The sequence below is a fragment of the Paraburkholderia sp. RL18-101-BIB-B genome, assembly GCF_046026985.1.
Taxonomy (GTDB): Bacteria; Pseudomonadota; Gammaproteobacteria; order Burkholderiales; family Burkholderiaceae; genus Paraburkholderia.
The window spans coordinates 1-96,789 of the sequence record NZ_JARESV010000033.1 but is presented as its reverse complement, the minus strand read 5'-3'; the positions used below and the strand labels follow the sequence as shown (position 1 = coordinate 96,789).

Sequence of the window (96,789 nt, the reverse complement as noted above, 5' to 3'; positions counted from 1 at the left end):
GCACCTGACGCTGAAAGATCCGTCGGTGCCGGTGAATGTGAACTTGCAGACCTATGCCGGTCCGGAATCGCGCTATTGCCCGGCAGCGGTGTACGAGTTCGTGAAGAACGACGACGGCAGCGAGCGCCTCGTGATCAACGCGCAGAACTGCGTGCACTGCAAGACCTGCGATATCAAGGACCCGACGCAGAACATCGTGTGGGTCACGCCTGAAGGTGGCGGCGGTCCGAACTATCCGAACATGTGATCGATGCTTCACTTGCCTTCGCAGCGCCTGCTTCTGAATGCTCGCGCTGTGAAGGCAAAAAACTCAACGCCGCCCCACCGCTTCAATCCGCTCGCGCACCTTCGCCACAACGGGCGCCCAGTCGCCGACGCGCGGCTGTCGAACCAGTTCAACCGAGTCGTACCACGCCGTCTCCGGCGAGCCATCGCCCCAAAACCAGGCGGACACGTGATCGATCATCAAGCAGGTCGGCACGCCGAGCGCTCCCGCCAGGTGCGCGGGCCCGCTGTCGATCGTAACCACCATATCCAGATTCGTCTGCAACGCCGCGACATCGTCGAAGCCGGACTGAAAATGATGCGTCAGATCCACGACGCCGAGACCCTTGGCGCGCCACTGCGCAACCGTCTCCCCGCGCCCCGGCGACAACGCAAAATAGCTCACGCCAGGCACGTTCAACAGCGGTTCGATTTGCTCGACAGGCACCGAACGCCGCATGTCGCGAACATGGTCCGGATTGCCGTTCCACACCAGCCCGACCTTGCGATTGCCTTGCCTGCCGGCCGTGTGCGCTTCGACTCGTTCGCGCCATGTCTGCTCACGCGCTGGATCAGCGCTTAAGTACGGCGCGCCCCATCCCGTTGCGCCGAAAATCCCGAGCCGCAGCGGCAGGCTCATCAGCCCGCAGTGAAAATCCGGCTGTGTCTCCAGGCTCGTTTCGAGAGGCAAATCGGCGGGCAGCATCCGTTCGAATAAATGCCGCAAGGGTCCGTCATGGCCGAAAATCACCCGGCCGCCCTCGCGCCGCGCCCGCTCGGCCAGCAGCGGCAGAAAGCGCACCGCCCAGAGGCAATCGCCATTGCCTTGCTCGCCGTAGACCACCAACGTTTTGCCCGCAAGCGATTCGCCCTGCCAATGCGCGCTGATCGCCGCGAGCGCCTGCTGCGCGTTATTCAATTCGCCCGCTGCAAACGCGATACGCGACTCGTAATGCGCCCAGCCTTCGGCAACACGTCCGCTACGAATCTCGAGTTCCGACAGATCGAACAATGCATGGGCGTTATCCGGCGAGAGCGTCAGGACTTGCCGCAGCAACGCCTCGGCCTCGCCGAACCGCGCCTGCTCCTTGATGCACAACGCCAGCTTGTGAAGCGCCACCGGATTGCCGGGAACGACACGCACCGCTTCACGCAACAGCGCCTCGGCCGTGGCGAAGTCGTCGCGTTGCTGAACGGCCGCCGCGCGCCAGATCAGCGCGTTGGCGTCTTCGGCATCGCGCGAGAGCAGCAGGCTGGTGGCCGAGTCGACCAGCGGCCAGTCGCGTAGCACGAAGGCCGTTTGCGCAATCGTATGCAGCAGCGTGGGTTCGCAGGAAGGATCGAGTTGATAGGCGCGCACCAGTGCAGCAAGTGCCTCGCGCTGGTTCGCCTTGTCACGGCCGGCGTGTTGCAACAGCGCCTGACCGAACGCCAGGCAATCGCCGGCGGCGGCATCGGGCGCGGCGGCACGCGCACGCAGGCCCGCGAGGTGGCTCGCTGACGGCCCGAAATTGAGATCGGTCATAGAGACGGCACTGCTCACGCAGAACAGGTACAGAGACGCCTGAAACAGGCCCGTTAAGGCGCGCTCGCCGCGATCTTCGGCGTGCTGACGGCGACGTCACCGCATTGCGCGCGATGGCGCAGCGCATGGTCGATCAGCACCAGCGCGAGCATGGATTCGGCGATCGGCGTGGCGCGAATGCCGACGCACGGGTCATGCCGTCCGAACGTTTCGACGATGACCGGTTGCCCCGCCTTGTCGATCGAGCGGCGCGGCGTGCGAATGCTCGAAGTCGGTTTGATCGCGATCGACACCGTCACGTCCTGTCCGGTCGAAATACCGCCGAGCACACCGCCTGCGTGATTGCCGACGAAGCCCTCCGGCGTCAATTCGTCGCCATGCACCGAACCGCGTTGCGCGACGCTGGCGAAGCCCGCGCCAATCTCGACGCCCTTCACCGCGTTGATGCCCATCATGGCGTGCGCAATGTCCGCGTCGAGACGATCGAACAGCGGCTCGCCGAGGCCGACCGGCACGCCGGACGCCACAACGTTGATGCGCGCGCCGATCGAGTCGCCTTCCTTGCGCAGCGCGTCCATATACGCTTCGAGTTGCGGCACGATCTCCGCGTTGGGCGCAAAAAACGGGTTCTCGCGCACGTGCACCCAGTCGACGAACGGCACGTCGATCTCGCCGAGCGCGGCCATATAACCGCGAATCTCGGTGCCGAACTTCTCGCGCAGCCACTTCTTGGCGACTGCGCCCGCGGCCACCGTCGGCGCCGTGAGACGTGCCGATGAACGGCCGCCGCCACGATAGTCGCGGATGCCGTATTTCTGCCAGTAGGTGTAGTCGGCATGGCCCGGGCGGAACGTGTCGGCGATATTGCCGTAGTCTTTGCTGCGCTGGTCCGTGTTGCGGATCATGAGCGCGATCGGCGCGCCGGTGGTCAGGCCTTCGAACACGCCCGACAGGATCTCGACCTTGTCGTCTTCCTGGCGCTGCGTGACGTGGCGCGACGTGCCAGGCTTGCGGCGGTCGAGTTCGAACTGGATGTCCGCTTCGCTAAGCGCCATGCCCGGCGGGCAGCCGTCGATCACGCAGCCGATAGCGGGGCCGTGCGATTCGCCGAAGGTCGTGACAGTGAAAAGCGTACCGAGCGTGTTGCCGGACATGGGCGTCGTCCAAAGAAATGCGGGGAAAGCAGTATTATGCCAGCCTCGTGGCGGCTGGACCGCGCCGCGCGGTCGTTTTGGCCGATCGGCCAGGGTGTGCATGCGCGGCCGCTTCCCGCCGGATCACCTGGCTTGTCGGGACGTACGCTATGCCGGGTAGGAATAGTCGCCCAAGACGCTTGCGTCGCCTGTTGCCTGGTCAGTCACGCAGCTGGCGGGTGCGCAAAACATCGCAAGGCGGGAACTTCCGCGCCGATATTGCGCACCGCCTACCCTAGCCGCGCGGTCATGCCGCCACCTTTCGCAAGCTCTCTCTGCCCGTGCGGTCACGTTTTCGGTTCCCGTGGTGCTGCTACCGAGCTTCAGCACCCCGGCCGCGCTACTTCCGCGCCCCGCGCAACTCGGTGACGATGTCCTGCAGCTTTTCAGGTGTCGCCAACGCCGGCTCGATCGGCTCGCCTACCGCCAGCGTGAGACGGCTCATGACGCCCTTATGGATCGGCCGCGGCCAGCGCGCGTCGTTGGCGCGCGAAAATACGCTGCCCCACAGGCCGCGCAGCGCCATCGGGATGACCGGCGCCGGCGTGCGCCGGATGATCTCGGTCACGCCGTGACGGAACGGATTCATGTCGCCGGTTCGGGTGAGCTTGCCTTCCGGAAAGATGCAAACCAGTTCGCCTTCGGCAAGCGCCTGCGCGCAGCGCTCATAAGCGCGCGTCAGCTTCTGCGCATCCTGATGCGCCGGCGCGATCGGAATCGCCTTCGCGTGACGGAACACCCAGCCGGCGAACGGCGTCTTGAAGATCTGGTGGTCCATCACGAAACGGATCGGCCGCGGGCTCTCGGCCATGATGACGATCGCGTCCACGAAACTCACGTGGTTGCACACGAGCACGGCCGCGCCCTCTTCCGGAATCCGCTCGGCATGCACGAGGCGAATCCGGTAGAACGTGTGCACCAGCACCCAGGCGATGAAGCGCAGCAGAAACTCCGGCACGAGCGAGTAGATATAGGTCGCCACGACGATATTGAGCAGCGCGGTGACGAGGAAAATCGCCGGAATGCCGAAGCCCGCCGAGGTCAGGGCGACGGCCATCAGCGACGAAACGATCATGAACAGCGAGTTCAGAATATTGTTCGCCGCGATGATGCGCGCACGGTGGCTCGGCTGGCTGCGGCTCTGGATCAGCGCATACAACGGCACGCTGTAGAGGCCGCCGAACATGGCGAGCAGGAACAGATCGGCCAGCACGCGCCAGTGGGCCGGCCGCACGATGAACTCGCCGACGCTCAGCAAATGCCCCGGCAGCGGCAGCGCGTGGCTCGCGAAAAATAGATCGATCGCGAACACGCTCATGCCGATCGAGCCGAGCGGCACGAGGCCGATTTCGATGCGCCGCTTCGAGAGCTTTTCGCACATCAGCGAGCCAAGGCCGATGCCGATCGAGAAGGTGCCGAGCAGGACGGTCACGACGTCCGGATCGGCGGACAGCACATTTTTCGCGAAGCTGAAAAACGACGACAGGAAGATCGCGCCGACGAACCACAGCCAGGAAATGCCGAGCAGACTCAGAAACACGGTGCGGTTTTCGTGCGCCAGCTTGAGGTTGCGCCACGTTTCGCTGACCGGATTCCAGTTGATCCGCAGATCGGCTTGCGGCGCGGGCGTGAGCGGCACGAAGCTCGACACCGCGCGCCCTACAACCGCGATCGCGACGCACGCGCAGGCGAGCACCACTGCGCCGTGTTCGACGAAACCAGCGCCCACGCCGCCGACAATCGTGCCGATCAGGATCGCCACGAAGGTGCCCATTTCGACCATGCCGTTACCGCCGACCAGTTCCGCCTTCGACAGATGCTGCGGCAGGTACGAGTATTTGACCGGTCCGAACACGGTGGAATGGACGCCCATCAGAAACGTGCACAGGTACAAAAGCGGTGCGCTATGCAGCCAGAAACCCGCGCCGCCGATCAGCATCACCACGATTTCGAAGCTCTTGACGAAGCGCGTGAGCATCGCCTTGTCGTACTTGTCGGCGATCTGGCCTGAGGTGGCCGACAGCAGCACGAACGGCAGAATGAAGATGGCCGAGATCAGGAACGCTGCCGTTTTCGGATCGACTCCGGAAAAGCGCGCCGCCTGATACGTGACGAGCGACGTGAAGCCGATCTTGAACACGTTGTCGTTCATCGCGCCGAGGAACTGGGTCCAGAAAAACGGCGCGAAGCGACGCTGGCCGAGCAGCCGGAACTGGGATTCGTGCGCTTCTTGTTGACGGGCGGCGCGGCGGGCGGCAGGTAACGGACGATCGCTCATGAAGTTCCGTGAACAGGCTAAAAGAACGACAAAGAAGAAAGCTCCATGCGCGGTGTCGCGCGCGGGCGTGTCAGCGGGCGGCACGCGGCGCCGGACTGCAAAGCGATTACGCGAGTTCGCACCGGCCTTGGCATCAAGCCAGCCCAAGGACCGGATACAAGGCAGGACATGAGGCCAAACCCAGCGCGGGACACAAAAAAAGCGCACGCTTTCGCGCGCGCCTTGACTGCCTCTTCGCGCTCACAGCAACGGCTAGCGCGTCGCAGTGAATCGCCGCGCATTAACGCGCCGGCTGCTGGTCCTGCTGTTCTTCCGGCCAGTCGCGGATATATGCCTTGAGCATGCGGTTTTCGAAACCCTGCTCTTCGACCACCGCCTTGGCGACGTCGTAAAACGAGATCACACCCATCAGCGTGCGGCTTTCCATCACCGGGAGATAACGCACGTGATGTTCGAGCATCATGCGGCGGACTTCGTTGACATCCGTTTCCGGCGTGCAGGTGAGCGGATGGTCGTCCATGACCTTGCGGATCGTGGAGGTGCCGACGCTGCCGCCGTTCTCGCTCAGCGTCAGAATGATTTCGCGGAACGTCAGCATGCCGACGAGGTCGCCGTATTCCATCACCACCAGCGAGCCGATGTCGTGCTCGGCCATGGCATTGACTGCGTCGTGCAGCGTGGTATCCGGCGTGACCGTGAATAGGGTGTTGCCTTTGACTTTGAGGATGTCGCTGACTCGCATGATTTGTCTCCCGTAATGCCCGCTAAGCTGGTAATGCATCGATGTTTTTCGATCCTAGCGGAAAGACCCATAAAAGGAAAGCGGCCCGCCCACCAAGGCGCAGCGGGCGTTCGCAGGTTCGAACCCGTAATTCCGAGCGTACGCGCATCGGGAAAACCGCGCTTGAAGCGCCGCATGCCGGTGATAGGATGGCCGCCACTTTCACCTTTCGCGAGGCCGTCCGTGGCCCCGCCGCCCAGCATGTCCGCGAACCGTTTCGACACGCTTGCGCTGCACGCCGGCGCCGCTCCCGACCCGACAACCGGCGCGCGCGCCACGCCGATTTACCAGACTACCTCGTTTTCGTTCCGCGACTCGGACCACGCCGCGGCGCTCTTCAATATGGAGCGCGCCGGTCACGTCTATTCACGCATCTCGAACCCGACCGTAGCAGTGTTCGAGGAACGCGTCGCCGCACTGGAAAACGGCGCGGGCGCGATCGGCACGGCGAGCGGCCAGGCGGCCTTGCATCTGGCCATCGCCACGCTGATGGGCGCGGGCTCGCATATCGTTGCCTCCAGCGCGCTGTACGGCGGCTCGCACAATCTGCTGCACTACACGTTGCGGCGCTTCGGTATCGAGACGACCTTCGTCAAGCCCGGGGACCTCGACGCGTGGCGCGCCGCGCTGCGCCCGAACACGCGGCTGCTGTTCGGCGAGACGCTCGGCAATCCGGGCCTCGACGTGCTCGATATCGCCGCCGTGGCGCAGATCGCGCATGAGCATCGCGTGCCTCTGCTAGTCGACTCGACCTTCACCACGCCTTATCTGCTCAAACCGTTCGAACACGGCGCGGACTTCGTCTATCACTCGGCCACCAAATTTCTCGGCGGCCACGGCACGACGATCGGCGGCGTGCTGGTGGACGGCGGCACCTTCGACTTCGAAGCCTCGGGGCGCTTTCCCGAATTCACCGAGCCCTACGACGGCTTTCACGGCATGGTGTTCAGCGAGGAAAGCACCGTCGCGCCGTTCCTCCTGCGAGCGCGCCGCGAAGGCCTGCGCGACTTCGGCGCATGCCTGCATCCGCAGGCCGCGTGGCAACTGCTGCAAGGCATCGAGACGCTGCCTTTGCGGATGGAGCGGCACGTCGCCAATACGCGCCGCGTGGTCGAATTTCTCGCCGGTCACGCGGCGGTCGAATCCGTCGCCTACCCGGAGTTGCCGACGCACCCGGACCACGCGCTCGCGAAACGCTTGCTGCCGCGCGGCGCCGGCGCGGTGTTCAGCTTCAATCTGCGCGGCGACCGCGCCGCCGGACGCGCCTTCATCGAAGCGCTCTCATTGTTCTCGCATCTCGCGAACGTGGGCGACGCGCGCTCGCTGGTGATTCATCCCGCATCGACCACGCACTTTCGCATGGACGCCGCCGCACTCGCCGCGGCCGGCATTGCTGAAGGCACGATCCGCCTCTCGATCGGCCTCGAAGATCCCGACGATCTGATCGACGACCTCAAGCGCGCGCTGAAGGCCGCGCAGAAAGCGAGCGGTTCGGGCGCGCCGCGCGGCGGCGCACCCGGTGTATCCGGTGCATCCGGCACGGCTGCCCAACCTCGCCCGGAGTCCGCATGATCCTCACTGCTCAAGGCAAACCCGCCTACGCCTACACCGGCGGCAAACCGTTCGATGCGAGCCTGCCGACCGCCGTCTTCATCCACGGCGCCGAGCACGATCACAGCGTGTGGGCGCTGCAAACCCGCTACTTCGCGCATCACGGCTTTAGCGTGCTGGCCGTGGATCTGCCCGGCCACTGCCGCAGCGCAGGCCCGGCTCTGACCACGGTGCCGGCCATGGCCGACTGGCTCGCCGCGCTGCTCGACGCGGCCGGCGTGCAACGCGCTTTCGTGGCCGGCCACAGCATGGGCTCGCTGATCGCGCTCGACTTCGCCGGCCGCTATCCGGAGCGGGCAACCCACCTCGCCCTGCTCGCCACGGCGATACCGATGGCCGTCTCCGACGCCTTGCTCGACGCCGCCTTGCACCGTGAGCCCGAAGCGATCGGCATGGTCAACGAGTGGTCGCATTCGACCTTTGCAGCCAAACCCTCCTGCCCCGGCCCCGGCTTCTGGCTGCACGGCATGAACCAGCGCTTGATGGAGCGTGTCTCGGCAAGCGGCGAGCCGAACCTGTTCCACACCGACTTCGCCGCCTGCAACAGCTACGCGGACGGCCTCACCCGCGCCGCGCAGGTGCGCTGTGCGGCACGCCTGATCGTCGGCCGGCGCGATGCGATGACACCGCCGCGCGCGGCCAAAACGCTTGCTGGCTCCTTGGCGCAAGCCGGTGTACCGGTCGACACGGTCACGCTCGAAGCAGGCCACGCGCTCATGACCGAGCAACCGGACGCCACGCTCGACGCCCTCTTCAGCTTCGCTTCCGGTGCGCCTCGCGAGATCCGATAAACGTTGCGAGTCGTCACGATAGCCGCGTGAGGAGCGGCGCGCCATCGGCCGAACGGCCAGGTTGCGCGCGTCGCCCGATAGCCGCACAATGGATCAAGCCTGTCCTGCTTCGAGCGCGTGTGTCTGGCCTGTTGGCGCGCACGCTGAAGCATCGAGAAGCGTCGCAATCCGGAGGCCGTGATGGCTCAAACCGCGCACACCGATCACTTCGCGAGTTTCGCGGAGTTCTATCCGTACTACCTGAGCGAGCATCGCAACACGGTCTCGCGGCGGCTGCATTTCGTGGGATCGCTCGGCGTGATCGGCTGTCTCGCCATGGCGCTCGCCACCGGCGACTGGCTATGGTTGCCCGCTGCCGTGATCTGCGGATACGGCTTTGCCTGGGTCGGGCATTTCTTCTTCGAGAAGAACCGGCCGGCTACCTTCCGGCATCCGGTTTATAGCCTGATGGGCGACTGGGTGATGTTCAAGGACATCTGCGTCGGGAAGATTTCGTTGTAGCGATGCGGTAGCTTCAGCGCCGACCAGTACGCACTCCGCGCGACTCAAGCCGCCTGATGCGGCATGGAAGGCGTACCGGATTCGCTCTGCTCGGCACGCGCCGCGCGAGCGGCCGCGCGCGCCGCCAGCAACGCGGCGAGTGTGACTTTCAGCTTGTCGTTTTCCAGCGCCGCCAGCAACATCTGCCCATCCACGCGGGTGGACGCCAGTTGGAGCTGATACTCGAGTTCCGCGCGGTCGATCACGAACAGCGCGAACAGGCGCTCGACCGTGATTTGCGCCGGATTCGCCAGCAGGAGGAAATGCGGACGCATGCCATCCTCCTGCAAGCGCGCGATCCACTCGATCTCTTCGAGCTTTTGCAGCAGGTTGATCGTGGTGTCCATATCGCGACGAAGCATCCGCGAAAGTTCGGGTACGGTATAGCCGCGCTTGCCTGCTTCACGCGCTTCCGAGAGCCGTGCGAGCAGTTCGAGCGAGTCGAACAGATTGCTGCCCTCGAAAGTGGGCCGGTGAAACTGGCCGATGCGAATGGCCGGCAACGCGGACGCGATCATCGCGCCCGCGAGCGTAATGAACCAGCACAGGTACATCCACACCAGGAACAGCGGCACGGCCGCGAATGCGCCGTACACCGCGGTGTAGGTCGGAATGCGCCGTACGTAGTACCCGAAGCCGCGTTTCGCCAGTTCGAAGGCGATCGCCGCGGTCACGCCGCCAATCACCGCGTCGCGCCACTCCACCCGGCAATTCGGCAGGTAGACGTAGAGAATCGTGAAGGCGAGCGCCGTGAGCGGCAGCGCGGCGCCGGTGAGCGCCCACTCGATGACCGGCGTCATGCGTTGCGCCGCCGTGAAGGTCATGGATTGCGTGAACAGGTACGATGAAATCGACAAACTCACGCCGATCAGAATTGGCCCGAGCGTGATGATCGCCCAATACACCAGAATGCGCTGCGCGATCGGCCGCGCCTTGCGCACGCGCCAGATCACGTTGAAGGCGGATTCGACCGTCATCATCGTCATCACGGCGGTGACGAACAGAAAAATCATACCGATGGTCGTGAGGCCCTTCGCCTTCGAAGCAAACTGGTTCAGATAGTTGAAGATCTGACTGTTGAGCTGCGCGGGCATCAGATGGTCGGCAAGAAAAATCTGCAGCGACATCTGGAACGAAGCAAAGATCGGAAACGCGGTGAACAGCGCGAACGCGACCGTGGCGAGCGGCACGAGCGAGAGCATGGTGGTGAACGTGAGGCTGCCAGCCACCTGCGGAATGCGGTCTTCGCTGCTGCGCTGCGCGGCAAATTGCGCGAGCCGTTTGAGCGTGTCGAGATCGAAACGCACCCTGGACAACAAACCCCACCTCCTTGCTTCGTGTACCGGTGTTTCAGGACCGCGCGAGACCTGGCCGAACGGCTATGGGTGGCCTGTGGAGCGGACCCAGCCCCTATAATACCCGTTCACCGATGAGGCCTATGAAAGACATTCTCGTGCTCTATTACAGCCGTCACGGCGCCACGCGCGAGCTCGCGCTGGCGATCGCGCACGGCGTCGACAGCGTCCCCGGCATGCAGGCGCGCGTGCGTACCGTGCCGGCGGTGTCCACCGTCTGCGAAGCGACCCAGCCCGATATTCCCGCCGAGGGCCCGCCCTACGTCGAACTGCGTGACCTCGAGGAATGCGCCGGTCTGGCGCTCGGTTCGCCTACCCGCTTCGGCAACATGGCCGCGTCGCTCAAATACTTTCTCGACGGCACCACGCCGCAGTGGCTTTCCGGCGCGCTCTCCGGCAAACCCGCTTGCGTGTTCACGTCCACCGGCAGTTTGCACGGCGGCCAGGAATCGACGCTGCTTTCCATGATGCTGCCGCTTCTGCATCACGGCATGCTGATCGTCGGCATTCCGTACACGGAGAGCGCGCTGAGCACCACGCAAACCGGTGGCACTCCGTACGGCGCGTCGCATTTCGCGCGCGCGGGCAGCGCCGAACAAGGCATTTCGGCGGACGAGAAGACGCTCGCCATCGCGCTCGGTGCACGCGTCGCGCGCACGGCGGCATCCATGAGCGAAAGGCCGTGAGCGAGCCGCACGCCCAACCGGCCGCCGCGTCTGACGCCGACACCGCAACGCAGGCGCCCGTGACCACAACCGCCATGCCCGTGCCGCGAAATCGCGCTGCCGCGTTCGGCGCCACCACTGCCCTGGTGGCGCTGATCGCCCTGTCCGTCGCGTGGGAATGGTGGCTCGCGCCGCTGCGTCCCGGCGGTTCGTCGCTCGTGCTCAAGGCTGTGCCGCTGCTGCTCGCGCTGCCCGGCGTCTGGCGGCGCCAGCTCTATACGCTGCAATGGGCGTCGATGCTGATCCTGCTGTATTTTGCCGAAGGCATTGTGCGCGGCTGGAGCGACCGCGGGCTGAGCGCCGGTCTCGGCTGGCTGGAAGCCGCACTCTCCGTGGTCTTTTTCGTCTGCACGCTGGCCTACGTCGCGCCGTTCAAACGCGCGGCGAAGCGGGCTGCAAAACAGGCCGCCAACCAGCCCGCAAAGCGGCCCAACACCACCGGCTGACGAAAACGCTGCGCCTCACCTGACATTTCCGCCCGAATACGCTGACCGACCAACATGACCCAAACCGCTTTCCTCACCGCCTGCCGCGACGCCATCGGCGCCGCGCAGGTGTTGACCGCTCCGCACGACACTGCCCCGTACCTGACCGACTGGCGCCGCCGCTACACCGGCGCGGCGTGCGCGGTGCTCTGCCCGGCCACGCCTGACGAAGTCGCGGCGCTCGTGAAGCTCGCCGTCGAACATCGCATCGCGCTGGTTCCGCAAGGCGGCAACACCGGACTCGCCGGCGGCGCCACGCCGGACGCAAGCGGCGCGCAGGCGGTCATCAGCTTGCGGCGTCTGAACCGGGTGCGCGACATCGATCCGCACAACAATACGATCACGGTCGAAGCCGGCGTCATGCTCGCCGAAGTGCAGAAGCACGCCGACGAGGCCGGCCGCCTCTTCCCCTTGAGCCTCGCCGCCGAAGGCAGCTGCACGATCGGCGGCAATCTCGCCACCAACGCGGGCGGCACCGGCGTGCTCCGCTACGGCAATGCGCGCGAGTTGTGCCTCGGCCTCGAAGTGGTCACGCCGCAAGGCGAACTGTGGGACGGCCTGCGCGGACTGCGCAAGGACAATACCGGCTACGATCTGCGCGACCTGTTCATCGGCGCGGAAGGCACGCTCGGCATCATTACCGCCGCCGTGCTCAAGTTGCATCCGCAACCGGCTGCGCGCGTCACGGCGCTCGCCGCGCTCGCGTCGCCGTACGCCGCGCTCGACTTTTTGTCGCTCACACAGCGCATCGCCGGGCCGCTCCTGACCGGCTTCGAATTGATGTCGGATTTCTGCCTGCGCCTCGTCGGCCGGCATTTCGAGCAGATGCGCTATCCGTTCGCCGAGCCGCACGCGCAAGTCGTGCTGCTCGAACTGTCGGACAGCGAAAGCGAGGAGCACGCACGCGGCCTGTTCGAGCGACTGATGGAAACGGCGCTCGAAGACGGCCTGGTGCAAGACGCGGTGGTCGCGGAAAATCTCAGCCAGTCGCGCGCGTTCTGGAATCTGCGCGAACACATTCCGCTCGCCCAGGCCGAGGAAGGCCTGAACATCAAGCACGATATCGCGGTGCCGATCTCGCGCATCGGCCACTTCATCGAGGAAACCGACGCGGCGATCGCGCAGGCCGTGCCCGGCGCGCGCATGGTGACGTTCGGCCATCTCGGCGACGGCAATCTGCATTACAACGTGCAGGCGCCCGAGGGCGGCGACGCTAAAACGTTCCTCGATCAATACCAGAGCCCGATCAACCAGATCGTCTACGACAGCGTGCACCGGCATCGCGGCAGCATCAGCGCGGAACACGGGCTCGGCCAGTTGAAGATCGACGAGGCGATGCACTACAAGCAGGACGTCGAAGTGCAATTGATGCGCGCCGTCAAACGCGCGCTCGATCCGCTGAATCTGATGAATCCGGGCAAGGTGCTACGCTAGAGTCTGATGCTCCGCGCTCCCTTGCGGAGCCACTTCCAGGAGTCGTGGTCGTGAAGATTCGAGTGCTGTCCGATCTGCATCTGGAGAACGACGAGCCCGAGCTGATCCCGCATGCGCAGGCGGATCTGATCGTGCTGGCCGGCGACATTCACAATCACGCGGCCGGACCGCGCTGGGCCGCGCAGACTTTCGACGGCACCGTGCCGGTGGTCTACGTGCCCGGCAACCACGAGTACTACGACGGCGAGTTCAGCGCGCTTGACGCCGCGCTCTACGACGCGGCCGCGCAGGTCGATAACGTGCACGTGCTGAACAACGCCGCGCTGGTCGACCCGCAAGGCAGGTGGCGCGTGCTCGGCACGACCTTGTGGACCGACTTCGCGTTGTACGGGAACGACCCGGACACGCTCGCCGAATCGATCGAGGCGTCGCGCAAGGTCATGCTCGATTTCCGCGGGCTGATCCAGATGAACTGGCCGCATGACACCCACGACGCCACGCGCGATTTCACGCCCGACGACTCCCTCGCGCTGCACCGGCAAGCACGCGCCTGGCTGGAAGGCGAACTCGCCAAGCCGTTCGGCGGCAAGACGATCGTCGTCACGCACCACGCGCCGCATCGGCTGAGTCTCGCCGAGCGTTATGCGGAAGACCTCGTGTCGGCGGGCTTCGTCAATCACTTGCCGGACCTCGTGGGCCCGCCTGTCGCGCTGTGGATTCATGGGCACACGCATACGCCGTTCGACTACAACGTGAATGGCACGCGCGTGGTCTGCAATCCGCGCGGCTATCTCGACCGGCGCACCGGCTTGCTGGAAAATCCGCTTTTCGCGTGGGATAAGGTTGTCGAGATCTAGCGGGCACTTGAGGTGGGTTGGATTGGCTTTGGCTTGAGTCGGCTTCGGCTAGGGTCGATCGGCGCGGGTCGCTCGGCCGGGTCGGTCGGCTAGGGGCCGATCTGGGTAGCGGGCCGGCACGGCAGGCACTACGCTGTCGAGGTTGTCGAACCGCGGCCATCCAACCGCGGTTGTCGAAACCCAGGCCGGTCGCCTCCGGAGGTCGCTCATGTGTGGTCGAATCAGCCAGTATCGCGATCCGCATCTCTACGCCGAGCACCTCGGCCTCGCCGATCCACTCATGCTCTTCGATGCCGTCGACCGCCGTCCCGGCTACAACCTCGCGCCCGGCACCCACCCGCTCGCCATCTATCCGGATCAGACGGTACACGCGGTCCACTGGGGTTATTGCCCGGACTGGGCACGCGAACAACATCTGCCGCAGACGATCAACGCGCGCGCGGACGCCGCGCCGAACGGGCGCTACTTCAAGGAACTGTGGAAAACCGGACGGGTATTGGTGCCGGCGGACGGCTGGTTCGAGTGGCGCACGGAAACCGCGTCCGTGACCACCATCGCGGACAGCAAAGACAGACTAGACGAGCCGCCGATTCGCCAGCCCTACTTCGTGCATCTGAAGAGCGACTCGCCCATGTATCTCGCGGCGCTCTCGAGCGTGCGCGGCACCGAGCCGCAAATGGAAGGCATGGGAATGGTGATCGTGACGGCCATCGCCGACGCGGGCCTCGTCGACGTGCACGACCGCCGTCCGCTGGCATTCGCGCCGGACGCGGCGCGGCGCTGGCTGGACCCGACACTCGCGCTCGACGAACTCGAGCAGTTGACGCGCAGCGCGGGCTTGGCCGCCGGGCGCTTTCGCTGGCATCGGGTGAGCCACGACGTGGACCGCACGCTCAATGACGAGCCGGGTCTGATTGCAGCAGTGAACTGAATTTGAGCGACAAACGTGAGCGCGGAACGTGAGTCACCCGCTACGCCCCAAGAACGGAAAACAGGCCGCCCGCCAAGGCGGCGCCACGCCAATCCTCAGCGATCGCGCCGCTGCCCCTGCAAATCCGGGCGCTCGACCTTGACCGGCACCAGTTGCGGCTGCTGTTCGCGCAGGCGGCGGAGCAGATCGCGCGATGCGGCGATCCCGATCAAGCCCAACATGACGGCCACGCCGATCATCAGATGCGTATCCATGAATCCCTCGTCCTTCTGTCGTTGCGATGTGTAGCGATTTGCCGAACGGCGGCGAACTGCGCGCGTCCGGTGCAATACCGCAGCGCATGAACGACACGTTAGCAAATCGACCGCGCGGGAGAAGTAAGGAAATGTTGCGACGCGGCACTTATGTAACAGTGGCCCGTGCCGACTGGCGGCAGCCCGTTGGCCATCGCCGGAAAGCCCGCACGGCGCGGTGTCAGGTTCGCGCGAACTCGCGCAATTCCTCCTGATCCGCGGCCAGCGTGACAGGTAGTTCCTCACGCAGGAACTCGACCCACGTGCGGATCTTGGCGTCCAGATACTGCCGGGACGGGTACAACGCGTACAGATTCATTTCCTGCGACGTGTATTCCGGCAGCAGCCACACCAGTTCGCCGCTTCGCAAACCGCTAATTGCCGAGTAGATCGGAATCAGCCCGACGCCCATGCCGCTCGACACCGCCACCGCCATGGCTTCGGCCACGTTCACCTGGAACGTGGTCGCGCCGAGCGCGATGGTTTCCTCGCCGTTTGGGCCGTCGAAGGTCCATTTGTCGGTCGGGAACACCGGCGTGACCATTTGCAGACACGCATGGCGCGAGAGGTCGGCCGGCGTTTGCGGCACGCCGTGCCGCTCCAGATACGCAGGCGACGCGCACGCAATGCTGAACGCGCTGCCCAACCGCTGCGACACCAGCCCCGAATCCGGCAGACCGGTGGCGAGCGTGAGCGACACGTCGAAACCTTCGTCGAGCAGATCGGGCATGCGCTGCGCGAGCGTCAGTTCGATATGCACGTCCGGGTAGCGGTCCTGATAGCGGCCGACGGCCGGCACCACATAGTGCTGGCCAAAGCTCGTCATGGCGTGGACTTTCAGCTTGCCGGACGGGCGGGCGTGGGCGTCGCTCGCCTCGGCTTCCGCCTGATCCACGTACGCGAGAATCTGCTCACAGCGCTGCAAATAACGCTCGCCGGCCTCGGTCAGCGCGATGCGGCGCGTCGTGCGGTTCAGGAGGCGCGTGCGCAGATGCGCTTCCAGATCAGATACCGCGCGCGACGCGTAGGCCGTGGTCGTGTTCAGATGCTGCGCGGCGCCCGTGAAGCTGCCCGCTTCGACGACGCGGACAAATACGCGCATGTTTTGAAGCGTATCCATAACTTTTCCTTGTGATCGGAAGCGATTGTTACACGATTCGCAAAGGCGATTGTCTCATATCCCGTAAAAATGCCTTGCATCTTTACCGGTTATTCCCCAATCAATCAAAAAATATAATGGCGCACATGCTTCTATAATCATTTTTGGAGGAAATCGTGCAGTCTCCGGTACAGAAAGGGGTCGCCGCAGCCGCGGTTCTTACGATCCTATTAACAATCGCCGGCTGCGCCAGTACCGGAGGCGTCGCGCCGCAAGCAAGCGGAATCGAGCCCGCTTCGCTCGACGCGGGCAACGCGATCCGCGCCGCCAATGCGGACGCCCAATGGCCGGCCGTCGACTGGTGGCGTGCCTATAACGATCCGCAACTGAACCAGTGGATCGAAGATGCGCAGGCGGGCAATCCAAGCCTCGCGGCCGCCCAGGCGCGCGTGCGCGAAGCCATGTCGATGGCGGGTGTCGCCCGTTCGGCGTTGTCGCCGCAAGTCAACGGCAGCCTGTCGATCCAGCGCCAGAAGTGGGCCGACAACCTCTACTACGGCCCGGGGCCGCTGGCCGGCGAGCAATCGTGGAACAACACCGGCACGCTCGGCCTGTCGTATCACCTCGACATCTGGGGCAAGGACAAGAACGCCGCCGAGCGCGCGCTCGACGCCGCCCACGCGAGCGCGGCGGATGCACGCGCCGCCCAGCTCGAACTGGAAGGCAACGTGGTGCGCACGTACATCGAGATGTCGATGAACTATGCGCTGCTCGACATCGCCAAAGCCACCTTGCAGCAACAGCAGCAGATCGTGGATCTGGCCAACCGGCGTCTGAAAGGCGGCATCGGCACGCAACTCGAAGTGAGCCAGGCCGAAACGCCGCTGCCGGAATATGAACGCCAGATCGACGAAATCGAAGAAAAGATCGCGCTCGGCCGCAATCAGCTGGCCGCGCTGGCCGGCAAGGGTCCAGGCGCGGGCGATTCGATCCAGCGCCCGACGCTTTCGCTGAACGCGCCGGCCGGCCTGCCGAGCGCCTTGCCCGCAGACCTGATCGGCCATCGGCCGGACGTGGTCGCGGCGCGCTGGACCGTCGCGGCGCAAGCGCGCGGCATCGACGTGGCCAAAGCGGACTTCTATCCGGACATCAACCTGCTGGCGTCGATCGGCGGTTATGCGGCGATGGGGCCGCTGTTCCAGTTTCTGAAGAATCCGTCGCATAGCTGGAGCGCGGGGCCGGCGCTGTCGCTGCCGATCCTCGACGGCGGACGGCTGCGTTCGCAACTCGGTGCGGCGTCGGCCGGCTATGACGAAGCCGTCGATGGTTATAACCAGTCGATTGTCGGCGCGCTCAAGGACATTTCCGATCAGGTGATCCGCATCCGCTCGCTCGCCACTCAGGCCGACGACGCCGACCGTTCGGTCGCGGCGGCCCGCAAGAACTACGACCTGTCGCGCGAAGGTTACCGGCGCGGACTGACCGACTACCTGAACGTGCTGATCGCGCAAAACCAGTTGCTGCGCGCGCAGGAAGGCGTCGCGAAGATTCAGGCCGAGCGGCTGGGCGCGCATGCGTCGCTGGTCACGGCGCTGGGCGGCGGGCTCGACGATCCGGCTAACGGTCCGCAGGCGAATGAGACGCTGCCGGCGCATGGGAAGGGCAAAGCTGCAGCGGCGGGTTCGAACGCTGGAGCCGCGCCCGCGAACGCGACGGCAAAAGCCGAGTCGGCTAGCCGCCTGGAGAAAGCCGCACCGGCCACCGCTGACACAGACCGCGCACGGAATGCCGGGCCGAGCGTCGTGAAACCGTCGCCCGCTGCTGCCAACGGTGCGAACGCTAGCAGAATGAGTGCGGCAGCGGCCACTTCTGTTCCGTCCACCGCTGCCCCGTCGGCCAAGTCAGGAAGCTGACCATGTCCGCGTCCTCTTCTTCCGCCTCGCGCCCGGCGTCGTTCGCCGCGTTATACGCGGCCGCCGCCGACTGGGCGCGCAACGACGGCCTCACCTGGATCTACCTCTTCAAAGCGCTCGCCGCCTGCTTCCTCGCGCTCGGCGTCGCGATGAAGCTCGACCTGCCGCAGCCGCGCACCGCGATGACCACCGTGTTCATCGTGATGCAGCCGCAAAGCGGCATGGTGTTCGCGAAGAGCTTCTACCGGATCTGCGGCACGCTGGTCGGTCTCGTCGTGATGCTCGCCTTGATCGGGCTGTTCGCGCAGCAGCCGGAACTGTTTATCGTCACGACCGCGATCTGGGTCGGCATCTGCACCGCGGGCGCCGCGCGCAACCGCAATTTCCGGTCGTACGGCTTCGTGCTGGCCGGCTACACCGCCGCGCTGATCGGCATCCCCGCTTCGCAACATCCGGACGGCGCGTTTCTGAGCGCGCTCACGCGGGTGGCCGAAGTGGTGGTCGGCATCGTCTGCGCGGGCGCGGTGAGCGGCCTCGTGTTTCCGCAGTTCGCCGGCTTGCAGATGCGTAGCACCGTGCGCGCGCGTTTCTCGGCGTTCGTCGAGTATGTGTCGGCGTCGCTCGCCGGCCGCAACGACCGCGCGCAGATCGAAGCGACCAACGCGCGCTTTGTCGCCGACATCGTCGGTTTCGAAGCGGCCCGCAGCGTGGCTGTGTTCGAAGGCCCCGATTCGCGCATGCGCGGCGGCCGTCTCGCGCGTCTGAACAGCGAGTTCATGACCGCGTCGACGCGCTTTCACGCGTTGCATCAGTTGATGAACCGCTTGCGCAACACGCACACGAGCGGCGCGGCCACTGCGATCGACGCACTCGAGCCGTACTTCAAGGAAATCGCCCCGCTGCTCGCGAAATCCGGCGAACCCGTGCTGAGTGCCGCCGACGCCGCGCACGCCGCCGCGCAACTCGAAGCCTACAAAACCGAGTTGCCCAAACGCGTGCGCGCGACACGCGCGCAGCTGGAAGCGTACCCCGAGACGCCGCTGCTCGACTTCGACACCGGCGCCGAACTGCTGTACCGCTTCATCGACGATCTGCATGCTTATGCCGCCACGTACGCGTCGCTCGCGGTCGATACGCACGAGCGCGAGCGCTGGATCGAACGTTACGAACCGAAGACGAACGCGCTTGCCGCGGGCGTCGCGGGTGTGCGCGCCGCCATCGTGATGATGGCGCTCGGCGCCTTCTGGATCGCGACCGCGTGGCCGAGCGGTTCGACCTTGACGCTGAATGCCGCGGCCATTTGCGCGCTGGCGTCGTCGTCGCCGAATCCGAAGCGCACCGCGTTCCAGATGGCGGCCGGCACGCTGGTCGCCACGGTGATGGGCATGATCGCGGTGTACGGCGTGTTTCCGCACATCGACGGCTTCCCGCTGCTGTGCGCCGCGCTCACGCCGTTCCTGCTGCTCGGCGTGTTCATGACGACGCGGCCCGCGCTGGCTGGCTACGGTGTCGGCTACTGCATCTTCTTCTGTTTCCTGGCCGGCCCGGACAACGTGATTCACTACGACCCGAGCGCCTTCATGAACGATGCGCTGGCGCTCGTGCTGTCGATCCTGGTGTCGTCGATCGCGTTCGCGGTGTTGCTGCCGCCTTCGACGCCGTGGCTGCGTAACCGCCTACTGGTGGATCTGCGGCGCCAGGTCGTGCTGGCGAGCCGCGCGGGCATGCGCCGGGTGCGTTCGCGCTTTGAAAGCGGCGCGCGCGATCTGATGTTCCAGATCAACGCGCTCGCGCAGAACGAACCCGAGCTCAAACGCGACACGTTGCGCTGGCTCTTCTCGGTGCTCGAAGTGGGCAACGCGATGATCGACTTGCGCCGCGAAATAGCGGCGCTGCCCGCCGACGCGCGCTACGCGAACTCGATGCCGTGGCGCGTCGCGTTACGTGCGATGCGCGACGCGCTGGCCGCGCTATTCGAGCGGCCGCGTGAAGACCGCTTCGACCGCGCGCTCGCCGCGACCACCGACGCCATCGCCGCCGTTCAGCAGATGCTCGCCACCTTCACGCCGCCGCGTGAAGAGCGGCATCGACTGCAACGCATTTTGAGTCAACTGCATTTCATTCGTACCGCGCTGCTCGATCCGCAATCGCCGCTTGAACCGCTGATGAGCGGACGTGCCGACGTGTCAGAAGGAGTTCGTCATGCCACGTGATATCGCCGTTTTCGACGCCTACGTGCCGGCCATCGTGCTGCTGTTCATCGCGGGCGCCGCGCTTACCTGGGTGTTGGACCGCGTGATCGCCTATACGGGCGTGTATCGCGTGGTGTGGCATCCGTCCTTGTTCCGGGCCAGCTTGCTCGTGTGTGTGTGCGGCGTGCTGGGTCTCGCCGTTTATCGTTGATCAGAGTCGAAACATGACCATCCGAAATATTGTGGGCTTCGTCGCGACAGCCGTTATTTTTATCGTCGCGATTTTGATTGGACGCGTGTTGTGGGTTCATTACATGGACGAACCGTGGACGCGCGATGGGCGCGTGCGCGCCGAGATCGTGAATGTCGCGCCCGATGTTTCTGGCGCGGTTGTCGATCTGCCTGTGAAGGACAATCAACTGGTGAAGAAAGGCGATCTGTTGATGCAGATCGATCCCTCGCACTATGAGATTGCGGTCGAGCAGGCGCAGGCTGCGGTGGCTGCGCGAAAGGCCGAGTTGCAGATGAAGCGCGATGATGCGCAGCGGCGGGCGGATATGGATGCTTTGGTTGTGTCCAAGGAGAGCCGTGAGAATGCAACGCATACGGCTTCGGCCGCGGAGGCTTCTTATCAGCAGGCTTTGGCTGCTCTGGATGCGGCTAAATTGAATCTTTCGAGGACACGGGTTGTGTCGCCGGTTGATGGGTATGTCACTAACCTCAGCGTGTTTCGTGGGGATTATGCGACTGCCGGGGCGGCTAAGCTGGCTATTGTCGATAGTCACTCGTTCTGGGTTTATGGGTATTTTGAGGAGACCAAGCTTCCTCATGTGCGTATTGGTGATAAGGCCGAGGTTCGACTGATGAGCGGTGGCACGTTGCAAGGGCACGTCGAAAGTATTTCTCGCGGTATCTATGATCGCGACAATCCCGAAAGTCGTGAACTGCTGGCCGATGTGAATCCGACTTTCAACTGGGTGCGTCTCGCGCAGCGCGTTCCCGTGCGGGTGAGGATTGATTCTGTGCCGGATGACGTGGTGTTGGCCGCGGGGATTACTTGTACGGTTGTGGTGACGCCATCGGCTGGTAAGTCGAGCTGAGCGGTTTTGTCGTTGCGCGCATGACCGGCGGGATTTGCGGCATGGTGGCACGCCCCTGCCGACACGCGTATTACGGCTGAAATGAAGACACTCGACCGGTGCGCAAGAAAATGTGGCTCGCCGGTCGCAGTGACGCTAAGATGTGCGCGCCCTCATTGCCGGCCCTTCAATCGCGGGCCAGGCAAGTCGTTGAAGGCTTGATAAAAATGAAAACTCAGTCTCGTCGGCGACTTGCCCTAGGCCACTGCTGCGAAGCGTACGAAAGCGCATGCATAAACCCTGATGTCTTCGTGTGTTCGCGCTGTTACCGGCTGGGCTACTGAGCTCCTCACGGTTCGACTGTCGCCAATGCCGCTCCTCGACGGCCCGCGACGATTTGAAAGGGCAATATAAAAATGCAGAAAGTGTCACGCGGGGTTTTCGTACTAGGTCTGTCCGTCGTGTTAAGTGCTTGCGGGGGCAGCGCCGGAACAACTTCTTCAGGCAATACCGAGAGCAGCGCCAATGCAGCCCCGACCACGCTGGCGGCAGGCGCCAGCCGAACCATGACAGCAAACATGTCGGTGCAGGTTCCCGCCGGCACGATTGTATCGTCGCCAAACGGCGACGTAGTCACGATCGGCGGAACGTCGAATACCATCTACACACAGACTGGCGCGCAGGTCACTGTGCCCGCGAATGCAACGGGTCCGGCAAACAATCTCGTGACAACCGCGCAGGCAACGGGTAACGGCATTACCACCTCCGCCTTGACGGCTGTCAGCATGGCCGGCTCCGCCACAACAAACCTGTCCCCCGTCGATGGAACCGGCGAAGCCGCGGTTCTCTGGGGAGGCGGCCATCTCACCGTGAACGCTTCGGGCGACATCGTCCTCTCCGACCGGCTAGCCCTGCGGCGAGTCACGCAGTCCGGCGTGGTCACCACACTATCGTCCGCAGCCGAGTGGGACGGCGTCGCAATCGATGCCGCCGGCAACATCTACGGTTCAGGCAACACCACGCTTACTTCCACATCGCCGTTCACATTGGGCGGATCGCTCAGCGAACTGACGGCGTCGGGCGTCTACCAGCAACTATTCGCAAACTGGGCCACCGCCAGTTCCGGCCTCATTGGCGGAGGCGGCCTCGTCGCGGACAACAAAGGAAACCTGTTTCTTGCCGATACCGCAAACAACCGCATCGTGAAGTTCAATCTGGCCGGCAACACATGGACGGTTCTGGCCGGCAGCGGTACGAGTGGCAATGTTGACGGAGTGGGTAGCGCGGCGACGTTCTCATTCAACGGAACGCCCGATCTTGCGATCGACAGCAGCGGTGACCTTTATGTAAAAAGTCTCGACGCGGTCCGCAAGATTGCGCCGGATGGCACCGTGACGACCGTGGCGAGCAAGCTGTCGAATGCCAGTAGTGCAATTGCGGTGGACAGCCAGGGCAACGTCTACGCCGCGGGCGTGCAAATCATCTACCGGATTGCGGCCAACGGCAGCATGGTGTCCTACCCATTCAGCAACTCGACCGACTTCATTACGTCCATGACCACTGACAGCGCCGGCAATCTGTATGTCGGCACGCGTGGCCTAGGTGCGCAGGTTTTCAAGATCACATTCTGAATGTCTAAAAGGGTGGGCCGCGCGACGAAAAGCCGCGCGCGACCTTCCCTTACAACCTGAACTTCCCAACCATCGTCTTCAAACCCCGCGCCTGATCGTCCAACGACCTGGCAGCAGCGGTCGCCTGCTCCACCAACGCCGCATTCTGCTGCGTCCCGGAATCCATTTGTGTCACCGCGAGATTGATCTCCTCGATCCCGGCGCTCTGCTCGGAAGAAGCCGCCGAAATCTCGCCCATGATGTCGGTCACCCGCTTCACCGCCTTGACGACCTCATCCATAGTCTGTCCGGCGTCCTGAGCCAGGGTCGAGCCATTGCTCACTCGCTCCACCGACGTGCTGATCAACCCCTTGATCTCCTTCGCCGCCGCAGCACTGCGCTGAGCCAGATTGCGCACCTCAGCGGCCACGACTGAAAAACCACGCCCTTCCTCACCAGCCCGCGCCGCCTCAACCGCCGCATTCAAAGCAAGAATATTGGTCTGAAACGCGATCCCTTCGATCACGCCAATAATGTCGCCGATACTGCGCGCGCTATCGTTGATATCGTTCATCGTCGCGACCACGCGGCTCACCACGGCGCCGCCCTTCTCCGCGATCTCCGACGCGTTGTTGGCCAGCGTGCTCGCCTGCTTCGCGTTATCGGCGTTCTGGCGAACCGTCGAGGTCAACTGCTCCATGCTGCTAGCCGTGCGTTCGAGCGCCATCGCCTGCTGCTCGGTGCGCTGCGACAGGTCCAGATTGCCCATCGAAATCTCACCCGACGCCGTCGCAATCGCGTCCGCGCTGGACGCGATATCGGCGACCGTCGTCGCGAGCCCGCTTTGCATGTCGTGCAGCGCGAACAGCATGCTCGACTTGTCCTTGCGACCCAGCGCGATCTCGACCGACAGATCACCCGCCGCGATCCGGCTGGCAATTTCCTTCGCATACGCCGGCTCGCCGCCGAGCTGGCCGGCAAGCCGCCGCACCACCCACTCGCTGATGCCGAACGCGAGCACGATCAGCCCGAGCGTCGCCACCGCGATCATCACGAACGACGAGTGGTAAATGAAGCCCGACGCCTCGATGGTCGCCTTCGCCGCCGTGCCGCGCTGCGCGACGAGTTCGTCGACCATTTTTTCCAGCTTGCCGGTTTCGACCAGCATCGACACGTCCTGCGTGCCGACCTGCCAGTTCATTTGCGATAAATCGAGCGGCTGCGCTTTCACGAGCGTCACGAAGTCGCGCAGATGTCCGCTCCACACCGTCACGGCAGCGGCGAATTTCTTCTGCTGATCGACGGCCTTCGCGTCGGACGTGTCGACGTACTGTTGCAGCGTGCCGAGTTGCGCGGCAAGACCGCTCAGGCCCGCCTCGATGTCGGTGCCGAGTTCGTCGCGCTCTTTCGCGGTGGTCGCGGTGAGCAGCATTTTTTGCGCGCGGCTCGCGCGCAGCATGTGGCCGCGCGCTTCTTCCGCGGCGCGGCTGGCGACGTGCCCCTGATCGTAGATGGATTGGGTGGACGCGTTCAGACGGCTGATCTGGGTCAGCGAAAACACGCCGATCAATAGCGTGCCGATCAGCAGCACGGCAAACGCGAGGCGCAACATCGCCTTCACCGACAAACCCTTGAGCCTCACCGCCCGCGAGCGGCTGCTCTGGCCACGCGGCGGCTTGCCCGCCGCTTCTCCCTCCGGTACGAATCCCGCGCCCGTCTGGCTGCCCAGCGAAACTGCTTTCATATTCCCCGTCCCCACGTTTAGAACTGCCGGAAAGGTCGGTTCCGGCATTGCTTCTTATCTCTCCGGGTCTACGGCAAGAACGTCCGCGATCTTTAACGTCGCTCGCGAAATGCCGGCCGCTTTCGCCACATGTGTCGCCCGGTCCTCGACGCGCCGCTTTGTAAGCCGCGCGCCCGCGACCGTTTTATACACGGCCAAAAATCGCGGGTCGGGATATATCAGATGACTTGCCAGCCGCGCGTGGCCGTGGCAGCACGCACGTTTCCGGCACCGTCGAGGTGCGCGCGGTTCCCGGTTTCGGCGCAGCGTCTCTGGCCCTTATCAGCAGCGCATGTCCGATTCGCGACAAAACTTGTCCTTACAATTCGGTCAGGCCACATTAAACTTCGACAAATAGTTGACGACGCAAAAATGCCGCGTCGAAATGCCGCAGCGCCGAAAACGTCACTGGAACAGCGCCCGGCGGCTTCAGATCCCTCTTTCTTCTCTCTCATCTAGCGTATGGAAACGAGCCTCGATAAAAGCGCCCTCGCCGGCGCGCCAGCCGGAACGGGAACCGGCGCGGCCACTGCCGCGCAACCCGCCGCCAAAGTGCAGCGCACGGTGTACTCCGTGCTCGGCGCGATCAGCTTCTCGCACCTGCTCAACGACATGATCCAGTCGTTGATCCTGGCGATCTACCCGATGCTGAAAGACAACTTCTCGTTGTCGTTCGGCCAGATCGGCCTGATCACGCTGACTTACCAGATCACCGCGTCGCTGCTGCAGCCGCTCGTCGGCACTTATACGGACAAGCATCCGAAGCCCTATTCGCTGCCCGTCGGCATGGGCTTCACGCTCGCGGGTCTGCTGCTGATGTCGGTCGCGCCCAACTTCGGCGTGCTGCTGGTGGCGGCGGCGCTGGTCGGCTGCGGTTCGTCGGTGTTCCATCCGGAATCGTCGCGGGTTGCGCGCATGGCGTCGGGCGGGCGGCACGGGCTGGCGCAGTCGCTGTTCCAGGTGGGCGGCAATGCGGGTTCGTCGCTCGGGCCGCTGCTCGCCGCATTGATCGTGATTCCGCACGGCCAGCGCAGCATCGCGTGGTTCTCGGTGGCGGCGCTCGTCGCGATCGTCGTGCTCACGCAGATCGGCCGCTGGTACAAGCAGCATCCGTCGGTGAAGAAGGCGCGCAGCGTCGCCGGTCACGCCACGCTGTCGCGCAACAAGGTCATGTTCGCGATGGGCGTGCTGATCCTGCTGGTGTTCTCGAAGTATTTCTATCTCGCCAGCATCAACAGCTACTTCACGTTCTATCTGATCGACAAGTTCCATCTGCCGGTGCAGGCGGCGCAGGTCCATCTGTTCGTGTTCCTCGCGGCCGTCGCGGCGGGCACGATGATCGGCGGCCCGATCGGCGACAAGATCGGCCGCAAGTACGTGATCTGGGTGTCGATTCTCGGCGTGGCGCCGTTCACGCTGCTGCTGCCGTACGCCAACCTGTTCTGGACCGGCGTGCTGACGGTGATCATCGGCGTGGTGCTGGCTTCGGCGTTCTCGGCGATCCTCGTGTACGCGCAGGAGTTGATCCCCGGCAAGGTGGGCATGGTCGCGGGCCTCTTCTTCGGCTTTGCGTTCGGCTTGGGCGGGATCGGCGCGGCGGTCCTCGGGCAATTGGCCGACGCCACCAGCATCACGTACGTGTACAAGGTCTGCTCGTTCCTGCCGCTGATCGGCGTGCTGACGGTGTTCCTGCCGGATGTAGAAGGGAAGCGCGCGAAGGCGTGATGGCCGTACGATCGCGGGTCTGATGAGAGAAAGGCGCTTCGGCGCCTTTTTCTTTGTCTTTGCGCGAACCTGGCGAGCGCGGCGTGTGCGGAGCGCGGCTCATCGCCGCGCCGGACGGCACCCCGCATCGCTCATGGTGAACCCGCGTTGTCCGCCGAGCCACGCCTGCTCTATGCTTGTGCGGACACACGCCCTGCTCTCGCGCCGCGTCACGCGGCCGCACGACCCGACATCCGTTCACTCACGCAGCAGAAGGATCGCCGCAGATGACAAGCTATCGCGACTTCCACCGCCGTTCGATCGAAAACCCCGAAGCATTCTGGCGCGACGAGGCACGGCGCATCCATTGGCAAACACCGTTCGACACGGTGCTCGACCGGTCGAATCCGCCGTTCGCGCGCTGGTTCGTCGGCGGCCGCACGAACCTGTGCCATAACGCGGTGGACCGTCATCTGGCCGAGCGCGCGCAGCAGAACGCGCTGGTGTATGTCTCGACGGAAACCGGCATCGAGCGCCGCTACACCTACGCCGAGCTTTACGGCGAGATCAATCGGATGGCCGCGGTCATGCGCTCGCTCGGCGTGAAGCGCGGCGACGTGGTGCTGCTCTATCTGCCGATGATCCCCGAGGCCCTGTTCGCGATGCTCGCCTGCGCGCGCCTCGGCGCGATTCACTCGGTGGTGTTCGGCGGCTTCGCGGCGCCGAATCTCGCGGCCCGCATCGACGACGCGAAGCCCGTGCTGATCGTCACCGCCGACGCCGGCGCGCGCGGCGGCAAGGTGATCGACTACACGCCGCTGATGGACGAAGCGCTCGCCCGCGCGAAGCACAAAACGCCGCACGTCTTGCTGATCGACCGGCAACTCGCGCCCGAGCGGCTCAACGCCAGTTATCTCGTCGCCTACGAACCACTGCGCGAACAGTTCTTCGACGCCCACGTGCCGTGCGAGTGGCTCGAATCGAACGAGCCGTCCTACGTGCTGTACACATCGGGCACGACCGGTAAGCCGAAGGGCGTGCAACGCGACGTCGGCGGCTACGCGGTCGCGCTGGCGGCATCGATGGAACACATCTTTCAGGGCAAGGCGGGCGACGTGATGTTCACCGCGTCGGACGTGGGCTGGGTGGTCGGCCACAGCTATATCGTCTACGCGCCGCTGATCGCCGGTCTCACCACCGTCATGTACGAAGGCACGCCGATCCGTCCGGACGGCGGCATCTGGTGGCGCCTCGTCGCCCATCACCGGATCAATCTGATGTTCACCGCGCCGACCGCCTTACGCGTGCTGAAAAAGCAGGATCCGGCGCTGCTGAAGAAAGCCGATCTGTCGAGCCTGCGCGCGCTGTTCCTCGCCGGCGAACCGCTCGACGAACCGACCGCCGCGTGGATCGCCGGCGCGCTCGGCAAGCCGGTGATCGACAACTACTGGCAGACCGAGACCGGCTGGCCGATGCTGGCGATCCCGCGCGGCGTCGAGGCGCTGCCCACCAAGCTCGGCTCGCCGGGCGTGCCGTCGGCCGGGTTCAATCTGACCTTGCGCAACGAACTGAGCGGCGAGCCCTGCCCGCCCGGCGAAAAGGGCGTGCTCACGCTGGACTATCCGCTGCCGCCGGGCTGCATGTCGACGGTATGGGGCGACGACAAGCGTTTCGTCAGCACGTACTGGTCGAGCATTCCGAACCAGCAGGTCTATTCGACCTTCGACTGGGGCGTGCAGGACGAGGACGGCTACGTGACGATCCTCGGCCGTACGGATGACGTGATCAATGTCGCCGGACACCGGCTCGGCACGCGCGAGATCGAGGAAGCGTTGTCGAGCCACACAGCCGTTGCGGAAGTGGCGGTGGTCGGCGTGACGGATCCGTTGAAGGGGCAGGCGGCGATGGCCTTCGTGGTGCTGCGCGACGCGCAGGCCTACGCGGACAAGCAGAAGCGCAGCAAGCTGGAAGCCGAACTCACGGCGACGGTGGATCGCCAGCTTGGTGCGATTGCGCGGCCGTCACGGGTCGTGGTGGTGTCGATGCTGCCGAAGACGCGCTCCGGCAAGTTGCTGCGCCGCGCGATCGCGGCGCTCGCGGAAGGACGCGAGCCAGGCGATCTGCCGACCATTGAAGATCCGGCGGCGTTGCAGCAGGTGCGCGAGGCGTTGAGTGACGGTGGGGAGAAGTAGTGTACAAAGTGGCGGCGTGGCCAAAGCGCGTGTCGTAGTGAATGCGTCGACACGCGCCCCTCGACGCCGGCCGTCAGGCCATCGAACTGCGCGCTTCTAGAAACCGCGTCAGAATCGCGTTCGAATACGTCCCGGCGATGTCCGTGAGAAACGACACGAAAGACTCGGGCGCGTGATCGTCGGCGGTATCCGAGACGGTACGCACGACCGCGCACGGCACGCCGTATTCGTAGCAGACCTGCGCGATCGCCGCGCCTTCCATCTCCACGGCGAGCGCATCCGGCAGCGCGTCGCGCAACGCCTGCACGCCCGCCGCGCTAGCCACGAACTGATCGCCGCTGATGATCAAACCGCGATGCACACGCGGCTCGCGCGTGCCGAAACGCGCCGCCGAAGCCACGCCCTCCTCCGTGACGAAGCGCTCACAGGCTGCGGCGAGCTGATCGGCGAGCGCCGCATCGGCGTCGAATCGCGAGATGCCCAGCAATGGCACCTCGAAACGCGGAAACAGCGGCGACGCGTCGAGATCGTGCTGCAGCAGCGCGTCGGCGACGACGATATCACCCACCCGCACCTCGCTCCCCACACCGCCGGCCACACCGGTGAAGACGATCGCTTCCACGTCGAATGCATGGATCAGCGCGCTGACCGTGGCCGCTGCCGCGACCTTGCCGACGCGCGCCAGCGTCACGACGCACGGCGCGCCGTGGACGGTGCCGAGGTGATAGTCCCGCTGACCATGCGTGATGGTGCGCACGCCCGACTCGGCGCGCATCGCTTCGATCAGATCGCCGAGTTCTTGCGGCAATGCCGCCAGAATCCCGAGCGGCCGATGTGACACCGGCACGGCAGCGTTCGCCCCGCTCATTCCACCGCCTGCAATTTAGCAACCGCCAACGCCAGCCACTTCTCGCCGTGCCGCTTGAATTTGACCTGCGCCTTCGCATCGGTGCCGCCGCCTTCGAGCGCGGTGATCGTGCCTTCGCCGAACTTGGTGTGGAACACTTGCTGGCCGACGCGGAAACCCGTTTCCGCCGCACGCTGTTCGTTCGCGAACGCGGGCAACGGCGCCGGCGTCGACGACGCGGCCCCCGTATAACCCGGCCGCGCGAACCAGTCGCGTCCATAACCCGCGTTGTCCGAACGGCCGCCCCAGCGCGCGCCCGCCTCGACCTTCGGCGTGAGCCACTTGAGCGTTTCCTGCGGTAGTTCGTCGAAGAAACGCGAGCGAATGTTGTAACGCGTCTGGCCGTGTAGCATGCGGCTCTGCGCGAACGACAGATACAGCCGCTCCTTGGCCCGCGTGATCGCCACGTACATCAGGCGGCGTTCCTCTTCCAGACCGTCCGACTCCATCGCACTGTTTTCGTGCGGGAACAGCCCCTCTTCCAGACCGGTGATGAACACCGCCGTGAACTCGAGGCCCTTGGCGGCGTGCACCGTCATTAGTTGCACGGCTTCCTGGCCGGCTTGCGCCTGGTTGTCGCCCGCTTCGAGCGATGCGTGCGACAGGAAACCGGCAAGCGGCGTCATCGTGTCCGGGTTTTGCGCCGGATCGGCGATGCCGGGCGCGTCGAGCACGACGGTGTTCGGATCGTCGGTGGCGACGGCCAGTTCGGGCGCGGCGGTCGCGCCCGGCCGCAGCGGAATGGAGCGCGCCGGCGTGTCCATGCCATAGCCCTCTTCGCTGACGAACGCGGCGGCCGCGTTGACCAGTTCCTGCAAGTTTTCCAGCCGGTCCTGGCCTTCGCGCTCGTTCTGATAGAACTCCGCGAGACCGCTCGTGCGAACCACGTATTCGACGGTTTCCGGCAGGCTCATCTGCTGCGTTTCCGCGCGCATCTTGCCGATCAGGTTCGCGAAGCCCGCAAGGCTCGAACCCGCCTTGCCCGCCACATACGGAATCGCCGCGGCCATCGAACAGTTGTACAGACGCGCCGCGTCCGCGAGTTGCTCGATGGAGCGCGCGCCGATGCCGCGCGTCGGGAAATTGACGACGCGGGCGAACGCGGTGTCGTCGTTCGGATTGTCGATCAGGCGCAGATAGGCGAGCGCGTGCTTGACTTCCTGGCGCTCGAAAAAGCGCAAGCCGCCGTACACGCGGTACGCGATGCCCGCGTTGACCAGCGTGTGTTCGATCGTGCGCGACTGCGCGTTGCTGCGGTAGAGAATCGCCACTTCGCTGCGCGACGTGCCGGTGCTGATCAGCGCCTTGATTTCCTCGACGATCCAGCCGGCTTCCTGCGAATCGGTCGCGGATTCAAACACGCGAACCGGTTCACCGTGACCCGCGTCGGTCCGCAGATTCTTGCCCAGACGGCGCGAGTTGTTGGCGATGAGTTGATTGGCGGCGTCGAGAATATGGCCGTGCGAGCGGTAATTCTGCTCGAGCTTGATCAGATGGCGGACGCTGAACTCGTGCTCGAAGTCGCGCATATTGCCGACGTTCGCGCCGCGGAACGCGTAGATCGACTGGTCGTCGTCGCCGACGGCGAAAATCGAGTTGGTCTGCCCCGCCAGCAGCTTGAGCCATGCGTACTGCAGCTTGTTGGTGTCCTGGAACTCGTCGACCAGAATGTGCTTGAAGCGCGCCTGGTAGTGGGCGCGCAGCGGCGGATTGTGCGCGAGCAGTTCGTAGCAGCGCAGCAGCAGTTCCGGAAAGTCGACCACGCCTTCGCGCTGGCATTGCTGGTCGTAGGCTTCGTAGAGTTCGACGAATTTACGGTTGAAGTTGTCGGTGGCGTCGACGTCTTTCGGCCGCAGGCCTTGTTCCTTGGCGTTGTTGATGAAGTACTGGAGATTTTTCGCCGGGTACTTTTCGTCGTCGATATTGAGGCCCTTCATCAGACGCTTGATCGCGGACAGCTGGTCGGCGGTATCGAGAATCTGGAAGGTGGCCGGCAAGCCCGCGTCGCGATGATGCGCGCGCAGCATGCGGTTACACAGACCGTGGAAGGTGCCGATCCACATGCCGCGCGTGTCGATCGGCAGGAGCGCCGACAGACGCGACATCATTTCGCGGGCCGCTTTGTTGGTGAAGGTCACCGCCAGAATCGTGGCGGGCGACGCCAGGCCGTGCTGGATGAGCCACGCGATGCGCGTGATCAGAACGCGGGTCTTGCCGCTGCCGGCGCCGGCGAGAATGAGCGCCGGCTCGTTAGGGAGCGTGACGGCGGCGTGTTGTTCGGGGTTTAGATTGGCTAGCAGGTCGGGCATTTTTTAGGAGGGGCGGCAGTTCGTTCGACATTATATGCCCCGGAGGGGGTAGGGTTTTTTGGGGCCGATAGACCATCATCGATTCAAGGAAAGGCCGACACCCCAAGAAAACCGCCGCCCGAGCGACCACGGTAAGCCTGCGGTAGAATTTGAGCCTTCGGCGTCAAAACAGACGCCCAGTCCCCGAAGGTCGTCGTCGATGCAAATTCAGATTCACAAGGAAGTCGATGCACGCGGGCTCATGTGCCCGCTGCCCATTTTGCGCGCCAAGAAGGCGCTCGCCGACATGGAAAGCGGCCAGATTCTCAAGGTGCTCGCCACCGATCCAGGCTCACAGCGCGATTTCGCCGCGTTTGCCAAGCAAACCGGCAATGAAATCGTCGAAAGCTCCGCGCACGACAAGGTCTTCACCTTCCTGATGAGGCGTCGCTGAAGCCCGTGTCCTGATTCACGCTCCAACAAAAAAAGGCGCTGTGCCCCGCGTTCGCGGGCACAGCGCCTTTTACTTCGGTTCAACGCTTCCGGAATCCTAGCTGCCGAAGCCCGCTCAACCTTCCAGCACCGGCGAACGAGTACGCAGATACTCTTCGAAATCGGCGGCCACTTCCGGGTGACGCAAGGCGAACTCGACCGTCGCCTTCAGATAACCCAGCTTGCTGCCGCAGTCGAAACGCGTGCCGTGATACTTGTACGCCAGCACCTGCTCGTCGGCCAGAAGCGACTGGATCGCGTCGGTCAGTTGCAATTCGCCGCCTGCGCCTGGCTTCAGCGCGCGCAGATGTTCGAAGATGCGCGGCTTCAGCACATAGCGGCCGACCACGCCGAGATTCGACGGCGCCAAGCTCGGCTCCGGCTTTTCGACGATACCCGACATCTTGATGATCGAGTCTTCCCACTCCTTGCCGTCGACAATGCCGTACGACTTGGTTTCCTGAGCCGGAATCTCTTCGACGCCGATCACCGAGCTGTGATAGTGGTCGAACACCTCGATCATCTGCGTCATGACGGGCGGCGTGCCGTACAGCAAGTCGTCCGCGAGGATGACGGCGAACGGATTGTCGCCCACCAGTTTTTCGGCGCACATCACCGCGTGGCCCAAGCCCAGCGCTTCCGGCTGACGCACGTAGAAGCAGTCCACGTGGCTCGGCTTGATGCTGCGCACCAGTTCGAGCAGCTTGTCCTTGCCGCGCGCCTCGAGTTCCGCCTCGATTTCATATGACTTATCGAAGTGGTCCTCGATCGCGCGCTTGCTGCGGCCCGTGACGAAGATCATTTCGGTGATGCCGGCTGCCATTGCCTCTTCGACCGCGTACTGGATCAGTGGCTTGTCGACAATCGGGAGCATCTCTTTCGGGCTAGCCTTCGTGGCAGGGAGGAACCGGGTGCCAAGACCTGCTACCGGAAAAACCGCCTTTGTAACTTTTAGCATGTGATTACCCTGAATCCTCTGGATTAGCTATCGGTCCTTGCCCGCCTCTTGGGGCGGACACGGAGCATGATCAGACCGGCAAACGCGCCAGCTGGGCTTTCAGCTTGCCCACCGTCGCTTCGAATTCTGCCAGTCTTTTCTGCTCCTGCTCAACGACTGCCGGCGGTGCCTTTGCAACAAAACTCTCATTCTGCAATTTGCCGTTGCACTTGATGATTTCCGTGCTCAACCGTGCAATCTCCTTCGACAACCGCTCCCGCTCCACTGCCACGTCGATTTCGACCTTCAGCACGAGCTTGTCGTTCCCTACGATAGCAATTGGCGCGCCATCTGCCTGCGCGTCCAGGCTTGCCTCGTCGGCAATGATCTGAACTTCGGACAAACGGGCCAACGCCTGTGCGTACGGAGCAAACGTGCGCAGGCGCTCCGCATTGCCGGTAGCGAGCAACGGCACCTTGACCGCCGGCGACAGATTCATTTCGCCACGCAGATTCCGGCACGCATCGATCACCGCTTTCAGGTCGGCTGCCCACTGCTCCGCGTCTTCATCGATTTTCGACGGTTCGGCAACGGGGTAAGGCTGCACCATGATGGACGCTTCGCCCTCGGCTTTGCCCTCGGGATAACGCCCGGCCAGCGGCGCCACTTTTTGCCACAGCGCCTCGGTGATGAACGGAATCACCGGATGCGCCAGTCGCAGCACCGTCTCGAGCACGCGCAGCAGCGTGCGGCGTGTTGCGCGCTGCTGGTTCGGCTGACCCGTCTGGATCTGAACTTTGGCGAGTTCGAGATACCAGTCACAGTATTCGTCCCATACGAACTTGTATAGGGCGTTGGCCACATTGTCAAAACGATAATCGGCGAAACCCTTGGCGATTTCCGCTTCCACGCGCTGCAGACGTGAAACGATCCAGAAGTCGGCCTGCGAGAAATGCAGATGTCCGTCCGGACCGCATTCGCCACATTGTTCCGGCTTGCCGAAGCCGCAATCGTGGCCTTCGCAGTTCATCAGCACGAAACGGGTGGCATTCCACAGCTTGTTGCAGAAGTTGCGGTAGCCTTCGCAGCGCGCCAGATCGAAGTTGACGTTGCGTCCGAGCGTGGCCATCGAGGCCATCGTGAAGCGCAATGCGTCGGTGCCGAACGCGGGGATGCCGTCGGGGAATTCCTTACGGGTTTTCTTTTCGATCGACGCGGCCTGTTTCGGATTCATCAGGCCGGTGGTGCGCTTGGCGACCAGCGCGTCGAGGCCGATGCCGTCGACGATATCGATCGGGTCGAGCGTATTGCCCTTGCTCTTCGACATCTTCTGGCCTTCGGCGTCGCGTACGAGTCCGTGCACGTACACCGTGTCGAACGGCACCTGGCCGGTGAAGTGCGTGGTCATCATGACCATGCGCGCGACCCAGAAGAAGATGATGTCGAAGCCGGTGACCAGCACCGACGACGGCAGGAAGTGCTTCAGTTCCTGCGTTTCATTCGGCCAGCCGAGCGACGAGAACGGCACCAGAGCAGACGAGAACCACGTGTCGAGTACGTCTTCGTCGCGCTTGAGCGCGCCCGTGTAGCCGGCCGCCGCGGCCTTGGCGCGCGCGTCCTCTTCGGTCTTCGCCACGAAGATTTCGCCGTTTTCGCCATACCACGCCGGGATCTGATGGCCCCACCAGAGCTGGCGCGAGATGCACCAGTCCTGAATGTTCTCGAGCCACTGGTAGTAGGTGGTGGTCCAGTTTTCCGGCACGAACTTGATTTCGCCGCCGCGAACCACGTCGAGCGCCGTTTCGGCGATGGATTTGCCCGGATTGAAGGTACCTTCCGGCGCCGGCTTGCTCATCGCGACGAACCATTGGTCCGTCAGCATCGGCTCGATGACGACGCCGGTACGGTCGCCGCGCGGCACCATCAGCTTGTGCGGCTTGACCGATTCGAGCACGCCGAGCGCTTCGAGGTCGGCCACCACCTGCTTGCGGGCTTCGAAGCGGTCGAGGCCGCGGTATTTTTCCGGCGCGTTCTCGTTGATTTTGGCGTCGAGCGTGAGGATTTCGATTTGCGGCAGCTTGTGGCGCAGACCGACCTGATAGTCGTTGAAATCGTGCGCGGGCGTGACTTTGACGACGCCGGTGCCGAATTCGCGGTCGACGTAGTCGTCCGCGATGATCGGCACTTCGCGGCCCGACAGCGGCAGCGTGACCGTCTTGCCGATCAGGTGCGCGTAGCGCTCGTCTTCCGGGTGGACCATCACGGCGGTGTCGCCGAGCATGGTTTCCGGGCGCGTGGTGGCGACCGTCAGATGGCCCGAGCCGTCCGTGAGCGGGTACTGGATGTGCCAGAGCGAGCCGTTTTCTTCTTCGCTGACCACTTCGAGGTCGGAGACGGCGGTGAGCAGCACCGGGTCCCAGTTCACGAGGCGCTTGCCGCGATAGATCAGGCCCTGTTCATACAGGCGTACGAAGACATCGCGCACGGCGGCCGACATCTTGTCGTCCATCGTGAAGTATTCGCGCGACCAGTCGATTGAGGCGCCCAAACGCCGCACCTGGTTCGTGATGGTCGAACCGGATTCCTGCTTCCATTCCCAGACGCGTTCGACGAACTTTTCACGGCCTAGGTCATGGCGCGAGACGCCTTGCGCGTCCAGTTGGCGCTCGACGACGATCTGCGTGGCGATGCCCGCGTGGTCCGTGCCCGGCACCCACAGGGTGTTTTCACCGAGCATGCGGTGATAGCGGGTGAGGCCGTCCATGATCGTCTGGTTGAAGGCATGGCCCATGTGGAGGGTGCCCGTGACGTTCGGCGGCGGCAGCTGGATCGAGAAATCTTTCCGGTTTTCCTCGATGGAGGGCGTCGCGTAGGCGCGCTTTTCCCATTCGGGGCCCCAGTGGGCTTCGATGGTGTGGGGCTCGAAGCTTTTGGCAAGCGTGGAGGTGGTGTCGCTCGGGGTCTCGCTCATTGTGTCGGTTCGGCTGGTGAATGCTGGGAATGGTCGATTATAAGCGGCGCCTGGCGGTGGGGGATTTTTGGGAATTTGATCGGATGGCTTTTTGCCTGCGGCGCTTTGGTGGATGGGGCTTTTGGGGGTGGCCTTTCCTTGAGTTCCTGGTGGTCTATTAGCGTTGCCCCTGTGCGGGGCGCGCATCCGGCCTGGGGTGGACGCAAGATCAGCCGGCGTCTGCGTGATCTGGGTCACACGGACGAGCCCGCCCCCAGCACTGTGACGGACATCCTGCATCGCCACGGGCTGATCGACCCGGCTGCTTCCGACGCCGCCACGCCTTGGCAGCGCTTCGAGCATGCGCAGCCCAACGATCTCTGGCAGATGGATTTCAAGGGCTGGTTCGACCTGCAGGACGGACGGCACTGTTCGCCACTGACCATGCTGGACGATCATTCGCGCTACAACGTGACACTCGACGCCTGCATCTGCACTGACACCCGGATCGGGCAGCATCATCTGGAGCGCACGTTCCGCCGCTACGGGCTGCCGCTGCGCATCAACGCGGACAACGGTTCGCCGTGGGGTAGCCCCAGCCAGCCGGGCCAGTTGACCGAACTGGCCATCTGGCTCATCCGGCTGGGCGTGCGACTGTCGCACAGCCGCGTGGCGCATCCGCAGACCAACGGCAAGGAGGAGCGTTTCACCGCACGCTGAAGGCCGAGGTGATCGCCGGGCGCCATTTCAGGGACCTGAGCAGCGCCCAGCAGGCGTTCGATGCAGGGCGCTCGGTCTACAACCATCAGCGCCCGCATCAGGCGCTGGACATGGCGACCCCAGTCACGCGCTATCGCCCCAGTCCGCGCGCCTACCCCGAGATTCTGCCGCCGATCGAGTACGGCGAAAACGACCTCGTGCAGTGCGTGAAGTGGAACGGTGAACTACGCTTCAGGAACCGGCGATTCAAGGTGTCGAAGGCATTGCAGAACCTGCCCGTGGCCATCCGCGAGCGCGTCGGTGAAGAGAACTGCTACGACCTGTTTTTTGCGCATCACCGTTTCGGAACCATCAACCTGAACCAGCAGGAATGAGCGGATCATGTGTTACCCATGTCTCCGCACACCTGTTACCCATGTCTCCGGTCCATACACGGCCGGCAAAGAAAAGTAAGTGCCGCCCCGCACAGGGGCAACGCTAATAGACCACAAACAAATCAAGGAAAGGCCAAAACCCCAAAAAAACCAAACCCAACCTCACAACGCAACCGCCTCCCCCTTCAACAAAGACTCCCGCAACGCCATCCCAATCCGCGTAGCCTCCAACGCATCAGCAAGCGAAGCCCCAGCCCGCGCAGCAGAAGACACCGCCCCACCCTGCACCGCCGCAACAAACGCCCTAGCCTCAAACAAAAACGCCTCCTCGAAACGATCAAAAAAATTCGCCGTACATTCGTTCCGAATCCCGCTGGCATCATAAATCTCAACCCGATTAGCCCGCGGATTACGTCCAATAGCAAGCGCTCCAGCCGTGCCGATCACTTCGCTATGCGTGTCATTACCATGGGCCTGCGTCCGCGACGCATAAAACATGGCCAGCTTGCCGTCTTCGAACTCGCAGATCGCGACACCGTTATCGACATCGCTGAACTCACGCAGCCCTTCATGCATCGCGGCAACACCCGCCGCAAACACGCGTTTCGCGCGCGGCCGACCCAGCAGCCAGCGCGCCACATCGATATCGTGCACGGTGCAATCGAGAAAAATCCCGCCAGACGTCGCCGCGAAACGCACAAAAAAACCATCGCTATCGTTCTGATCCGCCGTCTGCGAGCGCACAAGAAACGGCCGGCCGATCTTGCCGGCTTCGATCTTGTCGAACGCGTCCTTGTAACTCGGATCGAAGCGCCGCATGAACCCGATGGTCGCCTGCAAATGCGGATAGCGCGCGGCCTCGGCCAGCACCCTCTCGCACTCGGCGAGATCCAGCGACAAAGGCTTCTCGCAGAACACATGCTTGCCGGCCCGCAACGCGTCGACGATCTGCTGCGCGTGCAACGAAGACGGCGTGACGAGCCAGACCGCATCCACCTCGCGATCAGCCAGCAACTTCGCGTAATCCTCGTACAGTCGCGGCGCAGGCAACACTTCCCGCGCCCACGCCCGCTCCTCCTCCACCGGACTGCAAGCCGCCACGAGCGACGCACCCGGCACGCGATACGCGAGATTCTCCGCGTGCCGCTTGCCGAGCCGCCCGAGGCCGACTACGCCCACACGAACCCGCGCCGCGGCGGCCGCCATCACGATGCCTCGCCGAGTTTGATCGCGCGGCCCTCGCGCCACGAGCGCGTCGCCGCTTCGGCGAGTTCAAGCGCTTTCAAGCCGTCGGCGACGGTCGTGCGCACCGGTTTGTCATGTGTCACCGCATCGAAGAAATGCGCAATTTCATGCGCGTAAGCCGCGCGGTAACGTTCGAGGAAAAACGCTTCCGGCACGTCGCTCGACACCTCGGTTTTCGAATACGCCGTGACTTCCGTGGGCCGCATATTGCCCGCCTGCAACATGCCGGTGCTGCCCAGCACTTCGAAGCGCTGGTCGTAACCGTATGCGGCGCGCCGTGCGGTATTGATCTGGCACAGGCGGCCGCGCTTAGTGCGGATCGTCACCGCGGTCGAATCGATATCGCCCGCGTCGGCGATCGCCGGGTCGCTCAGACAACTGCCGGTGGCGTGCAGCGTGTCGGCCTCGTCGTCGAGAATCCAACGGAAGATGTCGAAATCGTGAATCAGCATGTCCTTGAAAATGCCGCCGGAATGCTTGATGTACTCGACCGGCGGCGCCCCCGGATCGCGGCTCGTCACCACCAGCATTTCCGGCGTGCCGATCTCGCCGGCGTCGAGCCGCGCTTTCAACGCGGAGAACGTCGGATCGAAGCGCCGCTGAAAACCGATCATGCACACCACGCCCGCGCGCTCCACCGCTGCCGCGCAAGCCCGCGCGCGCTCCAGCGTCAGATCGACCGGCTTCTCGCAGAACACATGCTTCTTCTGCGCGGCGGATTGCATGATCAGATCGGCATGGGTGTCGGTGCTCGAACAGATCACCGTTGCGCCGATCGACGCATCGCCCATCGCGCCGTCGATATCCGCGACCTGCGCGCCGTGCTCGGCGGCGAGCGCCGCGGCGGCCTCACGATTCACGTCGACCACGTACTTGAGCCGCACGCCCGGCTGCCGCGCAAGATTCGCCGCATGAATCTTGCCGATGCGCCCCGCGCCGAACACCGCCACGTCGATCGTCTTTGCCGCCTGATTTGCCCCATCAGTCATCGTATCCTCCAGTGTCTTTGGATTCTTCAACATTCAATTCGAGCTTGTACGCGAGCGCGATGAACAACGCCTGGCACAAACAGATTGTGCTGGTCAGCGAGCGGAACGCGAACGCGCTGCCCTCTTTCACATACAGTTGCGTGGTTGCATAACGCGCGAGCGGAGATAGTTGGCTATCCGTAATAACCAGCGTCCTGGCCTGGTGATGATGCGCGACCCGCAAGCAATATTGCGTCTCCTTGCCATAGGGCGCGAAGCTGATCGCGATCACCACGTCGCCCTTTTTCACACTGCGAATCTGCTCGCGGTACATGCCGCCGAAACCGGACACCAGGTGCACGCGCTTAGGCGTGTGCTGCAGCGCGTAGACGATATAGCTCGCCACCGGAAACGAGCGCCGCACGCCGATCACGTAGATGTTGTCGGCCTGCTGCAGCATCTTCACGGCGGCGTCGAACTCCTTGTCGTCGAGCCCCGCCTCCAGTTCTTCGAGACCGCCACGCGAGGCCGCGATGAATTCGCGCGCCACCGAGCCGCCGGACAACGCGCCCGGCTTCTCGTCGATCAGCTTGCGAATGCGCTGCTGATAGCTCGGCGACGAACTGCCCTGACCCGTGTAAGCCTGCCGAAACACCGCCTGCAGATCGGAGAAACCGGAAAAACCGAAGCGCTGCGCAAAACGCACCACGGCGGACGGATGCACGCCGCAACTCGCGGCGATGTCGCTGGTGCGATCCACCATCACACTGGAGCGATGCTGCTCGATATAGGTCGCGACATTCTTCAACTGACGCGGCAACGCGTCGTAGTTTTCCGCGATGCGCTGCATCAATTCTTCGACGCTAGGCAATTCCTCGGTGCTCTCTTCCGCCATGGCTCTCTCTCGGGTGCTTTATTGCAGTGCCGCAGACGCTCCGAACGCCCGCCGCACGGCCTCCTGACGCTGCCGATTATAGGCAGGCGCCCCGTCAAATGGAATGTATTTTCTATTTTTATTTGTAATGAAATTTTCATTGCAACGACTTGGAAGATCGCCTAATCTTGGTCGTGAGCGATGGTGCTTTGGTGGCAACACCCGGGTTGGCCAGACGCTCCCTTCAAAAACGACATACCGAGAAAGGTGGAGACAATGAGACTTTGCAAGGGCAAGGCTACGCTCAGGATTCTGGTGACGGCACTGACGTTGGCGACGGGATTCGGCGCGGCCTCGGCCGCCCGCGCGGCTGACGCTCACTTCGTGCTGATCAGCCACGCGCCGGATTCGGATTCGTGGTGGAACACCATCAAGAACGCCATCAAACAGGCCGACGAGGACTTCAACGTCGAGACCGACTACCGCAATCCGCCGAACGGCGACATCGCCGACATGTCGCGTCTGATCGAGCAGGCGGCCGCGCGCAACTACGACGGCGTGATCGTCACCATCGCCGATTTCGACGTGCTGAAAAGCTCGATCAACAAGGTGACCGCGAAGAAGATTCCGCTCGTCACGATCAATTCGGGCACGGAGGAACAGAGCGCGCAGCTCGGCGCGATCATGCATGTGGGTCAACCCGAATACGTCGCGGGCAGAGCGGCCGGCGAGAAAGCCAAGGCCGCGGGCGTGAAGTCGTTCCTGTGCGTGAACCACATCGCCACCAATACGGTGTCGTTCGATCGTTGCCGTGGTTTCGCCGAAGCGCTCGGCGTCGACTACAAGGCTTCCACTATCGACTCCGGCCAGGATCCGACCGAGATTCAATCGAAGGTCAGCGCGTATTTGCGCAACCACCCGAACACCGGCGCGATCCTGACACTCGGACCGACCCCGGCTTCGGCCACGCTGAAAGCGGTCACGCAAATGGGTCTGGCGGGCAAGATCTACTTCTGCACGTTCGACTTCTCCGACGACATCGCCAAGGCGATCCAGAACGGCACGATCCAGTTCGCCATCGACCAGCAGCCGTACCTGCAGGGCTACATCCCCGTGGCGGTGCTGGCGATCGTGAAGAAAGAGCACACCACCGACCCCGCGAAGATCCGCCAGATTCTCGAAGCCAATCCGAAGTTCAAGGAACGGCTCGCAACCTATGGCCTCGCACCGTCCTATGGGCCGAAGAACATTCGCTCGGGCCCGGGTTTCATCACCAAGGAAAACCTCGACAAGGTTATCAAGTACGCAGGTCAGTACCGCTGATTCTTTACGCTAGTTAGTCACGCGCACGGCGGGCACCGCTTCGATACAGGCGGGCCGCCCGCCGCCACCGCGCATTTCACCGGCTGTTGTTCTCGCCACGCATCCTCGCGTGCGAGTCGCACACGGCCGGGCTCCAAGGAGACATCATGGGTGTAGCCGGCAAACACTTCCCACCGCACGTCAAGACGAATTCCGGCGAGGCAGCGCCCTCGGTGCCCGATTCGGATGAACGGCTGCGCAAGGAATCCAGGTTCGGCCACGTGCTGAACCGCCCCGAATTCGCCGCGATTTCCGGCGCGGTACTGGTGTTTCTCGTCTTCGCGCTGACGGCCGGCAACTCCGGCATGTTCAATCTCGACGGCGTGATGAACTGGTCGCAGGTCTCGGCGTATCTCGGCATCCTCGCCGTGGGCGCCTGCCTGCTGATGATCGCCGGTGAGTTCGATCTGTCCATCGGCTCGATGATCGGTTTCGCGGGCATGATGGTCGCGATTCCCTCGGTGTATTTTCACTGGCCGATTTCGCTCGCGATCCTCTTCGCGTTCGCCGGCTCCATGCTGCTAGGCGCGCTGAACGGCTATCTGGTGATGCGAACGCGCCTGCCTTCGTTCATCGTCACGCTCGCGTTTCTGTTCATCTTGCGCGGCCTCACGCTCGCGCTCTCGATCATGTTCGCGGACCGCACGATCGTCTCCGGCGTCGGCGACCTCGCTCAGCAGGACTGGCTCGCGGATACGCTGTTTCACGGCGTCGCGCTGAACGGTCTGTTCACGATGCTCGCCCGCCATGGCATCGGCACCATGCTCGATAACGGGCACGCGCTTGTGCCGGGCATTCCCAAGGTGATTCTGTGGTGGCTCGGACTCGCCGCAGTCTGCGCGTTCGTGCTGGCAAAGACGCGGGCGGGCAACTGGATTCTCGCCGTCGGTGGCGACGCCAACGCGGCCAAGAACGTCGGCGTGCCGGTGCGTCGCGTGAAGATTTCGCTGTTCGTGCTGACTGCGTTCTGCTCGTGCCTCTTCGCGGTGCTGCAAGTGTGCGACATCGGCTCGGCCGCGGCCGATCGCGGTTTGCAGAAGGAATTCGAAGCGATCATCGCCGCGGTGATCGGCGGCACCTTGCTGACGGGTGGTTATGGTTCAGTGGTCGGCGCGTGTTTCGGGGCGTTGATCTTCGGTGTCGTGCAGATCGGCATTACCTACACCAACGTCAGTTCCGACTGGTTCCGCGTGTTCCTCGGCGTGATGCTGCTGATCGCCGTGCTGTTCAATCACTATGTGCGCCGCCGCGTCGCGCAATCGTAACGAGGAGACGACCATGTCAGATACGAATACCGCAGCGAATGGCGTCGACGGCTCGAACACCAACGCGAGCGCCCCGCAGGAAGACGTGATCCTCGCTCTCGAGAACGTCAACAAATACTTCGGCAAGGTAATCGCATTGAGCGGCGTGACCTTACGTCTGAAACGCGGCGAAGTGCACTGCCTGCTCGGCGACAACGGCGCAGGCAAGTCGACGTTGATCAAGACCCTCGCAGGCGTGCATCAGCCCTCTTCCGGCCAGTATCTGGTGGACGGCAAACCGGTGCTGTTCGAATCGCCGAAAGACGCGCTCGATCTCGGCATCGCCACCGTGTATCAGGATCTCGCGCTGGTGCCGCTGCTCTCGGTGGCGCGCAACTTCTTCATGGGACGCGAGCCGCAGAAGAAACTGTTCGGCTTCCTGAGCGTGATGGACCTCGAAACCAGCGCCACCACCGCGCGCGACAAGCTCGCCGAAATGGGCATCAACGTGCGCGATGCGCATCAGCCGATCGGCACCATGTCCGGCGGCGAGAAGCAATGTCTGGCGATCGCGCGGGCGATTCACTTCGGCGCGCGCGTGCTGATTCTCGACGAGCCGACCGCCGCGCTCGGCGTAAAGCAAAGCTTCAACGTGCTCAAGCTGATTCACAAGGCGCGCGCCAAGGGCATCTCGGTGATCTTCATCACGCACAACGTGCACCACGCGTATCCGATCGGCGATTCGTTCACGGTGCTCAATCGCGGCAAATCGCTCGGCACGTTCACCAAGGAAACCATCAGCAAGGACGAGGTGCTCGACATGATGGCCGGCGGCGCCGAGATGCAGAAGATGATCGGCGAACTCGAAGGCGCGACGATCTGATTCATTCGCGCGACGTTTTGGCGCAGCCGCGCCGGCCGACGCGCCCAGCTATTCAGGAAACTTCATGAATCACTCCAGCACATCCAGCGGGACCCCGTCCGCTTCGGCGCCGTCGAACGGCAGCCGTTTCGCGCCGGGCCGCAGCCGCGACATCGTCTGCCTCGGCCGCCTCGCCGTCGATCTGTACGCGCAGCAAGTCGGCGCGCGGCTCGAAGACGTGTCGAGCTTCGCGAAGTATCTCGGCGGGTCGTCGGCGAATATCGCGTTCGGCTGCGCGCGGCTCGGCCTCGCGTCGTCGATGCTGGCGCGCGTCGGCAACGATCATATGGGCCGCTTTCTCACCGAGACGCTAACCAGAGAAGGCTGCGACGTCAGCCACGTGCGCATCGATCAGGAGCGTCTGACCGCGCTCGTGCTGCTCGGCCTGAAAGACCGCGATACTTTCCCGCTGATCTTCTATCGCGAGAACTGCGCCGACATGGCGGTCGATGAAGCGGATTTCGACGAGGCCTTCATTGCGTCGTCGAAAGCGCTGCTGATCACCGGCACGCACTTTTCCACCGAACAGGTGAACCGTACGAGCCGCCGTGCGCTGGATTACGCGCGCCGCAACCAGGTGCGCACCGTGCTTGATATCGACTATCGCCCGGTGTTGTGGGGTCTTACCGGCAAAGCGGACGGTGAAACGCGCTTCGTCGCGAGCGAAGGGGTCACCGCGCATTTGCAGCGCATTCTGCCGCTGATCGATCTTGTGATCGGCACCGAAGAAGAATTCCGCATTGCCGGCGGCAAGACCGAACTGGTCGACGCGCTCGCGATGGTGCGCGCCGTCACACCGGCCACGCTGGTGCTCAAGCGCGGACCGCTCGGCTGCCAGATCATCGACGGCCAGGTCCCCGCCTCGCTCGACGACGTGCCGATTCACGGCGGCGTGGAAGTCGAAGTGCTGAACGTGCTCGGCGCAGGCGACGCGTTCGCCTCGGGCTTTCTCTCCGGCTGGCTGCGCGATCAGCCGCTCGAAGCGTGCGCGCGCGCCGCGAACGCAAGCGGCGCGCTGGTCGTCTCACGGCACGGCTGCGCGCCGGCCATGCCGACGCCCGCCGAACTCGACTACTTCCTGCGCGAAGCGAAAGCCGATCCGCAGCGCATGCGCCGCCCGGATCGCGACGCGACGCTCGCACGGCTGCATCGCGTCTCGCCGGCCCGCAAACAATGGGACGAAGTACTCGGCTTCGCGTTCGACCATCGCAACCAGTTCTTCGAACTCGCGCAGCAAACCGGCGCCGACGAAGCGCGCATTGCGCGCCTGAAGGGCCTGTTCGTCGAAGCCGTCGCGCAGACTGAAAGCGCGTTGGGTTTGCAGAACCGCATCGGCGTGCTGATCGACGACCGTTACGGACAGGACGCGCTGAACGCGGCCACCGGGCGCGGCTGGTGGATCGGCCGGCCAGTGGAACTGCCGGGCTCGGTGCCGCTCGTGTTCGATCATGGCCGTTCGATCGGGACCACGCTGATCCCGTGGCCGCGGGAGCATATCGTCAAGTGCCTCGTGCAGTTCCATCCCGACGAACCCATCGAGCAGCGCCTCGAACAGGAAGCGCAGCTGCGCGCGCTCTATGACGCGACGCAAGCAAGCGGCCACGAATTGCTGCTCGAAGTGATTCCGCCGAAACACGCGCATCTGCCGCAAGCGCCGGACACGGTGTATCGCGCGTTGAAGCGCCTGTACAACATCGGCATCTATCCCGAGTGGTGGAAGCTCGAACCGATGGACGCCGCGCAATGGCGCAACGTCGACGCGCTGATCGCCGAGCGCGATCCGTATTGCCGGGGCGTGGTGCTGCTCGGTTTGTCGGCGGCCGTCGAGCAACTGGACGAAGGCTTCCGCGCGGCGGCGCAATCAGCGACGTGCCGCGGCTTCACGGTCGGGCGCACGATCTTCCACGAACCGAGCCATGCGTGGCTCGCCGGAGAAATCGGCGACGACGAACTGATCGCGCGCGTGCGCCGCACCTTCGAAACGCTGATCGCTTCGTGGCGCGCAACACGTGGCGCGAGTGCCGCGCAGGCCAGCGCGCCGAACCATGTCCATCAGGAGCAAGCCGCATGAATCAGCGCGTATTGCATCACGACGCGGCGTCCGCCAACGACGCCAGCCACGCTCGCGCGGGCTCGGGCGGCACGGTGCGCCTGACGACCGCGCAGGCGCTGGTCCGCTATCTCGCCGCGCAACGCGTCGCGACCGAGGACGGCCAGGGCACCGAGCCGCTATTCGGCGGCGTGTTCGCCATCTTCGGTCACGGCAACGTGGCGGGGATCGGCGAGGCGCTGTATCAGCACCGCGACGAACTGCCGACGCTGCGCGCCCACAATGAACAGGCGATGGCGCATAGCGCGATCGCCTATGCGAAGGCGCATTTCCGCCGCCGCATGATGGCCGTCACGACGTCGATCGGACCGGGCGCCACCAACCTCCTAACCGCGGCGGCGCTCGCCCACGTGAACCGTTTGCCGGTGCTGCTGCTGCCCGGCGACATCTTCGTCTCGCGCGCACCGGACCCCGTGTTGCAGCAGGTCGAAGACTTCCACGACGGCGGCGTCTCCGCCAACGACGCGTTCAAGCCGGTGTCGCGCTACTTCGACCGCATCGTGCATCCGGCGCAGTTGCTGAATGCGCTGCCGCGCGCCGTGCGTGTGCTGACCGACGCCGCCCTGTGCGGACCCGTCACGCTCGCGTTGCCGCAAGACGTGCAGGCGCAGGCGTGGGATTTCCCCGTCGACTTCTTCAAACCGCGCGTCGTCACGTTTTATTCGCCCGCGCCGCGCGTCGATGAAATCGAGGCTGCGGTCGCGCGTCTGCGGCATGCGAAGCGGCCGTTGATCGTCGCGGGCGGCGGTGTGCTATACGGCCGCGCCACCGATGCGCTGCACCGTTTCTCGACCACGCACGGTATTCCGGTCGCGGAAACGCAGGCCGGCAAAGGCTCGCTTGCCTGGAACGATCCGCTGAACGCGGGTGCGCTCGGCGTGACCGGCTCGCCCGCCGCGAACGCGCTCGCGCACGACGCCGATTGCGTGCTGGCCATCGGCACCCGCTTGCAGGACTTCACCACCGGCTCGAACACGTTGTTCACGCAGGCGGATGTGATCGCGATCAACGCCAATGCGTTCGACGGCCTCAAGCATCGCGCGCAGGTAGTCGAAGCCGACGCGCGTCTTGCGCTCGACGCGCTCGCCGAACCTCTGCAAGGCTGGCATGCGGACCGCACATGGACCGCGCGCGCGCACAAACTCGCGGCGAGCTGGCGCGATACGGTGAGCACGCTCACGCATGCGCCGCAGCGCGACACCGTGCTGCCCTACGAGGGCGATGTGATCGGCGCCGTGCAACGTTCGAGCGCCAGTTCGCCCGCGAACGATATCGTCGTTTGCGCGGCCGGCACGCTGCCCGCCGAGTTGCACAAGCTGTGGCGCGCCGGCAAGCCGGGTGCGTATCACGTCGAGTACGGCTATTCGTGCATGGGCTACGAGATTGCCGGCGGACTCGGCGTGAAGCTCGCCCGGCCCGCGCGTGAAGTGATCGTGATGGTCGGCGACGGCAGCTATCTGATGATGAACAGCGAGATCGCCACCTCGGTGATGATCGGCGCGAAGCTGATCGTCGTGGTGCTCGACAATCGCGGCTATGGCTGCATCAACCGCTTACAGCAGGCCTGCGGCGGTGCGCCATTCAACAACCTGCTCGAAAATTGCGTGCAAGGACCGCTCGGCGCGCCGAAGATCGATTTCGCAGCGCATGCGCGCGCTCTCGGCGCGCAAGCCGAACACGCGGCGAATATCGCCGAATTCGAAGCCGCAATGGAACGCGCCCGCGCGGCGGATCGTACCTATGTCATCAGCATCGACACCGATCCGGCCCGCACCACCGACGACGGCGGCTGGTGGTGGGAAGTGGCGGTGCCGGAAGTGTCGGCGCGCCCCGCTGTGCGCGACGCGCGTGCGAAATACGAAACGCAACTCGCGGCCCGCGCGGAGCCGGCGAGTTCCGCGCAAAACACCGGCCCCACCGACAACGAATGAGGACGCCCGCATGACTGCTTTCGACGTACGTATCGGCATCAATCCGCTCTCGTGGATGAACGACGATCTGCCTTCGCTCGGCGGCGAGACGCCACTCGAGGTGGCGCTGACGGAAGGCCGCGCGATCGGCTATCAAGGCTTCGAACTCGGCAACAAGTTTCCGCGCGAACCCCAGGCATTGAAGACGCTGCTCGCGCAACACGATCTCGCGCTGGTCTCCGGCTGGTATTCCGGACGCCTCGCGCGACGCAGCGTGGAAGAGGAAATCGCCTCCGTCGGTCCGCATCTCGAGCTACTCGCGCAAAACGGCGCGACGGCAATGGTGTATGGCGAGGTCGCCGATTCGATTCAGGGCGCGTCGCAGCCGCTTTACCAACGTCCGCGTTTTTTCAGCGACGCACAATGGGCCGAGTACGCGGCGCGCGTCGACGAATTCGCGCGGTATACGTTAAGCCGTGGCGTGCGGCTCGCCTATCATCATCACATGGGCGCTTATGTCGAGACGCCAGCCGATGTCGATCAACTGATGGCACGCACCAGCGACGCCGTCGGCCTGCTGTTCGACGCGGGACACATCACGTTTGCCGGCGGCGATCCATTGGCCGTGCTCGACAAACATATCGGGCGCGTTTGCCACGTGCATTGCAAGGACGTGCGCCCCGCCGTGATGAAGCTCGCGCGCAACCGAAACTGGAGTTTTCTCGACGCGGTCATCGCCGGCGCCTTCACGGTGCCGGGCGACGGCGCGGTGAATTTCCCCGCGATCATCGAGCGCTTGAAGCGGCACGGTTATTGCGGCTGGCTGGTGGTGGAAGCGGAACAGGATCCGGTCGTGGCGCCGTCGTTCGAATATGCGCAGAAAGGCTACAAGACATTACGCACGCTGGTCGATGCGCCGCTCGGCGCCGCCGGCGGCTCTGAGCAGGAGGCAGCATGAGTTTATTGGTGAAGGCGCAGCGCGAAGGCCAGACGATCGCGCGAGTGACACCCGAGTCGGCGTGCTGGCGGTACGTCGGTTTTGCCGCTTACCGGCTGGGTGAGAACGAGGTCGTGCACGTGTTCGAACCGTCGCGTGAAGTGTGCATCGTCGTGCTCACGGGTGCGGTGGATATCGAAACCGCGGACACTAAATGGAGTTCGCTGGGTTCGCGCGACAGCGTGTTCGAGGACGCCGCACCGTACGCGGTGTATTTGCCGCCGAACGTGCGGGTGACGGTTCGCGCTTGCCGCGACGCCGAAATCGGCGTGGCGAGTGCACCGGCCAAAGGCGAATTCCCGGCGAGGTTGATCGAGCCTGGTTCGATGAAGCGCTCGACCCGCGGCAAAGGACTGAATACGCGATACGTCTGCGATATTCTTCCTCAGACCGAGCCTGCGGAGTCACTGTTGGTGGTGGAAGTCAGGACGCCTGGTGGACACGCTTCGAGCTACCCGCCGCACAAGCACGACACCGACAATGTCCCGCACGAGAGTTCGCTCGAAGAGACTTACTATCACCGGCTCGATCCGCCGCAAGGGTTTGCGTTTCAGCGCGTGTACACCGACATGCGCGACATCGACGAATCGATGGCCGTCGAGAATCACGACGTCGTGATGGTGCCGCGTGGCTATCATCCCGTGATCGTGCCGTACGGGTATGACTCGTATTATCTGAACGTGATGGCAGGTGGGCAACGAGTCTGGCATTTCCGCAATGATCCGGCGCACGAGTGGATCATCAATAAGGACGCTTGATCTTGCAGCCTGCGCGGCGCTTTCCAAAAGCACCGCGCAGGCTACTGTCTAACGGCCAGATCGACCTCCAGGCCGCCGTCCTCGCCCATCTTCACCGTTCCCTTCGCCACGTCCTTGCGATAGCCGTACAGATCGAACTTCATCACGCCGGGGTTCGAACTGTCCTTGATGAACGTGCGCGTATTCGTCACCAGCGAGTTGAACATCTTCACGTCGCCGGACTCGATCCAGACGAAGCTCTTCGCTGCGGCAAGTGAGTGGAAAGCCGCGTGCACGGGGCGTGAGCGGCGTGTCGACTAATGAGATTCAAACGCCATGATTGGCGCGATTTGGGCGCAGAGCGCGGGGCACGCGACTCTGCCGACGCGTGAGGGATTTACCTGGACAGCAAATCGATCAACAAGCCGCCACGTCGCACCTCAATAGAACACCGTGCGTAGGCTCAACCGACGCCGAGCCATTCCCGCATCACGTCGGTCCGCTGCAAGAACGACGCGAGCGCACCGTCGAACACGATTTCGCCGTGCCCCATCACCGCGACGCGGCTGGCGATGTCCTCCGCGATCACGAGACGCTGCTCGATCAGCAGCATCGCCACGCCGCGATCGCGCAGCGTCCGCAAGCATCGGGCGACCTGCTCCATCACCAGACTCGCGAGACCCTCGCCGGGTTCGTCGATGACGAGCAGATCGGGGTCGCCGAGCAGCGCGCGGGCAAGCGTCAACATCTGCTGCTCGCCGCCCGACAGCGCACCCGCGCGCGTGCGCTTCCGTTCGCGCAGCACGGGGAAAAGCGCGTACGCATCGTCGATGGTGAAGCGCGGCGCGCGGCCGCGATCCTGTGGCGCGACACCGAGTTGCAGATTCTCGTGCACGCTCAGCGTCGGAAAAACGTCGCGATGCTCGGGCACATAGCCGAGCCCGAGGCGCGCGATCTCGAAGGTGCGCAGGCCACCGAGCGCGCGGCCCGCGAAACGCAACTCGCCTTCGCTCCGTACGAGACCCATGATCGCGCGCGCGAGCGTCGAGCGGCCCGAACCGTTACGGCCGACCAGTGCCAGCACTTCGCCCGCCTGGATGCTGAGCGTGACGCCGTGCAGCGCCTGGCTCGCGCCGTACCACGCGTTCAGCGCGCGAATGTCCAGCAGGGCGCTCATGAGCCGAACCCTTCGCCGAGATACGCGGCGCGCACCGCTGCGTCCGCGCGAATCGCCGCCGGCGTGCCGCTCGCGATGATGCGTCCTTGCACGAGCACCGAAATGCGATCGGCGATCGCGAAGACCGCGTCCATGTCGTGCTCGACCATTAGCAGCGTGCGGCCCGCCGTGGTCTCGCGAATCAGTTCGATGGCGCGCGCCGCTTCCGCGCGATTCATGCCGGCCGTCGGCTCGTCTAGCAGCAAGGTATGCGCGCCGCCCGCGAGCGCGATGCCGAGATCGAGCGCGCGCTGCTCGGCATAGCTGAGCGTGCCGGCCTGAACGTGGCGGCGTTCGCTCAAGCCCACCGCGTCGAGCACTTGTGAGGCGCGCGCGTCGACCGTGCGCGAGCCGCTAAAACGCTGCCACCAGCGCGTGCGGTCACGCTCGGCCAGCATCGCCGCACAGCGGAGGTTGTCGAACACGGAGAGGCGCGTGAACACGCTGGTGCTCTGGAAGCTGCGCGCGAGGCCGCGACGCGTGATCGCGGCCGGCGCGAGGCGCGTGATCTCCGCGCCGAAAAGATCGATGCGCCCCGCGTTCGGCCGCGCGCCGCCTGCGATCAGATTGAAGAGCGTCGATTTGCCCGCGCCGTTCGGACCGATCAGCGCGTGACGCTCGCCGGGTTGAATCGCAAGATCAACGCCGCGCAGAATCTGCGTGGCGCCGAAGCGTTTTTCGACGCCGTAGAGCGCGAGCGCGGGGATCATTGCGAGGCTCCGGTGGTGTGCGTGGTGTTCGAGCGTGTGGCCGCGAGAAGCGTTTGCGCGCGAATCACAAGCGTCGGGATCATCGCGAGCCTCCGGCGGCATGCGCGGTGCTCGAGCGCAGGGCTGCAAGAAACGCTTGCGCGCGAATAGCGTAATGCGCGGAGAGTCCTCCCAACGCGGCCAACACAAAGACTGTGGCGCCGAAGTAAAGCGGAGACGCGTTGATCCATGACGGCAGGCCGGGCACGTCGAACACCGCGCCATCGTCCGCACCGAATTGCGCCGCGTAGGCCCATTGCACGGCGAGCACAGCGGCCACAGTCCACAACAATGCGGCAGCCATGCCCCACACGTACGCCGCGCGGCACCGGCGCCAGCCGTGCGCGGCCACACGCGCCGTAAAACGCCCCATGAAGCCCGCCAATCCATCCGGCGAAATCACCACGACCACGATGAAGAACAGCCCCAGATAGAACAGCCAGGCCCGCGTCACGCTCGCCACCGCGACACTGAAAAACGTCAGAACGACCGCGCCCGCGACCGGCCCGAAGAACGCCGCCGTCCCGCCAATCACCGTGGCGATCAACACCGCACCCGAGCGCATCATGGCGACGCTCTCCGTCGACACCAGTTCCACATTGATCAGCGCCAACGTCCCCGCGATACCCGCGAAAAACGCCGACATCACCACTACGCCACAGCGAATGCGACGCGGGTAGCAACCGATCGCTGCAGCCCGCACCGGGTTGTCGCGTACGGCGTTGGCAAGGCGCATGAATGGCGTACGCGAAAGCACGAACATCGCCGCGCACGCGAGCAGGCACCACACGGCGATCAGCGCATAAGCCTCGCGCGCCGGGCCGAAGGTCCAGCTTCCCAGCAACGGTCCGCTCGCGCGATCGATCGCCACGCCCGCTTCGCCGCCGAACCAGTCCGGCAGCGTCCACGCGGCGGCCGCCACGAGTTCGCCGAGACCGAGCGTGATCATCGCGAAGGCCGTGCCGGCGCGCCGCGTCGAGATGAAACCGAACAGCACGCCGCACAGCGCGCCGCCGATCCCGCCGACCAGCGGCAGCAGCACGAGCGGCACGCCGATCCGGTTGAACACCTGCGCGGCCAGCAGCGCGCCGAGGCCGGAGTAAGCGGCGTGGCCGAACGACAGCAGTCCCGTCTCGCCGAGCAGCAGGTTGTATGAAAGGGCGAACACGATCATCGTCGCGGTCTGCGCGAGGTAGGCGAGCAACCAGCTTTGCGGCCAGATGAAAGGCGGCACCGCGAGCAACAGAATGAGCGCAAGCCACGGCGCAAGCATGCGCCACAGCGCGCGCGGCGCTGTCACGGACGGCGCTGGCGATTCGTTTGCCTCACGCATGGTCGTCGCGCCGCCCGAAAAGCCCGCGCGGGCGCAGCGCCAGCATCGCCACCAGCAGCAGATACGGAATCAGCGGCGCGAGTTGCGCGAGCGTCAACGCGTCCCATTCGACGGGGAGCGTGGCGTCGAATATCGACAGCACGTCGCCCAGCGACACGCTGCTCGCCACGGCCAGCGTCTGCACGCAACCGACCAGCAGCGACGCCACCAGCGCTCCGCTCAGCGAACCCAGTCCGCCGATCACGACCACCACGAACACGATCGAGCCGAGCGACTCCGCCATCCCCGGTTCGATCACGAAGAGCGGCGCGCCGATCACGCCGGCCAGCGCGGCGAGCGCCGTGCCCGCCGCGAATACGCCGGTGAACACGCGCGGCACGTTGTGGCCGAGCGCTTCGACGGCGCTCGCGTGCGTCAGCGCGGCGCGCACGATCAGGCCCGCCTTCGACACGCGCAACACCGCGAACAGCACGGCCAGCATGGCGAGCGACACCGCCATCATGAACGCGCGGTAGCGTGCGAACGCCGCGCCGTAGACGGTGAAGAGCGGCCCGTCGAGCACGGCGGGCACGGTCGCGGACAGCGGGTTCAAGCCCCACCCGAGCTTGACAAGTTCGCCGAGCAGATACGCGGCGCCGAACGTCAGCAGCAACTCGGCAAGATGGCCGTGCCCACGCACGCGCCGCAACAGCCACCGCTCCAGGGCCGCACCGATCAGTCCGACGACAAGCGGCGCCACGACCAGCGCGCTCCAGAACCCCGCGCGCGCCGCCACCGAAAACCCGACGTAAGCGCCGAGCATGTAGAAGCTCGCGTGCGCGAAATTCAGCACCCCGAGCATGCTGAAAATCAGCGTCAAGCCCGCCGACAGCATGAACAGCAGCAGGCCGTAACTGATGCCGTTCAGCAGGTTGATGACGAACGACTGCACGCGCCTAGTCCGGCTGTTCTGCGACGCTCAACGGTTCGAGCGCCGCGCGCAATTCGGCGGGCAGATTCACCGGGCGCCTTGTGACACGATTCACATACACATGCACGAAGTGTCCTTGCGCGGCGGGTTGATCCTCGCCTTCCTTGAAGAGACCGACCTGATAGCGCACGCTCGACGTGCCGAGCCGTATGACGCGCAGGCCCGCGTCGATCCGGTCGGGAAACACCAGCGGCGCGAAGTAGTTGCATTGCGTCTCGACCACGAGACCGATCGTCTCGCCCTGCTCGAAATCGAGCACGCCGGTGCGGATCAGATACTCGTTCACCACGGTGTCGAAGTAGCTGTAGTAGACGACGTTGTTCACGTGACCGTAGACGTCGTTGTCCATCCAGCGGGTGGGAATCGTCAGGAAATGCGGGTAGGCGCTGCGCAAGGCGGATGCGGGTTTGTTCATGCTGGTGTGGTTGTCTCGGGCGTGGTTGTCTCGGGCGTTATCGTGAACGTTGTGTGGCCGGTTGTTTTGGTCAATGCCACTCGGTCAGCATGCGGCACGAGCGCCTTTGCTACCGGCGCACGGTCGGACAGGAAATATAAGCCATGCCGCGCTCCTCGCTGAGCGTGGGTTCATCGCACCGCTCATCGACGTGTTTGTCGGCTGGCTCACTGCCCCGGTCTTTCGACGAACTCGAACGGCAGGCCGCGCCGCCGCATCCATTCGCCGAGCGCCTGGCCGGTGCCCGCGCGCCAAGGCCGCAGCTTGGCCGGCTCGACCAGCCGGTACTCCAGCAATTCCGGCGACAACGCAATCGTTCCGTAAGCCTTCACGTGATACGCAATGATCAGTTCGTTCTTGCGGATGAATTCGTACACGCCGATCAACTCGACCGTCTCCGCGTGCAACGAGGTTTCCTCGAGCACCTCGCGGGCAATGCCCTCTTCCGGCGTCTCGCCGTTTTCGAGGAAGCCCGTGATCAGCGCGAACATGCCCTCCGCCCAGGCGGCATTGCGCGCCAGCAGAATCTTGCCTTCGTACTCGACGATCGCCGCCACCACCGGCAGCGGGTTGTTCCAGTGGACGTAGCCGCACGCCGGATCGGGACAGGTCTGGCGGATGCGGCCGCCTTCGTGTTCGGCGTCGGCGCGCTGGGTCAAAGGCGTGGCGCAACGTGGGCAAAATCGGTATTCGGTCATGGCGAAGGGGACGTTCCGTTTGTCTTGTGTGATGGCTTGTAGCTTATGGGCGTGACGCTCGGTTTGCGGTGCCGTTTTAGTCGGCGCGCCCAATGGTGCTCAGGGTCGCGTTCAGGCCGGTGCTCGGGTTGGCGCTCAGGTTAGCGCGCGATCTCGACGCTCATGGCCCGGCACTTCAGCGCCTCCGGTCCAACACGGCCTCACGCCGCGCACAACTCACGCACCTCGGCGGCGAACCGCTCGACCGTTTCCGGTTGCGTATCCCACGCGCACATCAGCCGGCATCCGCCCGCGCCGATGAATTCGTAAAACTTCCAGCCGCGCGCGCGCATGGCCTTGGCGGCTTGCGCGGGCAATTGCGCGAAGACCGCGTTCGATTCTCCGGGAAACATGATGCTCACGCCCGGAATTTCCTGCAACCGCGTTTGCAACAGTTGCGCCATCGCGTTCGCGTGACGCGCGTTGCGCAACCACACGTCGTTATCGAGCAGGCCGAGCCACGGTGCTGAAATGAAGCGCATCTTCGAAGCCAGTTGGCCGGCCTGCTTCAGGCGGTAGGCGAAATCGTCGGCGAGCGCGCGGTCGAAGAACACTACCGCTTCACCGACCGGCAAGCCGTTCTTGGTGCCGCCGAAGCACAGCACGTCGACGCCCGCGCGCCACGTGATCTCCGACGGATGCACGTCCAGCGCGGCGACCGCGTTGGCGAAACGCGCGCCGTCCATATGCACTTTCAGATGACGCCGTTTGGCGATCGCCGCGATCGCCCGCACTTCCTCGACGCTGTAGACCGTGCCGACTTCCGTCGATTGGGTCAGCGTGACGACTTTCGGCTTCGGGTAATGGATGTCGGCGCGGCGCGTGACCACCGCTTCGATCGCGTCTGGCGTGAGCTTGCCGCCAATGCCCGGCGCCGTCAGCAGCTTCGAACCGTTCGAGAAGAACTCCGGGCCGCCGCATTCGTCGGTTTCGATATGCGCGAGTTCGTGGCAAATCACCGAGTGATACGACTGGCACAGCGACGCGAGCGCCAGCGAATTGGCCGCCGTGCCGTTGAACACGAAGAACACTTCGCAGTCGGTCTGGAACAGTTCGCGCAGACGGTCGCACACCTGGTTGGTCCAGGAATCGTCGCCGTAGGCCGGCTCGTGGCCGCTGTTGTTGGCGGCGATCAGCGCGTCGAGCGCTTCGGGACAGATGCCGGCGTAGTTGTCGGACGCGAAATGTTGCATGGCTGGCGGCGCGTCCGGCGATGGACGCGCTGGGATGACGGGAAAGCGGTCATTTTAGTGCGCCCTTCGGTTATTTGTTTTCCGGCTATGGGATTGGCTGGTACGCCTGCATCCACGCGCTTTCAATGGCAGCCGCATTCGGGCATGCGGCCCCGGCCACGCGGCATGCGCGCGACGACGATCAGCCCGGCCGCGCCCAGCAGCAACGCGCCCGCGGCCAGCCACAAGGCCGGCGAAAACGATCCGGTCTGCTCTGCGATCGGCGCGGCGACGAGCGGGCCGATGATCTGACCGACGCCATAGGCCGCCGTCGCGTAGCCCATCAGACCGGCAGCGTCGTCGCCGCGCAGACGCCGCGCCTCGCGCATCGCGAACAGCGTGATCGCGGTGAACGGCAAGCCGATCAGGATGCTGCCGAATGAGAAGCCGCCCGCCGTCGGCCAGACGATACCGAGGGCGATGCCGCACGCCTGCAGCACATAGCAGCCGGCAAGCAGCGTGCGGTTGTCCCAGTGCACCGGCAAACGCGCCGCCAGCAGTGCGCCGACGATCAGCGCCGCGCCGAACATCGGCCAGAACAGGTCGGGCCATGCTGAGCCAGGCAATGCGTGACGCGCGATGACGGGCAGGAACGTCGCGGTGATGATGTAGCCGAAACCGGGGACGCCGTAGAGAAGGATGAGCCAGAGGGCGTCGGCGTGGTGATGGGTGGCGTGGTGATGGGTGGCGTGGTGGGCGGTGCTGGTCGTGGTGGGTTGGGCGACGGGGCGTTGGATTGGCGTGGCTTGGGTTGCTGCGCGTTGAGCTGCTGCGCGTTGGAATTCAGCGCCGAAGGTTCCGGCGCTTTGAGCTGCAGCGCCGTGAACTGCCGCGCGTTGAGTTCCAGCGCCCTGAAGTTGAGCGCCATAGGTTCCAACGCCATCGTTTCCCGCGCATTGACCTGCGGCGCGTTCCGTCGCGCCGAATTCACCGGTGTCACGTTGGCTCATCGCGCCAACACTCGTCTGATCGCCACGACCAGAACCAACCATGCGAGCGCGCAGATTTATTTCTCCACTGCCGGACGCCGCGCCAAACACCGGCCAAACCACAACCGACAGAGCCGCCGCAATCAACCCGAACCCGAGCCACCCCACCGTGGCCCCATACCCACCCGCCACGCTGACCAGCAGGCCCGTACCGACGATGCCCATGCCCGGCCCCGTGTAGATTACCCCGCCCCATCCATGCGCACCGAGCTCGGCGAGCCGCCGCAAGCCCCACTGGGACGCGAATACGAACGTCCAGGCGCTAACCGCGCCCGCGATGAACCGCACCGCCGCCCATATCCAGAACTGGCTCGCCACACCCATCGTCAGCGTCAGCAGCACCGTCGCGACGAGCCCCCAACGCACCATGCGCGCCGGCTCGATCCGCAGCGCCGCGCACGTGACCGCGCCGAGGAAATACCCCGCGTAATTGAACGACGCCAGCCAGCCGCCATGCTGAATATCGAGCTGCGGCTGACCGAACGCGTCGCCGTGAAGCATTAGCGGCAAGAGCGGCGTGAATGCAAATCGCCCGATACCGAGCGCGACGGCCAGCGTGACCATGCAGGCAAGCGCCGCGCGGCGGGCGGGGTGGCGTCCGGCGAAGCTGCCGTGCGTGGTGGAGGCGAGATTGTTCATGAGCGGGCGACGATACGTGCGGTCAATCGATCAGATGGCTTACGTCCATAGTAGCTTGACCTTTCAATCACGAAAAATGAATAATTCGGATATCACCCATCGCCTAGAGAGAATCATGGATCTGGCCGCTTTGACCATTTTTCGTGCCGTCGTGCGGGAAAACGGCGTGACGCGCGCTGCTGCCAAGCTCAATCGCGTGCAATCGAACGTCACTACGCGCATCAAGCAGCTCGAAGAGCAACTGGGCACCGACTTGTTCATCCGCGACGGCCGCCGTCTCGTCCTGACGCCCGCCGGCGAGACGCTGCTGCCCTACGCTGAACGCCTGCTCGCGCTCGCCGACGAGGCGCGTCATGCGGTGCGCGAGGACCGTCCGAGCGGGCGGCTGCGTTTGGGCACGATGGAAAGTGTCGCCGCGACGCGTCTACCCGCGCTGCTCGCGCGTTATCACCAGCAGTGGCCCGCCGTCGCGCTGGAACTCGAGATCGGCACGACCGGCAAGCTGATCGAGCGGGTGCGTGAATTCGAAGTGGATGCCGCGTTGGTGGCGACGCCGTTGGACCCGGCTGCGCTCGGCGAATTATTCGAGTCGGTGTCGGTGTTCAGGGAGGAACTGGTGATGCTGACGCCGCGCGGGCATCGGCCGATTCGGGACGTCCGGGACATTGCGCTGTCGACGCTGATTGCGTTCGAGCGTGGCTGTGCTTACCGGTCCTATATCGAGAAGTGGTATCTGGAGCACGGTGTCAGGCCGGCGCGCGTGCTGGAGCTGGGCTCCTACCACGCGATCGTGGCATGCGTGGCCGCTGGCGCAGGGGTGGCGGTGGCCCCGCGGTCGGTGCTGAATTTGCAGACCGATGCCAGCAATATCGCGGTGCATGAGCTGCCCGACATCGGAGTGATCGAGACACTGCTGGTGTGGCGACGCGGGCACTTTTCGTCCGCATTGAATGCGTTGAAACAGGCGCTGGTGATGCGGCACGATGCGGTGAGCTTGCCCGAGACTGTGACTGCTGCGGAAGGGGCGTCCTGATTTTTTGACTGCACGGTTGCGGCGCTTCGCGCCAGACGCTCAAAAAAACTTAGGCCACGCGACACGCCCAACCTCCCGGCGCTCCGCGTGGCCCAATCACATCAGACTCAAAGCTGGCCTTCGACCCAACCCTTGACGCCGGCCAGTGCCGCCGGCAGATTCGCCGGCTCGGTGCCGCCAGCCTGCGCCATATCCGGACGGCCGCCGCCCTTACCGCCGACTTGCTGCGCCACGAAGTTGACCAGCTCGCCCGCCTTGACCTTCTTGCTGGCGTCCGCCGTGACGCCGGCGATCAGGCTCACCTTGCCACCTTCGACCGAGGCGAGCACGATCGCCGCGCTCTTCAGCTTGTCCTTCAGCTTGTCGACGGTTTCGCGCAGCGTCTTGACATCCGCGCCTTCGAGCGTAGCCGCCAGCACGTGCACGCCGCCGACTTCGATCGCCTGACCGGCCAGTTCGTCGCCCTGGCTCGACGCCATCTTCGACTTCAGCGCGCTCAGTTCCTTCTCCAGCGACTTCACCTGGTCCTGCACCTGCGTGATCCGCTGCGTCAGTTCCGACGGTTGCGCCTTCAACACAGCCGCGGCCGCGTTGATGCGCGCGTCGAGATCCTGCACGAAGCGCACGGCGTTGTCGCCCGTGATCGCTTCCACGCGACGGATGCCCGCCGCCACGCCGCCTTCCATGACGATCTTGAAGAAGCCGATGTCGCCGGTGCGATGCACGTGCGTGCCGCCGCACAATTCACGCGAGAAGCCCAGGTCAAGCACGCGCACTTCGTCGCCGTACTTTTCGCCGAACAGCGCCATCGCGCCGCCCTTCACCGCTTCGTCGAACGGCATGACGCGCACGATGCCCGGCGCGTTCGCCAGCACCTCGGCGTTGACGATTTCCTCGACACGGCGGATCTGCTCGTCCGTCATCGGCGCGTTGTGCGCGAAGTCGAAACGGGTCTTGTCGGCGTCGACGAGCGAGCCCTTCTGCTGCACGTGCGAACCGAGCACTTCACGCAGCGCCTTGTGCATCAGGTGCGTGGCCGAGTGGTTGCGTTGCGTGCGGGCGCGGCGCACCGCGTCGATTTCCGCCTTGACGACGTCGCCCACCTTCAGCGTGCCCTGCTCGAGCGTGCCGTGATGACCGACCACGTCGGCCTGCACCTTCAGCGTATCGCTCACCGCGAAGCGCACGCTCGCGTTGGCCAGCACGCCCTGGTCGCCGACCTGGCCGCCCGATTCCGCGTAGAACGGCGTGTGGTCCAGCACGACGACAGCCTGCTGGCCGTGGCTCACTTGCTGCACCGAGGCGCCGTCCACATACAACGCGACGACCTTCGCGTCGTCGAAGACGATTTCTTCGTAACCGTGGAACGTGGTTTTCGCGCCCGAGTATTCGAGGCCTTGCGCCATCTTGAACTTGCCCGCCGCGCGAGCCTGCTCGCGTTGACGCGCCATGGCTTCGTCGAAGGCGGCTTCGTCGACCGTCACTTCGCGCTCGCGGCACACGTCCGCCGTCAGATCGAGCGGGAAGCCGTACGTGTCGTGCAGCTTGAATGCGAGTTCCCCGTCGAGCGTCTTGCCGCCCTTGGCTTCGAGGTCGGCCAGCGCGCCCTCGAGAATCGACATGCCGTGCTCGATGGTCTCGAAGAAGCGCTCTTCTTCCTGACGCAGCACGTCGGTGACGCGTTGTTCCGCTTCCTTCAGTTCCGGGTACGCGCCGCCCATCTGCGCGACGAGGTCCGCCACCATGCGATGGAAGAACGAACCCTTCTTACCCAGCTTGTAGCCGTGGCGGATCGCACGGCGCACGATCCGGCGCAGCACGTAGCCGCGGCCCTCGTTGCCCGGAATCACGCCGTCGACGATCAGGAACGAGCACGCGCGGATGTGGTCGGCGATCACCTTCAGCGAATTGTTGGTCAGATCGCTCACGCCGGTTTCACGCGCAGCGGCCTGGATGAGCGCCTGGAACAGGTCGATCTCATAGTTGCTGTGCACGTGCTGCAGCACGGCGGCGATACGCTCCAGACCCATGCCGGTATCGACGCACTGCTTGGGCAGCGGCGTCATGTTGCCTTGCGCGTCGCGGCTGAATTGCATGAACACGAGATTCCAGATCTCGATGTAGCGGTCGCCGTCTTCCTCGGGCGATCCCGGCGGGCCACCCCACACGTCCGGGCCGTGGTCGTAGAAAATTTCCGAGCACGGGCCGCACGGACCGACGTCGGCCATTTGCCAGAAGTTGTCCGACGCGTAACGCGCGCCCTTGTTGTCGCCAATGCGGATGATGCGCTCGACCGGCACGCCCACTTCCTTCGCCCAGATGTCGTGCGCTTCGTCGTCTTCGTGATAGACGGTGACCCACAGCTTGTCTTTCGGCAACTGGTACACGCCCGTCAGCAGTTCCCACGCGTAGTGGATCGCGTCGCGCTTGAAGTAGTCGCCGAACGAGAAGTTGCCCAGCATTTCGAAAAACGTGTGGTGACGCGCGGTGTAGCCGACGTTTTCCAGGTCGTTGTGCTTGCCGCCGGCGCGCACGCTGCGCTGCGCGGTCGTGGCGCGCGAATACGGGCGCGATTCCGCGCCGAGGAACACATCTTTGAACTGCACCATTCCCGAATTAGTGAAGAGCAGTGTCGGGTCGTTGCCGGGCACAAGGCTCGACGAGCGAACGATCGTATGGCCCTTCGATTCGAAGAACTTGAGGAATTTCTCGCGGATTTCGGCGGCTTTCATAGCGGGCGGGGGACGGGTTTGCCAGTTCCCTGGCTGTTACCGGCGGCATCGTGGGATGCGCCAACTGTTTGTTTCTTAAACGACTGATTATACGGGATCGGCGCCCGTGCGCGGCAGCGCGGCCTGCATGGTTGGCCGTTCGGCCAGGTTTGAGCGGGCAACGTAGGACATCGCGGGACTTTGTGGCGCGTGTCATTCGTCCTATGCCGTTCGGCCGACTGCGCCTGCGCGCGGGAATCGCTTAAGATTGCCCCCATTCGCGGCGCCTTGCGCGCCGCTTGGCCACAAAGGAGACATTGACCAATATGGGCGCTCTCAGTCATATCCGCGTGCTGGATCTCACACGCGTGCTCGCCGGACCCTGGTGCGCGCAGACTCTCGCCGATTTCGGCGCCGACGTGATCAAGATCGAACGCCCCGAAGTCGGCGACGACACCCGCCACTGGGGGCCGCCGTACCTCAAGACGCCGGAAGGCGAAGACACGCGCGAGGCCGCGTATTACCTCGCGGCGAACCGCAACAAGCGCTCGGTCACCGTGGACATCGCCTCGCCCGAAGGCCAGCGGATCATCCGCGAACTGGCGGCGCAGAGCGACGTGGTGCTGGAGAACTACAAGGTTGGCCAGTTGAAGAAGTACGGTCTGGACTACGCGTCGCTCAAGGAAGTGAAGCCCGACCTCATCTACTGCTCGGTGACCGGCTTCGGGCAGACCGGGCCGTATGCGCAGCGCGCCGGCTACGATTTCATCGTGCAAGGCATCGGCGGCTTCATGAGCATCACCGGCGAGCGCGACGGCCAGCCAGGCGGTGGCCCGCAGAAGGCCGGCGTCGCGATTGCCGACCTCATGACCGGCATGTACTCGACCATTGCCGTCCTCACCGCCCTCACCCACCGTGACCGGACGGGCGAAGGCCAGTACATCGACATGGCGCTGCTCGACGTCCAGGTGGCGATGCTCGCCAACATGAATTCGAACTACCTGGCAAGCGGCCAGCCGCCGGTGCGCTGGGGCAATGCGCATCCGAACATCGTGCCGTACCAGACCTTCCAGACGAGCGACGGCTGGATCATCGTCGCGGTCGGCAACGACGGGCAGTTCCGCAAGTTCGTCGAAGCGGGCGGCCGCCCCGAACTGGCGGACGACGAGCGTTTTGCCACCAACCCGGCGCGTGTGCGCAACCGCGAGATCCTCGTGCCGATTCTCGCGGACATGGTCCGCCTGCAGGGCAAGCAGCAATGGATCGCCACCCTCGAAGCTACTGGTGTGCCATGTGGGCCCATCAACGATCTTGGCGAGGTGTTCGAGAATGAGCAGGTGGTGGCGCGCGGGCTACAGGTGAATCTGCCGCATCCGTCGGGCGGCACGGTCAAGCTGGTGCGCAATCCGATCAATATGACCGGCACGCCGCCTGAAGCGCTTGCGCATCCGCCTACGCTCGGGGAACACACCGAGACCATTTTGCGCGACGTGCTCGGGTATGACGAAGCGAGGATTGCGGCGTTACGGGGGCAGTCGGTGATTTGATTCCGATGGGGGCGCGGTGGACGCGTTCAGAGCGGGGCGTTGCTCAGCGACGGTTTGACGCGCCGAACGACTCCAGCCACTCGCGCCCTTCGTTCCAATCGCCGAGCCCGCTGTCCGCGTTGATATGGCCGCGCGGGCCGATGTCGATCCAGCGGCTGCCCCACGCGTTCGCACAGGTCTTTGAAAACGGCACGCCGCCGTAGGGATCATCGCTGCTGGCCACGACGATCGTCGGAAACGGCAGCCGCTTGAGCGGCACCGGTGCGAAACCGCTTGCGTCCTGCGGAAAATGCGCCTCGGCGGGATCGGGCAGCGCGACCAGCAGTGCGCCCGCCACCTTCGCTAGCTGCGCGGCGCTCGCGTATTGCGACGCCCAGAAAGCCGTCGTCAGGCAACCGAGGCTGTGCGCGGCGAACACCACAGGCGCGTCGGCGGCGGCCACGGCGGCGTCGAGCATGCGGCACCAGGCGTCGCGCTGAGGGTGGTCCCAATCCGGCATCTGTACGCGCACAAATGCCGGGCTCAGAGCTTCCCAGCGCGTCTGCCAGTGGCCGGCGCCGGAATTCTGGTAGCCTGGCAGCACCAGCGTGTCAGGTTGTTTTTGTCCGCTCATCGCGTTCCCCGTAGTTGGTCGTTATTCGCAGTTTATTGTTTTTGCCCACGCCGCCGCCGGGCGCGCGTCAATGCGTCACGCGCCCCACACCCACACCGCGTGGGTCCGCCGCCGGCTCGGGCGTCGTGCCCTCGATGCGGATCATCTGCACGTCGCCGTTGAACGACTGCCCTTCGAGCGTGTAGCCCTTGGCTTGCAATTGCTCGGCCAGCTCGCCCGTGATCGGACGATACGGCTCGAAATAGATCGTCTTCTGCGGCAGCAACTGATGGTGGAAACGCATGGCGGCGAGCGCGTCGGTGGGCGACATGTTGAAGTCGTACAGATCGGTCATCACCTGGAAAATCGACGTCAGAATGCGCGAGCCGCCGGGCGTGCCGATCACCAGCGACACCTTGTTGTCCTTCAGCAGAATGGTCGGCGTCATCGACGACAGCGGCCGACGTCCGGGCGCCACCGTGTTCACTTCGGCGCTGCTTGCGCCGGACGCGCTTGCGGCAGCGGGCTTGGTGACGAAGTCATCCATGGCGTCGTTCAGCAGGAAGCCGCCGCCGTCCACCACCACGCCTGAACCGAAGTCCCCGTTCAGCGTGTAGGTGTTCGACACGGCATTGCCCCACTTGTCGACCACCGAGAAATGCGTGGTTTGCGCTTTCTCCGGGGCCGTGTCGCCGAGGCCCGGCTTCACCGGCGCCGCGCCGGGTACTTCGTCGGGCTTGACTTCGTCGGCGCGCTGCGCGAGGTAGGCGTCGTCGATCAATTTGCCGGTCGGCACCTTGTACGCATCCGGATCGCCCAGGTATTGCTGGCGATCAGCGAACACGCGGTCCTCGATCTGCGCGATCAGATGGATATACGGCACGGAGTTCAGCTCGAGGCCGTCGAACGCCTGCTTCAGATCGGCTTTCATCTTCAGCATCTGGATCAGCCCAATGCCGCCCGAACTCGGCGGCGGCGCGGTCACGACCTGATAGCCGTTCCAGTCGGCGGTAAGCGGCTGGCGCCACACGGCCTTGTATTGAATCAGATCCTGTTTCGTGACCAGACCGTGGCCGTACATCTGCTGGGCGATCAGATCCGCGGTGCGGCCCTCGTAGAACTCGCGCCCGCCGTCGCTCGCAATGCGCGACAGCGTCTGCGCAAGTTCCGGCTGGCGGTACGTCACGCCCGCCTTGAGATTCGAAAAGTAGGCGTCGAAATTGGTCTTGCCGGCGAAGGTCTTCGCCGCCGCGTCGTGGCGTTGCTGCAACCACGGCTCGACCTGGAAACCGTCGGTGGCGTAGCGGATCGCGGGCGCCAGCACCTGCTTCCACTTTAGCTTGCCGAAACGCTGCTGCGCCTCCCACATCCCCTCGACCGTACCCGGCACGCCCACTGCGCGATGCCCGACGGCGCTCATGCCCGGCAGCAGGTTGCCCTTGTCGTCGAGGTACATTTCGCGGGTCGCCTGTTGCGGCGCGCGCTCGCGATAGTCGAGAAAGTACGGCTTGCCGTCCATGAACACGGTCATGAAGCCTCCGCCGCCGAGATTGCCCGCATCCGGCGCGGTCACGGCCAGCGTGAAGGCGATGGCGACGGCGGCATCCACCGCGTTGCCGCCGGCGGCGAAGATCTGCTGCGCCGTGTCCGCGCTGTAGCGGTCCGGCACGGCCACCGCCGATGCGTCGAACACGGCCTTCGGCGGCGGCGTTTTTGCCAGCGCGGGCACGGGCGCGACGACGACGCCGGTGAACGCGGCGAGCATGGCCGATACCGTCAGGATCCGGGCCAGAGAAAGCGAGGTGAAAGGCGCGCGAGGCGCGCCGTGCGTCGGGACAGACATCCGAGAAACTCCGGCAACTAAGGGCGCCATGGTGCACGAACGGCAAGAATTCGTGCAAGGCGACAAAGGGCGGTGCGGCCTGCGTGGACGGCTGCGACGAGTGCACGCGCTGCGCGTCATGGCGCAAGCTGCACTGCCCCGGGAAATGATCGGGCGGCGGGCATGTGGGGCGAGGCGGGACGGCTGATGCGCCTTGCTATACGCGGTGATTTCCCGCCCGCGCGCTCAGGTTGCGAGAAAAGCGGCCTGATGCTGCGCGATGCGGCCTGAACGCGGGCGCGCAACGCCTATTGCGGCGTCCGGAAACCCCACGCGGACCTACCATGCGGCCCTCGCGGACGAACCCGCGCCGCTGGCATCCTAAGGCGGCGGCGGGCGCGCGAACAAAACGTTTTACCTCCTGTTACAGCGCCGGCCTGCCCCCTGAATTGCCGTCAAAACCGCTCAAACGTTGGCTGCACGCCGCACTCGCCTGCTGCGACGGGACTCGTCAGGTAGAATTGTCGGATAAGTGGACGCATTGCGCGCCCCCGACAGACTTTCACCTTCTCGCATGAATACCGAACGCAACGACGCGCCAGCGGCATCCAATTTCATCCGCAACATCATTGACGACGACAACCGCACCGGCAAGTGGGGGCAGCGTGTCGAAACGCGCTTTCCGCCCGAGCCGAACGGCTATCTGCATATCGGTCACGCCAAGAGCATCTGCCTGAACTTCGGCGTGGCGCGCAGCTACGGCGGCGTGTGCCATCTGCGCTTTGACGATACCAATCCGGAAAAGGAAAGCGTCGAATACGTCGACTCGATCATCGACGCCGTGCGCTGGCTCGGCTTCGAGTGGGAAAAAGGCGGCAAGGAAGAGCTCTACTACGCGAGCGACTACTACGACAAGCTGTACGAATTCGCCGAACTGCTGATCGAACGCGGCAAGGCCTACGTGGACAGCCAGTCGGCAGAAGAAATGCGCGCGAACCGCGGCTCGGCCACGGAAGTCGGCACGCCGTCGCCCTTCCGCGAGCGTTCGGTGCAGGAGAATCTCGACCTGTTTCGCCGCATGAAGGCCGGCGAGTTCCAGGAAGGCGAGCACGTGCTGCGCGCGAAGATCGACATGTCGTCGCCGAACTTTAATATGCGCGATCCGGTGATCTACCGGATTCGCTTCGCGCATCACTACCGCACCGGCGACAAATGGTGCGTGTACCCGATGTACGACTACACGCACTGCATCTCGGACGCGTTGGAAAACATCACGCATTCGCTGTGCACGCTGGAGTTCGAGGACCATCGTCCGCTGTATGACTGGATCCTGAACGAACTCGCCGAGGCCGGCATTTTCACGCGCCCGCTGCCGCAACAAATCGAATTTTCGCGCCTGAACCTGACCTACGCGATCACCAGCAAGCGCAAGCTGCTGCAACTCGTGACCGAAGGCCATGTGGACGGCTGGGACGATCCGCGTATGCCGACCATTGTCGGCGTGCGCCGGCGCGGCTTCACGCCGGAAGCGATCCAGCTGTTCTGCGAGCGCATCGGCGTGACCAAGGTCGATTCGTGGATCGACATGAGCGTGTTCGAAGGCGCGCTGCGCGACGATCTGGACGACAAGGCGCCGCGCACGGCCGCGGTGCTCGATCCGGTGAAGCTGATCATCGACAACTTCCCCGAAGGCGTGACCGAGCCATGCAATGCGCCGGTCCATCCGCATCACCCGGAAATGGGCGTGCGCGAGTTTCCGATTTCGCGCGAGCTGTGGATCGAACGCGACGACTACAACGAAACGCCGCCGAAGGGCTACTTCCGCCTGTTCCCGGGCAACAAGGTACGTCTGCGCTACGGCTACGTGATCGAATGCGTCGGCGCGGACAAGGACGAGAACGGCAACATCGTCGCGGTCCATTGCAACTACTTCCCGGACAGCAAATCAGGCACCGAAGGCGCGAACAGCTACAAGGTCAAGGGCAACATCCACTGGGTCAGCGCGGCAGCCGCGTGCCCGGCCGAAGTGCGTATCTACGACCGCCTGTTCAAGGAACCGCAGCCGGACGCCGGCGGCCGCGATTTCCTCGAAGCGCTGAATCCGGATTCGAAGCGCGTGGTCAACGCCTACCTGGAACCGGGCGCGCGCGAAGCGCTGCCGGAGCAACGCTATCAGTTCGAGCGTCATGGCTATTTCGTCGCCGACCGAGTCGATTCCAAGCCGGGTAAGCCCGTATTCAATCGCATCGTCAGTCTGCGCGACAGTTGGGGCAAGCCGGCGTAAGCTGGAACGCACCCTCTTGCAGCGCATCTGAAGTTGGATATGGCGTGCGTCTTGATAGAAGGATGCACGCCGTTTTGTCGCATCATGTTCCATCGACAGCGACGGCGCGGCATCCGCCAACGCCAGTCCGGGAGGTCCGATGAAAGTTGCAGCCCGCCGCAGGGCGAGTACCCGGCGCACAACGGGAAGCACGGCGCGCGCGGCGCGTTTCGTTCAGGGCGCGCGCTGCGCGCTCATGGCGCTGACCACGTTCGGCGCGGCGTCGCTCGCCTGCTCCGCTCAAACGGATGAACTCACCGGCACGCTGAAAAAAATTCACGACGACGGCGTGGTCGTGCTCGGCGTGCGTGAAGCGTCGATTCCTTTCTCCTACTTCGACGGCAAAGGCACGGTCGGCTATTCGCAGACCATCGCACTGCAGATCGTCGACGAGATCAAGAAGACGTTGGGCATGCCGCAACTGAAGGTGCACGAGATCACCGTGACCTCGTCGAACCGCACGCCGATGCTGCTGAACAACCAGATCGATCTGGAATGCGGCTCGACCACGCACACGGTGGAACGCGAAAACGTGGCCGCGTTCTCGAACAGTTTCTTCCAGTACGCCGTGCGCATGATCGCGCGCAAGAACAGCGGCATCACGGATTTTCCCGACCTGGCCGGCAAAGCGGTCGTGACGACCGCAGGCACCTCGGACGAACGCCTGCTGCGCCGCCTGAACACCGACAAGCACCTGAACATGCGTATCACCAGCGCGCGCGATCATTCCGAGGCCTTTTCCGCGCTCAAGGACGACCACGCCGTGGCCTTCGTGATGGACGAGCCGATCGTGTACGGTTTCAAATCGACCGATCCGCGTCCCGACGATTTCGTGGTGACCGGTACGCCGCTTGGCTATGAAGTCTACGCGTGCATGTTCCGCAAAGGCGATGAACCGTTCCGCACACTCGTCAATGGCGTGATCACGCGCAGCCAGACTTCCGGCGAAGCGGAGCGTCTGTACAAGCAGTGGTTCACGCAACCCATTCCGCCGCACGGCATCAATCTGAACTATCCGCTGTCGGAGCAGAACCGCGCTTTGTTCGCGCATCCGAACGACCGCGCACTCGACTGAAGCCTCGGGCGGCGAACGCAGTGCTGGCCTCGCCGCTATAACGACCGATGCAATTCCGCGAGCGACAGCGTGGTCTGAAAGAGCCGCGTGAGACTGCGGCTCGCATACTTGTCCACTTCGTCAGGCGCGGCCCAGCGGTAGGCATCCATTTCGGGAATCAGCGTGCCGTCGGAGCGGCGCGGAAAGAGCGACGTGCAGATGCACACGCTCAGATCGAGTTCATCGACTGTGGCACGCGCGCCGAACAGATGCAGGTCCTTGTCGCGCCGATAGACGAATAGGCCGAGGTCTTTCAGACGCTCGGGTTCGATGGCGATACCGGTCTCCTCGACCATCTCGCGCAGCGCCGTGACGTGCGGCGCCTCGCCTTCTTCGCCGTGTCCTTTGGGAATATCCCAGTGCGACGTTTCAGTGGCGTGCGCGAGCAGCACGCGACCGTCCGGGTCGAGCAAGACGATGCCGCACGAGACAATCCGTGTGCTCATTGCCGCACCATTTCAAGCGAACGCAACGATCCATCGACACGCACATGCATGGCTTCGAGCCGCGCCGGCTGCCAACCGGCGCGCGCCGCCATCAAGGCCCGCATGCTCAGTGCTTTTTCTGCAATTGCCAGTTGCCGCTGCCGTGCTTGCAGAACTGCGGGCGCAGGTTCATCGATTGCCCTTTGGCGCTCAGCACGACGCCGACGTCGCGGCAGGTGCGGTCGCCGTCCTTGGCCGTGCTGGCCATCGTGATCGCGGCGTCGATCTTCACGCTGTTGCCCGTGCCTTCGTTGACCCAGTTCATGGTTTCGCCGTCCTGCTTGTCGTTCAGTGCGGAGAAGACCGCCTTTTTGACGGAGTCGATGTCGCGTTGCTTCATGTAGCTGATCGGCGTGTCGTTCAGAAAACCAAGATTCGCAGCTTGCGCGCCGATCGCAGCACCCAGCAACAGGCTACCGGCAGTCAGTTGAGACAGGACACGGGTTCGCATCGACATGAAGGGTTCTCCTCGAAAGTGTTCGGCGGTCTCGAGCGCGCGGGGCGCATCGTGATCTGGACCCCAAAAGCATAGCATGTCCCCCTCGAAGGGACCGCGAGAAACTGCCGGGCTCTCAGCCGAACAGGGCGGCCGCCAGCGGAATATGCGGCGCGATCTATTGCTTGAATCACGCGCCACCGGACACAACGAGCGCCGCTAATTTTAGGACAGCTCCCATTCCTAGCAGTAGGACGACTTCTTAAGATTGATTGATTGCGTATCCGCGCCAATCAGAATCTGAAGATGCTCCGCCATGCACACCCTCTCCGCCCTCAAAACTTTTGCTATCGCACTTGCGCTGCTGTGTGTCGCGCTCGTACCGGTTGCGATCAGACGCGATCCCGGACTCGCGCGGCGCGTCGTGCGGATGGATGCGTTGCCTCGCGCTCGCTGGCCGAATCTGCTGACGCGTGTTGGCGTCGCCTGCCTGTTGCTGTCCTTCGCCATGCTGCTCGTCGGCTGCTATTACATGCTAACGAGCGTCGGCAACTAATCCTGACCTGAGCGGCCGGCTACGCCAGCAGCCATCGCGTCACCTTCCTCACTTCGCGGCCACTGAGTCGGCCGCCCCGCTTCCCGCCTTGTACCCGTCTGTCAGCGTATTCAAAAACGCGACGACGTCCTTGATGTCAGCCTCGTCGAGCGCCGGCTTGTCACCCGGCTTGCGATCGAATGGTGGATCAGTATTCAGATTGGCCCAGTACTGCTGGGGCAGATCGTCGAACTTCCGCACTTTGCCTTTCGCGACCGGATAGAACTTCTCCGGGTTCGTGTCGCGCTCGGCATAGAAGCGCACCACCTGATCGAGCGAATGATAGATGCCGTTGTGAAAGAAGCTCTTCTTCAGCGCCACATTGCGCAGCGTCGGCGTGCGGAAGATGCCGCAAAACTCGGCGCGACCCTTAAGATCGGTGCGCTCCGGGCCGCAGGCGCCAAGGTCATAGAAATGCGGATCGCGATTCACCGACAGCGCGCGATTGCGCGGCACGCCGATCGCGATCAGACCGAAATCGCTGAACTGCGGCGGCGCACCGTCCATGGTGCGCTGGCTGATGTGGCAGCTCGCGCAATTGCCTTTTTTCTCGTCGTTGAACAGTTGCAGGCCGCGCAGTTCAGCTTGCGTCAACTGAGCCTTACCCGCCAGATAGGCGTCGTACTTGCTGGTGTACGGATAGAAAGTTTCCGGCGTCTGCTCGAAGGTTTCGAGCGCTTGCAACACGGCTTTGAAGGTGGCGTCGTCGCTATCGAAAATATGTGCGCCGAAGGCCGCGCGGAAAGCGTCGGCGTAGGGCGCAGCCTTGAGCGCCGCAGTGACTTTGGCCGGCGTGCTGCCCATTTCAAACGACGACAGCAGCGGAATGCGCGCCTGGTCGCCACCGCGGTCGACGCGGCCATCCCAGGTCAAGCCGCCGGTCGGGCCGGCATCGACGCTTTCGTCGCCTTCGTCGTCCGACTCGTGGTAGTGCTCGGCGAATGCGGGCACCGATTGCAGATACTTCAGCGTCGGCGCGGCGCGCATACCGGTGCGGTGCATGTCGTTGCCGCCGAGTTGCACCGACAACGCATTGGCCGGCGAAAACCCATGGTCCGGACTGTGGCACGACGCGCAAGCGAGCTTGCCCGAGCCGGAGAGCGACGCGTCGAAAAATAACTGCTTGCCGAGCGCCGTCATCTGCCGCACGGATTCGTAGACTTGCGCACGGGACTGCCCCGCTTCATGGGCGGCCACCTGCACGGCCGACGCCGCCACCGGCGCGGACGGAGCCGAACCGCCCGCGACCGTGCTCGCCGCGGCACTCGCGACGGCAGCCGTCCCCGGCGCACCCGCATCGCACGCGGCAAGCATCAAGGTCATGGCTGTCAGCGCGAACGCCGTCGCTTGCCGCACGCGCATCGTCGCGAGACCGGCGCCACGCCGCGCCTCGACCCGAGCCATTATTTTCCGAATCCCCGTCAGAGCTGGCCGCATAAGAAAGATGTGAGTTTGCGATAGTGAAGTCCGCGAGCGTATTTCATTCCCATGTCTTTTAAATGACATACAGCCGACGGTATTTTCATATCAGAAGCAATTCGTAATTAATTACATCTTTCTGTCAAATTGCCTTGCCAAACTTTCGCCCGCGGTCATCCGTGTAAGGAGTGCAGGTGACCCGTCCCCAACGCGAGAGAGAGAAACCACATCAAATGAACAAGAAACTGATCTGCGCGGCGCCTATCGCGATCGCAGCAGCGTTGAGCCTGTATGCGTGCGGCGGTGACAAAGTCAACGAACCGGACATCACCTCGATCAAGAATGTCGTGGTGATCTACGCGGAAAACCGCAGCTTCGACAACCTGTACGGCAACTTTCCCGGCGCCAACGGTCTGCAGAACGTGACGGCGGCGAGCGCCACGCAGGTGGACCGCAACGGCACGACGCTCGCGACGCTGCCGCAGGTGTGGAACGGCCTGACGCAAACCGGCGTGACGCCGGTGGTCACGCAGGCCATGACGGCAAACCTGCCGAACAGCCCGTTCGCCATCGACGACCCGAAGGGTTTCAACACGCCGATCACGGCGACGACGCGTGACCTGTATCACCGCTTCTACGAGAACCAGATGCAGATCAACGGCGGCAAGAACGACAAGTTCGCCGCCTGGGCGGATTCGGGAGGCCTCGTGATGGGCCACTACACGCTCAACGCCGACAAGCTGCCGCTGTGGAAAATCGCCCAGCAGTACACGCTCGCCGACAACTTTTTCATGGGCGCATTCGGCGGTTCGTTCCTGAACCACCAGTGGCTGATCTGCGCGTGCACGCCGACCTATCCGAACGCGGACAAGAGCGTGGCGGCCAGCTCGATCTCGTCGGTGGAAAGCGACGGCGTCACGCTGAAGCTCGCGTCTAACTCGCCCGCTTCGGCGTTGAGCGGTCCGCCCAAATACGTGAACTCGGGCAACCTCACGCCTGACTTCTTCGCGATCAACACGATGCAGCCGCCGTATCAGCCGAGCGGCAACAAGCCGGCGACCGGCGGCGACGCGAACTTCGCCGATCCGACCCAGGCGACCACCCTGCCGGCGCAGTCGCAGCAGCACATCGGCGATCTGCTGAACAACGCGAAGGTGTCGTGGGCGTGGTACAGCGGCGCGTGGGGCGCGGCGGTGTCGGCGGCGCAAAACGGCACGTCGAACGTGATTTACGGCGCGAATCTGACGGCACCGAACTTCCAGCCGCATCATCAGCCGTTCAACTACTTCGCCGACCTCGCACCGGGCACCGCGAACCGTTCGCAGCATTTGCTCGACGGTGGTCTCGCCGGCTCGGAGTTCATCAAGGCGATCGACAACGGCACGCTGCCGCAAGTGTCGTTCTACAAGCCGCAGGGCAACCTGAACGAACACGCGGGCTACACCGATGTGGCATCGGGCGATCAACACATCGCGGACGTAATCTCGCATCTGCAGAAGAGCCCGCAGTGGAACAACATGGTGGTGGTCGTGACCTACGACGAAAACGGCGGCTTCTGGGATCACGTGTCGCCGCCGAAGGCCGACCGCTGGGGTCCGGGCACGCGTATTCCGGCACTGATCATCTCGCCGTACGCGAAGAAGGGTTTCGTCGATCACACGCAGTACGACACCACGTCGATCCTGCGCTTCATCGCGCACCGCTTCTCGCTGCCGACGCTGCCGGGCATCGCGGCGCGCGACGCGGCGCTGGTGAGCAATGGCAGCAAGCCGATGGGCGATCTCACGGCTGCGCTGAACATCAAGCAATGAGCGCAGGGCGAAAGGCGTTCGATTTCAGACGGACGACGTTAAGCGGTAAGCAACAGTCCGCCTGAGGGTGAGACTTTGACAGGGCAGCTTCGGCTGCCCTTTTTTATGGCTGCCGTGGAGTCCGACGCATTTTCACGAGCGGCGTATGCTTCGACCCAGGACGCGATCGTCTCGTCGATGGCGGCTCGATAGCCTCCGCAACACGTTGCAGGCTTGACCACTCATTCAGGAGTTCGACAACATGACTGAAAAAACCATCAAGGTGCCCGGTCCCGATCATCCGATCACGGTCGAGCCGGCCAAAGCGCGCGTGGTCGTGACGGTAGCCGGCAAGGTGATCGCCGATTCGAAGAAAGCCCTCGTGCTGCGCGAAGCATCGTATCCGGAGGTGTATTACATTCCGCGCAATGACGTGGAAATGACGCTGCTGGAGCGCACCGATCACGCGACCTACTGCCCGTACAAGGGCGATTGCGCGTACTACAGCATTCCGCTTGGCGGCGAGCGGACGGTGAACGCGGTGTGGACTTACGAGTCGCCGTATGCGGCGGTGAAGGAGATCGCGCAACATCTGGCGTTCTATCCGAACCGCGTGGACTCGATCGAAGTGAAACCGGCGGGGTGACAAGCGAACGTGGCGCGGCGCAAGCTATGCGCGACTCTGGCCGCGTGGTGCCGCGAGCGCGCGCGCCAACATGAGAAGTACGGCAGGAGGGACTCGAACCCCCCACCCTCGGCTTAGAAGGCCGATGCTCTATCCAGCTGAGCTACTGCCGTATTGAAGTGAGGCGATGCAACCACGCACGCGCGCATCGCCCGCAATGAGAACCCGCTTTCGGGCATTGGAACCTGTGCACCTGCAAGCCACAGGGTTCGTCGAATACCGAAATTCTAACTGACCGTGCGGTAGACGGGAAATCCACTCCGGCGCCTTGCAGACATTCCGCGCGCCACAGCGGCCGTTGCCAGTCACAAACAAACGGGCCCGGCAGGTTGAGCCGGGCCCGGATTATAACCGATCGCTCCCTGCCCGCCAGCACGCGCTAGCGGACATGGCGAACTCAATCACACCGGCTGCGGATGCAGCATGAACCAGCCGAGGAACACGATGCCGGCGATCACGCAATACACGCCGAACGAAGCCAGACGTCCGCGGCCTTCGAAATAGCGCATCAGGAAACGCACGCTGAGATAGGCGGCGATCGCGGTCAGCACGCCGCCGAGCAACGCGTCGGCGAGTTGGCCCGGCGCATGGAACAGCTTCGGCAACTCGAGCACGCCGGCCGCGAAGATGATCGGCGTGCCGAGCAGGAACGAGAATTCCGCCGACTTCTCCGCCGTCAGGCCGGCCGCATTGCCGGCGATCATCGTCAGACCGCTGCGCGAGAAACCCGGAATCAACGCGCCGATCTGCGCGAGACCGACGAAAAACGCCTGGCCGAAAGTCAGCTTCTCCGGCGCCTGATGCGCACGCGTACGCTGCAGGCGATCGCCGAACCACAGCAGCACGCCATTGACGATCAGCGCGATCGCCACGATCCGCAGGTCGTGAAAAAGCCGTTCGAGCCGCTTTTCCAGCAGCAGTCCGACCAGACCCGCCGGAATCGTGCCGATGACGAGCGCCCACATCATGTGCGCGTCGTCGTTGCGGCGGCCGCCGAACGACGCGAAGAAGCCGCGCACCAGCGCGCACCAGCGCTTACGGAAGTACCACAGCAGCGCGAGCGCCGTGCCGAGATGCAACGCGACGAGGAACGGCAGCAATTGCGGCGCGTGTTTGTCGATATGCATGCCGAACAGTGCGGGCACGAGCAACGTATGGCCGAGGCTGCTCACCGGAAACAGTTCGGTGACGCCTTGCAGCACGCTCAGGAAAATGAGAAACGACAGGTTCACGCGGGGCGTCCTTGTAAGGAAAATGTCGGGGAAAGGCGCACCGGATAAGGAATTCACGGCCGCCTCAAAGCGCACCGATTATGCCTGGCTGCAATGTCAGCGCCAAGCGTTTGGACCGCATTCAGGGAAATTTTGTGCGTTGCGTCACAACTCGAAACCGTTGTTACGGCGCAGAAAAAGAAACGGGCCGCCGTGAATGGCCGCCCTGTGGATCAGCAGAATGACGTGAAGCGAACTACGTGGTGCTCGGCAGAAGAATCATCCACGGGACCGCATGCCCTTTGACGAGCTGGGCAAGACGATGCGGATGCCCGGATCAGCGTTCGAGCTTGTAAAAGAAGTAGACCGTGCTTGCCGCGAACATGCCGAACAAAGTCACAGCCATTGCCATTGCGAGATCCATACAGCCTCCTGAGGCAGTCTCGCCCGGTCGTCGAAGTTACCGAGCAGTCAGACGAATTATCAGCAAGGATGGCCTTGCGGCGACACCCGCAATTTCCCGAGAAGGGTTTCCCCGTAGCGGAAAGCAGCGCAAAATCATTCTCTCGCGCGGCGCCGCGCGGCAAATTCCGACGCTCGCATGCGAGGATTGCGCCGCCTCCGGGCCGCCTCGCTTCTGCCTTCAACCTCTTACTCATCAGTCCATCGACCATGCCCCTCTCCCCGCAACCGGACATTCTCGAGATCGCCCAGGATGCCTCCGTGCTCCGTTTCGCGCCGCAAGCCGGCGGCCGTCTGATGTCGTGGACGATCGACGGCGAAGAAGTCATCCATTGGCCGGAGCATGCCGACTGGAGCCAGCCCGCGCGGATTCGCGGCGGCAATCCGTTGCTGTTCCCGTTTCTCGGCCGGCATCGTGTCGACGGCAAGATCGGCTACTGGCGTGACGCCCAGGGCAAGGTGCGGGAGCTGCCGATGCACGGCTTCGCCCGCGACCTGCCGTTCGAAGCCCACGCGGACGTGCATGGCGCCGGCCTGCGCATGGTCCTGACCGACAGCGAGGCGACCCGTGGCGGCTATCCGTTCGGCTTCCGTTTCGAGGCCGCCTACGACCTCGCGGATGCGAACACGCTCGACGTCACGTTCACGACCACCAATACCGGCAACGCGCGGCTGCCCTACTACGCCGGCCATCACTTCTATTTCACGCTGCCGCACACGCAGCGTGGCGAGACCTCGCTGGAGTTGCCGCGCACGCAGCGGTGCTATCAGCAGGAGGACGGTTCGATCAGCGCCGCCGAGCCGGGCGAAGCGCGCTACACACTCGACGAGGCGCGCATCCATGACCGCTTCCATTGCCTCGTCGGCACGCCGGATCAACCGGTGCGGCTCGTCGCGCCGGGTCTCGACCGGCTCATCACGATCGATCTGCAACGGCCGGGCTCGGTGCCCTGGTACGCCGTGACCACGTGGACCGAAGCCGCGGAGTCGGACTTCTACTGTGTCGAACCGTGGCTCGGGCTGCCGGACGCGATTCACAACGGTATGGGTCTGCGCTGGCTCGAGCCGGGGCAGACCGAAGTCGCCGCGCTGCGAATCAGCGTCGCCAAGCTGGGTTGATTGCGGGGATTGCGAACCGAGTCGCGCGGTCGGCTTTGAGGCGGGCTTTGGGGCGAGGTTTCGCCAAAAATTTCGCTGCATTTTGTCGCATTCCGCACTGCACGAGCCTGCCGCGCTGCCCGCTTTTCGCGTGTTGCAGCGCAAAACCGTTAGAATCGAGCGCTTTGTATCCACCTGCCGCGTGATCGGGATCGGCGCGCGGCAGCGCTTTGCGAGGTCCAATGCGTAACACAACAAGAATGATGAAACGGCTCGCCTGCGCGTCGTTGGTGGCACTGCTCGCCGCGTGCGGGTCGGCGCCGGTGGGGCCGGGGTTTTATCGGGTGGAACGGGGCGATACGCTGTCGAAGATCGCGCGCAGTAGCCGGCAATCGGTGCAAAGCATCGTGCGCTGGAACAATCTGACCAATGCGGACAGCATCGAGGTCGGCCAGGTGCTGCGCGTCGCGCCGCCGGGCGGCACGGCATCGACCAGTGGCGCGGTACGCAGCAGCGGAAGCGGCAGCGCTGCGGCCACGCCGCGTCCGGCGCCCGCCGATAGCGCGCCGTCCGCCGCGCCGGCTTCGACGATCTCGCTGGTATGGCCGGCCGACGGCACGGTCATCCGGCGTTTTGACGGCGGCAATTCGAAGGGCATCGATATTTCGTCGGCGGCGGGCACGCCCGTCATCGCTGCGGCGCCCGGCACGGTGGTGTACGCCGGCAACGGCTTGCGCGGCTACGGCAATCTGCTGATTCTCAAACACAACGCCGAGTATCTGACCGCCTATGCCCACAACCGCGTGCTGCTGGTGAAGGAAGGCCAGTCGGTCACGCGCGGCGAGAAAATCGCCGAGATGGGCGACACGGATACCGACCGTGTGATGCTGCACTTCGAACTGCGCTATCAGGGCCGTTCAATCGATCCGTCGCGGGCGCTGCCGCCCCGTTAGAGGCTGGCTTGGGGCACGCGGCACTGGCTGCCGTCAGCGGGTGCTCTCGGTTCGCCCTGCGCGGTCCGTGTGCTTTCCCGCCGCTCGCGCCGCCTGTCACCGGGCACGCGCCCTGCAACCGCGGCCGAGGGAACCCGGCGTGTTATAAAACGCTCAATCAGGACACGACGTGGCTTCGCGTCACGTCTTCCTCCGTCAATCTGTAAGGAATTTGTATGAAGAGCGCATTTGCGTCCGTCGCAACGGCCGCGGCGATCGGTCTCGGCCTGCTGGCACTCGGCAGCCTCGGCGGCTGCTCCAGCACCACCACCATGACCTACCTGCCGAACGGCGACACCGGCTTTGCAATCAACTGCAGTGGCAGCGACGCAAGCTCGAGCTGGGCCGAGTGCTACAAACGTGCGGGCGAAGTCTGCGGTAACTACGGCTACGACGTGGTGTCGAAAGACGTCGACAACGGCGCGACCTCGGGTGGAACGGTCGGCGGTATTTTCGGCGCGAACGTGAAGAACCGGTCGATGGTGGTTCGCTGCAAGCAATAACGACGACGCCCGCGCACCGCCGCTCGGACTAGCGGCGGCGCCAGCGTCCCGAGCGCGGATCGATGCGCGCGGAGAAGGCGATCAGCACGCCGAGCGCAACCGGGCAGATGCCGAGAAAAATGATTAACGCGCTCATGCTCTGGAAAGGGGAAGTAAGTTTTCATGATCCACTACACATGTGAATCCGCAGTGACTCGGACGTGACTCGACGATGAGCGCGGCGAAAAAAAAGCCCGGCACGAGGCCGGGCTAACGGGGGTTCGGCGCATATCGGCAAAGGACCGGTTCACCATGCGCCAGAACGAAATCTAACAACCCCCTTTTACAAGCGCAATATATTAATTTCGCAGTCAATGTGATGCGGCGTACTGATTCCGCGTTACGTGAAGCGGAAAAGTCGGAAATAAACAGGCTAAATTCGCCCACCGCTTCACATTAAGCGCTTCAAAATGGCCCGGCTCGAAACTTAGATATTGCCCGCCGGACCGCGCAACGCAAGGGTCCGCCTGAAATCACCCGGAAAAGGCCTGAGGAAAGGGCGCTGGCCGATTTCGGCTAACCCATCCAGCATGATTCGGACGCTTTGCGTCCTGCGTAGCTTTAGTGCGCCACCGCACTCTTTCGCATTATTAACCGATATTGACGGTTCAATTAAAAGCAGTGATTTCTTCACAAGAAATTCGCGAATAGCGAAAATATTAAAGAGATTCAAATCCGCCGACAAATTCCTGCACTGAAAATCGAGCGGCTTATTGATTCGACCAATCGAATGATAAACATCGGCGTCCAATCGTTCAAGCTGGCCGAATGGCTAAAATCGGCCAGCCTGAACCCGCGCTCACGTGACGCGCAAACCGAGTTCGGTGACGAGCACGGCCGCCTGGGCATGCGAGATCGTCGCGCCCTTGAAGAGCGCCGCGTCCACCAGCCGCACGCCGCTCAGGTCGGTTTCGCGCAGATCCGCGCCGTCGAAGCGCGCGCCCTTCAGATGGGCGTCCTTCAGGCTGCCGCCGTCGAAGATTGCTTCACGGAAGTCGACACCGGCGAGATCGGCATCGGAGAAGTCCAGTTGTTGCAGCGTGGCCTTGCGAAACGACAGGCCGCGCAAGTGCGCGCCGACCAGCAGCGTTTCGACGAAGCTCAAACCCAGCGCCGTGCACGCTTCGAAATTGGCACCGGTCAGCTTGCAGCTATGAAACGACGCCGAAGCCAGCTTGGCGCGCCGCCAGCTGGTGTTGTTCAGGTCGCTCGACTGAAACGCCGCGTCGACCAGGTCGGCCGATGCGAAATCCGCCTCGCGGCCACGGCAACGGACCCAGCGGGTATGCGAGAGCATCGCGCCGAAAAACGAGGTCTCGACGATCGTGCAGCGATGAAACTCGGCGCCGCGCAGATCGAGTCGCGACAGGTCGGCGCCTTCGAAATCGCAGTCGGTGAAATGCAGCGGCGCTTTATTGCCGGCGAGGCTCGCCGCGATGAGTCGCTCCACCTCGGCGCGCGTGAGCGCGGCATCGGTCACGACGTGAGCTTGCGCGCCCGAAGCCGGCGCCGTTGAATCCAGTGACATGAAGGTTCAGAATGAATTTCGAAGGACCCATAGCCTACCGGAACGCGCGCCGCGCCGGCGGGCCGCCCCGATGGTTTATAGTAACGGCCCCGTCAGAACCCGCTTACGATGACTTCCAACGACGCCACCCATAGCCCGCTGTACGCCAAGCTGCTCGCCGAAACCGCCAAGATCGGCTGGCCCGAACTCGAACGCTTCTTCGCACGCGGGATGCTGCTGCGCGTCGCGCGCGACCTCGATCTGGTGAGCGTCGCCGAAGCCATCGCCAGCGACGACACCACGCAGGTCACGCAATGGCTGTCCTCGGGGCTTGTCGAGCGCGTGCAGGCGGAAACCGCCGCCGACTTTGCCGAGCGCGACCCGGATCTCTGGGCCGTCGTCGTCTCGCCCTGGGTGTGCGTGCAGGAACGCAATTGAGCGAAGCCGCGCGCGACGCGGACCCGTCGGCCGCGGCACCCGCCGTCCCTGTGCACTGGCACCGCCGGGTGCTCGCGCTGGCGTTTCCCATCGTTCTCGCCAATCTGACGCAGCCGATTCTCGGCGCGGTCGACACCGCCGTCGCCGGCCATCTGGATGGCGCGTCGTATCTCGGCGGCGTGGCGCTCGGCGGCCTGTTCTTCAACTTCGTGTTCTGGGGCTTCGGCTTCCTGCGCATGGGCACGACGGGTCTCGTCGCGCAATCGCACGGCGCGGACGACCACGCCGAGTTGCGCAACAACGTCGTACGCGCGCTGTTGCTGGCGGCCGCGATCGGCGCCACAGTGCTGGCGCTGCAAATGCCGCTCATCGATTACGCATTGCGCGTGATCGGCGGCAGCGACGCGGTGCAACGCAACGCGCGGCTTTACTGTCATGCGCGCATCTGGGCCGCCCCGCTCGCCCTCGGCAACTATGTCGTGCTCGGCTGGCTGCTCGGCACGCAGCAGGTGCGGCTCGCGCTGCTCTCGCAGGTGTTCATCAACAGCGTGAACATCGCGGCCGTGCTGCTGTATGTGTACGGATTCGATTGGGGCGTGGCCGGCATCGGCGCGGCCACGGCCACCGCCGATGCGCTCGGCTTCGTGTTCGGCGCCGCCCTGCTATGGCAGGGCAGGCCACGTGGCCTGCCCACGCTGAACCGCTCCGCTTTGTTCGACGCGGCGGCGCTCAAGCGGCTCGTCGTACTCAATCGCGACATCTTCGTGCGCACCTTATGCCTGCTCTCGTCGTTCGGCTGGTTCGCGCATCTGGGCGCGAAGCAAGGCGACGCCACGCTCGCCGCCAACGCGCTGCTGCTCAATTTTCAGACCTTCATGGCCTACGGACTCGACGGCTTCGCGCACGCCGCCGAAGCGCTGGTCGGCGCCGCGATCGGCGCGCGCGACCGGCACGCGTTCACGCAGGCGATCAAGGTGACGGCATTGTGGTCCACGCTCGGTGCGCTGGGGTTCTCGCTGGTGTATTGGGGCGCGGGCTCGTGGATCGTCGAACGTTTGACGGATCAGGCCGCGGTGCGCGCCACCGCTGAAATGTATCTGCCGTGGGCCGCGCTCTCGCCGGTGGTTTCCGTGTGGGGCTTTCTGCTCGACGGCGTCTTCATTGGCGCGACCCGCACGCGCGAACTCATGATGTCGATGGTGGTGTCGTTCGCGCTGTTCGTGGCCGCGTCGTGGGCTTTGCTGGCGCTGTACGGCAATCACGGCTTGTGGGCCGCGATGCTGCTCTTCATGGCGCTGCGTGGTCTCACGCTTGCGCGCTATTTGCCGGGCGTCGTGCGCGGCATGGCAGGCGCGGCTGTTTAGGCGCCGTTTCGCCATGCGCGTGTGCTACTTATCCCGCCCAGCGCACCTATTGCACCAAACCTCTAAGCGCGCCGACGTATCTGGTGCACCGCGCTTCCCAGGGCAACCCAGGCACGAACCACCGTGCATCCATTTCGCATCGCGGCACCCGGTTACGGCTTGAAACAAGCGCACACATATCGCACGCGGCGCTCGCCCTAGAATGGCCTCAGCCCGCGCTTTCCGCGCCAAAAGTCTGCGCGGGTCAGAAGCGCCGGCGTGCCCGCGCCGGCGCTTCGCTTTTGCTGTTCACCCCGTTGCCGAATGCGTTATCAGCCGACGCTCAGGGCGTGACCGGCGCAGGCACCATGGCGGGCGGACGGCTGTCGGTGGGCACGCCGTGATAGTCGGCGGGATCTTGCGGCGGCGGGCCGCCGTGATGGCCGGACGGACCATTCGCGCAACCGGCAACGCCGGCAACCAGCAGCAACGCAAGCATCGAAACGCGGATCATAAACAGGAGTCTCTCGGAGCAGAATGAAAGAGCGGCTGCCCGGCGGTGACCGGGCAAGCGCGAGCGCCGAGAGTCTACCTGCAAAGCGCATTCCACGACGCCGCTGCGAGCAGTGGGCCCCCCTCCCATTTCGTTACGCGTGAGCTACTATGAAGTCACAGCCGCATCTCACAGGAGACTGCCATGGACGCTGAAACGATCGCGGGTCTGATCGGACTCGGAATAGGTCTGCTCGTGCTGCTCGTGTTGTCGATTTACGAATCGAGAACCTATCGGCGCGAACACAACGGCGAAGGCATGGTGCATCACTGGCTGACTCATCAGCACATGCCGCATTGGATGCGTCGCCGGCACTGAACGGAAAACCGGCTGCCGGCTGCGCCTGCGGCGGTTCCGGCTGATTTAACGGTTGATACGCTGCACCGCACGTGCGAGCCCGCGCTCGCACGTCGGGCGCTGGCGCGGCGATGACGGTCGCGCACCCGCCGTCAGCGCGCAAGTTTTTCCTGCCTGCCATTTCCCCTGACGCATCACCGCGCCACGGCTAAAGCACGCAGCCGCCCGCCCTCTCCCCTCTGAACTTGCTTTCCGTTCAGGCACATGCCTTGCTGCATGTAAGCCTGCAAGGAGCGCGCAGATTGCGCGTCGAGCGTCACGGCGCGAATGCGCCGAACCAACAGACCAAATGGCTCAGGCCAGACAGGGAGAACTCGAATGACCATCGGAACCATACTGCTTATCGTGCTCATTCTTCTGCTGATCGGCGCATTGCCGAGCTGGCCGTACAGCAGCGGCTGGGGCTATCGGCCGACCGGCGTGCTCGGGGTCGTGCTGATCATCGTGATCGTCTTGCTGCTGATGGGACGCATATAACGCGGCCGAATCGCGCATTCGAGCCTCCGTTTCGCACCGGCGCAATTCGTGATTGACTCTGGCACCCAATGCCACGTAGAATCTCGGATTCGTCGGAGCGTAGCGCAGCCTGGTAGCGCATCTGATTTGGGATCAGAGGGTCGAAGGTTCGAATCCTTTCGCTCCGACCACGAAAAGCAACATGAAACCCGCGTAGCCTCCGGCTTCGCGGGTTTTTGCTTTTTGGGCTTTCAGGCTCGTGGTTGCGATATACCGGAACGCTTCTACGGTCAGCCTGAGCCATCGCCTTGCGGCCTGGCGAGCCCGCGTGCGACAGTGACTGAAACCTGGCGCACGCCTGATCAGGCTCAAGCGCCGCAACCAGAGTCAAGGAGACACCCATGGATCTGATTCTCTGGCGTCACGCCGAAGCCGAAGACATCGCCAGCACCGACCTCGCGCGCGCGCTCACCACCCGCGGCCGCAAGCAGGCGCAAAACGTCGCCAAATGGCTGCGCACGCGGCTGCCCGACGACGCCGTGGTGCTCGCAAGCCCTGCCGTACGCACCATCCAGACCGCCGAGACGCTGAGCGATCAATATCGCGTGGTGCGCGAACTCGCGCCCAACGCGAGCGCGGACGACGTGCTCAACGCCGCCGGTTGGCCCAAGGGCATCGCGCAGACGGTGGTGATCGTCGGCCATCAACCGACGCTCGGTCACGTCGCCGCGCGTCTGCTCGGCAATAGCGCCGCGAGTTGGCCGCTGAAGAAAGCCGGCGTGTGGTGGATTGCGAGCCGTGAGCGCGACGGCGACGACCAGGCCGTGCTGCGAGCCGCCATGAGTCCTGATCTGGTCTGATTCGGATTCGCGTCTCAACCAAACCGGCGGTCCATAAAATCCCACGCGGCGCACGAGCGCCGCCGCTCTGCCCGCATCGATCACACACTTCACCCACATCGCCGGGATGGCACCGTCCCGGCGCTCGAATCGCTCCCACCCATTCCTCGATTCCCCCACGTTTCGCACGGAAACAACACTCGCCGCTCCCCCTCGCGACATTACAAGCCGCGGGCAAGCAGCTTACGGGCAGTCATCCAATCGTCATGGGTTTGCCATGCGAGCGTCACCAGGCGTTACTACATTGGCGAAAAAAGAAATCTCCCTTTTTTCGACCAGGACCCCCCATGCGAGAACTGCCGACGCCTACCCTGCCCCTCGCTTCGATCTTCGAGTCGCGCCGCCTGCCGCGCGCCGAGGAAACGGTCACCGCCCAGCATCGCCTGCAAGTCACATGGGCTCGCACCGACGAAGAGCTGCGCGAAGCCCAGCGTCTGCGCTACCGCGTATTTGCCGACGAAATGGGTGCACGCCTGACGGGCCCCGCGGGTCTCGACGTCGATTCGTTCGACTCCTACTGCGATCACTTGCTGGTGCGCGATCTCGACACGCTGAAGGTGGTCGGCACGTATCGCGCGTTGCCGCCGCATCAGGCCGCGCGTATCGGCCGCCTGTATGCGGAAAGCGAATTCGACGTGTCGCGTCTGACGCACCTGCGCGCCAAGATGGTCGAAGTGGGCCGTTCGTGCGTGCATCCCGACTATCGCAGCGGCTCGGTGATCATGTCGCTGTGGGCGGGTCTCGCCGCCTACATGAAGCACAACGGCTACGAGACGATGCTCGGCTGCGCGAGCGTGGCGATGGTCGACGGTGGCCACTACGCGGCGAATCTGTATTGCTCGCTGCGCGACAACGCGCTGACCGCGCCGGAATATCGCGCGTTTCCGCACACGCCGCTGCCGGTCGATGAACTGCAGACGGGCGCCGAGGTAGCGCCGCCGCCGCTGGTGAAGGGTTATCTGCGTCTTGGCGCGAAGATTTGCGGCGCGCCGGCATGGGATCCCGATTTCAATACCGCGGATTTTCTGACGCTGTTCCGTTTGTCCGATATCAACGCGCGTTACGCTCGCCACTTCCTCGGCGATGCGCTGCCGCGCTGAGCGGACTCGTTCGCGCGACGCGCTTTGATGCGCGTCGGCGAAACAAAACACGCTGCGACAAAAAAAGCCCGGCAATTGCCGGGCTTTCTCATTCATGCGCAGTGCGCGGGCAAGACCTCAATCGTCCGTATAGACCACGCGATACGGAATGCCGACCTTCTCCCACTCCGCAGCCTCCTGAATCAGGCTGTAGTCGGTCAACGGATTGTTCGCAACCCACTCGTTCGGCAAGCGCACCTCATAACCGCCGTTGACCTGCGCCACCGAGATGCCCGGTAAGCCGACATCCGCACGCCGCCGGCACAACAGCGCCGCGAGCCGCAGACAGAACAGCAGCGGCCACTCCACTTCACGTGTTTGCGACAGCTTGCCGAGCTTGCCCGCGTGACCGAGCACGAGCGCGGCGAGCCGCGCCTGATCGGTGCGCGAAAAGCCCGGCATGTCCGCGTTGCTCGCGATATAGGCCGAATGCTTGTGATACGCGCTGTGCGAGATGGACAGCCCGATTTCGTGCAGCGCAGCGGCCCAACCAAGGAACATGCGGTTTTCCGCGCGGCGTTCTTCGTCGGGTTCCGCGAACTGGTCGTAGAAGCGCACCGCGAGTTCGCCGATGCGCCCAGCCTGCGCGCGATCCACGCCATAGCGGCGCATGAAGCCTTCCACCGTCACCGTGCGCATGTCCTCGTGCTGCGAACGGCCCAGCAGGTCGTACAGCACGCCGAGGCGCAGCGCGCCGTCCGTGGTATCGACATAGTCGACGCCGAGTTCGTCGAACACCGCGATCATGATCGACAGGCCACCGGCCAGCACCGGAACGCGATCGCCCTTCAACGCGACGAGCTTCAGCCGATTGACGTTCTCCGCCTTGATCAGCGCGCGCTTGAGCCGTTCGAGCCCACCGCGCGAGATGCCATGCGTGACGCCCGGATCGTTGAAGCCGTTCGCCTCGACCAGTTCGGCCAATGCGCGCGCGGTGCCCGACGAGCCGATCGCCTGCTCCCAGCCGGTTTTCTTGTACTCGGCGGAAATGATCTGGATTTCGCGGCCCGCGGCGAGTTCGGCCTGGCGCATCGTGTATTCGTCGACGTTGCCAGCCGGAAAAAACGCACGGCTATGGCTCACGCAACCGATATACAGGCTCTCCATCTTGATCGGCGTGTAATGCGAGCCGATGATGAATTCCGTCGAGCCGCCGCCGATGTCGACCACAAGACGTTTGCCCGGGCTCGCGGGCACGGAGTGTGCTGCCCCCGCGTAGATCAGGCGCGCTTCTTCGCGCCCGGCAATCACTTCGATCGGGAAACCGAGCGCGGCTTGCGCCTCGCCGAGAAATTCGCCGGCATTCTTGGCGATGCGCAACGTGTTGGTGGCGACCGCGCGAACGTGATCGGGATGGAAATCGCGAAGACGCTCGCCGAAACGCTTGAGTGCGTCCCAGCCGCGCACCTGCGAAGCACGGTCGAGCATCTTGTCGCGCGACAGACCGGCGGCAAGGCGCACCGGCTCGCGCAAGGCATCGACCTGATAAATCTGGCTGCCCGCGTCGGTTTCCTCGACCCGGCCCACGATCAGCCGGAAGCTGTTCGAGCCGAGATCGACGGCAGCGAGGAGTTGCGGAGTATTGACCATCGGGTAAGCGTGCTCCATGCGCGCGAGCGCGGCAGCGTTGGATGCAGAGGGCGCCGCATATCCATTGGGTGCCTTGGGCGCCTTATGGCCGGCCGCGCTGTTCAAAGACGCCATTCTAAGCGTACCGGGCCTCACGATGTCACCTCGCAGCAATGGGGGTGCCCCATGGTCCCATACACACTGCGTCATATTGACGACACGCGGCGAATACGGCGTAGAATTTAAAACATCGAGAATGTCATAACAACGTCATCATACTGTGAGAATTTCCGAGCGTCTTTCCGCCTCCCTTCCTGACATTCCATTCTCGCTGCCGATGTCCATCCGCTACCCCTTATTGAATCGCGAGCTGGGCATTCTGGGTTTCAACGAGCGTGTGTTGGCACAAGCTGCCGACCCAGCCGTCCCTTTGCTCGAACGCCTGCGTTTCATCTGCATCACCAGTAGCAATCTCGACGAATTCTTCGAAGTCCGCATGGCCGGGCTACAGGAACAGATGCGCGACAACCCCGGCGCACTGTCGCCGGACGGCATGTCGCTGCAGCACGTGTACGACCTCGTGGTCGAACGCGCGCAGAAGCTCGTACATCGTCAATACACCATGCTGCACGACACGGTGCTCACCGCGCTCGAAACAGAAGGCATCTATTTTCACGGCACGGAAGCGTGGAACGAAGCGCAGACCGAATGGGCGCGCAACTACTTCTTCGACGAACTTTTGCCCGTGCTCACGCCGATCGGACTCGATCCGGCGCACCCGTTTCCACGCGTGCTCAACAAGAGCCTGAACTTCGTTGTCGAACTGGAAGGCAAGGACGCGTTCGGCCGTCAGGCGATGATGGGCATCGTGCAGGCGCCCCGCGCGCTGCCGCGGCTCGTGCGCATGCCGCAAGACCTGTCGGGCTATCCGCATGGCTTCGTGCTGCTGAGCTCGCTATTGCAACGCTTTGTCGGCGAGCTGTTTCCGAACCTCGTGGTGCGCAGCTGCAATCAGTTTCGCATCACGCGCAACAGCGAACTGTTCGTCGACGAAGATGAAATCACCAACCTGCGTGTCGCGTTGCAGGGCGAATTGCCGGCGCGGCATCTGGGCAATGCGGTGCGGCTCGAAGTGTCGGCGGAAACGCCCACGCATGTCGTGCGGCGCCTGCTCGACGAAAGCGGCCTGTCCAACAAGGATTGCTATTACGCCGACGGCCCCGTCAATCTCGTGCGGCTGATGCAATTGCCGGAGATGGTGGACCGCCCCGATCTGAAGTTCGTGCCGCACATTCCCGCGATTCCGCCGCAGATCGCCAACAGCGCCAACATGTTCGACGTGATCGATCAGGGCGACGTGCTGCTGCACCATCCGTATGAGAGCTTTCAGCCGGTGCTCGAACTGTTGCTGCAGGCGGCCAAAGATCCGAACGTGGTCGCGATCAAGCAGACCATCTATCGCACCGGCACCGATTCGCCGCTGATGGACGCGCTGATGCAAGCCGCGCGCAACGGCAAGGAAGTCACGGTGGTGGTCGAATTGCTCGCGCGCTTCGACGAAGAAACCAACATCAATTGGGCCTCGCAACTCGAAGCGGTCGGCGCGCACGTGGTGTACGGCGTGGTGGGCCACAAGTGCCACGCGAAGATGATGCTGATCGTGCGGCGCGTGTCGGTGGGCGGCAAGGCCACGCTCAAGCGCTATGTGCACCTCGGCACCGGCAACTACCATCCGCGCACGGCACGCCTTTACACCGACTTCGGCCTGATGACCGCCGATCAGAAAATCTGCGAAGACGTGCATCACGTGTTCCAGCAACTGACCGGCATCGGCGGCGAACTGAAGCTGCACGAGTTGTGGCAATCGCCGTTCACGCTGCATCCGAAACTGGTCGAAGCGATTCGCGCCGAAGCCGAGCATGCGCGCGCCGGCAAGAAAGCACGCATCGTCGCGAAGATGAACGCGCTGCTCGAACCCACGGTGATCGCCGAGTTGTATGAAGCCGCGAAGGCCGGCGTGAAGATCGATCTGATCGTGCGTGGCGTGTGTTCGTTGCAGCCGGGTGTGGCGGGGCTTTCGGAGAACATTACCGTGCGCTCGATCGTCGGGCGCTTTCTCGAACACCATCGCATTTTCTACTTCTACGACGGCGGCAAGGAGCAGGTCTACCTGTCGAGCGCCGACTGGATGGACCGCAATTTCTTCCGGCGCGTGGAAGTGGCGTTCCCGGTCAACAACCGCCGTTTGAAGCGGCGCGTGATCGCCGAAGGTCTGTCGGCATTTCTCGGCGACAATCAGTCCGCCTGGCTCATGCAAAGCGACGGGCATTATCGGCGCCGCCGGCCGGGCAAGTCCTCGCGCAACGCGCAGATGAGCCTGCTGGGGAAATTTTGTTCGTAACGTTAGAGATTGCACTCGCTTCGGCGAGCTAGTGACAGACACGCGTAAAAAAGCCCGCAACATGCGGGCTTTTTTTCAGGTCGATGCATTTACGTTCAAGCCGGCGCAGGTTGCCGGCGCGCCGTGCGATACACCGGGAAGCGCACGGTGAACGTGCTGCCACGTCCCTCTTCACTTTTCACATCAAGCTGCGCATCGTGACGTTGCAGCACGTGCTTGACGATCGCGAGGCCGAGGCCCGTACCGCCGGTGTCGCGTGAACGGCTGCGATCGACGCGATAGAAACGCTCGGTCAACCGCGGAATGTCCGCAGAGGGAATGCCGAGTCCGCTGTCCGTCACGGAAAACACCGCATTGCCGCCTTGCGCGTGCCAAGCCACCTTGATCGCGCCGCCGTCCGGCGTGTAACGGATCGCGTTCGTGACGAGATTGCCGAACGCACTAAGAATTTCCGTTTCGACGCCGGTGACGGTGAGCCCTTCGTCGGCATCGAACACGATCTTGTGATGATCGCTCGACAGGTTTTCCGCGTCGTCGCGCAGATGCCGCAACACCGCGCGCATATCGATCATCTGATCGCTCGGCGGCTTGTTGTCGCCTTCGAGTTTGGCGAGCACCAGCAGATCGCTGACGATATGGCGCATGCGCGAAGCCTGCTGCTCCATCAGTTCGAGATAGCGCGAACGCTCGCCTTCGCTCAACGGCAACTCGCGCATGGTTTCCAGAAAACCCGAGAGCACCGTGAGCGGCGTCTTCAGTTCATGCGAAACATTGGCCACGAAGTCGCGCCGCATGGCGTCGGTCCGCTCGAGTTCGGTAATGTCTTGCGAGAGCACCAGCTTGCGATTCTCGCCGTACGGAAACACCTGCACCGACAGCACGTTCTGGCGCTTGTCGCCCATGCCGCGCATGATCAGCATTTCTTCGTAGCGGGACGAATTCAGATAGCGAACGAAGTCCGGCTGACGTACCAGATGCGTGATGTGCTGGCGCAGATCGCGCTTCGCATCCAGGCCGAAATGGAGTTCGGAGATCGCGTTGCACCACTCGATCTGATCGTGATCGTCGAGCATCGCCACGCCGTTGGGCGAGGCCTGGATCGCCTGAATGAAGCGCGAATGCTGCTGCTCGACCTGGCGCACCTGCGCGTGCCAGCGCTTCGCGAGCTTGTGCAGACGGTAGTAGATTTCGCCCCAGATGCCGGGGGCGCTCGGCACTTCCCCGTAAACCGGCGCGTCGAGCAAACGCCACAGACGCTGTTTATGAAAGGTGCTGAAAAGGCTCTGCGCGAGCAGCATGACAATCGCGAGGACGAGCGCGGCCTTGACGTTCACGAGTGCGCCGACCACCACGCACAGAACAGCCAGCAGCACGACCGACACGATGGAGCGCGCCCAGATGATGTTCATGGTCTAGCGATCGAAGAGAAAGGCCTATGCGCCGTGATGGGAACCGCGGCGCCTATCGTTGCGAAGATGACGTATCCGAAGCGGGCTCGAACAGCGCCACCGCTGAGCGAGCGTCAGGCGCTCTTCGCAAGCCGGTAGCCGCTGCCGCGCACCGTCTCAATCATAGCATCGCATCCGGCAGGCTTGAGCGCCGCGCGCAGACGCTTGATATGCACGTCCACCGTGCGCTCTTCGACGAACACGTGGTCGCCCCACACCTGATCGAGCAGTTGCGTGCGGCTGTGCACGCGCTCCGGGTGCGTCATGAAGAAGTGCAGCAGACGGAATTCCGTCGGGCCGAGATCGAGCTTGATCTCGCTGCCTTCGGCATGCGCGGCCACGCGGTGGGTTGCCGGATCGAGCTTGAGGCCGTTGATCGCGACCACGTCTTCGGTCAACTGCGGCGCACGGCGGCGCAACACCGCCTTGATGCGCGCCATCAGTTCTTTCGGCGAGAACGGCTTGGTGACGTAGTCGTCGGCGCCGATTTCGAGGCCGAGCACCTTGTCCTGCTCGTCGCCACGCGCGGTCAGCATGATGATCGGAATATGCTTCGTGCGCTCGTTGTTGCGCAGATCGCGAGCGAAGGCGATGCCCGATTTTCCCGGCAACATCCAGTCGAGCAGGACGAGGTCGGGCAGTACGTCGCTGATCAGGTTCTGCGCCTGTTCCGCGTTGTACGCGCGAATCGGGCAGTGACCGGCGTGTTGAAGATTGACCGAAATCAGTTCGGAAATGGCGGGCTCATCTTCAATGACGAGAATGCTGCTGGGCATCGGCACCTCTGGTCCTTATATCTGGATTAACTGAGTGCTTCGCGTTCGAGCGCGTCGCGCGACTTGTGCCGCACGTCCGTGCCCTTGACGATGTAGATGATGAATTCGGCGATGTTCTTCGCGTGGTCGCCGATCCGCTCGATCGCCTTGGCAATGAAGAGGAAGTCGAGGCCCACCGAGATCGAACGCGGATCTTCCGTCATGTACGAAATCAGCTTGCGCACGAAAGCGCGGAATTCTTCGTCGATTGCTTTGTCGTCGCGCACGATCTGCGCGGCGGCGACCGTGTCGAGGCGCGCGAACGCGTCGAGCGCGCGGCGCAGAATTGACACCGCCATTTCACCCGACAACTTGATTTCAGCGATATTGATGGTGCGCGAGGCGCCGTCCTCCATCAAACGCTTGGTGCGCTTGGCGATTTTTTCGGCTTCGTCGCCGGCGCGCTCGAGATTCGTGATGGTCTTCGAAATCGCGATCAGCAGGCGCAGGTCACGCGCGGCCGGCTGACGGCGCGCGATGATGTTGCTGCACTCTTCGTCGATTTCAACTTCCATCTTGTTCAGGCGCTCTTCCGCGGCGATCACCTGTTCGGCGATGTCGAGATCGAATTCGTTGAGCGCCTGCATGGCCTTGACGATCTGCGATTCGACCAGGCCGCCCATTTCGAGCACCTTGGAGGAAACCAGATTCAGGTCGGCGTCGAACTGGCTGGACAGGTGTTTGTCGGACATGTCGTACTCCCTTGTTTTGCTCGGCGTTTTAACCGAAGCGGCCAGTGATGTAATCCTCGGTTTCCTTGCGGACCGGCTTGATGAAGATCTTTTCGGTATCGCCGAATTCGATCAACTCGCCGAGGTACATGTAGGCAGTGTAGTCCGAACAGCGAGCCGCCTGTTGCATGTTGTGCGTGACGATCACCACCGTGTAATCGCTCTTCAGCTCGGCGATCAACTCTTCGATACGGCCCGTCGAAATCGGGTCCAGCGCCGAGCACGGCTCGTCGAGCAGGAGCACTTCCGGACGAATCGCGATACCGCGCGCAATGCACAGACGCTGCTGCTGGCCGCCCGACAGACCGTAGCCGCTCTGGCCGAGCTTGTCCTTCACTTCGTTCCACAGCGCGGCCTTGGTCAGCGCCCATTCCACGCGGTCGTCCATTTCCGAGCGCGGCAGCGTTTCGAACATCTTCACGCCGAACGCGATGTTGTCGTAGATCGACATCGGAAACGGCGTCGGCTTCTGAAACACCATGCCGATCCGCGCGCGCAAGAGCGAGATATCGCGCTTGGAGGTCAGCAGGTTTTCGCCGTCCATCAGGATCTCGCCTTCGGCGCGCTGTTCCGGATAGAGCGCGTACATCTTGTTCAGCGTACGCAGCAGCGTGGACTTGCCGCAGCCCGACGGGCCGATGAACGCGGTCACCTTGCCTTCGGGAATCTGCAGATTGATGTTCTTCAGCGCGTGATACTTGCCGTAGAAGAAGTTCAGGTCGTTGATCTCGATCTTCGGGCGCGACGACGCCTGCGACTGGCCGCTCTGGGCGGGATCGAAACCGGCGGGCGCAGTGGGACGCGCGATCGGATTGAGTTGAGTTTCTGCCATATTCATCGGATTACACTCCGCCCTTACTTGTTCGAGAAGATCGTGCGCGCGAGGATGTTCAGTCCCAGCACCGCGAGCGTGATCAGGAAGACGCCGGCCCACGCGAGCGATTGCCACTGCGCGAACGGGCTCATCGCAAACTTGTAGATCGTGACCGGCAGGTTCGCGACCGGCTGGCCCATGTCCATCGAGAAGAACTGATTCGACAGCGCCGTGAAGAGCAGCGGCGCGGTTTCGCCTGCGATACGCGCCACGCCGAGCAACACGCCGGTGACGATGCCCGCGATCGACGCCTTCAGCGTGATCGACAGCACCATCTTCCACTTCGGCGTGCCGAGTGCGAAAGCCGCTTCACGCAGTGCGTTCGGCACCAGTTTCAGCATGTTTTCCGTGGTGCGGATAACGATCGGAATCTGCAGCAAGGCGAGCGCGAATACGCCGGCCCAGCCGCTGAAGTGGCCCATCTTCGCGACGACCAGCGCGTAGACGAACAGACCCACCACGATCGAGGGCGCCGACAACAGAATGTCGTTGATGAAGCGCGTGAAACTCGCGAGCCAACCCTTCTGACCGTATTCGGCAAGATAGACGCCCGCCAGAATACCGATCGGCGTGCCGACGAAAGTCGCGAGCCCAACCAGCATCAGGCTGCCGACGATCGCGTTGGCGAGACCGCCGCCATCGGTGTTCGGCGGCGGCGTCGATTGCGTGAACAACTCGACCGACAAGCCACCGATACCGAGGCGCAAGGTCGTGTACAGAATCCAGATCAGCCAGATCAGGCCGAACGCCATCGCGGCGAGCGACATGGTCAGCGCAACCGCGTTCTTCATGCGGCGGCGGCCTTGCAGACGCACGCGCATCGCTTCGAGCGCGACCGCGTCGTTCGAACCCGGCATATTCAAAGTGGGCTGGCTCATTTCGCGCCCTCCCCTTTTTCGAGGCGAAGCAGCATGACCTTGGAGATCGCCAGCACGATGAAAGTAATCACGAACAGGATGAGGCCGAGTTCCATCAACGCCGACGTATGCAGACCCGGATCCGCTTCGGCGAATTCGTTGGCGAGCGCCGATGTAATGCTGTTGCCCGGCGAAAACAGCGACACGTTGTCGAGCAGATTGGTGTTGCCGATCACGAACGTGACAGCCATGGTCTCGCCGAGCGCGCGGCCCAGACCCAGCATCACGCCGCCGATCACGCCGCTCTTGGTGAAGGGCAGCACGATCTTCCACATCACTTCCCACGTCGTGCAGCCGATGCCGTACGCCGATTCCTTCAGCAAGACCGGCGTGACTTCGAACACGTCGCGCATCACCGAGGCGATGTACGGAATGATCATGATCGCGAGAATCACACCCGCGCACAGGATGCCGATGCCGATCGGCGCGCCCTGAAACAGCGCCCCAACCACCGGAATGCCGCCGAGCACTGCGCCGAGCGGCTTTTCGAACCACGTCGCGAAGATCGGCGCGAACACCAGCAGACCCCACATGCCGTACACGATCGACGGAATCGCGGCGAGCAGTTCGATCGCGATGCCGAGCGGCCGGCGCAGCCACGCGGGCGCGAGTTCAGTCAGGAAAAGCGCGATGCCGAAGCTGACGGGCACCGCGATGATGAGTGCAATGATCGACGTGGCGATCGTGCCGTAGATCGGCACCAGAGCGCCGAATTGCTTGCTGGGTGGATCCCAGTCGGCGGTCCACAGGAAGCTGAGGCCGAATTGCTTGATCGACGGCAAGGACGCGACGATCAGCGAAACGATGATGCCGCCGAGCAGCAACAAGGTGATGATGGCGGCGAGGCGCGCGAGACCGCCGAAGATCACGTCGCCGGCGCGGCTAGGCGCTTTCTGCTGCGACGCGCTGCCGGGCGGGGTCGACCTGCTCGAGCCGGACGCTAATTGGATATCGGACATGAGAGCCTGATGGACCTGTTTCCAGTTGCCGTATGACACGTGTCGTGCGGCCGGTAGTGCCGGTGGTTAAAGCCATTGGCCGTCCTCGCATGAGGACGGCCAACGTGTTACGTACTACGGATGCTGAGCGCTGTGCTCATTGCCTCTTTTACTCGGCGATTGCCTTGCCCGAAGCGTCCTTCACCTTCGACTTCCACTGCGTGCGGATTTCCGACACGACCGAATCCGGCAACGAGATGTAGTCCAGATCGTTTGCGGCTTGCGTGCCGTTCTTGAATGCCCAGTCGAAGAACTTCAGCGTTTCGGTGCCTTGCGGCGCCTTGTCCTGCGTCGTGTGAACCAGCACGAACGTCGCGCCGACGATCGGCCATGCGTTCTTGCCCGGCTCGTTCGTCAGGATCTGGTAGAACGACTTCGACCAGTCCGCGCCTGCTGCCGCTGCCTTGAAGGTGTCCGTCTTCGGCTCGACCACTGCGCCCGACGAATTCTTCAACGCCACATACGTCATGTGGTTCTGCTTCGCGTACGCCCATTCCACGTAGCCGATTGCGCCCGGCAGACGTTGCACGAAGGCCGCGACGCCGTCGTTACCCTTGCCGCCCGTGCCCGTCGGCCAGTTGACCGTCGAACCTTCACCGACCTTCGACTTCCAGTCTGCGTTGACCTTCGACAGATAGTTCGTCCAGATGAAGCTGGTGCCCGAACCATCGGCGCGGCGAACCACGGCGATGTCGGTATCCGGCAGCTTGACCTTCGGGTTCAGCGCAACGATCGCCGGATCGTTCCACTTCTTGATCTTGCCCAGATAGATGTCGCCGAGCACTTCGCCCGACAGCGTCAGTTCAGCCGGCTTCACGCCCGGCACGTTGACGACCGGCACCACGCCGCCGACCACCGTCGGGAACTGGAACAGGCCTTCCTTGGCGAGTTCGTCGTCCTTCAACGGAGCGTCCGAACCGGCGAAGTCGACGGTCTTCGCGACGATTTGCTTCACGCCGCCCGACGAACCGATGCCTTGATAGTTAACCTTGCCGCCGCCGGACTTCTGATACGAGTCGGCCCACTTCGTGTAAATCGGTGCTGCGAAGGTGCTGCCCGCGCCGGTGATGTCTGCGGCTTGCGCTGCGATCGCGAAAAGCGCGCCAGCGACGCCAGCGAACACGGTTTGCATCAATTTCATGAGACCTCCAAAGGTGTGAGCGGTGTGAGCGTGTAAGACGAACACCGCGAAGCTTAGGGTCTCTTTGTGACAGTAACGTGACTGACCGTGAAACGGATGTGACAGTGGGATTACAGGCCTGAAAGGCGCTTGAACGGAGAAATTGCCGGTTTCGCGACGATCGGGGCGTCGCTCTACAGATTAGGCGAAAAAGATGGGGCGCGAACGTTTGCGGGTGCGTGTTCGGGGGAAGAGGAGTGAGGCTGGGTGGTGCGGGGTTTGGTGCCGGGTTACCGGTGGCGGGTTGCCGGTGGCGGGTTGCCGGTGGCGGGTTGCCGGTGGCGGGTTGCCGGTGGCGGGTTGCCGGTGGCGGGTT

General features: G+C 63.9%; 82 protein-coding genes, 2 tRNA genes and 2 pseudogenes. 43 read left to right on the top strand and 43 right to left on the bottom strand.

Annotated features, from left to right (window positions below; all coding sequences use genetic code 11):
- The coding region (locus P0D73_RS32935) for a 4Fe-4S dicluster domain-containing protein (RefSeq protein WP_408434633.1) at positions 1–247 on the top strand (247 nt) is incomplete at its 5' end.
- A gap of 63 nt (positions 248–310) precedes the next feature.
- Here the strand turns inward: P0D73_RS32935 and P0D73_RS32930 are convergent.
- From P0D73_RS32930 to P0D73_RS32915, 4 genes are all read right to left on the bottom strand, one after another.
- On the bottom strand, positions 311–1,789 hold the full coding sequence (locus tag P0D73_RS32930; protein ID WP_408434630.1) for a tetratricopeptide repeat protein: 1,479 nt from the start codon (positions 1,787–1,789) through the stop codon (positions 311–313).
- Between the two features lie 53 nt (positions 1,790–1,842).
- Entirely contained in the window at positions 1,843–2,943 is a 1,101-nt protein-coding gene (aroC, locus tag P0D73_RS32925; RefSeq protein ID WP_408292343.1) for a chorismate synthase, read from the bottom strand.
- Positions 2,944–3,322: 379 nt separating this feature from the next.
- On the bottom strand, positions 3,323–5,260 hold the full coding sequence (locus P0D73_RS32920) for an MFS transporter (RefSeq protein WP_408434627.1): 1,938 nt from the start codon (positions 5,258–5,260) through the stop codon (positions 3,323–3,325).
- A 280-nt stretch (positions 5,261–5,540) separates the two neighbouring features.
- Positions 5,541–6,002, bottom strand: a complete 462-nt coding sequence (locus tag P0D73_RS32915) for a CBS domain-containing protein (protein WP_132373686.1) — start codon at positions 6,000–6,002, stop codon at positions 5,541–5,543.
- Positions 6,003–6,242: 240 nt separating this feature from the next.
- Between P0D73_RS32915 and P0D73_RS32910 the strand changes: the two genes are divergently transcribed.
- The 3 genes from P0D73_RS32910 to P0D73_RS32900 all read left to right on the top strand — a co-directional run bounded on the left by P0D73_RS32910 (position 6,243) and on the right by P0D73_RS32900 (position 8,944).
- Positions 6,243–7,613 (top strand): O-acetylhomoserine aminocarboxypropyltransferase, encoded by a 1,371-nt coding sequence (locus P0D73_RS32910; protein ID WP_408434624.1) that lies wholly within the window; start codon positions 6,243–6,245, stop codon positions 7,611–7,613.
- On the top strand, positions 7,610–8,443 hold the full coding sequence (locus P0D73_RS32905; RefSeq protein ID WP_408434621.1) for an alpha/beta fold hydrolase: 834 nt from the start codon (positions 7,610–7,612) through the stop codon (positions 8,441–8,443). Before P0D73_RS32910 ends, P0D73_RS32905 begins: the two co-directional genes overlap by 4 nt.
- Positions 8,444–8,623: 180 nt before the next feature.
- Complete coding sequence (locus P0D73_RS32900) at positions 8,624–8,944, top strand: Mpo1-like protein (protein ID WP_408434618.1); 321 nt, start codon at positions 8,624–8,626, stop codon at positions 8,942–8,944.
- A 44-nt stretch (positions 8,945–8,988) separates the two neighbouring features.
- Here the strand turns inward: P0D73_RS32900 and P0D73_RS32895 are convergent, their stop codons facing one another.
- Positions 8,989–10,302, bottom strand: a complete 1,314-nt coding sequence (locus P0D73_RS32895) for a YihY family inner membrane protein (protein ID WP_408180614.1) — start codon at positions 10,300–10,302, stop codon at positions 8,989–8,991.
- A gap of 119 nt (positions 10,303–10,421) precedes the next feature.
- Here P0D73_RS32895 and wrbA point away from each other — a divergent pair, with 119 nt between their 5' ends.
- The 5 genes from wrbA (at position 10,422) to P0D73_RS32870 (ending at position 14,770) form a co-directional block, all read left to right on the top strand.
- Positions 10,422–11,024 carry an NAD(P)H:quinone oxidoreductase gene (gene wrbA, locus P0D73_RS32890; RefSeq protein ID WP_132373683.1) on the top strand — a complete coding sequence of 201 codons (603 nt, stop codon included), beginning with the start codon at positions 10,422–10,424 and terminating at the stop codon, positions 11,022–11,024.
- Positions 11,021–11,509, top strand: coding sequence for a DUF2069 domain-containing protein (locus P0D73_RS32885; protein ID WP_408434615.1), 489 nt, complete (start codon positions 11,021–11,023; stop codon positions 11,507–11,509). The genes wrbA and P0D73_RS32885 overlap by 4 nt, the downstream gene beginning before the upstream one ends.
- 54 nt (positions 11,510–11,563) lie before the next feature.
- A complete protein-coding gene (locus P0D73_RS32880) occupies positions 11,564–12,982 on the top strand; it encodes an FAD-binding oxidoreductase (protein WP_408434612.1) in 1,419 nt (472 codons plus the stop codon).
- Positions 12,983–13,032: 50 nt separating this feature from the next.
- Complete coding sequence (locus P0D73_RS32875) at positions 13,033–13,839, top strand: metallophosphoesterase (RefSeq protein ID WP_408434609.1); 807 nt, start codon at positions 13,033–13,035, stop codon at positions 13,837–13,839.
- A gap of 208 nt (positions 13,840–14,047) precedes the next feature.
- A complete protein-coding gene (locus tag P0D73_RS32870) occupies positions 14,048–14,770 on the top strand; it encodes an SOS response-associated peptidase (RefSeq protein WP_408434606.1) in 723 nt (240 codons plus the stop codon).
- 95 nt (positions 14,771–14,865) lie between these two features.
- On the opposite strand, the gene P0D73_RS32865 is transcribed toward P0D73_RS32870, so the two are convergent.
- Entirely contained in the window at positions 14,866–15,024 is a 159-nt protein-coding gene (locus P0D73_RS32865; RefSeq protein WP_165923807.1) for a hypothetical protein, read from the bottom strand.
- A gap of 220 nt (positions 15,025–15,244) precedes the next feature.
- A complete protein-coding gene (locus P0D73_RS32860; protein WP_132373679.1) occupies positions 15,245–16,183 on the bottom strand; it encodes a LysR family transcriptional regulator in 939 nt (312 codons plus the stop codon).
- A gap of 155 nt (positions 16,184–16,338) precedes the next feature.
- Here P0D73_RS32860 and P0D73_RS32855 point away from each other — a divergent pair, with 155 nt between their 5' ends.
- The 5 genes from P0D73_RS32855 to P0D73_RS32835 all read left to right on the top strand — a co-directional run bounded on the left by P0D73_RS32855 (position 16,339) and on the right by P0D73_RS32835 (position 22,977).
- Positions 16,339–18,075 (top strand): efflux transporter outer membrane subunit, encoded by a 1,737-nt coding sequence (locus tag P0D73_RS32855; protein ID WP_408434603.1) that lies wholly within the window; start codon positions 16,339–16,341, stop codon positions 18,073–18,075.
- A gap of 2 nt (positions 18,076–18,077) precedes the next feature.
- Entirely contained in the window at positions 18,078–20,288 is a 2,211-nt protein-coding gene (locus P0D73_RS32850; RefSeq protein ID WP_408434600.1) for an FUSC family protein, read from the top strand.
- Positions 20,278–20,478, top strand: coding sequence for a DUF1656 domain-containing protein (locus P0D73_RS32845; RefSeq protein ID WP_012433767.1), 201 nt, complete (start codon positions 20,278–20,280; stop codon positions 20,476–20,478). Before P0D73_RS32850 ends, P0D73_RS32845 begins: the two co-directional genes overlap by 11 nt.
- Before the next feature lie 13 nt (positions 20,479–20,491).
- Positions 20,492–21,367 carry an efflux RND transporter periplasmic adaptor subunit gene (locus P0D73_RS32840; protein WP_408180620.1) on the top strand — a complete coding sequence of 292 codons (876 nt, stop codon included), beginning with the start codon at positions 20,492–20,494 and terminating at the stop codon, positions 21,365–21,367.
- Between the two features lie 545 nt (positions 21,368–21,912).
- Positions 21,913–22,977, top strand: a complete 1,065-nt coding sequence (locus P0D73_RS32835; protein WP_408434597.1) for an NHL repeat-containing protein — start codon at positions 21,913–21,915, stop codon at positions 22,975–22,977.
- 49 nt (positions 22,978–23,026) lie between these two features.
- Here the strand turns inward: P0D73_RS32835 and P0D73_RS32830 are convergent, their stop codons facing one another.
- Positions 23,027–24,700: a methyl-accepting chemotaxis protein gene (locus P0D73_RS32830; protein WP_408292365.1), complete on the bottom strand. Its 1,674-nt coding sequence runs from the start codon at positions 24,698–24,700 to the stop codon at positions 23,027–23,029.
- Between the two features lie 501 nt (positions 24,701–25,201).
- Between P0D73_RS32830 and P0D73_RS32825 the strand changes: the two genes are divergently transcribed.
- Positions 25,202–26,464 carry an MFS transporter gene (locus P0D73_RS32825; protein WP_132373673.1) on the top strand — a complete coding sequence of 421 codons (1,263 nt, stop codon included), beginning with the start codon at positions 25,202–25,204 and terminating at the stop codon, positions 26,462–26,464.
- A gap of 266 nt (positions 26,465–26,730) precedes the next feature.
- Complete coding sequence (locus P0D73_RS32820) at positions 26,731–28,635, top strand: propionate--CoA ligase (protein WP_408434593.1); 1,905 nt, start codon at positions 26,731–26,733, stop codon at positions 28,633–28,635.
- A 73-nt stretch (positions 28,636–28,708) separates the two neighbouring features.
- Here the strand turns inward: P0D73_RS32820 and P0D73_RS32815 are convergent, their stop codons facing one another.
- Together P0D73_RS32815 and P0D73_RS32810 are read right to left on the bottom strand one after the other, a co-directional pair.
- Entirely contained in the window at positions 28,709–29,503 is a 795-nt protein-coding gene (locus P0D73_RS32815; protein WP_408434590.1) for a 5'-methylthioadenosine/adenosylhomocysteine nucleosidase, read from the bottom strand.
- Entirely contained in the window at positions 29,500–31,851 is a 2,352-nt protein-coding gene (locus P0D73_RS32810) for a UvrD-helicase domain-containing protein (protein WP_408434587.1), read from the bottom strand. Before P0D73_RS32810 ends, P0D73_RS32815 begins: the two co-directional genes overlap by 4 nt.
- Before the next feature lie 205 nt (positions 31,852–32,056).
- Here P0D73_RS32810 and P0D73_RS32805 point away from each other — a divergent pair, with 205 nt between their 5' ends.
- On the top strand, positions 32,057–32,284 hold the full coding sequence (locus P0D73_RS32805) for a sulfurtransferase TusA family protein (RefSeq protein WP_026225937.1): 228 nt from the start codon (positions 32,057–32,059) through the stop codon (positions 32,282–32,284).
- Between the two features lie 114 nt (positions 32,285–32,398).
- Here the strand turns inward: P0D73_RS32805 and galU are convergent, their stop codons facing one another.
- A complete protein-coding gene (galU, locus tag P0D73_RS32800) occupies positions 32,399–33,280 on the bottom strand; it encodes a UTP--glucose-1-phosphate uridylyltransferase GalU (RefSeq protein WP_342960359.1) in 882 nt (293 codons plus the stop codon).
- A gap of 70 nt (positions 33,281–33,350) precedes the next feature.
- On the bottom strand, positions 33,351–36,230 hold the full coding sequence (locus P0D73_RS32795; protein ID WP_408316674.1) for a valine--tRNA ligase: 2,880 nt from the start codon (positions 36,228–36,230) through the stop codon (positions 33,351–33,353).
- Between the two features lie 162 nt (positions 36,231–36,392).
- On the opposite strand from P0D73_RS32795, the pseudogene P0D73_RS32790 reads away from it, so the two are divergent.
- Positions 36,393–37,303 (top strand): annotated as a pseudogene (locus P0D73_RS32790) (integrase core domain-containing protein); the annotation flags it as partial.
- 162 nt (positions 37,304–37,465) lie between these two features.
- On the opposite strand, the gene P0D73_RS32785 reads toward P0D73_RS32790, so the two are convergent.
- The 3 genes from P0D73_RS32785 to P0D73_RS32775 are packed head-to-tail and all read right to left on the bottom strand — an operon-like array spanning position 37,466 to position 40,411.
- Complete coding sequence (locus P0D73_RS32785; protein WP_408180659.1) at positions 37,466–38,509, bottom strand: Gfo/Idh/MocA family oxidoreductase; 1,044 nt, start codon at positions 38,507–38,509, stop codon at positions 37,466–37,468.
- Positions 38,509–39,537, bottom strand: coding sequence for an inositol 2-dehydrogenase (gene iolG / locus P0D73_RS32780; RefSeq protein WP_408316673.1), 1,029 nt, complete (start codon positions 39,535–39,537; stop codon positions 38,509–38,511). The genes P0D73_RS32785 and iolG overlap by 1 nt, the downstream gene beginning before the upstream one ends.
- Positions 39,530–40,411 (bottom strand): MurR/RpiR family transcriptional regulator, encoded by an 882-nt coding sequence (locus P0D73_RS32775; RefSeq protein WP_132373667.1) that lies wholly within the window; start codon positions 40,409–40,411, stop codon positions 39,530–39,532. Before P0D73_RS32775 ends, iolG begins: the two co-directional genes overlap by 8 nt.
- A 255-nt stretch (positions 40,412–40,666) precedes the next feature.
- On the opposite strand from P0D73_RS32775, the gene P0D73_RS32770 reads away from it, so the two are divergent.
- From P0D73_RS32770 to iolB, 7 genes are all read left to right on the top strand, one after another.
- Positions 40,667–41,713 (top strand): sugar ABC transporter substrate-binding protein, encoded by a 1,047-nt coding sequence (locus tag P0D73_RS32770; RefSeq protein ID WP_116117844.1) that lies wholly within the window; start codon positions 40,667–40,669, stop codon positions 41,711–41,713.
- Positions 41,714–41,859: 146 nt separating this feature from the next.
- Positions 41,860–43,017, top strand: a complete 1,158-nt coding sequence (locus tag P0D73_RS32765) for an ABC transporter permease (RefSeq protein ID WP_132373666.1) — start codon at positions 41,860–41,862, stop codon at positions 43,015–43,017.
- A gap of 13 nt (positions 43,018–43,030) precedes the next feature.
- Positions 43,031–43,879 carry an ATP-binding cassette domain-containing protein gene (locus tag P0D73_RS32760; RefSeq protein WP_243658100.1) on the top strand — a complete coding sequence of 283 codons (849 nt, stop codon included), beginning with the start codon at positions 43,031–43,033 and terminating at the stop codon, positions 43,877–43,879.
- Between the two features lie 64 nt (positions 43,880–43,943).
- Positions 43,944–45,989 (top strand): bifunctional 5-dehydro-2-deoxygluconokinase/5-dehydro-2-deoxyphosphogluconate aldolase, encoded by a 2,046-nt coding sequence (locus P0D73_RS32755; RefSeq protein ID WP_408434584.1) that lies wholly within the window; start codon positions 43,944–43,946, stop codon positions 45,987–45,989.
- Positions 45,986–47,959, top strand: a complete 1,974-nt coding sequence (iolD, locus tag P0D73_RS32750) for a 3D-(3,5/4)-trihydroxycyclohexane-1,2-dione acylhydrolase (decyclizing) (protein WP_408434581.1) — start codon at positions 45,986–45,988, stop codon at positions 47,957–47,959. The genes P0D73_RS32755 and iolD overlap by 4 nt, the downstream gene beginning before the upstream one ends.
- Before the next feature lie 10 nt (positions 47,960–47,969).
- Positions 47,970–48,896 carry a myo-inosose-2 dehydratase gene (iolE, locus tag P0D73_RS32745; RefSeq protein WP_408434577.1) on the top strand — a complete coding sequence of 309 codons (927 nt, stop codon included), beginning with the start codon at positions 47,970–47,972 and terminating at the stop codon, positions 48,894–48,896.
- The gene (iolB, locus tag P0D73_RS32740) at positions 48,893–49,693 is read left to right on the top strand and encodes a 5-deoxy-glucuronate isomerase (RefSeq protein WP_408180630.1); all 801 of its coding nucleotides are present in this window, start codon (positions 48,893–48,895) and stop codon (positions 49,691–49,693) included. The genes iolE and iolB overlap by 4 nt, the downstream gene beginning before the upstream one ends.
- A gap of 41 nt (positions 49,694–49,734) precedes the next feature.
- On the opposite strand, the pseudogene P0D73_RS32735 reads toward iolB, so the two are convergent.
- The 9 genes and pseudogenes from P0D73_RS32735 to P0D73_RS32695 form a co-directional block, all read right to left on the bottom strand.
- Positions 49,735–49,941: pseudogene (locus P0D73_RS32735) on the bottom strand (hypothetical protein); the annotation flags it as partial.
- 194 nt (positions 49,942–50,135) lie between these two features.
- The gene (locus P0D73_RS32730) at positions 50,136–50,849 is read right to left on the bottom strand and encodes an ABC transporter ATP-binding protein (RefSeq protein WP_408434574.1); all 714 of its coding nucleotides are present in this window, start codon (positions 50,847–50,849) and stop codon (positions 50,136–50,138) included.
- On the bottom strand, positions 50,846–51,598 hold the full coding sequence (locus P0D73_RS32725; protein WP_408180632.1) for an ABC transporter ATP-binding protein: 753 nt from the start codon (positions 51,596–51,598) through the stop codon (positions 50,846–50,848). The genes P0D73_RS32730 and P0D73_RS32725 overlap by 4 nt, the downstream gene beginning before the upstream one ends.
- A gap of 79 nt (positions 51,599–51,677) precedes the next feature.
- Positions 51,678–52,970, bottom strand: a complete 1,293-nt coding sequence (locus P0D73_RS32720; RefSeq protein ID WP_408180633.1) for a branched-chain amino acid ABC transporter permease — start codon at positions 52,968–52,970, stop codon at positions 51,678–51,680.
- A complete protein-coding gene (locus tag P0D73_RS32715; protein ID WP_408180634.1) occupies positions 52,963–53,901 on the bottom strand; it encodes a branched-chain amino acid ABC transporter permease in 939 nt (312 codons plus the stop codon). Before P0D73_RS32715 ends, P0D73_RS32720 begins: the two co-directional genes overlap by 8 nt.
- Before the next feature lie 4 nt (positions 53,902–53,905).
- Positions 53,906–54,355, bottom strand: coding sequence for an acyl-CoA thioesterase (locus P0D73_RS32710; RefSeq protein WP_132373658.1), 450 nt, complete (start codon positions 54,353–54,355; stop codon positions 53,906–53,908).
- Between the two features lie 206 nt (positions 54,356–54,561).
- A complete protein-coding gene (locus tag P0D73_RS32705) occupies positions 54,562–55,092 on the bottom strand; it encodes an NUDIX domain-containing protein (RefSeq protein ID WP_408291114.1) in 531 nt (176 codons plus the stop codon).
- 200 nt (positions 55,093–55,292) lie between these two features.
- Positions 55,293–56,324 carry a threonine aldolase family protein gene (locus P0D73_RS32700; RefSeq protein WP_012433803.1) on the bottom strand — a complete coding sequence of 344 codons (1,032 nt, stop codon included), beginning with the start codon at positions 56,322–56,324 and terminating at the stop codon, positions 55,293–55,295.
- 122 nt (positions 56,325–56,446) lie between these two features.
- Positions 56,447–57,991, bottom strand: coding sequence for a YbfB/YjiJ family MFS transporter (locus tag P0D73_RS32695; RefSeq protein ID WP_408434570.1), 1,545 nt, complete (start codon positions 57,989–57,991; stop codon positions 56,447–56,449).
- A 115-nt stretch (positions 57,992–58,106) separates the two neighbouring features.
- Here P0D73_RS32695 and P0D73_RS32690 point away from each other — a divergent pair, with 115 nt between their 5' ends.
- Positions 58,107–59,024 (top strand): LysR family transcriptional regulator, encoded by a 918-nt coding sequence (locus P0D73_RS32690; RefSeq protein WP_408434567.1) that lies wholly within the window; start codon positions 58,107–58,109, stop codon positions 59,022–59,024.
- Between the two features lie 107 nt (positions 59,025–59,131).
- Here the strand turns inward: P0D73_RS32690 and alaS are convergent, their stop codons facing one another.
- Positions 59,132–61,756, bottom strand: a complete 2,625-nt coding sequence (alaS, locus tag P0D73_RS32685; RefSeq protein WP_408291122.1) for an alanine--tRNA ligase — start codon at positions 61,754–61,756, stop codon at positions 59,132–59,134.
- Positions 61,757–62,061: 305 nt separating this feature from the next.
- On the opposite strand from alaS, the gene P0D73_RS32680 reads away from it, so the two are divergent.
- Positions 62,062–63,282, top strand: a complete 1,221-nt coding sequence (locus P0D73_RS32680) for a CaiB/BaiF CoA transferase family protein (RefSeq protein WP_408434564.1) — start codon at positions 62,062–62,064, stop codon at positions 63,280–63,282.
- A gap of 43 nt (positions 63,283–63,325) precedes the next feature.
- Here the strand turns inward: P0D73_RS32680 and P0D73_RS32675 are convergent, their stop codons facing one another.
- Both P0D73_RS32675 and ggt read right to left on the bottom strand, forming a co-directional pair.
- Positions 63,326–63,895, bottom strand: a complete 570-nt coding sequence (locus P0D73_RS32675) for an RBBP9/YdeN family alpha/beta hydrolase (protein ID WP_408434561.1) — start codon at positions 63,893–63,895, stop codon at positions 63,326–63,328.
- 67 nt (positions 63,896–63,962) lie between these two features.
- A complete protein-coding gene (gene ggt / locus P0D73_RS32670; protein WP_408434559.1) occupies positions 63,963–65,717 on the bottom strand; it encodes a gamma-glutamyltransferase in 1,755 nt (584 codons plus the stop codon).
- 553 nt (positions 65,718–66,270) lie between these two features.
- On the opposite strand from ggt, the gene P0D73_RS32665 reads away from it, so the two are divergent.
- Positions 66,271–67,980, top strand: a complete 1,710-nt coding sequence (locus P0D73_RS32665) for a glutamine--tRNA ligase/YqeY domain fusion protein (protein WP_408180642.1) — start codon at positions 66,271–66,273, stop codon at positions 67,978–67,980.
- 139 nt (positions 67,981–68,119) lie between these two features.
- Positions 68,120–69,094 (top strand): transporter substrate-binding domain-containing protein, encoded by a 975-nt coding sequence (locus P0D73_RS32660; RefSeq protein WP_408434556.1) that lies wholly within the window; start codon positions 68,120–68,122, stop codon positions 69,092–69,094.
- 35 nt (positions 69,095–69,129) lie between these two features.
- On the opposite strand, the gene P0D73_RS32655 is transcribed toward P0D73_RS32660, so the two are convergent.
- Positions 69,130–69,579 carry an NUDIX hydrolase gene (locus P0D73_RS32655; RefSeq protein ID WP_408180644.1) on the bottom strand — a complete coding sequence of 150 codons (450 nt, stop codon included), beginning with the start codon at positions 69,577–69,579 and terminating at the stop codon, positions 69,130–69,132.
- Positions 69,580–69,685: 106 nt separating this feature from the next.
- Positions 69,686–70,075, bottom strand: coding sequence for an RT0821/Lpp0805 family surface protein (locus P0D73_RS32650; protein ID WP_408180645.1), 390 nt, complete (start codon positions 70,073–70,075; stop codon positions 69,686–69,688).
- A gap of 295 nt (positions 70,076–70,370) precedes the next feature.
- On the opposite strand from P0D73_RS32650, the gene P0D73_RS32645 reads away from it, so the two are divergent.
- Positions 70,371–70,610 (top strand): hypothetical protein, encoded by a 240-nt coding sequence (locus tag P0D73_RS32645; RefSeq protein WP_408434553.1) that lies wholly within the window; start codon positions 70,371–70,373, stop codon positions 70,608–70,610.
- 48 nt (positions 70,611–70,658) lie between these two features.
- Here P0D73_RS32645 and P0D73_RS32640 read toward each other — a convergent pair whose 3' ends face one another.
- A complete protein-coding gene (locus P0D73_RS32640) occupies positions 70,659–72,053 on the bottom strand; it encodes a cytochrome-c peroxidase (protein WP_408434550.1) in 1,395 nt (464 codons plus the stop codon).
- Positions 72,054–72,301: 248 nt separating this feature from the next.
- On the opposite strand from P0D73_RS32640, the gene P0D73_RS32635 reads away from it, so the two are divergent.
- Both P0D73_RS32635 and P0D73_RS32630 read left to right on the top strand, forming a co-directional pair.
- Positions 72,302–73,879 (top strand): acid phosphatase, encoded by a 1,578-nt coding sequence (locus P0D73_RS32635; RefSeq protein WP_408434547.1) that lies wholly within the window; start codon positions 72,302–72,304, stop codon positions 73,877–73,879.
- A gap of 241 nt (positions 73,880–74,120) precedes the next feature.
- Positions 74,121–74,504 carry a DUF427 domain-containing protein gene (locus P0D73_RS32630; RefSeq protein WP_408291139.1) on the top strand — a complete coding sequence of 128 codons (384 nt, stop codon included), beginning with the start codon at positions 74,121–74,123 and terminating at the stop codon, positions 74,502–74,504.
- Positions 74,505–74,582: 78 nt separating this feature from the next.
- Here P0D73_RS32630 and P0D73_RS32625 read toward each other — a convergent pair.
- Both P0D73_RS32625 and P0D73_RS32620 read right to left on the bottom strand, forming a co-directional pair.
- Positions 74,583–74,656 (bottom strand) — tRNA-Arg (locus P0D73_RS32625).
- A 288-nt stretch (positions 74,657–74,944) separates the two neighbouring features.
- Positions 74,945–75,775, bottom strand: a complete 831-nt coding sequence (locus P0D73_RS32620) for an undecaprenyl-diphosphate phosphatase (RefSeq protein ID WP_408434544.1) — start codon at positions 75,773–75,775, stop codon at positions 74,945–74,947.
- Positions 75,776–76,426: 651 nt separating this feature from the next.
- On the opposite strand from P0D73_RS32620, the gene P0D73_RS32615 reads away from it, so the two are divergent.
- The 3 genes from P0D73_RS32615 (at position 76,427) to P0D73_RS32605 (ending at position 78,809) form a co-directional block, all read left to right on the top strand.
- Positions 76,427–77,335 carry an aldose epimerase family protein gene (locus tag P0D73_RS32615; RefSeq protein WP_408434542.1) on the top strand — a complete coding sequence of 303 codons (909 nt, stop codon included), beginning with the start codon at positions 76,427–76,429 and terminating at the stop codon, positions 77,333–77,335.
- Between the two features lie 221 nt (positions 77,336–77,556).
- The gene (locus P0D73_RS32610; RefSeq protein WP_408180650.1) at positions 77,557–78,267 is read left to right on the top strand and encodes a peptidoglycan DD-metalloendopeptidase family protein; all 711 of its coding nucleotides are present in this window, start codon (positions 77,557–77,559) and stop codon (positions 78,265–78,267) included.
- Between the two features lie 215 nt (positions 78,268–78,482).
- Positions 78,483–78,809: a hypothetical protein gene (locus P0D73_RS32605; protein WP_132373627.1), complete on the top strand. Its 327-nt coding sequence runs from the start codon at positions 78,483–78,485 to the stop codon at positions 78,807–78,809.
- 466 nt (positions 78,810–79,275) lie between these two features.
- Here the strand turns inward: P0D73_RS32605 and P0D73_RS32600 are convergent, their stop codons facing one another.
- Both P0D73_RS32600 and P0D73_RS32595 read right to left on the bottom strand, forming a co-directional pair.
- Positions 79,276–79,599 (bottom strand): hypothetical protein, encoded by a 324-nt coding sequence (locus P0D73_RS32600; protein ID WP_408180651.1) that lies wholly within the window; start codon positions 79,597–79,599, stop codon positions 79,276–79,278.
- Between the two features lie 48 nt (positions 79,600–79,647).
- Entirely contained in the window at positions 79,648–80,376 is a 729-nt protein-coding gene (locus P0D73_RS32595) for a pentapeptide repeat-containing protein (protein WP_408434539.1), read from the bottom strand.
- Positions 80,377–80,484: 108 nt separating this feature from the next.
- On the opposite strand from P0D73_RS32595, the gene P0D73_RS32590 reads away from it, so the two are divergent.
- Positions 80,485–80,793 (top strand): DUF2288 domain-containing protein, encoded by a 309-nt coding sequence (locus P0D73_RS32590; RefSeq protein WP_132373624.1) that lies wholly within the window; start codon positions 80,485–80,487, stop codon positions 80,791–80,793.
- Positions 80,790–82,157, top strand: a complete 1,368-nt coding sequence (locus tag P0D73_RS32585; RefSeq protein ID WP_408434535.1) for an MATE family efflux transporter — start codon at positions 80,790–80,792, stop codon at positions 82,155–82,157. Before P0D73_RS32590 ends, P0D73_RS32585 begins: the two co-directional genes overlap by 4 nt.
- Positions 82,158–82,479: 322 nt before the next feature.
- Here the strand turns inward: P0D73_RS32585 and P0D73_RS32580 are convergent, their stop codons facing one another.
- A complete protein-coding gene (locus tag P0D73_RS32580; protein ID WP_168794759.1) occupies positions 82,480–82,650 on the bottom strand; it encodes a hypothetical protein in 171 nt (56 codons plus the stop codon).
- A 183-nt stretch (positions 82,651–82,833) separates the two neighbouring features.
- On the opposite strand from P0D73_RS32580, the gene P0D73_RS32575 reads away from it, so the two are divergent.
- From P0D73_RS32575 to P0D73_RS32555, 5 genes are all read left to right on the top strand, one after another.
- Entirely contained in the window at positions 82,834–83,007 is a 174-nt protein-coding gene (locus P0D73_RS32575; RefSeq protein WP_165923803.1) for a hypothetical protein, read from the top strand.
- 357 nt (positions 83,008–83,364) lie between these two features.
- Positions 83,365–83,523, top strand: a complete 159-nt coding sequence (locus P0D73_RS32570; protein ID WP_007181032.1) for a DUF3309 family protein — start codon at positions 83,365–83,367, stop codon at positions 83,521–83,523.
- 93 nt (positions 83,524–83,616) lie between these two features.
- Positions 83,617–83,693 (top strand) — tRNA-Pro (locus tag P0D73_RS32565).
- A gap of 210 nt (positions 83,694–83,903) precedes the next feature.
- Positions 83,904–84,362 (top strand): phosphohistidine phosphatase SixA, encoded by a 459-nt coding sequence (gene sixA, locus P0D73_RS32560; protein ID WP_132373622.1) that lies wholly within the window; start codon positions 83,904–83,906, stop codon positions 84,360–84,362.
- Positions 84,363–84,688: 326 nt separating this feature from the next.
- Positions 84,689–85,501 carry a GNAT family N-acetyltransferase gene (locus P0D73_RS32555; RefSeq protein WP_132373621.1) on the top strand — a complete coding sequence of 271 codons (813 nt, stop codon included), beginning with the start codon at positions 84,689–84,691 and terminating at the stop codon, positions 85,499–85,501.
- 117 nt (positions 85,502–85,618) lie between these two features.
- Here P0D73_RS32555 and ppx read toward each other — a convergent pair whose 3' ends face one another.
- The gene (gene ppx, locus P0D73_RS32550) at positions 85,619–87,244 is read right to left on the bottom strand and encodes an exopolyphosphatase (protein ID WP_408291179.1); all 1,626 of its coding nucleotides are present in this window, start codon (positions 87,242–87,244) and stop codon (positions 85,619–85,621) included.
- Between the two features lie 202 nt (positions 87,245–87,446).
- On the opposite strand from ppx, the gene ppk1 reads away from it, so the two are divergent.
- Positions 87,447–89,510, top strand: coding sequence for a polyphosphate kinase 1 (ppk1, locus tag P0D73_RS32545; protein WP_132373619.1), 2,064 nt, complete (start codon positions 87,447–87,449; stop codon positions 89,508–89,510).
- Positions 89,511–89,605: 95 nt separating this feature from the next.
- Here the strand turns inward: ppk1 and phoR are convergent, their stop codons facing one another.
- From phoR to pstS, 7 genes are all read right to left on the bottom strand, one after another.
- Complete coding sequence (phoR, locus tag P0D73_RS32540; protein ID WP_132373618.1) at positions 89,606–90,919, bottom strand: phosphate regulon sensor histidine kinase PhoR; 1,314 nt, start codon at positions 90,917–90,919, stop codon at positions 89,606–89,608.
- A 113-nt stretch (positions 90,920–91,032) separates the two neighbouring features.
- Positions 91,033–91,734 carry a phosphate regulon transcriptional regulator PhoB gene (phoB, locus tag P0D73_RS32535; RefSeq protein ID WP_006051991.1) on the bottom strand — a complete coding sequence of 234 codons (702 nt, stop codon included), beginning with the start codon at positions 91,732–91,734 and terminating at the stop codon, positions 91,033–91,035.
- Between the two features lie 26 nt (positions 91,735–91,760).
- A complete protein-coding gene (phoU, locus tag P0D73_RS32530) occupies positions 91,761–92,465 on the bottom strand; it encodes a phosphate signaling complex protein PhoU (protein WP_091792610.1) in 705 nt (234 codons plus the stop codon).
- A gap of 28 nt (positions 92,466–92,493) precedes the next feature.
- Positions 92,494–93,342, bottom strand: a complete 849-nt coding sequence (gene pstB / locus P0D73_RS32525; protein WP_132373617.1) for a phosphate ABC transporter ATP-binding protein PstB — start codon at positions 93,340–93,342, stop codon at positions 92,494–92,496.
- A 17-nt stretch (positions 93,343–93,359) separates the two neighbouring features.
- Positions 93,360–94,256, bottom strand: a complete 897-nt coding sequence (gene pstA / locus P0D73_RS32520; protein WP_132373616.1) for a phosphate ABC transporter permease PstA — start codon at positions 94,254–94,256, stop codon at positions 93,360–93,362.
- The gene (gene pstC / locus P0D73_RS32515) at positions 94,253–95,254 is read right to left on the bottom strand and encodes a phosphate ABC transporter permease PstC (protein ID WP_408180657.1); all 1,002 of its coding nucleotides are present in this window, start codon (positions 95,252–95,254) and stop codon (positions 94,253–94,255) included. Before pstC ends, pstA begins: the two co-directional genes overlap by 4 nt.
- Positions 95,255–95,402: 148 nt before the next feature.
- Positions 95,403–96,434, bottom strand: a complete 1,032-nt coding sequence (gene pstS / locus P0D73_RS32510) for a phosphate ABC transporter substrate-binding protein PstS (RefSeq protein WP_132373614.1) — start codon at positions 96,432–96,434, stop codon at positions 95,403–95,405.
- Between the last annotated feature and the right edge of the window lie 355 nt (positions 96,435–96,789).

Bases quoted from the DNA above. Each gene is read 5' to 3' on its own strand.
- aroC (WP_408292343.1), bottom strand. From the start codon at position 2,943: ATGTCCGGCAACACGCTCGGTACGCTTTTCACTGTCACGACCTTCGGC.
- P0D73_RS32765 (WP_132373666.1), top strand. From the start codon at position 41,860: ATGGGTGTAGCCGGCAAACACTTCCCACCGCACGTCAAGACGAATTCC.
- phoU (WP_091792610.1), bottom strand. From the start codon at position 92,465: ATGTCCGACAAACACCTGTCCAGCCAGTTCGACGCCGACCTGAATCTG.
- alaS (WP_408291122.1), bottom strand. From the start codon at position 61,756: ATGAAAGCCGCCGAAATCCGCGAGAAATTCCTCAAGTTCTTCGAATCG.
- P0D73_RS32595 (WP_408434539.1), bottom strand. From the start codon at position 80,376: ATGTCACTGGATTCAACGGCGCCGGCTTCGGGCGCGCAAGCTCACGTC.
- P0D73_RS32610 (WP_408180650.1), top strand. From the start codon at position 77,557: ATGCGTAACACAACAAGAATGATGAAACGGCTCGCCTGCGCGTCGTTG.
- P0D73_RS32835 (WP_408434597.1), top strand. From the start codon at position 21,913: ATGACAGCAAACATGTCGGTGCAGGTTCCCGCCGGCACGATTGTATCG.
- P0D73_RS32730 (WP_408434574.1), bottom strand. From the start codon at position 50,849: ATGAGCGCCCTGCTGGACATTCGCGCGCTGAACGCGTGGTACGGCGCG.
- P0D73_RS32665 (WP_408180642.1), top strand. From the start codon at position 66,271: ATGAATACCGAACGCAACGACGCGCCAGCGGCATCCAATTTCATCCGC.
- P0D73_RS32675 (WP_408434561.1), bottom strand. From the start codon at position 63,895: ATGAGCGGACAAAAACAACCTGACACGCTGGTGCTGCCAGGCTACCAG.
- P0D73_RS32725 (WP_408180632.1), bottom strand. From the start codon at position 51,598: ATGATCCCCGCGCTCGCGCTCTACGGCGTCGAAAAACGCTTCGGCGCC.
- P0D73_RS32810 (WP_408434587.1), bottom strand. From the start codon at position 31,851: ATGCCCGACCTGCTAGCCAATCTAAACCCCGAACAACACGCCGCCGTC.
- P0D73_RS32930 (WP_408434630.1), bottom strand. From the start codon at position 1,789: ATGACCGATCTCAATTTCGGGCCGTCAGCGAGCCACCTCGCGGGCCTG.
- P0D73_RS32825 (WP_132373673.1), top strand. From the start codon at position 25,202: ATGGAAACGAGCCTCGATAAAAGCGCCCTCGCCGGCGCGCCAGCCGGA.
- pstB (WP_132373617.1), bottom strand. From the start codon at position 93,342: ATGAATATGGCAGAAACTCAACTCAATCCGATCGCGCGTCCCACTGCG.
- P0D73_RS32840 (WP_408180620.1), top strand. From the start codon at position 20,492: ATGACCATCCGAAATATTGTGGGCTTCGTCGCGACAGCCGTTATTTTT.
- P0D73_RS32650 (WP_408180645.1), bottom strand. From the start codon at position 70,075: ATGTCGATGCGAACCCGTGTCCTGTCTCAACTGACTGCCGGTAGCCTG.
- iolD (WP_408434581.1), top strand. From the start codon at position 45,986: ATGAATCAGCGCGTATTGCATCACGACGCGGCGTCCGCCAACGACGCC.
- P0D73_RS32795 (WP_408316674.1), bottom strand. From the start codon at position 36,230: ATGAGCGAGACCCCGAGCGACACCACCTCCACGCTTGCCAAAAGCTTC.
- P0D73_RS32820 (WP_408434593.1), top strand. From the start codon at position 26,731: ATGACAAGCTATCGCGACTTCCACCGCCGTTCGATCGAAAACCCCGAA.
- P0D73_RS32635 (WP_408434547.1), top strand. From the start codon at position 72,302: ATGAACAAGAAACTGATCTGCGCGGCGCCTATCGCGATCGCAGCAGCG.
- P0D73_RS32900 (WP_408434618.1), top strand. From the start codon at position 8,624: ATGGCTCAAACCGCGCACACCGATCACTTCGCGAGTTTCGCGGAGTTC.
- wrbA (WP_132373683.1), top strand. From the start codon at position 10,422: ATGAAAGACATTCTCGTGCTCTATTACAGCCGTCACGGCGCCACGCGC.
- iolE (WP_408434577.1), top strand. From the start codon at position 47,970: ATGACTGCTTTCGACGTACGTATCGGCATCAATCCGCTCTCGTGGATG.
- P0D73_RS32865 (WP_165923807.1), bottom strand. From the start codon at position 15,024: ATGGATACGCATCTGATGATCGGCGTGGCCGTCATGTTGGGCTTGATC.
- pstS (WP_132373614.1), bottom strand. From the start codon at position 96,434: ATGAAATTGATGCAAACCGTGTTCGCTGGCGTCGCTGGCGCGCTTTTC.
- P0D73_RS32705 (WP_408291114.1), bottom strand. From the start codon at position 55,092: ATGACCGAATACCGATTTTGCCCACGTTGCGCCACGCCTTTGACCCAG.
- P0D73_RS32615 (WP_408434542.1), top strand. From the start codon at position 76,427: ATGCCCCTCTCCCCGCAACCGGACATTCTCGAGATCGCCCAGGATGCC.
- phoR (WP_132373618.1), bottom strand. From the start codon at position 90,919: ATGAACATCATCTGGGCGCGCTCCATCGTGTCGGTCGTGCTGCTGGCT.
- galU (WP_342960359.1), bottom strand. From the start codon at position 33,280: ATGCTAAAAGTTACAAAGGCGGTTTTTCCGGTAGCAGGTCTTGGCACC.
- P0D73_RS32870 (WP_408434606.1), top strand. From the start codon at position 14,048: ATGTGTGGTCGAATCAGCCAGTATCGCGATCCGCATCTCTACGCCGAG.
- P0D73_RS32680 (WP_408434564.1), top strand. From the start codon at position 62,062: ATGGGCGCTCTCAGTCATATCCGCGTGCTGGATCTCACACGCGTGCTC.
- pstA (WP_132373616.1), bottom strand. From the start codon at position 94,256: ATGAGCCAGCCCACTTTGAATATGCCGGGTTCGAACGACGCGGTCGCG.
- P0D73_RS32860 (WP_132373679.1), bottom strand. From the start codon at position 16,183: ATGGATACGCTTCAAAACATGCGCGTATTTGTCCGCGTCGTCGAAGCG.
- ppk1 (WP_132373619.1), top strand. From the start codon at position 87,447: ATGTCCATCCGCTACCCCTTATTGAATCGCGAGCTGGGCATTCTGGGT.
- P0D73_RS32655 (WP_408180644.1), bottom strand. From the start codon at position 69,579: ATGAGCACACGGATTGTCTCGTGCGGCATCGTCTTGCTCGACCCGGAC.
- P0D73_RS32690 (WP_408434567.1), top strand. From the start codon at position 58,107: ATGGATCTGGCCGCTTTGACCATTTTTCGTGCCGTCGTGCGGGAAAAC.
- P0D73_RS32915 (WP_132373686.1), bottom strand. From the start codon at position 6,002: ATGCGAGTCAGCGACATCCTCAAAGTCAAAGGCAACACCCTATTCACG.
- P0D73_RS32605 (WP_132373627.1), top strand. From the start codon at position 78,483: ATGAAGAGCGCATTTGCGTCCGTCGCAACGGCCGCGGCGATCGGTCTC.
- P0D73_RS32640 (WP_408434550.1), bottom strand. From the start codon at position 72,053: ATGGCTCGGGTCGAGGCGCGGCGTGGCGCCGGTCTCGCGACGATGCGC.
- iolG (WP_408316673.1), bottom strand. From the start codon at position 39,537: ATGACTGATGGGGCAAATCAGGCGGCAAAGACGATCGACGTGGCGGTG.
- P0D73_RS32905 (WP_408434621.1), top strand. From the start codon at position 7,610: ATGATCCTCACTGCTCAAGGCAAACCCGCCTACGCCTACACCGGCGGC.
- P0D73_RS32570 (WP_007181032.1), top strand. From the start codon at position 83,365: ATGACCATCGGAACCATACTGCTTATCGTGCTCATTCTTCTGCTGATC.
- P0D73_RS32815 (WP_408434590.1), bottom strand. From the start codon at position 29,503: ATGAGCGGGGCGAACGCTGCCGTGCCGGTGTCACATCGGCCGCTCGGG.
- phoB (WP_006051991.1), bottom strand. From the start codon at position 91,734: ATGCCCAGCAGCATTCTCGTCATTGAAGATGAGCCCGCCATTTCCGAA.
- ggt (WP_408434559.1), bottom strand. From the start codon at position 65,717: ATGTCTGTCCCGACGCACGGCGCGCCTCGCGCGCCTTTCACCTCGCTT.
- P0D73_RS32555 (WP_132373621.1), top strand. From the start codon at position 84,689: ATGCGAGAACTGCCGACGCCTACCCTGCCCCTCGCTTCGATCTTCGAG.
- P0D73_RS32785 (WP_408180659.1), bottom strand. From the start codon at position 38,509: ATGGCGGCCGCCGCGGCGCGGGTTCGTGTGGGCGTAGTCGGCCTCGGG.
- P0D73_RS32575 (WP_165923803.1), top strand. From the start codon at position 82,834: ATGGACGCTGAAACGATCGCGGGTCTGATCGGACTCGGAATAGGTCTG.
- P0D73_RS32660 (WP_408434556.1), top strand. From the start codon at position 68,120: ATGAAAGTTGCAGCCCGCCGCAGGGCGAGTACCCGGCGCACAACGGGA.
- P0D73_RS32920 (WP_408434627.1), bottom strand. From the start codon at position 5,260: ATGAGCGATCGTCCGTTACCTGCCGCCCGCCGCGCCGCCCGTCAACAA.
- P0D73_RS32760 (WP_243658100.1), top strand. From the start codon at position 43,031: ATGTCAGATACGAATACCGCAGCGAATGGCGTCGACGGCTCGAACACC.
- P0D73_RS32910 (WP_408434624.1), top strand. From the start codon at position 6,243: ATGTCCGCGAACCGTTTCGACACGCTTGCGCTGCACGCCGGCGCCGCT.
- P0D73_RS32710 (WP_132373658.1), bottom strand. From the start codon at position 54,355: ATGAACAAACCCGCATCCGCCTTGCGCAGCGCCTACCCGCATTTCCTG.
- P0D73_RS32700 (WP_012433803.1), bottom strand. From the start codon at position 56,324: ATGCAACATTTCGCGTCCGACAACTACGCCGGCATCTGTCCCGAAGCG.
- P0D73_RS32590 (WP_132373624.1), top strand. From the start codon at position 80,485: ATGACTTCCAACGACGCCACCCATAGCCCGCTGTACGCCAAGCTGCTC.
- P0D73_RS32845 (WP_012433767.1), top strand. From the start codon at position 20,278: ATGCCACGTGATATCGCCGTTTTCGACGCCTACGTGCCGGCCATCGTG.
- P0D73_RS32830 (WP_408292365.1), bottom strand. From the start codon at position 24,700: ATGAAAGCAGTTTCGCTGGGCAGCCAGACGGGCGCGGGATTCGTACCG.
- P0D73_RS32880 (WP_408434612.1), top strand. From the start codon at position 11,564: ATGACCCAAACCGCTTTCCTCACCGCCTGCCGCGACGCCATCGGCGCC.
- P0D73_RS32850 (WP_408434600.1), top strand. From the start codon at position 18,078: ATGTCCGCGTCCTCTTCTTCCGCCTCGCGCCCGGCGTCGTTCGCCGCG.
- pstC (WP_408180657.1), bottom strand. From the start codon at position 95,254: ATGTCCGATATCCAATTAGCGTCCGGCTCGAGCAGGTCGACCCCGCCC.
- P0D73_RS32695 (WP_408434570.1), bottom strand. From the start codon at position 57,991: ATGAACAATCTCGCCTCCACCACGCACGGCAGCTTCGCCGGACGCCAC.
- P0D73_RS32770 (WP_116117844.1), top strand. From the start codon at position 40,667: ATGAGACTTTGCAAGGGCAAGGCTACGCTCAGGATTCTGGTGACGGCA.
- P0D73_RS32580 (WP_168794759.1), bottom strand. From the start codon at position 82,650: ATGATCCGCGTTTCGATGCTTGCGTTGCTGCTGGTTGCCGGCGTTGCC.
- ppx (WP_408291179.1), bottom strand. From the start codon at position 87,244: ATGGCGTCTTTGAACAGCGCGGCCGGCCATAAGGCGCCCAAGGCACCC.
- sixA (WP_132373622.1), top strand. From the start codon at position 83,904: ATGGATCTGATTCTCTGGCGTCACGCCGAAGCCGAAGACATCGCCAGC.
- P0D73_RS32645 (WP_408434553.1), top strand. From the start codon at position 70,371: ATGCACACCCTCTCCGCCCTCAAAACTTTTGCTATCGCACTTGCGCTG.
- P0D73_RS32755 (WP_408434584.1), top strand. From the start codon at position 43,944: ATGAATCACTCCAGCACATCCAGCGGGACCCCGTCCGCTTCGGCGCCG.
- P0D73_RS32720 (WP_408180633.1), bottom strand. From the start codon at position 52,970: ATGCGTGAGGCAAACGAATCGCCAGCGCCGTCCGTGACAGCGCCGCGC.
- P0D73_RS32630 (WP_408291139.1), top strand. From the start codon at position 74,121: ATGACTGAAAAAACCATCAAGGTGCCCGGTCCCGATCATCCGATCACG.
- iolB (WP_408180630.1), top strand. From the start codon at position 48,893: ATGAGTTTATTGGTGAAGGCGCAGCGCGAAGGCCAGACGATCGCGCGA.
- P0D73_RS32775 (WP_132373667.1), bottom strand. From the start codon at position 40,411: ATGGCGGAAGAGAGCACCGAGGAATTGCCTAGCGTCGAAGAATTGATG.